Annotated in this window: 117 protein-coding genes, 1 tRNA gene and 3 pseudogenes (1 of these 121 only partly in view); 91 read left to right on the forward strand and 30 right to left on the reverse strand. The window is 61.8% G+C overall.

Features of this window, described 5'->3' with window-relative positions:
* From NKI38_RS12285 to NKI38_RS12465, 37 genes are all read left to right on the forward strand, one after another.
* Positions 1-102, forward strand: a 102-nt coding sequence (locus tag NKI38_RS12285) for an EF-Tu C-terminal domain-related protein (RefSeq protein ID WP_152536282.1), incomplete at its 5' end; no start/stop codon positions are given.
* Between the two features lie 63 nt (positions 103-165).
* Positions 166-474, forward strand: coding sequence for a 30S ribosomal protein S10 (rpsJ, locus tag NKI38_RS12290; protein ID WP_010909272.1), 309 nt, complete (start codon positions 166-168; stop codon positions 472-474).
* 61 nt (positions 475-535) lie between these two features.
* Positions 536-1,258, forward strand: a complete 723-nt coding sequence (gene rplC, locus NKI38_RS12295) for a 50S ribosomal protein L3 (protein ID WP_352657840.1) — start codon at positions 536-538, stop codon at positions 1,256-1,258.
* Complete coding sequence (rplD, locus tag NKI38_RS12300) at positions 1,258-1,878, forward strand: 50S ribosomal protein L4 (protein ID WP_352633693.1); 621 nt, start codon at positions 1,258-1,260, stop codon at positions 1,876-1,878. Before rplC ends, rplD begins: the two co-directional genes overlap by 1 nt.
* Positions 1,875-2,168, forward strand: a complete 294-nt coding sequence (locus NKI38_RS12305) for a 50S ribosomal protein L23 (RefSeq protein WP_027028839.1) — start codon at positions 1,875-1,877, stop codon at positions 2,166-2,168. The genes rplD and NKI38_RS12305 overlap by 4 nt, the downstream gene beginning before the upstream one ends.
* A gap of 22 nt (positions 2,169-2,190) precedes the next feature.
* Positions 2,191-3,024, forward strand: coding sequence for a 50S ribosomal protein L2 (gene rplB, locus NKI38_RS12310; protein WP_027026960.1), 834 nt, complete (start codon positions 2,191-2,193; stop codon positions 3,022-3,024).
* A gap of 16 nt (positions 3,025-3,040) precedes the next feature.
* Positions 3,041-3,319 (forward strand): 30S ribosomal protein S19, encoded by a 279-nt coding sequence (rpsS, locus tag NKI38_RS12315; protein ID WP_006205463.1) that lies wholly within the window; start codon positions 3,041-3,043, stop codon positions 3,317-3,319.
* A gap of 2 nt (positions 3,320-3,321) precedes the next feature.
* Positions 3,322-3,711: a 50S ribosomal protein L22 gene (gene rplV, locus NKI38_RS12320; protein WP_006205462.1), complete on the forward strand. Its 390-nt coding sequence runs from the start codon at positions 3,322-3,324 to the stop codon at positions 3,709-3,711.
* Positions 3,711-4,436, forward strand: coding sequence for a 30S ribosomal protein S3 (gene rpsC, locus NKI38_RS12325; RefSeq protein WP_013531426.1), 726 nt, complete (start codon positions 3,711-3,713; stop codon positions 4,434-4,436). Before rplV ends, rpsC begins: the two co-directional genes overlap by 1 nt.
* Before the next feature lie 27 nt (positions 4,437-4,463).
* Positions 4,464-4,877: a 50S ribosomal protein L16 gene (rplP, locus tag NKI38_RS12330; protein WP_013531427.1), complete on the forward strand. Its 414-nt coding sequence runs from the start codon at positions 4,464-4,466 to the stop codon at positions 4,875-4,877.
* Between the two features lie 13 nt (positions 4,878-4,890).
* Positions 4,891-5,091: a 50S ribosomal protein L29 gene (rpmC, locus tag NKI38_RS12335; protein ID WP_006205459.1), complete on the forward strand. Its 201-nt coding sequence runs from the start codon at positions 4,891-4,893 to the stop codon at positions 5,089-5,091.
* Between the two features lie 11 nt (positions 5,092-5,102).
* Positions 5,103-5,342 (forward strand): 30S ribosomal protein S17, encoded by a 240-nt coding sequence (gene rpsQ / locus NKI38_RS12340; protein WP_010909280.1) that lies wholly within the window; start codon positions 5,103-5,105, stop codon positions 5,340-5,342.
* Positions 5,343-5,425: 83 nt separating this feature from the next.
* Positions 5,426-5,794 carry a 50S ribosomal protein L14 gene (rplN, locus tag NKI38_RS12345; RefSeq protein WP_006205457.1) on the forward strand — a complete coding sequence of 123 codons (369 nt, stop codon included), beginning with the start codon at positions 5,426-5,428 and terminating at the stop codon, positions 5,792-5,794.
* Between the two features lie 12 nt (positions 5,795-5,806).
* Positions 5,807-6,121, forward strand: a complete 315-nt coding sequence (gene rplX / locus NKI38_RS12350) for a 50S ribosomal protein L24 (RefSeq protein ID WP_013531428.1) — start codon at positions 5,807-5,809, stop codon at positions 6,119-6,121.
* Positions 6,114-6,713: a 50S ribosomal protein L5 gene (gene rplE, locus NKI38_RS12355; RefSeq protein ID WP_013531429.1), complete on the forward strand. Its 600-nt coding sequence runs from the start codon at positions 6,114-6,116 to the stop codon at positions 6,711-6,713. Before rplX ends, rplE begins: the two co-directional genes overlap by 8 nt.
* Positions 6,714-6,740: 27 nt before the next feature.
* Positions 6,741-7,046, forward strand: a complete 306-nt coding sequence (rpsN, locus tag NKI38_RS12360) for a 30S ribosomal protein S14 (protein ID WP_010909282.1) — start codon at positions 6,741-6,743, stop codon at positions 7,044-7,046.
* Positions 7,047-7,058: 12 nt separating this feature from the next.
* Positions 7,059-7,457 (forward strand): 30S ribosomal protein S8, encoded by a 399-nt coding sequence (rpsH, locus tag NKI38_RS12365; protein ID WP_013531431.1) that lies wholly within the window; start codon positions 7,059-7,061, stop codon positions 7,455-7,457.
* Between the two features lie 89 nt (positions 7,458-7,546).
* A complete protein-coding gene (rplF, locus tag NKI38_RS12370) occupies positions 7,547-8,080 on the forward strand; it encodes a 50S ribosomal protein L6 (protein ID WP_352633698.1) in 534 nt (177 codons plus the stop codon).
* 193 nt (positions 8,081-8,273) lie between these two features.
* A complete protein-coding gene (rplR, locus tag NKI38_RS12375) occupies positions 8,274-8,633 on the forward strand; it encodes a 50S ribosomal protein L18 (protein ID WP_352633700.1) in 360 nt (119 codons plus the stop codon).
* A gap of 132 nt (positions 8,634-8,765) precedes the next feature.
* On the forward strand, positions 8,766-9,329 hold the full coding sequence (gene rpsE, locus NKI38_RS12380; protein ID WP_006333394.1) for a 30S ribosomal protein S5: 564 nt from the start codon (positions 8,766-8,768) through the stop codon (positions 9,327-9,329).
* Between the two features lie 24 nt (positions 9,330-9,353).
* Positions 9,354-9,551 carry a 50S ribosomal protein L30 gene (rpmD, locus tag NKI38_RS12385; RefSeq protein ID WP_006205449.1) on the forward strand — a complete coding sequence of 66 codons (198 nt, stop codon included), beginning with the start codon at positions 9,354-9,356 and terminating at the stop codon, positions 9,549-9,551.
* Between the two features lie 22 nt (positions 9,552-9,573).
* Positions 9,574-10,047: a 50S ribosomal protein L15 gene (gene rplO / locus NKI38_RS12390; protein WP_027028844.1), complete on the forward strand. Its 474-nt coding sequence runs from the start codon at positions 9,574-9,576 to the stop codon at positions 10,045-10,047.
* 194 nt (positions 10,048-10,241) lie between these two features.
* Positions 10,242-11,582: a preprotein translocase subunit SecY gene (gene secY, locus NKI38_RS12395; protein ID WP_056588610.1), complete on the forward strand. Its 1,341-nt coding sequence runs from the start codon at positions 10,242-10,244 to the stop codon at positions 11,580-11,582.
* Entirely contained in the window at positions 11,579-12,175 is a 597-nt protein-coding gene (locus NKI38_RS12400; protein ID WP_352657844.1) for an adenylate kinase, read from the forward strand. The genes secY and NKI38_RS12400 overlap by 4 nt, the downstream gene beginning before the upstream one ends.
* Before the next feature lie 204 nt (positions 12,176-12,379).
* Complete coding sequence (rpsM, locus tag NKI38_RS12405) at positions 12,380-12,748, forward strand: 30S ribosomal protein S13 (protein ID WP_023757968.1); 369 nt, start codon at positions 12,380-12,382, stop codon at positions 12,746-12,748.
* Between the two features lie 123 nt (positions 12,749-12,871).
* Positions 12,872-13,261 (forward strand): 30S ribosomal protein S11, encoded by a 390-nt coding sequence (rpsK, locus tag NKI38_RS12410; RefSeq protein ID WP_006205444.1) that lies wholly within the window; start codon positions 12,872-12,874, stop codon positions 13,259-13,261.
* 104 nt (positions 13,262-13,365) lie between these two features.
* Positions 13,366-14,376, forward strand: a complete 1,011-nt coding sequence (locus tag NKI38_RS12415; protein WP_352487615.1) for a DNA-directed RNA polymerase subunit alpha — start codon at positions 13,366-13,368, stop codon at positions 14,374-14,376.
* 104 nt (positions 14,377-14,480) lie between these two features.
* On the forward strand, positions 14,481-14,912 hold the full coding sequence (rplQ, locus tag NKI38_RS12420; protein ID WP_352633706.1) for a 50S ribosomal protein L17: 432 nt from the start codon (positions 14,481-14,483) through the stop codon (positions 14,910-14,912).
* A 202-nt stretch (positions 14,913-15,114) separates the two neighbouring features.
* On the forward strand, positions 15,115-16,602 hold the full coding sequence (locus tag NKI38_RS12425; protein WP_352657847.1) for a Do family serine endopeptidase: 1,488 nt from the start codon (positions 15,115-15,117) through the stop codon (positions 16,600-16,602).
* Between the two features lie 42 nt (positions 16,603-16,644).
* Complete coding sequence (locus NKI38_RS12430) at positions 16,645-17,952, forward strand: replication-associated recombination protein A (RefSeq protein WP_352657850.1); 1,308 nt, start codon at positions 16,645-16,647, stop codon at positions 17,950-17,952.
* 275 nt (positions 17,953-18,227) lie between these two features.
* Positions 18,228-19,058, forward strand: coding sequence for an aspartyl/asparaginyl beta-hydroxylase domain-containing protein (locus NKI38_RS12435; RefSeq protein WP_352657853.1), 831 nt, complete (start codon positions 18,228-18,230; stop codon positions 19,056-19,058).
* A gap of 173 nt (positions 19,059-19,231) precedes the next feature.
* Entirely contained in the window at positions 19,232-20,890 is a 1,659-nt protein-coding gene (locus tag NKI38_RS12440; protein WP_352657856.1) for a hypothetical protein, read from the forward strand.
* A 79-nt stretch (positions 20,891-20,969) separates the two neighbouring features.
* Positions 20,970-21,344, forward strand: a complete 375-nt coding sequence (gene crcB, locus NKI38_RS12445; protein ID WP_352657859.1) for a fluoride efflux transporter CrcB — start codon at positions 20,970-20,972, stop codon at positions 21,342-21,344.
* 60 nt (positions 21,345-21,404) lie between these two features.
* A complete protein-coding gene (locus tag NKI38_RS12450; protein WP_023757961.1) occupies positions 21,405-22,385 on the forward strand; it encodes an RluA family pseudouridine synthase in 981 nt (326 codons plus the stop codon).
* Between the two features lie 47 nt (positions 22,386-22,432).
* Positions 22,433-23,305, forward strand: coding sequence for a DMT family transporter (locus NKI38_RS12455; protein ID WP_352658075.1), 873 nt, complete (start codon positions 22,433-22,435; stop codon positions 23,303-23,305).
* Between the two features lie 11 nt (positions 23,306-23,316).
* Positions 23,317-24,108 (forward strand): ATP12 family chaperone protein, encoded by a 792-nt coding sequence (locus NKI38_RS12460; RefSeq protein WP_352657862.1) that lies wholly within the window; start codon positions 23,317-23,319, stop codon positions 24,106-24,108.
* Positions 24,109-24,299: 191 nt separating this feature from the next.
* The gene (locus NKI38_RS12465) at positions 24,300-26,189 is read left to right on the forward strand and encodes an MFS transporter (RefSeq protein ID WP_352658078.1); all 1,890 of its coding nucleotides are present in this window, start codon (positions 24,300-24,302) and stop codon (positions 26,187-26,189) included.
* Between the two features lie 76 nt (positions 26,190-26,265).
* Here the strand turns inward: NKI38_RS12465 and NKI38_RS12470 are convergent, their stop codons facing one another.
* On the reverse strand, positions 26,266-26,463 hold the full coding sequence (locus NKI38_RS12470) for a DUF2735 domain-containing protein (RefSeq protein WP_352657865.1): 198 nt from the start codon (positions 26,461-26,463) through the stop codon (positions 26,266-26,268).
* A 315-nt stretch (positions 26,464-26,778) separates the two neighbouring features.
* Between NKI38_RS12470 and NKI38_RS12475 the strand changes: the two genes are divergently transcribed.
* Positions 26,779-27,819, forward strand: a complete 1,041-nt coding sequence (locus NKI38_RS12475; protein WP_352657867.1) for a glutamine synthetase beta-grasp domain-containing protein — start codon at positions 26,779-26,781, stop codon at positions 27,817-27,819.
* A 159-nt stretch (positions 27,820-27,978) separates the two neighbouring features.
* Here the strand turns inward: NKI38_RS12475 and NKI38_RS12480 are convergent, their stop codons facing one another.
* From NKI38_RS12480 to NKI38_RS12490, 3 genes are all read right to left on the reverse strand, one after another.
* Positions 27,979-28,314, reverse strand: coding sequence for a TfoX/Sxy family protein (locus NKI38_RS12480; RefSeq protein ID WP_352657870.1), 336 nt, complete (start codon positions 28,312-28,314; stop codon positions 27,979-27,981).
* Between the two features lie 180 nt (positions 28,315-28,494).
* Entirely contained in the window at positions 28,495-29,463 is a 969-nt protein-coding gene (locus NKI38_RS12485; RefSeq protein ID WP_352657873.1) for an NADP-dependent oxidoreductase, read from the reverse strand.
* Between the two features lie 117 nt (positions 29,464-29,580).
* Positions 29,581-30,642 carry an alkene reductase gene (locus NKI38_RS12490; protein WP_352657876.1) on the reverse strand — a complete coding sequence of 354 codons (1,062 nt, stop codon included), beginning with the start codon at positions 30,640-30,642 and terminating at the stop codon, positions 29,581-29,583.
* Positions 30,643-30,739: 97 nt separating this feature from the next.
* Here NKI38_RS12490 and NKI38_RS12495 point away from each other — a divergent pair, with 97 nt between their 5' ends.
* From NKI38_RS12495 to NKI38_RS12505, 3 genes are all read left to right on the forward strand, one after another.
* The gene (locus NKI38_RS12495) at positions 30,740-31,609 is read left to right on the forward strand and encodes a LysR family transcriptional regulator (RefSeq protein ID WP_352657879.1); all 870 of its coding nucleotides are present in this window, start codon (positions 30,740-30,742) and stop codon (positions 31,607-31,609) included.
* Between the two features lie 773 nt (positions 31,610-32,382).
* Positions 32,383-33,204, forward strand: a complete 822-nt coding sequence (locus tag NKI38_RS12500; RefSeq protein ID WP_352657882.1) for an LON peptidase substrate-binding domain-containing protein — start codon at positions 32,383-32,385, stop codon at positions 33,202-33,204.
* 298 nt (positions 33,205-33,502) lie between these two features.
* Positions 33,503-34,492, forward strand: coding sequence for a carbon-nitrogen hydrolase family protein (locus NKI38_RS12505; protein ID WP_352658081.1), 990 nt, complete (start codon positions 33,503-33,505; stop codon positions 34,490-34,492).
* An 801-nt stretch (positions 34,493-35,293) separates the two neighbouring features.
* Here the strand turns inward: NKI38_RS12505 and glnA are convergent.
* Both glnA and NKI38_RS12515 read right to left on the reverse strand, forming a co-directional pair.
* Positions 35,294-36,703 carry a type I glutamate--ammonia ligase gene (glnA, locus tag NKI38_RS12510; protein ID WP_352657885.1) on the reverse strand — a complete coding sequence of 470 codons (1,410 nt, stop codon included), beginning with the start codon at positions 36,701-36,703 and terminating at the stop codon, positions 35,294-35,296.
* A 64-nt stretch (positions 36,704-36,767) separates the two neighbouring features.
* A complete protein-coding gene (locus NKI38_RS12515; protein ID WP_006205430.1) occupies positions 36,768-37,106 on the reverse strand; it encodes a P-II family nitrogen regulator in 339 nt (112 codons plus the stop codon).
* A 359-nt stretch (positions 37,107-37,465) separates the two neighbouring features.
* On the opposite strand from NKI38_RS12515, the gene NKI38_RS12520 reads away from it, so the two are divergent.
* On the forward strand, positions 37,466-39,010 hold the full coding sequence (locus NKI38_RS12520) for an NAD(P)H-hydrate dehydratase (RefSeq protein WP_352657888.1): 1,545 nt from the start codon (positions 37,466-37,468) through the stop codon (positions 39,008-39,010).
* The gene (locus NKI38_RS12525) at positions 39,007-40,902 is read left to right on the forward strand and encodes a hypothetical protein (protein ID WP_352657890.1); all 1,896 of its coding nucleotides are present in this window, start codon (positions 39,007-39,009) and stop codon (positions 40,900-40,902) included. The genes NKI38_RS12520 and NKI38_RS12525 overlap by 4 nt, the downstream gene beginning before the upstream one ends.
* Before the next feature lie 120 nt (positions 40,903-41,022).
* Here NKI38_RS12525 and NKI38_RS12530 read toward each other — a convergent pair whose 3' ends face one another.
* Entirely contained in the window at positions 41,023-42,555 is a 1,533-nt protein-coding gene (locus NKI38_RS12530) for an acyl-CoA carboxylase subunit beta (RefSeq protein ID WP_352657893.1), read from the reverse strand.
* Positions 42,556-42,963: 408 nt separating this feature from the next.
* Between NKI38_RS12530 and NKI38_RS12535 the strand changes: the two genes are divergently transcribed.
* Complete coding sequence (locus tag NKI38_RS12535; protein WP_352657896.1) at positions 42,964-44,388, forward strand: DEAD/DEAH box helicase; 1,425 nt, start codon at positions 42,964-42,966, stop codon at positions 44,386-44,388.
* A 103-nt stretch (positions 44,389-44,491) separates the two neighbouring features.
* On the opposite strand, the gene NKI38_RS12540 is transcribed toward NKI38_RS12535, so the two are convergent.
* Positions 44,492-45,466, reverse strand: a complete 975-nt coding sequence (locus NKI38_RS12540; protein ID WP_352657899.1) for an alpha/beta hydrolase — start codon at positions 45,464-45,466, stop codon at positions 44,492-44,494.
* A gap of 432 nt (positions 45,467-45,898) precedes the next feature.
* Positions 45,899-46,735 carry an SDR family oxidoreductase gene (locus NKI38_RS12545; protein WP_352657901.1) on the reverse strand — a complete coding sequence of 279 codons (837 nt, stop codon included), beginning with the start codon at positions 46,733-46,735 and terminating at the stop codon, positions 45,899-45,901.
* A gap of 227 nt (positions 46,736-46,962) precedes the next feature.
* Between NKI38_RS12545 and NKI38_RS12550 the strand changes: the two genes are divergently transcribed.
* The 6 genes from NKI38_RS12550 (at position 46,963) to NKI38_RS12575 (ending at position 51,302) form a co-directional block, all read left to right on the forward strand.
* Positions 46,963-47,997 carry a cysteine synthase A gene (locus NKI38_RS12550; protein WP_352657904.1) on the forward strand — a complete coding sequence of 345 codons (1,035 nt, stop codon included), beginning with the start codon at positions 46,963-46,965 and terminating at the stop codon, positions 47,995-47,997.
* Positions 47,997-48,740 carry an alanyl-tRNA editing protein gene (locus NKI38_RS12555; protein ID WP_352657907.1) on the forward strand — a complete coding sequence of 248 codons (744 nt, stop codon included), beginning with the start codon at positions 47,997-47,999 and terminating at the stop codon, positions 48,738-48,740. Before NKI38_RS12550 ends, NKI38_RS12555 begins: the two co-directional genes overlap by 1 nt.
* A gap of 38 nt (positions 48,741-48,778) precedes the next feature.
* Positions 48,779-49,630 (forward strand): 3-mercaptopyruvate sulfurtransferase, encoded by an 852-nt coding sequence (sseA, locus tag NKI38_RS12560; RefSeq protein WP_352657910.1) that lies wholly within the window; start codon positions 48,779-48,781, stop codon positions 49,628-49,630.
* A gap of 5 nt (positions 49,631-49,635) precedes the next feature.
* Positions 49,636-50,199, forward strand: a complete 564-nt coding sequence (locus tag NKI38_RS12565) for a GNAT family N-acetyltransferase (protein ID WP_352657912.1) — start codon at positions 49,636-49,638, stop codon at positions 50,197-50,199.
* A 418-nt stretch (positions 50,200-50,617) separates the two neighbouring features.
* Complete coding sequence (locus tag NKI38_RS12570) at positions 50,618-51,085, forward strand: DUF1203 domain-containing protein (protein ID WP_352657915.1); 468 nt, start codon at positions 50,618-50,620, stop codon at positions 51,083-51,085.
* A 61-nt stretch (positions 51,086-51,146) separates the two neighbouring features.
* Positions 51,147-51,302, forward strand: a complete 156-nt coding sequence (locus NKI38_RS12575; protein ID WP_352657918.1) for a hypothetical protein — start codon at positions 51,147-51,149, stop codon at positions 51,300-51,302.
* 2 nt (positions 51,303-51,304) lie between these two features.
* Here NKI38_RS12575 and ald read toward each other — a convergent pair whose 3' ends face one another.
* Entirely contained in the window at positions 51,305-52,420 is a 1,116-nt protein-coding gene (ald, locus tag NKI38_RS12580; protein ID WP_352657920.1) for an alanine dehydrogenase, read from the reverse strand.
* A gap of 157 nt (positions 52,421-52,577) precedes the next feature.
* On the opposite strand from ald, the gene NKI38_RS12585 reads away from it, so the two are divergent.
* Entirely contained in the window at positions 52,578-53,051 is a 474-nt protein-coding gene (locus NKI38_RS12585; protein ID WP_010909317.1) for an Lrp/AsnC family transcriptional regulator, read from the forward strand.
* A 140-nt stretch (positions 53,052-53,191) separates the two neighbouring features.
* Here NKI38_RS12585 and NKI38_RS12590 read toward each other — a convergent pair whose 3' ends face one another.
* The gene (locus NKI38_RS12590; protein WP_352633749.1) at positions 53,192-53,854 is read right to left on the reverse strand and encodes a 5-formyltetrahydrofolate cyclo-ligase; all 663 of its coding nucleotides are present in this window, start codon (positions 53,852-53,854) and stop codon (positions 53,192-53,194) included.
* A 165-nt stretch (positions 53,855-54,019) separates the two neighbouring features.
* On the opposite strand from NKI38_RS12590, the gene NKI38_RS12595 reads away from it, so the two are divergent.
* Both NKI38_RS12595 and NKI38_RS12600 read left to right on the forward strand, forming a co-directional pair.
* Entirely contained in the window at positions 54,020-55,285 is a 1,266-nt protein-coding gene (locus tag NKI38_RS12595; RefSeq protein ID WP_352657923.1) for an NAD(P)/FAD-dependent oxidoreductase, read from the forward strand.
* A 210-nt stretch (positions 55,286-55,495) separates the two neighbouring features.
* The gene (locus NKI38_RS12600; RefSeq protein WP_352657926.1) at positions 55,496-57,475 is read left to right on the forward strand and encodes a bifunctional 2',3'-cyclic-nucleotide 2'-phosphodiesterase/3'-nucleotidase; all 1,980 of its coding nucleotides are present in this window, start codon (positions 55,496-55,498) and stop codon (positions 57,473-57,475) included.
* 47 nt (positions 57,476-57,522) lie between these two features.
* On the opposite strand, the gene NKI38_RS12605 is transcribed toward NKI38_RS12600, so the two are convergent.
* Both NKI38_RS12605 and NKI38_RS12610 read right to left on the reverse strand, forming a co-directional pair.
* Positions 57,523-58,779 carry a class I SAM-dependent methyltransferase gene (locus NKI38_RS12605; protein WP_352657929.1) on the reverse strand — a complete coding sequence of 419 codons (1,257 nt, stop codon included), beginning with the start codon at positions 58,777-58,779 and terminating at the stop codon, positions 57,523-57,525.
* A gap of 59 nt (positions 58,780-58,838) precedes the next feature.
* Positions 58,839-59,030, reverse strand: a pseudogene (locus tag NKI38_RS12610) (DUF1365 family protein); the annotation flags it as partial.
* A 98-nt stretch (positions 59,031-59,128) separates the two neighbouring features.
* Between NKI38_RS12610 and NKI38_RS12615 the strand changes: the two are divergent.
* The 16 genes from NKI38_RS12615 (at position 59,129) to NKI38_RS12690 (ending at position 72,671) form a co-directional block, all read left to right on the forward strand.
* Entirely contained in the window at positions 59,129-59,263 is a 135-nt protein-coding gene (locus tag NKI38_RS12615; RefSeq protein ID WP_352633756.1) for a hypothetical protein, read from the forward strand.
* A gap of 99 nt (positions 59,264-59,362) precedes the next feature.
* Entirely contained in the window at positions 59,363-59,653 is a 291-nt protein-coding gene (locus NKI38_RS12620; RefSeq protein ID WP_352657932.1) for a Dabb family protein, read from the forward strand.
* 110 nt (positions 59,654-59,763) lie between these two features.
* Positions 59,764-60,654, forward strand: coding sequence for a VOC family protein (locus tag NKI38_RS12625; protein WP_352657934.1), 891 nt, complete (start codon positions 59,764-59,766; stop codon positions 60,652-60,654).
* Positions 60,651-61,496 (forward strand): 3-deoxy-8-phosphooctulonate synthase, encoded by an 846-nt coding sequence (kdsA, locus tag NKI38_RS12630; RefSeq protein ID WP_352657937.1) that lies wholly within the window; start codon positions 60,651-60,653, stop codon positions 61,494-61,496. The genes NKI38_RS12625 and kdsA overlap by 4 nt, the downstream gene beginning before the upstream one ends.
* Positions 61,497-61,591: 95 nt before the next feature.
* Positions 61,592-61,795 carry a dodecin family protein gene (locus NKI38_RS12635; RefSeq protein ID WP_352633763.1) on the forward strand — a complete coding sequence of 68 codons (204 nt, stop codon included), beginning with the start codon at positions 61,592-61,594 and terminating at the stop codon, positions 61,793-61,795.
* Between the two features lie 85 nt (positions 61,796-61,880).
* Entirely contained in the window at positions 61,881-62,246 is a 366-nt protein-coding gene (locus NKI38_RS12640) for a PRC-barrel domain-containing protein (RefSeq protein WP_352633764.1), read from the forward strand.
* Positions 62,247-62,622: 376 nt separating this feature from the next.
* On the forward strand, positions 62,623-63,897 hold the full coding sequence (eno, locus tag NKI38_RS12645) for a phosphopyruvate hydratase (RefSeq protein WP_352657940.1): 1,275 nt from the start codon (positions 62,623-62,625) through the stop codon (positions 63,895-63,897).
* Between the two features lie 278 nt (positions 63,898-64,175).
* Entirely contained in the window at positions 64,176-64,499 is a 324-nt protein-coding gene (locus NKI38_RS12650) for an FtsB family cell division protein (RefSeq protein ID WP_352657943.1), read from the forward strand.
* A gap of 193 nt (positions 64,500-64,692) precedes the next feature.
* Positions 64,693-65,730, forward strand: coding sequence for a pyruvate dehydrogenase (acetyl-transferring) E1 component subunit alpha (gene pdhA / locus NKI38_RS12655; RefSeq protein ID WP_352633769.1), 1,038 nt, complete (start codon positions 64,693-64,695; stop codon positions 65,728-65,730).
* 14 nt (positions 65,731-65,744) lie between these two features.
* The gene (locus NKI38_RS12660; RefSeq protein WP_352657946.1) at positions 65,745-67,145 is read left to right on the forward strand and encodes a pyruvate dehydrogenase complex E1 component subunit beta; all 1,401 of its coding nucleotides are present in this window, start codon (positions 65,745-65,747) and stop codon (positions 67,143-67,145) included.
* A gap of 18 nt (positions 67,146-67,163) precedes the next feature.
* A complete protein-coding gene (locus NKI38_RS12665; protein ID WP_352657948.1) occupies positions 67,164-68,573 on the forward strand; it encodes a pyruvate dehydrogenase complex dihydrolipoamide acetyltransferase in 1,410 nt (469 codons plus the stop codon).
* Between the two features lie 78 nt (positions 68,574-68,651).
* Positions 68,652-69,287, forward strand: coding sequence for an SGNH/GDSL hydrolase family protein (locus NKI38_RS12670; protein WP_352657951.1), 636 nt, complete (start codon positions 68,652-68,654; stop codon positions 69,285-69,287).
* 16 nt (positions 69,288-69,303) lie between these two features.
* Positions 69,304-70,749 (forward strand): dihydrolipoyl dehydrogenase, encoded by a 1,446-nt coding sequence (gene lpdA / locus NKI38_RS12675; RefSeq protein ID WP_352657954.1) that lies wholly within the window; start codon positions 69,304-69,306, stop codon positions 70,747-70,749.
* Between the two features lie 89 nt (positions 70,750-70,838).
* A complete protein-coding gene (locus tag NKI38_RS12680) occupies positions 70,839-71,096 on the forward strand; it encodes a GlsB/YeaQ/YmgE family stress response membrane protein (protein WP_183452659.1) in 258 nt (85 codons plus the stop codon).
* A 138-nt stretch (positions 71,097-71,234) separates the two neighbouring features.
* Positions 71,235-72,200 (forward strand): lipoyl synthase, encoded by a 966-nt coding sequence (gene lipA / locus NKI38_RS12685; protein WP_352657957.1) that lies wholly within the window; start codon positions 71,235-71,237, stop codon positions 72,198-72,200.
* Positions 72,201-72,212: 12 nt separating this feature from the next.
* Positions 72,213-72,671: a type II toxin-antitoxin system RatA family toxin gene (locus NKI38_RS12690; RefSeq protein ID WP_352634489.1), complete on the forward strand. Its 459-nt coding sequence runs from the start codon at positions 72,213-72,215 to the stop codon at positions 72,669-72,671.
* On the opposite strand, the gene NKI38_RS12695 is transcribed toward NKI38_RS12690, so the two are convergent.
* Both NKI38_RS12695 and NKI38_RS12700 read right to left on the reverse strand, forming a co-directional pair.
* On the reverse strand, positions 72,647-73,156 hold the full coding sequence (locus NKI38_RS12695; RefSeq protein ID WP_352657959.1) for a CinA family protein: 510 nt from the start codon (positions 73,154-73,156) through the stop codon (positions 72,647-72,649). The two genes, NKI38_RS12690 and NKI38_RS12695, sit on opposite strands and share 25 nt — an antisense overlap.
* A complete protein-coding gene (locus tag NKI38_RS12700) occupies positions 73,153-74,382 on the reverse strand; it encodes a bifunctional 2-C-methyl-D-erythritol 4-phosphate cytidylyltransferase/2-C-methyl-D-erythritol 2,4-cyclodiphosphate synthase (protein ID WP_352657962.1) in 1,230 nt (409 codons plus the stop codon). Before NKI38_RS12700 ends, NKI38_RS12695 begins: the two co-directional genes overlap by 4 nt.
* A 262-nt stretch (positions 74,383-74,644) precedes the next feature.
* On the opposite strand from NKI38_RS12700, the gene dusB reads away from it, so the two are divergent.
* The 8 genes from dusB to hflX all read left to right on the forward strand — a co-directional run bounded on the left by dusB (position 74,645) and on the right by hflX (position 84,780).
* Entirely contained in the window at positions 74,645-75,676 is a 1,032-nt protein-coding gene (dusB, locus tag NKI38_RS12705; RefSeq protein WP_352658083.1) for a tRNA dihydrouridine synthase DusB, read from the forward strand.
* On the forward strand, positions 75,673-76,815 hold the full coding sequence (locus NKI38_RS12710; RefSeq protein WP_352657964.1) for a two-component system sensor histidine kinase NtrB: 1,143 nt from the start codon (positions 75,673-75,675) through the stop codon (positions 76,813-76,815). The genes dusB and NKI38_RS12710 overlap by 4 nt, the downstream gene beginning before the upstream one ends.
* Positions 76,812-78,272, forward strand: a complete 1,461-nt coding sequence (gene ntrC / locus NKI38_RS12715) for a nitrogen regulation protein NR(I) (RefSeq protein WP_023757916.1) — start codon at positions 76,812-76,814, stop codon at positions 78,270-78,272. The genes NKI38_RS12710 and ntrC overlap by 4 nt, the downstream gene beginning before the upstream one ends.
* A 126-nt stretch (positions 78,273-78,398) precedes the next feature.
* Positions 78,399-80,684, forward strand: a complete 2,286-nt coding sequence (locus NKI38_RS12720) for a sensor histidine kinase NtrY-like (protein WP_352657967.1) — start codon at positions 78,399-78,401, stop codon at positions 80,682-80,684.
* Positions 80,674-82,035, forward strand: a complete 1,362-nt coding sequence (ntrX, locus tag NKI38_RS12725; RefSeq protein WP_352634502.1) for a nitrogen assimilation response regulator NtrX — start codon at positions 80,674-80,676, stop codon at positions 82,033-82,035. Before NKI38_RS12720 ends, ntrX begins: the two co-directional genes overlap by 11 nt.
* A 98-nt stretch (positions 82,036-82,133) precedes the next feature.
* Complete coding sequence (locus tag NKI38_RS12730; RefSeq protein ID WP_352657970.1) at positions 82,134-82,997, forward strand: D-amino-acid transaminase; 864 nt, start codon at positions 82,134-82,136, stop codon at positions 82,995-82,997.
* A 145-nt stretch (positions 82,998-83,142) separates the two neighbouring features.
* Positions 83,143-83,388, forward strand: coding sequence for an RNA chaperone Hfq (hfq, locus tag NKI38_RS12735; RefSeq protein WP_006202172.1), 246 nt, complete (start codon positions 83,143-83,145; stop codon positions 83,386-83,388).
* Positions 83,389-84,780 carry a GTPase HflX gene (gene hflX, locus NKI38_RS12740; protein ID WP_352657973.1) on the forward strand — a complete coding sequence of 464 codons (1,392 nt, stop codon included), beginning with the start codon at positions 83,389-83,391 and terminating at the stop codon, positions 84,778-84,780. It abuts the gene before it with no gap.
* A gap of 6 nt (positions 84,781-84,786) precedes the next feature.
* Here the strand turns inward: hflX and mazG are convergent, their stop codons facing one another.
* On the reverse strand, positions 84,787-85,611 hold the full coding sequence (mazG, locus tag NKI38_RS12745) for a nucleoside triphosphate pyrophosphohydrolase (RefSeq protein WP_352657977.1): 825 nt from the start codon (positions 85,609-85,611) through the stop codon (positions 84,787-84,789).
* A 140-nt stretch (positions 85,612-85,751) separates the two neighbouring features.
* A complete protein-coding gene (locus tag NKI38_RS12750; RefSeq protein ID WP_352657980.1) occupies positions 85,752-86,936 on the reverse strand; it encodes an amino acid aminotransferase in 1,185 nt (394 codons plus the stop codon).
* A 193-nt stretch (positions 86,937-87,129) separates the two neighbouring features.
* Here NKI38_RS12750 and NKI38_RS12755 point away from each other — a divergent pair, with 193 nt between their 5' ends.
* From NKI38_RS12755 to NKI38_RS12795, 9 genes are all read left to right on the forward strand, one after another.
* Positions 87,130-87,645, forward strand: coding sequence for a sigma-70 family RNA polymerase sigma factor (locus NKI38_RS12755; protein WP_352657983.1), 516 nt, complete (start codon positions 87,130-87,132; stop codon positions 87,643-87,645).
* Positions 87,642-88,415 carry an anti-sigma factor family protein gene (locus NKI38_RS12760; protein ID WP_352657986.1) on the forward strand — a complete coding sequence of 258 codons (774 nt, stop codon included), beginning with the start codon at positions 87,642-87,644 and terminating at the stop codon, positions 88,413-88,415. Before NKI38_RS12755 ends, NKI38_RS12760 begins: the two co-directional genes overlap by 4 nt.
* A 23-nt stretch (positions 88,416-88,438) precedes the next feature.
* Positions 88,439-89,155, forward strand: a complete 717-nt coding sequence (locus tag NKI38_RS12765; protein WP_352657988.1) for a Bax inhibitor-1/YccA family protein — start codon at positions 88,439-88,441, stop codon at positions 89,153-89,155.
* 138 nt (positions 89,156-89,293) lie between these two features.
* Positions 89,294-90,172: a helix-turn-helix domain-containing protein gene (locus tag NKI38_RS12770; RefSeq protein WP_352657990.1), complete on the forward strand. Its 879-nt coding sequence runs from the start codon at positions 89,294-89,296 to the stop codon at positions 90,170-90,172.
* 136 nt (positions 90,173-90,308) lie between these two features.
* On the forward strand, positions 90,309-90,968 hold the full coding sequence (locus tag NKI38_RS12775; protein ID WP_352657992.1) for a 2Fe-2S iron-sulfur cluster-binding protein: 660 nt from the start codon (positions 90,309-90,311) through the stop codon (positions 90,966-90,968).
* A 3-nt stretch (positions 90,969-90,971) separates the two neighbouring features.
* Entirely contained in the window at positions 90,972-91,952 is a 981-nt protein-coding gene (locus NKI38_RS12780; RefSeq protein ID WP_352657995.1) for an FAD binding domain-containing protein, read from the forward strand.
* An 83-nt stretch (positions 91,953-92,035) separates the two neighbouring features.
* Positions 92,036-94,297 carry a xanthine dehydrogenase family protein molybdopterin-binding subunit gene (locus NKI38_RS12785; RefSeq protein WP_352658086.1) on the forward strand — a complete coding sequence of 754 codons (2,262 nt, stop codon included), beginning with the start codon at positions 92,036-92,038 and terminating at the stop codon, positions 94,295-94,297.
* Positions 94,298-94,389: 92 nt separating this feature from the next.
* On the forward strand, positions 94,390-95,274 hold the full coding sequence (locus tag NKI38_RS12790) for an aldose 1-epimerase family protein (protein ID WP_352657998.1): 885 nt from the start codon (positions 94,390-94,392) through the stop codon (positions 95,272-95,274).
* 40 nt (positions 95,275-95,314) lie between these two features.
* Positions 95,315-96,094: a pyrroline-5-carboxylate reductase gene (locus NKI38_RS12795; RefSeq protein ID WP_352658001.1), complete on the forward strand. Its 780-nt coding sequence runs from the start codon at positions 95,315-95,317 to the stop codon at positions 96,092-96,094.
* A 74-nt stretch (positions 96,095-96,168) separates the two neighbouring features.
* On the opposite strand, the gene NKI38_RS12800 is transcribed toward NKI38_RS12795, so the two are convergent.
* The 6 genes and pseudogenes from NKI38_RS12800 to NKI38_RS12825 form a co-directional block, all read right to left on the reverse strand.
* On the reverse strand, positions 96,169-97,080 hold the full coding sequence (locus tag NKI38_RS12800; RefSeq protein ID WP_352658004.1) for an agmatinase: 912 nt from the start codon (positions 97,078-97,080) through the stop codon (positions 96,169-96,171).
* A gap of 135 nt (positions 97,081-97,215) precedes the next feature.
* Complete coding sequence (locus NKI38_RS12805; RefSeq protein WP_352658007.1) at positions 97,216-98,118, reverse strand: carbohydrate ABC transporter permease; 903 nt, start codon at positions 98,116-98,118, stop codon at positions 97,216-97,218.
* A gap of 1 nt (position 98,119) precedes the next feature.
* Positions 98,120-98,971, reverse strand: a complete 852-nt coding sequence (locus NKI38_RS12810) for a carbohydrate ABC transporter permease (protein ID WP_502899301.1) — start codon at positions 98,969-98,971, stop codon at positions 98,120-98,122.
* 191 nt (positions 98,972-99,162) lie between these two features.
* A complete protein-coding gene (locus tag NKI38_RS12815) occupies positions 99,163-100,488 on the reverse strand; it encodes an ABC transporter substrate-binding protein (protein ID WP_352658013.1) in 1,326 nt (441 codons plus the stop codon).
* A gap of 39 nt (positions 100,489-100,527) precedes the next feature.
* Positions 100,528-101,613 (reverse strand): ABC transporter ATP-binding protein, encoded by a 1,086-nt coding sequence (locus NKI38_RS12820; protein ID WP_352634538.1) that lies wholly within the window; start codon positions 101,611-101,613, stop codon positions 100,528-100,530.
* Positions 101,614-101,834: 221 nt separating this feature from the next.
* A pseudogene (locus tag NKI38_RS12825) lies at positions 101,835-101,929 on the reverse strand (TetR family transcriptional regulator); the annotation flags it as partial.
* Positions 101,930-101,932: 3 nt separating this feature from the next.
* Here NKI38_RS12825 and NKI38_RS12830 point away from each other — a divergent pair.
* Together NKI38_RS12830 and NKI38_RS12835 are read left to right on the forward strand one after the other, a co-directional pair.
* Positions 101,933-102,095 (forward strand): annotated as a pseudogene (locus NKI38_RS12830) (RidA family protein); the annotation flags it as partial.
* A 194-nt stretch (positions 102,096-102,289) separates the two neighbouring features.
* Positions 102,290-103,051, forward strand: a complete 762-nt coding sequence (locus tag NKI38_RS12835) for a GNAT family N-acetyltransferase (protein ID WP_352658016.1) — start codon at positions 102,290-102,292, stop codon at positions 103,049-103,051.
* A 4-nt stretch (positions 103,052-103,055) separates the two neighbouring features.
* Here the strand turns inward: NKI38_RS12835 and NKI38_RS12840 are convergent, their stop codons facing one another.
* From NKI38_RS12840 to NKI38_RS12870, 7 genes are all read right to left on the reverse strand, one after another.
* The gene (locus NKI38_RS12840; protein ID WP_352658019.1) at positions 103,056-103,883 is read right to left on the reverse strand and encodes an MBL fold metallo-hydrolase; all 828 of its coding nucleotides are present in this window, start codon (positions 103,881-103,883) and stop codon (positions 103,056-103,058) included.
* A gap of 3 nt (positions 103,884-103,886) precedes the next feature.
* Positions 103,887-104,681, reverse strand: a complete 795-nt coding sequence (locus tag NKI38_RS12845) for a TatD family hydrolase (protein WP_352658022.1) — start codon at positions 104,679-104,681, stop codon at positions 103,887-103,889.
* Positions 104,681-106,231 (reverse strand): methionine--tRNA ligase, encoded by a 1,551-nt coding sequence (metG, locus tag NKI38_RS12850; RefSeq protein WP_352658025.1) that lies wholly within the window; start codon positions 106,229-106,231, stop codon positions 104,681-104,683. The genes NKI38_RS12845 and metG overlap by 1 nt, the downstream gene beginning before the upstream one ends.
* An 89-nt stretch (positions 106,232-106,320) precedes the next feature.
* Positions 106,321-107,376: a DNA polymerase III subunit delta' gene (locus NKI38_RS12855; protein WP_352658028.1), complete on the reverse strand. Its 1,056-nt coding sequence runs from the start codon at positions 107,374-107,376 to the stop codon at positions 106,321-106,323.
* Positions 107,373-108,047 carry a dTMP kinase gene (gene tmk / locus NKI38_RS12860; protein WP_352658031.1) on the reverse strand — a complete coding sequence of 225 codons (675 nt, stop codon included), beginning with the start codon at positions 108,045-108,047 and terminating at the stop codon, positions 107,373-107,375. The genes NKI38_RS12855 and tmk overlap by 4 nt, the downstream gene beginning before the upstream one ends.
* A gap of 141 nt (positions 108,048-108,188) precedes the next feature.
* Positions 108,189-109,355 carry a D-alanyl-D-alanine carboxypeptidase family protein gene (locus tag NKI38_RS12865; RefSeq protein WP_352658089.1) on the reverse strand — a complete coding sequence of 389 codons (1,167 nt, stop codon included), beginning with the start codon at positions 109,353-109,355 and terminating at the stop codon, positions 108,189-108,191.
* 103 nt (positions 109,356-109,458) lie between these two features.
* Complete coding sequence (locus tag NKI38_RS12870; protein WP_352658034.1) at positions 109,459-110,691, reverse strand: septal ring lytic transglycosylase RlpA family protein; 1,233 nt, start codon at positions 110,689-110,691, stop codon at positions 109,459-109,461.
* A 392-nt stretch (positions 110,692-111,083) separates the two neighbouring features.
* Between NKI38_RS12870 and NKI38_RS12875 the strand changes: the two genes are divergently transcribed.
* From NKI38_RS12875 to NKI38_RS12885, 3 genes are all read left to right on the forward strand, one after another.
* Positions 111,084-111,290 carry a hypothetical protein gene (locus tag NKI38_RS12875; protein ID WP_352658037.1) on the forward strand — a complete coding sequence of 69 codons (207 nt, stop codon included), beginning with the start codon at positions 111,084-111,086 and terminating at the stop codon, positions 111,288-111,290.
* Positions 111,291-111,711: 421 nt separating this feature from the next.
* Positions 111,712-111,801: transfer RNA gene (locus tag NKI38_RS12880), tRNA-Ser, on the forward strand.
* Positions 111,802-111,978: 177 nt separating this feature from the next.
* Positions 111,979-112,209 carry the beginning of a sterol desaturase family protein gene (locus NKI38_RS12885; protein ID WP_352658039.1) on the forward strand. The gene runs 567 nt beyond the window's last position, so the window shows 231 of its 798 coding nt (coding positions 1-231); the start codon lies at positions 111,979-111,981; the stop codon falls past the right edge of the window.

Here is a 112,209-nt window from a genome sequence, read left to right on the forward strand (position 1 = left end):
GAGCTGATCGTGCCGATCGCCATGGAAGAGAAGCTGCGCTTCGCTATCCGTGAAGGCGGCCGCACCGTCGGTGCCGGCATCGTCGTCACCATCAAAGAGTAATTTGGACTTAAACCGATCTGTCGCGGGCGCTGCCCGCGCCGCGCCAGAACAAGGAAGTGACGCATGAACGGACAGAATATCCGCATCCGCCTGAAGGCGTTTGACCACCGCGTGCTCGACGCCTCGACGAAGGAAATCGTATCGACGGCCAAGCGCACCGGTGCCAACGTCCGCGGCCCCATTCCGCTGCCGACGCGGATCGAAAAGTTCACGGTCAACCGGTCGCCTCACGTCGACAAGAAGAGCCGCGAGCAGTTCGAGATGCGCACGCATAAGCGTCTGCTCGACATCGTCGATCCGACCCCGCAGACGGTCGATGCTTTGATGAAGCTCGATCTGGCCGCCGGCGTCGACGTCGAGATCAAGCTCTAAGGGAATGAGAGCGCGGTAAGGGGCGGTGCCCCTGGCCCGGAACTCTAAAGGAATTGAACCGATGCGTTCAGGTGTGATTGCAAAGAAGGTGGGAATGACCCGCATCTACAACGATGCCGGGGAACATGTTCCCGTCACCGTTCTCCTGATGGAGAACTGCCAGGTCGTGGCCCAACGTACGCAAGAGAAGAATGGCTACACCGCCGTTCAGCTCGGCGTTGGCCTGGCCAAGGTGAAGAACACGTCGAAGGCGTTGCGCGGTCATTTCGCGACCGCTTCCGTCGAGCCGAAGGCGAAGGTCGCCGAGTTTCGCGTCTCCGCCGACAACATGATCGATGTCGGCGCCGAGATCACCGTCGAGCATTTCGTCCCCGGCCAGAAGGTCGATGTGACGGGCACGACGATCGGCAAGGGTTTTCAGGGCGTCATCAAGCGCCACCACATGGGCGGTGGCCGCGCCACGCACGGTAACTCGGTTTCGCACCGTTCGCATGGTTCGACCGGCCAGCGCCAGGACCCGGGCAAGGTGTTCAAGGGCAAGCATATGGCTGGCCACATGGGCGACACCCGCGTCACCACGCAGAATGTCGAGATCGTCTCGACCGACGCCGACCGTGGCCTGATCCTGATCCGCGGTGCGGTTCCCGGATCGAAGGGCGCCTGGATCCTGGTCCGCGATGCGGCCAAGGTGGCACTGCCGGCCAATGCGCCGAAGCCCGCCGCGATCCGCGCCGTTGCGGCAGCTGCTAAGAACGAGGCTCCGGCCACAGAGGGAGCGGAATAATGGATCTCAAGATCACAACGCTTGGCGGCAAGGACGCCGGCAAGGTGAAACTCTCCGAGGAGATTTTCGGCCTTGATCCGCGCGAAGACATCCTGCAGCGCGTCGTGCGCTGGCAGCTGGCCAAGAAGCAGCAGGGCACGCACAAGACCAAGGGCCGCGCCGAGATCGCACGCACCGGCGCCAAGATGTACAAGCAGAAGGGTACGGGCCGCGCCCGTCACCATTCGGCACGCGCTCCGCAGTTCCGCGGCGGCGGCAAGGCTCACGGCCCGGTCGTTCGCAGCCACGAGCACGAATTGCCGAAGAAGGTTCGTGCGCTTGGCCTCAAGCATGCTCTCTCGGCCAAGGCCAAGAGCGCGTCGATCATCATCATCGACGAGTTGAAGCTGACCGAGGCCAAGACGAAGGCGCTGATCGCGAATTTCGCGACGCTGGGCCTGACCAACGCCCTGCTGATCGGCGGTGCCGAGCTTGACAAGAATTTCAAGCTCGCGGCGACGAACATCCCGAACATCGACGTGCTGCCCATCCAGGGCATCAACGTCTACGACATTCTGCGCCGCGGCACGCTGGTCCTTTCGAAGGCCGCCGTCGAGGCTCTCGAGGAGCGCTTTAAATGACCGACCTTCGTCATTACGACGTGATCGTCTCGCCGGCGATCACCGAAAAGTCGACCATGGCCTCCGAGAACAACCAGGTCGTCTTCAACGTCGCCAAGAAGGCGTCGAAGCCGGAAATCAAGGCCGCCGTCGAAGCGCTGTTCGGCGTCAAGGTGATGGCCGTGAACACGCTTGTCCGTAAGGGCAAGATCAAGCGCTTCCGTGGCACGGTTGGCCGCCAGAGCGACGTCAAGAAGGCGATTGTGACGCTGGCCGATGGCCAGTCGATCGACGTCGCGACGGGTCTCTGAGCAAGGCCGCGAGGACAGAAACATGGCACTGAAAAAATTCAACCCGGTAACGCCCAGCACCCGTCAGCTGGTCATCGTCGACCGCTCGGGCCTTTACAAGGGCAAGCCCGTCAAGGGTCTGACCGAAGGCCTGACCAAGTCGGGCGGCCGCAACAACCACGGCCGCATCACCGCCCGCTTCATCGGCGGTGGTCACAAGCGTTCGTACCGCATCATCGACTTCAAGCGCCGCAAGTTCGACGTCGTCGGCACGGTCGAGCGCATTGAATACGATCCGAACCGCACCGCCTTCATCGCGCTGATCAAGTATGACGATGGCGAGCTGTCCTACATCATCGCTCCGCAGCGTCTGGCTCCCGGCGACAAGATCGTGTCCGGCGAAGCGGTCGACGTGAAGCCGGGCAATGCGATGCCGCTGGCTTCGATGCCGGTCGGCACCATCGTCCACAACATTGAGCTGAAGCCGGGCAAGGGCGCTCAGGTCGCCCGTTCGGCAGGTGGTTATGGCCAGCTTGTCGGTCGTGACCAGGGCATGGCGATCCTGCGCCTCAACTCGGGCGAGCAGCGTGTCGTTCACGGCTCCTGCATGGCCACTGTCGGCGCCGTGTCCAATCCGGACCACGGCAACATCAATGACGGCAAGGCCGGTCGCACGGTCTGGCGTGGCAAGCGTCCGCACAATCGCGGCGTGACCATGAACCCAGTCGACCATCCGCACGGCGGCGGCGAAGGCCGCACCTCGGGTGGCCGCCATCCGGTTTCGCCTTGGGGCAAGCCGACCAAGGGCAAGAAGACGCGGTCCAACAAGGCGACCGACAAGTTCATCCTGCGCTCGCGCCATCAGCGCAAGAGCTAAGAAGAGGTAACGCCAAGTGACTCGTTCGATTTGGAAAGGCCCCTTCATTGACGGCTACCTTCTCAAGAAGGTGGACAAGGTTCGTGAAGGTGGTCGCAATGAGGTGATCAAGATGTGGAGCCGTCGCTCCACCATCCTGCCGCAGTTCGTCGGCTTCACCTTCGGTGTCTACAACGGCCAGAAGCATGTTCCCGTCTCGGTGAACGAGGACATGGTCGGTCACAAGTTCGGTGAATTCGCTCCGACCCGGACCTATTACGGTCACGGCGCGGATAAGAAGGCGAAGAGGAAATAATCATGGGCAAGGCCAAAGCTCCGCGCAGGCTTGCTGATAACGAAGCGCGCGCCGTGTTGCGCACGATCCGTATCAGCCCGCAGAAGCTGAACCTGGTTGCCGCGCTGATCCGCGGCAAGAAGGTCGCGACAGCGCTTTCCGATCTCGAATTCTCGGCCAAGCGGATTTCCGGCACGGTCAAGAAGACGCTGGAATCGGCAATCGCCAACGCGGAAAACAACCACGACTTGGACGTCGATGCACTGATCGTGGCGGAAGCCTATGTCGGCAAGTCGATCGTCATGAAGCGGTTCCATGCCCGTGGCCGTGGTCGCGCCAGCCGTATCGAGAAGCCGTTCTCGCACCTCACGATCGTCGTTCGTGAAGTCGAAGAAAAAGGGGAGGCCGCATAATGGGCCAGAAAGTCAATCCGATCGGTCTTCGCCTCGGCATCAACCGCACCTGGGATTCGCGCTGGTTCGCGAACACCGGCGAGTACGGCAAGCTGCTGCATGAGGACATCAAGATCCGCAAGTATCTTGAGAAGGAGCTCAAGCAGGCTGCCATCTCGAAGGTCGTCATCGAGCGTCCGCACAAGAAGTGCCGCGTCACCATCCATGCCGCGCGCCCGGGTCTGATCATCGGCAAGAAGGGCGCCGACATCGAGAAGCTTCGCAAGAAGCTGATGGAGATGACGAAGTCCGAGACGCACCTCAACATCGTTGAAGTGCGCAAGCCGGAGATCGACGCGACCCTGGTCGCCCAGTCGATCGCCCAGCAGCTCGAGCGTCGTATCGCGTTCCGCCGCGCCATGAAGCGTGCCGTTCAGTCGGCGATGCGCCTCGGTGCCGAAGGCATCCGCATCAACTGCGCCGGCCGTCTCGGCGGCGCCGAGATCGCGCGTATGGAATGGTATCGCGAAGGTCGCGTGCCGCTGCATACGCTGCGTGCGGACGTCGACTACGGTACGGCCGAAGCGCACACCGCTTATGGCATCTGCGGCGTCAAGGTCTGGGTGTTCAAGGGCGAGATCCTCGAGCATGACCCGATGGCTTCGGAGCGTCGGGCCAGCGAAAGCGATGCAGCGCATGGCGGTGGTGGTGATCGCGAACGCGGTCGTCGTCGCGAAAACGCCTGAGACATTTAGGAATTTGGAGTTAGAACGATGCTGCAGCCAAAGCGCACAAAGTTCCGCAAGCAGTTCAAGGGCCGTATCCATGGTACCGCAAAGGGCGGTACCAACCTGGATTTCGGTGGTTTCGGGCTGAAGGCGCTTGAGCCGAACCGCGTCACCGCACGTGAGATCGAGGCGGCCCGCCGCGCGATCACCCGTGAAATGAAGCGCGCCGGTCGCGTCTGGATCCGTATTTTCCCGGACGTGCCGGTCACTTCGAAGCCGACCGAAGTCCGCATGGGTAAGGGCAAGGGTGCGGTCGATTACTGGGCGGCGCGCGTCAAGCCGGGCCGCATCATGTTCGAGATCGACGGCGTCAACGAAGAAACCGCCCGTGAGGCACTGCGTCTCGGCGCGGCCAAGCTCTCGGTCAAGACGCGCTTCGTGCAGCGCATCGCAGAATAAGGACGGGCTGATCATGAAAGCCGAAGACATCCGGACCAAGACCCAGGACCAGCTGACCGACGACCTGGCCAGCCTGAAGAAGGAGCAGTTCAACCTGCGCTTCCAGAAGGCCACCGGCCAGCTCGAGAAGACCGCGCGCGTGAGACAGGTCCGTAAGGATATTGCGCGTATCAAGACCATCGCTGCGGAAAAGTCCGCGGCTAAGAAGGCTTAAGGACGAAAACCATGCCAAAGCGCATTCTGCAGGGCACCGTCGTCAGCGACAAGAACGAGAAGACGGTTGTCGTCAAGGTCGAACGGCGCTTCACGCATCCCGTGATGAAGAAGACCGTGCGCATGACCAAGAAGTACAAGGCGCACGACGAGAACAACGCCCACAAGGTTGGCGATCAGGTGTTCATCCAGGAATCGAAGCCGATTTCCAAGGATAAGCGCTGGATCGTCGTGTCTTCGGACCAAGCCTGACCTCGGGCGTAAACAACGAATTTTGGACAGACCGGGGAGGGGCTTTGAGCCTGTCCCGTTAGAAAAGAAGAAGGCGGCCAGTCATGATTCAGATGCAAACAAACCTCGACGTCGCGGATAATTCCGGCGCCCGTCGTGTCATGTGCATCAAGGTGCTGGGCGGCTCGAAGCGGAAATACGCTTCCGTGGGCGACATCATCGTGGTGTCGATCAAGGAAGCCATCCCGCGCGGCCGCGTGAAGAAGGGCGATGTGATGAAGGCGGTCGTGGTTCGCACGGCCAAGGACATCCGCCGCCCGGACGGCAGCGTGATCCGTTTCGACAAGAACGCGGCCGTTCTCGTCGACAACAAGAAAGAGCCGATCGGCACGCGTATCTTCGGACCGGTTCCGCGCGAACTTCGCGCCAAGAACCACATGAAGATCATCTCGCTCGCGCCTGAAGTGCTGTAAGGAGCCGGACCAATGCAAAAGATTAGAAAAGGCGACAAGGTCGTCGTGCTGGCCGGCAAGGACAAGGGCCGTTCGGGCGAAGTCCTCTCGGTACAGCCGAAGGAAGACACCGCGCTGGTGCGCGGCGTCAACATGATCCGTCGTCACCAGAAGCAGTCCCAGTCCCAAGAGGGCGGGATCATCACCAAGGAAGCGCCGATCCAGCTGTCGAACATCGCGCTGGCCGACCCCAAGGATGGCAAGCCGACCCGCGTCGGTTTCATCTTCCAGAAGGACGGCAAGAAGGTGCGCGTCGCCAAGCGCTCGGGAGAAGTCATCAATGGCTAAGGCTCAAACCACGAAGCCCAAGGCTGAAAGCAAACAGTCCAAGGCCCAGAACACGCCGCGCCTCAAGCAGGTCTACAACGAGACCATCCGCAAGGCGCTGCAGGAACAGTTCGGCTACGACAACGAGATGCAGGTTCCGCGCATCGACAAGATCGTGCTGAACATGGGCGTTGGCGAAGCGACCGCCGATTCGAAGAAGCCTTCGATCGCGGCCGAAGACCTGGCGATGATCGCCGGCCAGAAGGCCGTCGTCACCCGCGCCCGCAACTCGATCGCCGGCTTCAAGGTCCGCGAGAAGATGCCGATCGGCGCCAAGGTCACGTTGCGCAAGGAACGCATGTACGAGTTCCTCGACCGCCTCGTGAACATCGCATTGCCGCGCGTCCGCGACTTCCGCGGACTGAATCCGAAGAGCTTCGATGGCCGTGGCAACTACGCCATGGGCATCAAGGAACACATCGTGTTCCCGGAGATCAACTACGACAAGGTTGATCAGATCTGGGGCATGGACGTCATCGTTTGTACGACTGCGAAGACGGACGACGAAGCCAGGGCATTGCTCAAGGCCTTCAACTTCCCCTTCCGCCAGTAACGGCAGCGAGAAAAGGAAAAATCTGAAATGGCAAAGACCAGCTCAGTCGAGAAGAACAACAGGCGCCGCAAGCTTGCCGACCAGTACGGTCCCAAGCGGGCTGCCCTCAAGGCGATCATCATGGATCAGTCCAAGCCGATGGAAGAGCGCTTCCGCGCTCAGCTGAAGCTTGCTGCCTTGCCGCGCAACTCGGCCAAGATCCGCATCCGCAACCGCTGCGAAGTTACCGGCCGTCCGCGTGCCTACTATCGCAAGCTCAAAGTATCGCGCATCGCGCTTCGTGATCTCGGCAATAACGGCCAGATCCCGGGCCTGGTCAAGTCGAGCTGGTAAGGAGGACATAACATGTCATTGAGCGATCCTCTCGGCGATATGCTGACCCGCATCCGCAACGCGTATGGCCGCAAGAAGTCGAGCGTTTCGACGCCGGCTTCGCGTCTGCGCACCCGCGTCCTCGACGTGCTGAAGGCTGAAGGCTATATCCGCGATTACAGCCAGACCGACTTCGACAACGGCAAGTCCGAAATCGAGATCGAGCTGAAGTATTTCGACGGCGCGCCGGTCGTGCGCGAAATCGCCCGCGTCTCGAAGCCAGGCCGCCGCGTCTATGTTTCGGCCAAGTCGATTCCGCAGGTCGCCAACGGCCTCGGCATCGCCATCCTTTCGACACCGAAGGGCGTGATGGCCGACCACGAAGCACGTGAACAGAACGTCGGCGGTGAAATCCTCTGCCAGATCTTCTGATCTGGCAGCTGACCGCAAAGTGGAATCCGGTCTTCGGATCGTTCCCGAAGACAGAGACCTGAAACAAGAGAAGTGACGAGGACAACAAAATGTCTCGTATTGGTAAGAAACCCGTTTCGCTGCCGCAGGGCGTGACCGCGACCGTCAACGGCCAGACCGTGACGGCGAAGGGCCCCAAGGGTGAGCTGAAGTTCGTGGTGAACGACGAAGTGCTGGTCAAGATGGAAGGCAGCGAGATCGCTGTCCAGCCGCGCGACCAGACCAAGGCCGCCCGCTCCAAGTGGGGCATGTCGCGCACGCAGATCGTCAACATCCTGCAGGGCGTCAAGGACGGTTTCGAGAAGAAGCTCGAGATCACCGGCGTCGGCTATCGCGCGGCACTTCAGGGCAAGAACCTGCAGCTGGCACTTGGCTTCAGCCATGACGTCGTCTACGAGACGCCGCAGGGCATCACCATCACGGTGCCGAAGCCGACTGAAATCACCGTGGCCGGCATCGACAAGCAGCAGGTCGGCCAGGTTGCCGCCGAGATCCGCGAATACCGCGGCCCCGAGCCTTACAAGGGCAAGGGCGTCCGTTACGCTGGCGAGAAGATCGTCCGCAAGGAAGGCAAGAAGAAGTAGTCGTGAATGGTGAATGGTGAATGGTGAAATGGCAGTAGGATAGAGCAGGGGCCGGGTGGCACTCCGCTTCTACCGTTCTCCATTTTTCCATTCACCATTCACTGCAAATCAACGCCGCGGGGAGCGGTCGCGGGAGGCGCTTTTGCCTACCGCATATGGCGGCCCCCGTTTTTTGAAGGCAAGGAAGACCATCATGGGTACCAAGGAATCCACGCAGCGCCGCGCGCAGCGCGTCCGCCGTCAGATCAAGAAGGTCGCCGGCGAGCGTCCGCGTCTGTCGGTCCACCGCACGTCGAAGAACATCTACGTGCAGGTCATCGACGACGCCAAGGGCCACACCATCGCTGCCGCTTCGACACTTGAGAAGGACTTCAAGGGTTCGCTCAAGACCGGCGCCGATACCGCCGCTGCCGCCGCGATCGGCAAGCTGATCGCCGAGCGCGCCACCAAGGCCGGCGTCAAGGAAGTCGTCTTCGACCGCGGCGCCTACATCTATCACGGCCGCGTCAAGGCGCTCGCCGAGGCTGCCCGTGAAGGTGGCTTGAGCTTCTAAGCATGATCCCGAAAAGTTGCAGACTTTTCGGATAAAGATTATGCGAAGGGAATAACTTTCGCCCCCGGTGACCCACAGAGGCACCGGATCTTATCAGCAACCGTGCTTCCGGAAAAAAACAAGGAACAGGATATGGCACAGGAACGTAGGGATGGCGGCCGCGGCCGCGATCGTGAAGAACGCGATGACGGCATGGTGGACAAGCTCGTCCACATCAACCGCGTCGCCAAGGTCGTCAAGGGCGGCCGTCGCTTCGGTTTTGCAGCACTCGTCGTGGTCGGCGACCAGAAGGGCCGCGTCGGCTTTGGTCACGGCAAGGCGCGCGAAGTGCCGGAAGCTATCCGCAAGGCAACTGAATCGGCCAAGCGCGACATGATCTTCGTGCCGCTGCGCTCGGGCCGTACGCTGCATCACGACGTCGAAGGACGCTGGGGCGCCGGACGCGTGCTGCTGCGCGCTGCCAAGCAAGGTACCGGCATCATCGCCGGTGGCCCGATGCGCGCTGTCTTCGAGACGCTCGGCATGCATGACGTGGTCGCCAAGTCGATGGGTTCGTCGAACCCCTACAACATGGTTCGCGCCACCTTCGACGCGCTGAAGAGCCAGATGCATCCCAAGGATGTGGCTGCTGCTCGCGGCATCAAGTATTCGACCCTTCAGGCCCGCCGCGGCACCGCCGTTGCGGCTGAAGAATAGTCGATCTGACCAGGGATTTTGACCATGGCCAAGAAAGCAACCAAGACCATCACCGTTGAGCAGATCGGTTCGCCGATCCGCCGTCCGAAGGAACAGCGCGCGACGCTGGTCGGCCTCGGCCTCAACAAGATGCACAAGCAGCGCACGCTGGAAGATACGCCCTCCGTGCGCGGCATGATCGCTGCCGTCCAGCATCTCGTCCGCGTCGTGGACGAGGGCTGAGCCAGAGCGCAGGAGAACTCAGATGAAACTCAACGATCTGCGTGACAAGGACGGCGCGACGCACTCCAAGAAGCGTCTCGGCCGTGGTATCGGCTCCGGCTCCGGCAAGACCGGCGGTCGCGGCGTCAAGGGCCAGAAGGCGCGCTCCGGCGTTGCCATCAACGGCTTCGAGGGTGGCCAGATGCCGCTCTACCGGCGCCTGCCGAAGCGTGGCTTCAACAACATCTTCGCCAAGAGCTTCACCGTCGTGTCGCTGGCCCGCATCCAGGTGGCCATCGACGCCAAGAAGCTCGACGCCAAGGCAACCGTGACGGCTGAATCGCTGGTTGCCGCCGGCGTTATCCGCCGCGTCAAGGACGGCGTGCGCATCCTCTCGGACGGCGAGATCAAGGCGAAGCTCGCCTTTGACGTTGCCGGCGCCTCCAAGGCCGCGATCGAGAAGATCGAAAAGGCCGGCGGCTCGGTCAAACTGCCGGAAAAGGCAGCTGCCGAGTAACGGCGATTTGAAGCGCGATCGGCAAGAGTGGGATCCATTTTTTGCTCACGATTGCGCTTTGATCTGCGCAATTTAGGCGGCCGCGTCGACGCGGCCGCTTGCATGTTTAGAGCCCGGAGCTTATCTCGTGAGCTTCGGTGAAACGCACCGCCTGACCTCAGGGCCATCAAGCGTTACCAAGCGGAGAATCAGGCATGGCTTCGGCTGCTGAACAATTAGCCTCGAATCTGAATTTCTCGGCCTTCGCCAAAGCGGAGGATCTGAAGAAACGCATCTGGTTCACGATCGGCGCGCTGCTCGTCTATCGGCTCGGCACCTATATCCCGCTTCCCGGCATCAATCCCGACGCCTTCGCCCAGGCCTTCTCCTCGCAGAGCAAGGGCGTGCTGGGCATGTTCAACATGTTCGCCGGTGGCGCCGTACAGCGCATGGCGATCTTTGCGCTCGGCATCATGCCTTACATCTCCGCCTCCATCATCATGCAGCTGATGACCTCGGTCATCCCGTCGCTGGAAGCGCTGAAGAAGGAAGGCGAACAGGGCCGCAAGGTCATCAACCAATACACGCGCTACGGCACCGTGCTGCTCGCGCTGGTTCAGGCCTATGGCATTTCGGTCGGTCTGGAAGGCGGCAACGGCATCGTCAGCGATCCCGGCATGTTCTTCCGTATCTCGACCGTCGTGACGCTGGTCGGCGGCACCATGTTCCTGATGTGGCTCGGCGAGCAGATCACCGCCCGCGGCATCGGCAACGGCATTTCGCTGATCATCTTCTCCGGCATCGTCGCCGGCCTGCCGCACGCCATCTCCGGCACGCTGGAGCTTGGCCGTACCGGCGCGCTGTCGACCGGCCTGATCCTGGCGATCATCGTGCTCGCCATCGTCGTCATCGCCTTGATCGTGTTCTTCGAGCGCGCCCAGCGCCGCTTGCTGATCCAGTATCCGAAGCGCCAGGTCGGCAACCGCATGTTCCAGGGCGATACCTCGCATCTGCCGCTGAAGCTCAACACGTCGGGCGTCATTCCGCCGATCTTCGCCTCGTCGCTGCTGCTGCTGCCGGCCACCGTCGCCGGCTTCTCGCAGACGACCAACATGCCGGCCTGGGCTAGCACCGTGCTCGCCTCGCTCGGCCATGGCCAGCCGCTCTACATGCTGTTCTATGCGGCGATGATCGTGTTCTTCGCCTTCTTCTACACTGCGATTGTCTTCAACCCGAAGGACACAGCCGACCAGCTCAAGAAGCATTCGGGCTTCATCCCGGGCTATCGTCCGGGCGAGCGCACAGCCGATTATATCGATTACGTTCTCACCCGCATCACCGTCGTCGGCGCCATCTATCTGGTGCTGGTGTGCCTGCTGCCGGAGTTCCTGATCTCGGCGACTGGCGTACCATTCTACCTTGGTGGCACATCGCTTCTGATCGTGGTCAGTGTCACGCTCGATACGGTTGCGCAGATTCAGGGTCACCTGATTGCGCACCAGTATGAAGGCCTGATCAAGAAGTCGAAGCTGCGCGGGGGGAAGAAAGCCAGATGAGGTTGATATTGCTTGGGCCGCCAGGAGCGGGCAAGGGGACACAAGCACAAAGACTGGTAGAAAAACACGGCATACCCCAGCTTTCGACGGGCGACATGTTGCGTGCTGCCGTCCAGGCTGGCACCGAAGTCGGCAAGCGCGCCAAGGCGGTGATGGATGCCGGTGAGCTGGTGTCCGACGCCATCGTCAACGCGATCGTCGCCGAGCGTATCGATCAGGCCGACTGTGCCAACGGGTTCATCCTCGACGGATATCCGCGGACCCTGGTGCAGGCGGACGCGGTTGAGCAGATGCTTTCGGATCGCTCCCAGGGCCTCGACGCCGTCATCGAACTTGTCGTTGACGACAAGGCGCTGGTCGGCCGGATAGTCAAGCGCGCCGACGAGGCACAGGCCGCCGGTCTGCCCGTTCGCAAGGACGACAATCCGGCCGTGTTCGAGGAGCGTCTGCGAGAGTACTACAAGAAGACGTCGCCGCTGATTGGCTATTACTACGCCAAGGGCAAGCTCCGGAGTGTCGACGGCATGGCCGATATCGATGCCGTGACGGAGCAGATCGAAGCGGTGCTCAAGGACGCAGCGCGGGGAAATTAACGATTGCACTTGACGGAAGCGGTTCGCTGCGGTATGGCGGCCCGTCTTCCTATCAGGTATAGGCTTTGCTTGTCCGCAAGGGCAAGGCAGCCGCTTTGAACTGGAAACTCCCGCATGGACCGGCCTCCACCGGACGCGGGGCAACTTAGCGCCGGGCCTGCCTTGTTTAGAAGGTTGGCCGGCCCACATGGAGAAGAGAAGAATATGGCTCGTATAGCCGGCGTCAACATTCCGACCAACAAGCGCGTCGTCATTGCGCTTCAGTACATTCACGGCATTGGCAAGAAGTTCGCCCAGGAGATCGTCGACAAGGTCGGCATCCCGGCCGAGCGTCGCGTCAACCAGCTCACCGACGCGGAAGTGCTGCAGATCCGCGAGGCGATCGATCGCGATTATCAGGTCGAGGGTGACCTGCGCCGCGAAGTCTCGATGAACATCAAGCGGCTCATGGACCTCGGCTGCTACCGCGGCCTGCGTCACCGCCGCTCGCTGCCGGTCCGCGGCCAGCGCACGCATACCAATGCGCGCACCCGCAAGGGCCCGGCCAAGTCGATCGCCGGCAAAAAGAAGTAATTTGGTGAATGGTGAAATGGTGAATGGTGAATGGCCTGGTCTATTCACCATTCACTATTCACCGCTCACTCAGGTGGAGCCGCTGGCATTACGGCGGTGTAGAGATCAACTGAAAGGACTATCATGGCCAAGGAAGCCGCTCGTGTTCGCCGTCGCGAACGCAAGAACATCTCGTCGGGCGTTGCCCACGTCAATTCGACCTTCAACAACACGATGATCACCATCACCGACGCGCAGGGCAATTCGATTGCCTGGTCGTCGGCCGGTGCCCAGGGCTTCAAGGGTTCGCGCAAGTCGACCCCGTTCGCTGCCCAGATGGCTGCCGAGGATGTTGCCAAGAAGGCCCAGGAACACGGCATGCGCATGCTCGAAGTCGAGGTTTGCGGACCCGGTTCCGGTCGTGAATCGGCACTGCGTGCCCTGCAGGCGGCCGGCTTCACCATCACCTCGATCCGTGATGTGACGCCGATCCCGCACAATGGCTGCCGCCCGCGCAAGAAGCGTCGCGTCTAAGCAATTTACCGAACGTCGCGCGAGCGCCCTTGGGGCGCTCCTCCACGGCATTCCAGGTCGCCCGCCACGATTGGATGGTGGCGGGTCAACGGAAGGAAAGCATCATGATCCAGAAAAATTGGCAGGAACTGATCAAGCCGAACAAGATCGAGTTCTCGTCGAAGAAGAAGACGCTGACCACGCTGGTCGCCGAGCCGCTCGAGCGTGGCTTTGGCCTGACGCTGGGCAACGCGCTGCGTCGCGTGCTTTTGTCTTCGCTGCGCGGTGCGGCTGTTACCGCCGTGCAGATCGACGGTGTTCTGCATGAATTCTCGTCCATCGCCGGTGTGCGCGAGGACGTGACCGATATCGTCTTGAACATCAAGGAAATCGCCATCCGCATGGAAGGCGACGGCCCCAAGCGCATGGTCGTTCGCAAGCAGGGACCAGGTGCGGTTCTTGCCGGCGACATCCAGACGGTTGGCGACGTCGAGATCCTCAACCCCGACCACGTCATCTGCACGCTGGACGAGGGCGCTGAAATCCGCATGGAATTCACCGTCGACACCGGCAAAGGTTACGTGCCGGCCGACCGCAACCGCGCCGAAGACGCGCCGATCGGCCTCATCCCGGTCGACAGCCTCTATTCGCCGGTCAAGAAGGTTTCGTACAAGGTCGAGAACACCCGCGAGGGCCAGGTTCTCGACTATGACAAGCTGACCATGACCATCGAGACCGACGGTTCGATCACCGGCGAGGACGCGGTGGCTTTCGCCGCCCGCATCCTGCAGGACCAGCTCGGCCTGTTCGTCAACTTCGACGAGCCGCAGAAGGAAGTCGCCACCGAGGCCGTCACCGAGCTCGCCTTCAACCCGGCGCTGCTCAAGAAGGTCGACGAACTCGAGCTTTCAGTGCGTTCGGCCAACTGCCTGAAGAACGACAACATCGTCTATATCGGCGACCTGATCCAGAAGACCGAAGCCGAGATGCTGCGCACCCCGAACTTCGGCCGCAAGTCGCTGAACGAGATCAAGGAAGTCCTGGCGGCGATGGGCCTGCACCTCGGCATGGAAGTGCCGGACTGGCCGCCGGAAAACATCGAAGACCTCGCCAAGCGTTACGAAGATCAATATTGAGCATGAATTCCAAGGATCGGCGGCGTGGGCCGCTCGATCCGACGGTCATGCGGAAAACCATCAGGGGCCTCGGCCTCTTGAACAACTGAAGAAGGAAAAGAGCCATGCGCCACGGTTTCAAAGGCCGTCGCTTCGCCCGAAGCATTAGCCATCGCAAGTCGATGTTCGCCAACCTCGCCGTGTCGCTGCTCGAGCATGAGCAGATCGTCACCACCCTGCCGAAGGCGAAGGATTTGCGTCCGATCGTCGAGAAGCTGGTGACGCTCGGCAAGCGCGGCGACCTGCACGCCCGCCGCCAGGTGATCGCGCAGATCGGCAATGAAGGCGTCGTCAAGCGCCTGTTCGACACCATCGCCCCGCGCTACGCCACCCGCAATGGCGGCTATCTGCGCATCATGAAGGCGGGCTTCCGCCACGGTGACAATGCCGCCATGGCCGTCATCGAGTTCGTCGATCGCGACATTTCGGCCAAGGGCGCCGGCGACCGCGCCCGCATCGAAGCCGAAGGCACCGAAGCGGACGCCGCAGCCGCATAAGGCTCGGTTTTTTCCAAATGAGTTCAAAGGGGCCTTCGGGCCCCTTTTTTGGTTTTCTGGAAGCAATAGAAGGCGGTCAAAGTCGATCTCCTGGGCGAAACCGAGGGTCTCTGCCCAAAATAATCGGATTTCGGCGGCTTAGCCTTTCATTTTGCACAATCGTCGGGACAATGCCCCCGAACTCGCCTTGGAGGATTCGTGAATGCGCGCCAACCGACTGTCCCTTGTTCTGCTCTTCGCCATGATGGCGTTTGCGGCCGCACCGGTGGTCAGGCAGGCATTGGCCGAGGAGACCAAGACCGATCCCGGCCTGTCCGACGTGCTGACCGACCTGCTGCATGGTGTCGAAGGCGAGAACGCCACCTCCGGTCCCGACAAGCGCGTGCCGTTCGGCCGCGAGGAGGTACAGCTGTCGTTTGCGCCGCTGGTCAAGCAGACGGCGCCGGCCGTGGTCAATGTCTACGCCTCGCAGACCGCCAAGGTGACGTCGCCTTTCGACGGCGATCCCTTCTTCGAGGAATTCTTCGGCCGCTCGCAGCCGCGTGCGCAGTCGTCGCTCGGCTCCGGCGTGCTGGTCGATCCGACCGGCGTCGTGGTCACCAATTACCACGTCATCAAGGATGCCGATCAGGTCAAGGTGGCGACCGCGGACGGGCGTGAGTTCGACAGCAAGGTGCTGCTCAAGGACGAGACGCTCGACCTTGCCGTGCTCAAGATCACCTCGGACAAGCCGTTTCCGGTGATTGCCATTGGCGATTCCGACGCGCTCGAGGTCGGCGATCTGCTGCTGGCTATCGGCAATCCCTTCGGCGTCGGCCAGACCACCACCAGCGGCATCGTCTCGGCGCTTGCCCGCAGCCATATCGGCGTGTCGGATTCCAGTTTCTTCATCCAGACGGACGCTGCCATCAACCCCGGCAATTCCGGCGGCGCGCTGATCAACATGGGCGGCCAGCTGGTCGGCATCAACACGGCCATCTACAGTCGCGGTGGTGGTTCGATCGGCATTGGCTTCGCCATTCCCTCGAACATGGTTCGCGCCTTTGCCGATGCCGCCAAAGCTGGGCTCGATTTCTTCGAGCGGCCCTATGTCGGCGCCGAGTTCGAAGCGGTGACGCCGCAGATTGCCGAATCGCTCGGCATGGAGAAGCCGACCGGTGCACTGGTCTCGTCCGTCGAGGCGACCGGACCGGCCGCCAAGGCGGGGCTCAAGCCCGGCGACGTCGTGCTGCAGCTCAACGGCAAACCGGTCGAGAGCATCGAGGCGCTGGACTACCGGATGGCGACGCTGTCGATCGGCACCACCGCCAATTTCGCGGTTCTGACCAAGGGTCAGCAGGCGGCGATGGACATCGCGCTGGAGCGCGCTCCGGAAGGCATGAAGGCTGCCGAAGTGACCCTGCATGGCCGCAGTCCGTTCTCAGGCGCCAAGGTCGCGGAACTGTCGCCCCGGCTCGCCCAGCGGCTTGGCCTGCGCACAGATATGAAGGGCGTCACCGTGGTCGACATCAACCGCGATTCGCCGGCCGCCGATTTCGGCTTCCAGCCGGGCGACATCGTGCGCGAAGTGAACGGCACCACCATCGATACCGCGGCGACCTTGGAGCTGGCGGCCAAGACGGATACACGCTGGTGGCGCTTTACGGTCGAGCGCGGCGGGCAGATACTGCGTCAGGTGTTGCGTTATTAGAGCAGGTCCCTTCGGGCCCATGCTCCAACCAAAAAGAAGTGCATGGCCGATCTGTTCAGCGTCGATGAACCGGAAAAGGTGCCGCCCGGGCGGCCGCTGGCCGACAGGCTGCGGCCGAGAAACCTCGGCGAGGTCGTCGGCCAGGAACATCTGACCGGCCCCGACGGCGCACTGACCCGGCTGATCGGTTCCGGCTCGCTTGGCTCGATGATCTTCTGGGGCCCGCCCGGCACCGGCAAGACCACGGTGGCGCGGCTGCTCGCCGGCGAAACCAGCCTGGCCTTCGAACAGATATCGGCGGTGTTTTCCGGCGTCGCCGATTTGAAGAAGGTGTTCGAGGCGGCCAAGCTGCGCCGTACGAACGGCCGCCAGACCTTGCTGTTCGTCGACGAAATCCACCGCTTCAACCGCGCCCAGCAGGACAGTTTTCTCCCTGTCATGGAGGACGGGACTGTCGTGCTGGTTGGCGCCACAACCGAAAACCCGTCCTTCGAGCTGAATGCCGCTCTGCTGTCGCGCGCGCGCGTTCTGGTCTTCCATTCATTGGGTGAGGAGAGCATCGCCAAGCTCATGGCGCGGGCCGAGGAAACCGAGGGCAGGGCGCTGCCGCTCGACGACGAAGCACGAACGATGCTCATCCGCATGAGCGATGGCGACGGCCGCGCCTCGCTGACGCTCGCCGAAGAGGTCTGGCGGGCGGCAAAGCCCGGCGAGGTCTTCGATCCCGAGGGCTTGCAGCGCATCGTCCAGCGCCGTGCGCCGATCTACGACAAGGGCCAGGACGGCCATTACAATCTGATCTCGGCGCTGCACAAATCGGTGCGTGGCTCGGACCCCGATGCAGCTCTTTATTATCTTGCGCGCATGTTCGATGCCGGCGAGGATCCGCTCTATCTCGGCCGCCGTCTGGTGCGCATGGCCATGGAAGACATCGGCCTTGCCGATCCGCAGGCGCTTGTCGTCGCCAACGCCGCCAAGGATGCTTACGACTATCTCGGCTCGCCCGAGGGCGAACTCGCCTTTGCCGAGGCCACCGTCTATCTCGCCACCGCGCCCAAATCCAACGCCGTCTACACCGCGTTCAAGGCAGCCACGCGGGCCGCGAAGGAACACGGCTCGCTGCTGCCGCCCAAGCACATCCTCAATGCGCCGACCAAGCTGATGAAAGAGGAGGATTACGGCGCCGGCTATCGCTACGACCATGACGAGCCGGACGCCTTTTCGGGGCAGGATTACTTTCCTGAGAAGATGGGCCGCCAGACCTTCTATGATCCGCCCGAGCGCGGCTTCGAGCGCGATATCAGGAAGCGGCTCGATTATTGGGCGAAGCTGCGCAAAGAGCGGGAATAGCAGGTTTGCGTGACCCGGTCGTCGTCACGCTCCGAAACGAGGGTTTGCCCTGGGGCATTTCCGCCTGGTTCCCAGGGAAAAATGGGACGAGCTTGGCCTGCCGGCGGTGCATTGACCTGATACCGGCAGGCTTCATCAGGCAGCCAGCCGGCCGCGATACCACGGCCGTTGTGTGGTGACCTAAAAAACCTTATCAAGGCGCACGACCGGGCGGTGGTCGTTGCCGTGATTTGGGCACCTCATTCGCAACAGGATCGCGCTTTGCGCGTGGAAAAATGACAAAAACCCTTCGCAAATCCCTTCGCAAATTCGCCATTGCCATCCCGCTTCTCGCCCTTGGCTTTTATTTCATTCCCATCCTGACAACGATCTTCATCGTTTGCGGCCTCATCGACGTGCTGCGCAACGACCGCAAGGATTTATCGCTGTTCAGCGGTTACTTCCTCGGCAACGGCCTGTTCACCTGGCTGCTTTCGCCGTTCAACCTGCTGGTCGACCTGCTGTGCTACAGAAATCCGGGCGTCTGGAAGCTGGAGCAGTTTCCCGCCGACTATCAGCGCGAGGTCAATGAGGTCCTGGACATCTTCAAGGCGCGCAAGGACGAGATCATCGCCGACATCGACGCCAATTTCGGCGCCGGCCGGCGCGGCATGTATGTCTACCAGTGGTACGGCAAGCACAAGATCGACAACGTCGCCGAGTTCAACAAGGATTTCAAATACATCAAGACCATCGCCGTTTCCGTCTTCAGCAAGCGCGAATCGACCTCCTGGCACTTCGGCCCACTGCGGCTCAGCCTGCGCATCCTCTACAATCTGATCCCGGTGAAATCGGAGATTTTCGTCGAGTGCGGCAATGTCAAGAACTACTGGTACGACAATCCGCTGTTCATCTTCGACGACACGCTGCTGCATCGCTCGGTCAACGAGTATGACGGCCGCCGCTACTGCGTGTTCATGGACATCATCCGCCCGTCCCCGGTTCCCGGGCTGATCGCGGCCATGCTTTCCATCGTCTCGGTGAGCGTCGAGCGCATCAATTCCATGTTCTACAAGAACTGGAAGATGATCGGCTCGACCAAGCCGAAGAAGACCGAGACGACCTGAGTTTGAGATCATCGATGCTGCCGGCTCTGCCGCAGCATCGGGTCGCTCCGCATGTGTGAGACCTGGCCATCTTGCGGGTCACCGATGCGCCAGAACGGCTCTTGGCTGCGTAAACGATAGTCCCGGGCCTTTGGCTTCGACCGTTCTCCCTCTTCTCCTCCTGGCGGCCTCAAGTGACGAAGAACAGCTCTCTCGGATTTTGGGCAAGAACGTATCTATGCACCGTTCTGCTGGGAATTGCCCTTGCAGCCATTTATGTAAGGCTTGAAGAGCCAGTCTATTATTGGGACTTCGCTGCCTATTTCGTCACGTTTAATCGGCAGGGCGCGCTCTTGGCCGACAGCCCTCTCCAGTGGCTCAGCCAATTGCGGACCTCGATCGCAACGGATGACTACAGCGCGGCAATTTTGGTGCCGCTGATGCCGTTTCACATGGTTTTTGGCGGCTCGAGGCTTTCATATATCGCCGGAATAGTCGCGGTTTACCTGGTCCCAACCGCTCTTTTCATAGGCAGAATGAGCTATCTGGAGGTGGCCACCGAGACCTCTTCATCCCGAAACTGGCTCACCGTCTGGATTGCGGCCTTTCTCTACACGCCGTTCTGGGCAGCGACGCTTCGTGGATTGCCCGACATTGCCGGCTGCCTCGCCCTTGCTGCGGCGACCTACTTTCTCTGGAAATCGAGGCTCCTGACCCACGAGCCGGTGATCAGTGGAATACGCGTCGGCGTATGCCTGTGGTTGGCGTTCGTGCTCCGACGCTGGTACGCCTATCCTGTCATAGGCATTGGGATTTCCGCTGTATTCTTCTGTTTGTTGCAGGTTGCGAAAGATCGGGACTTTCCGGCTCTTCGGAATGCCGTCGTCGGGGGCTTGTGTGCGATCCTCGTTGTTGTCGGAGCCGCATTGACCTTCCAGCAACCCCTGATCCTCAAGATCCTGGGAACCAGCTATGGCGATCTCTATAACGGATATAAGACGAACTTCGTCTCGCAGATCGACCAGGTAGGATCCCGGCTCAGCTATGTGAGCTGGCTGTTGATCGTACTGGGCCTTTATATCTCTGTTGTACGCCGAAACGGATTTTCCCTGTTCTGCGCCGTCGCCTCGGCACTCACCTTTTTTCTCTTTACCCGGATGCAGGATCCGGATCGTCATCATTCAATGCCGATGTTTCTCTGGCTCTTTCCTGCATATGCCCAGGCAATCGTTGCGATCGTTTCGACGCCGGCGCTGAGAACGCGATGGTCAGCCATTGCGATAGCCGTTGCCGCCGGGTTGGCGTTTTCTGGTACTTTTTTTCCACTTGGCCGGCAGTTGCTGTCGCCGATCAGCTACGTTTTTGCCAGGGAAGCCACGCTCCCGCTTCACCTCGACAACCTTCCTGAATACAGACGCCTTGTTGATGACCTTCTTGAAAAGATGGAACCCGAGGACCGTTTTTCGGTATTTGCTTCCGGCTCGGTCATGAGTGACTCGCTATTGTATGAAATGGACAAAGACCTCTACCCCCGTATCGAGTGGGTTTGTCAGGTTGATAGTCGTGATCAATTCAGGCCGGGAGCGTTGAAATCCAGATATATTGTCGTAACCGATCCGCCCGTCACTCATTTGCAATCGGGTGCGCAGATTTGTGTCACGATACCGGACCAATATATTGTCGAGGGCAAAGGCATCGGCGCCGCATATAGGCGCATCGCGGCATATCAATTGTCCGGCGACGTCAAGGGCTATCTCTACGAACAGGTGCGCCCGGTCAGCAAAACGGAAATAGATGCCCTCTACGACGAGTTCAGGAAGAAATATCCAGGCTGGACAACACCTGAGTGGTGATCAGTTCGACTGGTCTGTGCGGTTCCGCCCACAACACAAGGGATTGACCGTGCCGCCCCTGTAGGGGCAGTAAACGGTCATGTTCAATCTGCTTCTCGTTATGGTCGGTGGCGGCATCGGCGCCGGTATTCGACACCTCGCCAACACAGGCGCGCTGCGCCTTGTCGGCCCCAACTATCCCTGGGGCACGATGGCCATCAACATCGTCGGCTCCTTCGCCATGGGGCTGTTCATCGCCGTCCTGGCGCGCCGCGGCGGATCGAACGAACTTAGGCTGTTCGTCGCCACCGGTATTCTGGGCGGCTTCACCACTTTCTCAGCCTTTTCGCTCGATTTCGCGACGCTGTGGGAGCGAGGAGCCATGCTGCCAGCGTTTGGTTACGCGCTTGCCAGCGTCATTGGCGCCATTATCGCCCTGTTTCTGGGACTTTGGCTCGCAAGAACCGTTTCATAATGCTATTGCCGCGCCGAGAGCAGGGCAGAGCCCTGCCGGGAAACGGATAAGCGAAAAGATATGGCAGGCGTTGAACAGATCACGGTGGAGGCCGGCGAGGCGGGCATGCGGCTCGATCGCTGGTTCAAGACCCATTTCCCGGGCCTTGGTTTCGGCCATCTGCAGAAGCTGCTGCGCTCCGGCCAGATCCGCGTCGATGGCGGCCGGGTCAAGGCCGATACGCGTGTCGAGCCCGGCCAGATGGTGCGCGTCCCGCCGCTCGAGGTGGACAAGAAGGGCGAGAGCGCGCTGACCGGTCACTCGATCCGCAACCAGGGCGATGCCGATGTCCTGGCGAAAATGCTGATCCATGAGGATCCCAAGGTCTTCGTCTTCAACAAGCCGGCAGGCCTTGCCGTGCAGGGTGGCTCCGGCGTCACCCGCAATGTCGACGACATGCTGGAAGCCTGGCGCAACCAGAAGGGCGAGAAGCCGCGCCTGGTGCACAGGCTGGACCGCGACACCTCGGGTGTCCTAGTGGTCGCCCGCACCCGGCTTGCTGCCATGAAACTCGCGGAAGCGTTTCGCGCCCGCGAAACCAAGAAGACCTACTGGGCGTTGGTCAAGGGTGTGCCGCCCAAGCGCGAGGACAAGATCTCGACCTGGCTGATCAAGGAGCCGACGCCTGACGGTGACCGCGTCCGCGTCGCCGCGCACGGCGAAAAGGGCGCCGACCACGCCGTGTCCTACTATCGCATCATCGAGCAGGCGGCGCAGACGATGACCTGGCTGGAGATGGAGCCCTATACCGGCCGCACCCACCAGCTTCGTGTCCATGCCGCTTACATCGGCTGCCCGATCCTGGGCGATCCGAAATATTTCGAGGCCGACACCAATTGGGATTTTCCGGGCGGCATTCAAAACCGCCTGCACCTGCATGCGCGGCGCATCATCATTCCGCATCCGGACAAGGGCGTCATCGATGTCACCGCGCCGATGCCGCCGCACATGCGCCAGAGCTGGAACCTGATCGGCTTCGACGACGCCAGCGCGGAGGATTGACTTTGAGCGGCGCAACCGACGCGCTCGATCGCCGCGACACGGTCGACATGGCCGCCGCCGCCATCATGGTGGGCCTGACCTTTTCCTGGGGGTTGAACTATGTCGCCGCCAAGATCTCCTACGCCGGCTACGACCCGGTCTTCCTGTCGATCGCGCGCTCGATCATCGGCGGTTTGTGTGTCTTCGCCTGGTGCCGGTGGCGCGGCATCGCGCTTTTCACGCGCGACGGGACATTGCGCGCCGGCATAGCCGTGGGGGCGCTTTTCGGCATCGAGTTCCTCTGCCTCTATGTCGGCCTGGAGCACACGACCGTCGCCCGCAACACGCTGCTGGTCAACACGATGCCGTTCTGGATGTTGCTCGGCGGCCATCTCCTGCTCGGCGAACGGATCACCTTGAGGAAATTCCTCGGCCTGCTAATGGCTTTTGCCGGCCTTGCCGCGGTGTTTTCCGACAAGCTTGGCGGTGGCGGGGATATGCTGTTCGGCGATCTCCTGAGCCTCGGCTCCGGATTTTTCTGGGCCTTGACCAACATCCTCATCAAGCGGTCGAAGCTGGTCGAGGCGAGCGCCGAAAAGCTCCTGCTCTATCAGCTCGCCGGTGCTGCAATCGTCGGCATGTTGGTGCTGCCTCTCGCGGGTCCGCCCGTTCGCGACCCGACCGTGCTGCCGACATTGGCACTGCTTTTCCAGGCGGTGTACATCGTCGCCTTCACCTATGTGCTGTGGTTCTGGCTGCTGCGGCGCTATCCGGCGTCAGGCCTGTCCAGTTTCACCTTCCTGTCGCCGGTTTTCGGCGTGTTATGCGGCGCGATCATCTTGAACGAGCCGCTGACCATGCGCATTTTCCTGGCACTTGGCCTGATCGCCGCCGGCCTGATCATCGTCAACCGGCCGGTACGCAAGCTGACGCCGGTGTGAGAGAGACTTTCATGCGAGATATCCTCAACGACCTCGAGGCGGGCAAGCATCTTTCCGACCCGGATCCGGTGCGCCGCGCCCAGATCCAGATGAAGACGCCTCTGCCGAAGCGCTTCTACAAGACCGTTTCGGTCGCGCCGGTGGAAGGCGGCTTTGCCGTGCATCTCGACGGCAAGCCGGTACGCACGCCGGGCAAAGCGCTGCTGGCGCTGCCGACCGAGGCTGCGGCTGCGCTCGTCGCTGACGAGTTCGCCGCCCAGGGCGAGACCATCGATCCGGTGACGATGCCGATGATGCGCCTCGTCAACACCGCCATCGACGGCGTCGCCAGCGATCCGCAGGCGGTGCTGGAAGACATCCTGCGCTTTGCCTCGTCCGATCTGCTCTGCTACCGCGCCGATGCACCGCAAGGGCTGGTGGAGCGGCAGAACGAACATTGGGACCCGGTGCTCGATTGGGCGCGCGGCAGCCTCGGCGCAAGGTTCAATCTCGCCGAAGGCATCATCCACGTCGAGCAGCCGCGCGAAGCCATCGCCGTGCTGGGCAGCCATCTCGCCCAGCGCGCCGAACCGCTGCGGCTCGCCGCCATCCATGTGATGACCTCGCTGACCGGCTCGGCGCTGCTGGCGCTGGCTGTCGATTTCGGCGAGCTCGACGCCGAGGCTGCCTGGGCTGCCGGCCATGTCGACGAGGACTGGCAGATCGAGCATTGGGGGCAGGATGCGGAGGCAGTCGCGCGCCGCGCGGCCCGCAAGCGCGACATGATGGCTGCCGTCGGCCTGCTCGAAGCGCTCAAGGGCTGACGGTTCCACCGCTCGCCCTGCTTCATCCCGCAGTGCACCTAATACCAAAGTCATAATCCCAAAGACGCGCTGCCTTTGGCGAGCGCTTTCTGTCATTTTTCCGAGATGGCTGCGCCTGAGTCCGTGTTCGGAGGAGAACACGGATGTTGATGCGCAGCATCGAGGACAAGGGTCTCACGGGAGGAAAGACAATGGCAATCGCATCGACCGCCGGCGGAACGAGCCGCGGCATGACGCGGGAAGAGAAGAAGGTCATCTTCGCTTCCTCGCTCGGCACCGTTTTCGAATGGTACGATTTCTATCTCTACGGCTCGCTCGCAGTGTTCATCGGCTCGACGTTTTTCAGTCCGACCATTCCGGAAGCGACGCGCAATATCTTCGCGCTGCTGGCTTTCGCCGCCGGCTTCCTGGTTCGCCCGTTCGGCGCACTGCTGTTCGGCCGCATCGGCGACCTTGTCGGCCGTAAATATACGTTCCTTGTCACCATGACGATCATGGGCCTGTCGACCTTCCTCGTCGGCTTGCTGCCTGGATATGCGACTTTGGGCATCGCGGCCCCCGTGATCCTGATCATCCTGCGCATGCTGCAGGGCCTGGCGCTGGGCGGCGAATATGGTGGCGCGGCCACTTATGTCGCCGAGCACGCGCCGGATAACCGGCGCGGTTATTATACGTCGTGGATCCAGACGACGGCGACGCTCGGCCTGTTCCTGTCGCTGATTGTGATCCTGATCGTACAGGCTTCACTGAGCAAGGAAACCTACGCTGCCTGGGGCTGGCGTATTCCGTTCATCGTCTCCTTCCTGCTGCTCGGCATCTCGATCTGGATCCGGCTCTCGCTCTCCGAATCGCCGACCTTCCAGCGCATGAAGGATGAGGGGAAGGGCTCCAAGGCGCCGCTCACGGAAGCCTTCGGCCAATGGAAGAATGCCAAGATTGCCCTGCTGGCGCTGCTCGGCCTCACCGCCGGCCAGGCCGTGGTCTGGTACAACGGCCAGTTCTACGCGCTGTTCTTCCTGACCAACGTGCTCAAGGTCGACGCGCAGTCGGTCAACATCATGATCGCCATCGCACTGGCGGTCGGTTCGATCTTCTTCGTCGTCTTCGGCTGGCTCTCCGACAAGATCGGCCGCAAGCCGATCATCATGGCTGGCCTGGCTCTGGCTATCGTCTGTACCTTCCCGCTGTTCAAGGCGCTGACCTGGGCTGCCAATCCGGCGCTTGCCACGGCGCAGCAGAACACCCGCGCCACGGTGACGGCTGCACCCGGCGACTGCAGGTTCCAGTTCAATCCGGTCGGCACGGCGAAGTTCACGACCTCGTGTGACATCGCGACGTCGTTCCTGACCAAGAACTCGGTTCCATTTGACGTGGTGTCGACGGCTGCCGCCGGAACAGCCGCATCGGTCAAGATCGGCAACGAGACGGTGGAATCCTATGACGCCGTCGCTGCTGGCGATCAAGCCAAGGCCAAGGACGCGGCCTTCGTGAAAGCAGTCAACATGTCTCTGAAAGACGGAGGCTATCCGCTGAAGCGTGCGGCGATCAAGGTTGCGGACCAGAAGCTCGACGCGTTTGTCGCCGCCAACCCGGAACTGAAGCTGGACGCTGCCGCAATCCGCGCCGGTGAAAAGGCTACTGTGCCGATCGACCAGGCCGTGAAGGACAAGTTGCTGACCACCGATGAAGCAGCGGGTGCGCCTGAAGTCACCGTCTACAATATTCCAGGTGGCGGCGCGTTCGCTATGTTCGCCGACCCGGCGGCCGTGAACTGGCCAATGACCATCGGTATCCTGTTCATCTTGGTCCTGTTCGTGACCATGGTCTACGGGCCGATCGCGGCGATCCTGGTCGAGATGTTCCCGACCCGCATTCGCTACACCGGCATGTCGCTGCCCTACCACATCGGCAATGGCTGGTTCGGAGGCCTGCTGCCGGCAACGGTGTTCGCGCTGAGTGCCTACAAGGGCGACATATATTATGGTCTCTGGTATCCGGTGGTAATCGCGGCGATGTCGCTGGTCATCGGCATGATCTTCGTGAAGGATACGCTCGGCACCGACCTGCACGCCAAGGAGTAGGCGAGCTCAACTGGTCAAAGAAAAACCCGGCGCGAGCAATCGCGCCGGGTTTTTCTGTTGTATGGCCTGGAGACGGCTAGCTCTTGCGAGGCAGTTCGGCTTCCGCGATGGCAGCCTCGTGGTACCAGGCCTCGCCATGGTCGAGCGGGTGATCGCGCAAAGAGGCAAGCTCTGCCGCGAACTTAGCCTTCACGCCTAAATTTGAGGCAGTCATGCGTGCTGCCACCGGGAACATCAAGATTTTTGCCGACGGACGGGCTGACGTGATTTCCATTGTCGGTCGCCTTTCTTCTGCGGACCTTGGTCGATTCATCTTTCCATCAAAGTAGGTCCTGCAAACCGCTTAGGCAAGATGCCTAAAGAAAGATCAGCATTTGCCTGTTATTAAGGCAGATTCTGCCTTTGGTCGATCCTGGCGCAATGCTTAGACGGCTCGGCTGCATCGCTGGGATGAACGGGCATTTTTGACGCACCCGGCGCAGCGGAAATGGCACACGAATTGCATTTTATCGACTTGGCAGCTGGGCTGCTGGATGGCTCGGCGCGCCGGCGTCATCCAGGTTCGGTGATCAAGCAACGAGAGGCTAGAATGACGAAATACAAGCTCGAGTACATTTGGCTCGATGGATACATCCCGGTCCCCAACCTTCGCGGCAAGACGCAGATCAAGGAATTCGCCGAATTCCCGACGCTCGAGCAGCTGCCGCTCTGGGGCTTCGACGGTTCCTCGACCCAGCAGGCCGAGGGGCACAGCTCCGACTGCGTGCTGAAGCCGGTCGCTGTCTATCCCGATCCCGCCCGCACCAACGGCGTGCTGGTGATGTGCGAAGTCATGATGCCTGATGGCGTCACGCCGCACGCCTCCAACAACCGCGCCACCATCCTTGATGACGAGGGTGCCTGGTTCGGCTTCGAGCAGGAATATTTCTTCTACAAGGACGGCCGCCCGCTCGGCTTCCCCGAGAGCGGCTATCCCGCACCGCAGGGCCCGTACTACACCGGCGTCGGCTATTCCAATGTCGGCTCCGTCGCGCGCCAGATCGTTGAGGAACATCTCGACCTCTGCCTCGCGGCCGGCATCAACCATGAAGGCATCAACGCCGAAGTGGCCAAGGGCCAGTGGGAATTCCAGATCTTCGGCAAGGGCTCCAAGAAGGCGGCCGACCAGATGTGGATGGCGCGATATTTGATGCAGCGCCTGACCGAGAAATACGGCATCGACATCGAATACCACTGCAAGCCGCTCGGCGACACCGACTGGAACGGCTCGGGCATGCACGCCAACTTCTCGACCGCCTATATGCGCGAAGTTGGCGGCAAGGCCTATTTCGAAGCGCTGATGGCGGCCTTCGACAAGAACCTGATGGACCACATCGCCGTCTACGGACCGGACAACGACAAGCGCTTGACCGGCAAGCATGAGACCGCGCCGTGGAACAGGTTCAGCTACGGCATCGCCGACCGCGGCGCCTCGATCCGCGTCCCGCATTCCTTCGTCAACAACGACTACAAGGGCTATCTGGAAGACCGCCGTCCGAACTCCCAGGGCGACCCCTACCAGATCGCCTCGCAGATCCTGAAGACGATCGCTTCGGTCTCGGAAAGCGCTGTGGTTTCGGCCGCCGCGTAAGCGTTTCGGCAAGAATGAAAAAGGCCCCGGCATTCGCGCCGGGGCCTTTTTGCTTATGAGTTGATGGAAATGGCCCGGTGTCCGCTTTAGGCCGTGAACTCATAAATGCGGAATGACCGAGATGGGGTGGAAAAGGGGTGCGAACGGTAGAGATCGCCGTCAGCGATGACTTTTTATCGCGGCGCGATACGCCTTTTCGGCCCATTGAACCAATGTCTCGTCATCTTCCAAAACATCGGCCGGCGCTTCCATATAGGACTTGAGAGCTTGGGGTTTGCCTTGGCTTTGATATTCCAAGGCGTGCGACCCTGCCGCGTCAAAGTCTTTTCGGGTGTTTTCGTCTACTTTGAAATAGACCGCTCCCTTCCACACCATCGCGAAGACATGGTCTCCACGATACAGAGCGATGGCACCGAACAGCGGTCTTGTCGTGACGTTTGCCCAAGTTGACAACCGTTCGGCGACTTCTTTGGCCTGTTCGATTTTATTCGTCATCTGTCCTCGCGTTCGCATATGAAGCCGCTAAACTTAATCTGCCGATCGTACACGCCTCGGCGTTTCGCGCATGGGGACGTTGTGGATGGCGACGGCGGCCTAAAAGTGGCTGCCGCATTCGAAAACGCGGCAGCCAGGGTGTTTGCCTCAGTGCAGAAAGTGCAGGCAGCAGGCCAAAAGTCAGCGGGTGAAGTCTGCAACCATCTTTCCGGGCGCGTGACCGGTACGGTTGCGCTCGATGGCCTCGGCCAGATCCTCGAAGGCAACGACGTCAGCGATCACCGATCGCAGGGAGCCATCGGCGATTTGTTGGGCGATGGTGGCTAGCCGAGCCGTGTCGGGCTTGACCGAGAACCAAACGCCCCGGCGGCCTTCCGGTGCCCGGGCAACCACGTCGGTTGCAGCGATGCTCACCAAGATACCATTTTGCGACAGGATGGCCCACGACTTGTCCACGACCGGACCGCCGACGAGATCGACAACGAGATCGATGTTGCTCGCAACAAGCTCGAACTCCTGCTTTTGGTAATCGATCACTTCGTCAGCACCGAGGGCTTGGACGTGGGCCACGCTCTTTGTCGAGGCCGTGGCATAAACGACCGCACCTGCCGCCTTGGCGAATTGAACAGCGAAGCTGCCTACCCCACCAGCCGCGCCGTGGATGAGCATCCGTTTCCCCCGAAGATCGAATTCGGCGACCTGGAGGACTTGCCAGGCCGTCATCGCCGCCACCGGCACCGCTGCCGCGTCGATGTCCGACAAGGTTGCCGGTGTCTTGACGAGCTTTTCGGCGTTTATCACCAAATGGTCGGCATAGGCGCCGAGGCCACCGAGTGCAGCCATGACCCTTTCTCCCACGCTCACGTCTTTGACGTTCGAGCCGACCTTGAGCACGACGCCCGACATTTCGATGCCAAGGGTGGCGGGCAATGCTAAATTGAACTTCTCGCGCAGATAGCCTTCACGGACTTTCCAATCCATTCCGTTGATGCCAGCGGCTTTGACCTGGACCAGGACCTGATCCGGACCCGGCTCGGGGGCATGAACCGTATCGACTTTCAAGCTGTCAGTGCCGCCATACGCTTGCAGACGCAGTGCCCGGCCGGAGCCAAGCGCTTGAGGTGAGGCGGCGTCGCGTTCGAGGTTCATGGAGTTTGTCCTTGCTATGGGGCGACAGGTCTTGAAAGTCCTCCACGGGAGGACTTTCAATTGGGCAATCCGTGTCAGGTCGGAGACATTGATCGGACCGCTGGCGTCGGATTTGGATTAGGCGCTCAGCCCGGGATAGTCGGTATAGCCAAGCGCGGTGCCGCCGTAGAACGTGGCTTGGACCGCCGAATTCATAGCGGCGTTGGACTTCAAACGTTCCACGAAATCTGGATTGGCGAGAACCATCTGACCGTAGGCCTCAAGATCGGCCAGTCCCGAGGCAACGTCAGCGCCAATCTGTTCCCGCGCCCGACCCGGGCGGTTGAGGATCAAGGCGCCCGACCAAAGTTTGCGGATGTCGGCCAGCAACGGCTGGTTGCCCTGATCCATGATGTGCAAATAGGCCAGCCCCAGCTTGTCCAGTTCTGCCACAAGGAAACGGTAGACATCGGGCCCTTCCACTCCTTCATCGATCCCCCACATGCTCGTGCCGGGAGACAGGCGGATTGAAGTGCGGTCCGCGCCGATTTCTTCGGCAATCGCGGTTGCGACCTCGATGGCAAAGCGGGCGCGATTGTTGATGGAACCGCCATATGCGTCCGTGCGTGTATTGGCGCTTGGCGCGAAAAACTGCTGGATGAGGTACGCGTTCGCACCGTGAATTTCGACGCCATCGGCTCCAGCCTCGATCGCCAGGCGCGCCGCGTTGCGGAAATCGGCTACGGTCTGCTGAATTTCTGCGATGGTTAGAGCCCGGGGCGTGGGAATGTCCTGCAGACCGGTCGGCGTGAACATGCCGGTTCCTGGTTTGATTGCGGAGGGCGCAACGCTCTGGCGATGATGCGGCGTATTGTCAGGATGCGACATACGACCGGTGTGCATGAGCTGGATGAAGATGCGACCGCCCTTGTTGTGCACGGCGGCGGTGATCTTCTGCCAGCCCGCGACATGGGCTGGCGTGTGAATGCCGGGGGTGCTGAGATAGCCCTGGCCATCATCCGAGGGCTGAGTGCCTTCGGTGACGATCAGGCCGACACCCGCGCGTTGAGCATAATATTCGGCTGCCAGTTCGCCGGGCGTGCCATCGAAAGCCGCGCGGCTGCGGGTCATGGGCGCCATGACCAGGCGGTTGGGGAGCGTGTAGCGTCCGACAGGTGCCGAAGTGAAAAGTTGGTTCATGAGAGGTCTCCATTCGTTGAAGACCCTTATCCACCATTCCAAATGCAGGATAAATCTGGCAAAATCGAAATCACATTTCCATAAATGGAGCAATCTTGTGAGCCATCTCAACGATATGGCGCTGTTCGTGGAGGTAGCCAGAGCCAAGAGCTTCCGAAAAGCGGCAACGGTTCTGGATATGCCGAACTCGACGCTTTCGCGGCGCATCAGCGAGTTGGAGAAGGCAATCGGTCTGAGATTGCTGCATCGCACGACGCGAAAGATCGAGCTCACCGAGGCTGGCCAACTCTACTATGAGCGCAGCAAGCGCATCGTTGACGAAGCTCGGCTCGCCCACGAGCAGCTCGGAGCAATGCTCAAGCAGCCGACGGGCGTGCTGCGGGTTTCACTTCCGGTCGATTTCGCTACGCTCTACCTCACGCCAATTATCGTTGATTTCGCCCAGCAGTATCCTGGCATCACATTCGAATTCGACCTGACGCCACGTCGTGTCGACCTGGTCGCCGAGCCATTCGATGTAGCGATCCGAATGGGCGAACTCGAAGATTCCAGTCTGATCGCTCGCCTGATCGGGCGGCATTCGCGCCACCTTTATGCGTCAGATTCCTATATCGAAGCTCAAGGTGAGCCGACGACGCCAGCGGAGCTAGCGGAGCATGAATGTATTTGCCTGCTGCGAATACCGACGTGGACATTGCACAAGGGGAAAATGACAGCGGACGTCAGCGCCCGAGGCCGCTTCACGCTCAACAGCATGGGTATGATCCGCGCCCTGGCGGTCAACCACGCCGGCATAGCCCTGCTTCCCGAAAAGATTGCCGCAGAGGACTTGGCATTTGGGCGCCTTCGTCACATTCTGCCCGAATGGCAAGGCACGCCAGTAAGCATCTACGCGGTGACGGAGACCCGCCTCATTCCAGCCAAAACCCAGCGCTTCATCGAATTTCTCTCCTCCAAACTCATGTGACCTCGATCGCTATCATGCAGAGCAGCCGCGGTAGGTGAGCCGCAACGCCATTAGCTCGATCGCCGCACATCGTCCGCCGCAGCGGCACCACTGATGGCGGGCACCATCGCATGCCGCTCTTCCCGGTCCCGGCCATCCTCGCTTTCCTGATGCTGGTCTACGTCGCTTACCAGAACATCTGGACGTTGCCTTCGGCCGTCCGAGCCTGATCGCAACGGGGCTGATCATGGTCGTGGCGGTTTACTACCTGCTGGTCCTGGCTAGGCGAACGGACGGAATCTGCACAGTCCCGACGAGCTTGCAGGGTAGATTCACGTCCTTCCGGCGGTCTGCTCTTTGCGAGAACCCCGGCCCAGGCCCCAGCCCTTAACCGAAATTTGGAAACCAAGCAGATAGGGGTGCCGAATCCGTTTGCAGCATTGGTGTGCTGGGCGATCTTCTTGCCGAAAATATCTTCGTGCGGCGTCTGCGCACTCGATTGAGCAAAATGCCCCATTTGCGGCGTCGCAAAATTCAATCGCAAAACTGTGGCTTTAATCGGGACTTTTGCGACAGGGGAGCGGCGGCTTCCTAACCCAAGATGAGTCTCGCCTTGAGATTGACAAGTAAAGGCTTCTGCGCACAATTGGTGCTCGGTAGATACAGCCTGCTGCTTGCGCCCCGTCGGGGTACGGTGAATGTATCGAGCCACTTATGGCTCCCTTTGCCCGAACGAACGGGTCAGCAACGCAAGCCCCTGACGCTCTCCGTTCGTTTATGCAAAGGATCATCTCATGCGCGATTTCCGCGATGCCAAAGCTATGGCGAAAACGCTACGTGAAGCGCTTCACGCTAAATCTGTCACCTTCACCAACAGTGAGAGCCAGGAGCTCGTTGCTCGAATTCTTGGCTATCGAGACTGGAACGTATTGGCCGCAAGGATCCAAGCGACCCAGTCGTCCGCGACCTCGGCCCAGGCTAGCACGCCTTTTCCAGCCGGGGCGGATATTCCCATCGTTCCTATGCGGGACATGGTCCTGTTTCCGCACATGATCTCGCGGATTTTCGTGGCGCGCGACAAAACTCGGCAAGCCGTGGAACACGCTCTTGTCGGTGATCGGCGCGTTGTCGTTGTCGCCCAGAAGCGTAGTGTCGACGATCGTCCCATCACTCTTGATGCCCTCCATCCGGTAGGCGTCGTAGCAAACGTGGTCGATCGCCAGACACAGGCGGACGGGGCTCTCAAGGTCACCGTCTGTGGGCTTCAGCGAACAGGCATCGTCCGCCTTACCGATGGTGAGTTCCTGGCGGCGGAGGTTACGCCGATTGAAGAGCAGGGCGGCCAGTCGAAGGAGGCAGCCGCTCTTTCGAATGCGGTTCTCGATGCCTATCAGACCTACGCCGATGTCGATTTTTCCGCGCTTCCGCCAGGATCCAAAGCCCGTTTCGGCCTGCCTTCGATCGGCGATCCGAGCCTATTGGCCGACACGGTCGTCCCGTTGCTATCGACCAGTATCGAGCAGAAGCAGCAACTCTTGGAAACCAGTGACGTGGTGACTCGACTCAAAAGACTAATCGAGTTGATGAGCGCTGGTCGCCCCAAAGCTGTCGCATAGCTACCTGACCGACAGGCACCTCATCCAACTGCCGGAATAGTTATGGAAATCCTGAATTTTGACCGTCGCGAAAGTCTGGGTAACATGCCGGACAAACCTCGAGATTTTGCGGCGGCTTGACGAATCGGCACTTGCCCACCAATCTTATCTTGGCGTGGCCTGCGCCCAACCTCCTAGACCTTCCCCAGCATGGTCTTGAACGGAGGCAAAGGGACTTCTGTCTCGGGTCGCTTGTCTTGGTCCGATCGTACCGGATGGGTTGCTGGGGAACTGCGTCCGGGACGTGAAAGGCCAGATCATGATCCAAAACGGAAATCTTAAACGCCGTGTGCGTGCCCGTTCTGCCAAAACCGGCGAATCTTACACCGCAGCTCTCCAAAATATCCGCCAACCTCCGGACGAGCCTGCGATCTGTTCAATTCGGATGGCCGTAGCCCAAACATCCCTCTTCAATGATCCGCGTGACGTTGCGGCGCTTCATGCCAGTGGAGCGGAGATGCGCCGCCTTATGCGTGATGCCCATAAGGCCGGGGCTCGCCTCTTACATTTCCCGGAAGGGACAACCTGCTGGCCACATAAACGGATCATGTCCGAAATCGGACCGAGAGAAATCGGGCCTTCCGATTGGACGCGCTTCGAATGGGGTGTTTTGCGCGAGGAACTGGAAGCGACCAGAGGACTTGCGAGCGAGCTTAAACTTTGGACGATATTCGGCTCTGTTCATGAGCTCTCCTCGCCGCATCGGCCGCACAACAGCCTGTATGTCGTTTCCGATAGTGGGGAGCTAGTGACGCGCTACGATGAGCGCCTGCTATCGAACACGAAAATCTCGTTCATGTACTCGCCTGGGAAGACCCCCGTGACTTTTGAGGTGGACGGTTTCCGTTTCGGCTGCGCGGTCGGCATGGAAGCGCACTATCCCGAAATATTTATCGAATACGAGAAGCTCAATGTCGATTGCGTCCTGTTCTCGACAGCAGGAGAAACCGCTTCTGGTGCTCCGGCATTTGCTGCTGAGGTATTGGGGCATGCTGCAAGCAATACCTTTTGGGTCAGCTTTTCCACTCTCGCACCCCAGAGCACGGCCGCTCCCTCGGGCATCGCTTCGGCGGATGGTCAGTGGGCAGTGCAGTGCCCTATGAACGGGTTACCCGCTATCGCTGTCGCGGATATCAAAACTAACCCGGAGGATCTTGCGCGGCCGTGGCGGAGAAAGGCTCGCAACGATCTCTACAATCCTCACCACATAGAAGGTGATCCGAGAAGTGATGACAGAAACCTATTTTAGCTGATCATCAATGATCGGGGCCGGCCTTCGGCTCCGACAACATGTTCATGTCGCGGAAATCCTAACATTCGCGACAAAATCGGCCGCGTTGAATTTTCAGGGAAGTTCCTGCCGCAAAAGTCAGTCGCAAAACTCGAAGTTATGCGACCGACTTTTGCAGCAGAAAGCATTCCACATTTAAGTTAAGGGCTGGGGGCCCAGGCCGGGGTTCTTTTTTGCCATTATCCCGCAGATCGCATCCCGGACAAAACATACCCAGAAAAAGTCAGGCAGTTCAGGCGGTCGCAAATCCCGCAAGAATTCCGGCCACCGCCGTGTGCGTTTCCAGCGGTCGCTTGTCGGAAAGCCCGGAAAACCGCCTTTTCCAGCACTTATTGGTGATGGCGCCCCTTCCATAAGCATCTGTTCATGCAGCGAAATCGGCCATCCACAGCCCGGTTGGCGGCGTTGACAGGTCGCGGTGCAGCATGCGTATTCGCAAGCCTTGGGGTTACGTCACGCAATGCTGTTCGGACGGGCGGGGTTTTCTTGAACGGCGGCATTGGCGGGGGCGCCGGACGAGCGGTCACTGTAGCCTGAGACAGTGCTCCGCTCGCTCCTGGCTTCATTTTTCGGGCCCGATCGGTCTTCCGCCCAATAGACAACCAATTTTTGTCAGCTTGAACCGACGTCACCGACCGGCGTTGCTTTCGCCTGCCTATGGGTGGCGGACGAGGGCCAGCAATGAGCCGTTGCATGACAGCAAAAAGCCCTTGAAGGAGAAATCCCTCAAGGGCTTTGAAAGACGATCCGAATGGGATCTTAGACTGAGTAGTACATGTCGTACTCGACAGGATGCGGGGTCATTTCGAAGCGCATCACTTCGGCCATCTTCAACTCGATGTAGCTGTCGATCTGGTCGTCGTCGAAGACGCCGCCGGCTTTCAGGAAGCCGCGGTCCTTGTCGAGGCTCTGCAGCGCTTCACGCAGCGAGCCGCAGACGGTCGGGATCTTCTTCAGCTCCTTCGGCGGCAGGTCGTAGAGGTCCTTGTCCATCGGCTGGCCGGGGTGGATCTTGTTCTTGATGCCATCGAGACCAGCCATCAGCAGCGCCGCGAAGCCGAGATAGGGGTTCGCGCCCGGATCGGGGAAGCGGATCTCGACGCGCTTGGCCTTCGGCGACGAGCCGAACGGGATGCGGCAGGACGCCGAGCGGTTGCGCGCCGAATAGGCGAGCAGCACCGGCGCTTCGTAGCCCGGAACCAGACGCTTGTAGGAGTTGGTCAGCGGATTGGTGAAGGCGTTGATCGCCTTGGCGTGCTTGATGATACCGCCGATGTAGAACAGGCAGTTTTCCGACAGGCCGGCATATTCATTTCCGGCGAAGGTCGGCTTGCCGTTCTTCCAGATCGACATGTGGACGTGCATGCCCGAGCCGTTGTCGCCGAAGATCGGCTTCGGCATGAAGGTTGCCGTCTTGCCGTAGGCGTTGGCGACCTGGTGCACGACGTATTTGTAGATCAGCATCTTGTCGGCGTTGCGCACCAGCGCGTCGAACTTGATGCCAAGTTCGTGCTGGGCAGCCGCCACTTCGTGGTGGTGCTTTTCGACGCGCACACCCATTTCGGCGAGCACGGTCAGCATTTCGGAGCGCATGTCCTGCGCGCTGTCGATCGGCGGTACCGGGAAGTAGCCGCCCTTGACGCGCGGACGGTGGCCGAGATTGCCGGTCTCATAGTCGGTGTCGTCGTTCGACGGCAGTTCGGTGGAGTCGAGCTTGAAGCCGGTGTTGTAGGGGTCGGCCTTGTACTTCACATCGTCGAAGACGAAGAACTCGGCTTCCGGGCCGACAAAGACGGTGTCGCCGATGCCTTCCGACTTCATGTAGGCCTCGGCCTTCTTGGCCGTACCGCGCGGATCGCGGTTGTAGGATTCACCTGAAACCGGGTCGAGGATATCGCACAGGATGACCATGGTCGACTGCGCGAAGAACGGGTCCATGTGGACAGTGTCCGGATCGGGCATCAGCACCATGTCGGACTCGTTGATGGCCTTCCAGCCGGCAATCGAAGAGCCGTCGAACATCACGCCATCGGCGAACATGTCTTCCTCGACCTCGATGACATCCATCGTCACGTGCTGCAGCTTGCCCTTCGGGTCTGTGAAGCGCAGGTCGACGAATTTCACGTCGTTGTCCTTGATCTGCTTCATGATGTCTTTGGCTGTCGTCATGTCATGTATCCCTATGTGATGACGTTTTCTTATGATGACGTTTTAGGAGAACGGCCGGGTCGGGTCAGACCGCGTCCATGCCGGTTTCGCCGGTGCGGATTCGCACAACTTCCTCGATATTGGAAACGAAGATTTTGCCGTCGCCGATACGGCCGGTCTGGGCAGCCTTGCGGATGGCCTCGATCGCACCTTCGACCGCATCGTCGCCAAGGACGACCTCGATCTTCACCTTCGGCAGGAAGTCGACGACATATTCGGCGCCGCGGTAGAGTTCGGTATGGCCTTTCTGACGACCGAAGCCCTTTGCCTCGGTGACAGTGATGCCTTGCAGTCCGGCCTCCTGAAGCGCTTCCTTCACTTCGTCCAGCTTGAATGGCTTGATGATCGCTTCGATCTTTTTCATGTAAAAAGTGGCCTCCACTGCCAAAAAAACGGGTTGTGAGCCCCCGCTTGCGCCTCCATCAAGCACGAACTGTGCCAATTGGACGGATTCGAAGCGGTCTCATACGATTTCAAAGTCGCGCCGCGCCGGGATGCAAATTCACGTCATTCGCTGTACCGGAAGCGGCATGGGCTGCTGGAGCCTACACAGCGCCAGCACCTGCGTCCGCACAAAAATTAGGCATATCGCCTACCCCTCAGGCAATTTTGTGCCTGCGATGCCCTCGTGCCAGCGATGTGGCTGTAGATCTCGGCAACTCCCCCTTGTTTGCTTCGGATCGAAAATTGGACAATGCTTGATCGAATGCGGATCGGCAATCCATGAGTAACGAACTTCTTGTCCCCGCCGAAATGAGCGAGGCGGATCGGCTGACGATTGCCGCCGGTCCAGTCGACGGTATCGGCCTGATGCGCCGCGCCGGTCAAGCGGTCGCGGCCGAGGTCCTCAAGCGCTATCCCTCGGCGAAGCACGTCCATGTGCTGTGCGGGCCCGGCAATAATGGCGGCGATGGCTACGTCGTCGCCCGTATCCTGGCCGACAGCGGCGTCGGCACCACAATCTGGGCATCCGGAGCACCAAGACCGGAAAGCGATGCGGCGCTCGCCGCCGCGGAGTGCTCGATCAAGCCGCGGCCGTTGTCTGGATTTGACGCCGAGGTCGGCTCGATAGTGGTCGACGCGCTCTATGGGGCAGGGCTGTCCAAGCCGCTGTCCGGCGATGTCGCCAAAGCCGTCGATAGCGTGAAGACCCTGCGCTTGCCTGTGGTCGCGGTCGACCTGCCGTCGGGCGTCTCGAGTGCCAGCGGCGAAATATTGGGCAGGGCGTTTCGAGCCGAGGTCACCGTCACCTTCGCACGGAAAAAGCCCGGCCACCTGTTGCTGCCGGGGCGCGGACAATGCGGTGAAATCGTGCTCGCCGATATCGGCATCGGCGACGGCATCATCGCGCAACTCGCTGTCTCGACTTTCGAGAATGTGCCGGACCTGTGGTTGCAGGAATTTCCCGTGCCGGCGGTCGACGCGCACAAATACAAGCGCGGCCATGTCGGCGTCTTTTCAGGCGGCCCCAGCGCCACGGGCGCGGCGCGGCTGTCGGCGCTCGCCGCCGCGAGAAGCGGGGCAGGGGCAGTCACCGTGCTGTCGCCTGGCAATGCCATGCAGGTCAACGCGACACACCTGACCTCTATCATGCTGCGAGAAGCGGGCTCGCTCGAAGAGGTGCAGGAATTCCTCGCCGCGCGCCATCCCGAAGCGTTGGTGTTCGGACCGGGGCTCGGCCCCAAACCCAAGGTTGGCGATTTCGCCCTGCAGCTGATCAAGGCTTTGCCGGATGGTGCGCGTGCATCGGCGACCGCAAGCCACGCAAATGCGATCGTCCTGGATGCCGACGCCATCACCTCTCTGGGCCATCAACCCCAGGCACTGTTCGAAGCCGCCCGTCAGCCGAACGCTCCGGCGTTGGTGATAACGCCGCATGAGGGTGAATTCGGCCGCTTGTTTCCTGATATCGCCGGGGACAAGAGCCTGTCGAAACTGGCCAAGGCGCGTGCGGCCGCAGCGCGGGCCAATGCCGTCATCGTCTACAAGGGCGCCGACACGGTGATCGCCGCTCCCGATGGCAAAGCGGCGATCAATTCCAACGGCGCACCGTGGCTGGCCACAGCCGGGTCAGGCGACGTGTTGTCGGGCATCATCGCCGCTCTGCTGGCACAAGGCATGCCGCCCTTTGAGGGGACCTGCGCTGCGGTGTGGTTGCATGCCGAAGCCGGCAGCCGGTTCGGACCCGGTCTGATCGCCGAGGATCTGCCGCTGGCGCTGGTGCCGGTGTTGCGCGAACTCTTTGACGCGCGCACGGCTGCTCAATGAGGCGCGCCCTGGCCCTGCTGCTCGCCACTCTCTGTGCTGTCTTCGTGGCGTCGACGGCGCACGCCGAAGGTCCGGTGACGATCGTCGACAATCCGGCGGTGCTCGCCGCGCTCGATGCCAAGGGTTTCGGATTCGCCGACGTTTTTGGCGTCGACGGCGAGGACGGTCTGAAGGCGCTCTACGACGAGGCGCCGGCCTATCACGCCATCGTCGAAACGGTTGCCTCCGATGTTGCGGCACTGCGTGCCGACATGAAGGCCGGTGGGCGGCCGCTCTACGAGGTCACCGACGGCAATGTCGGCCGCATCATGGACTTGCGCTGGCTGAAGACGGATGCCGCGCGCTTCCGGCTGGTCGGCGTCGTCAATCGGCTCGACCGTCGCGACTTCGCCGCGCTGCGGGGTAACAAGAGTTGCGGCGAGGTGCGCTTCATCTACCGCCTGGCCTACAGCTTCCGGAAGAACGGCAAGCTGCTGGCCTCGCGTCTGCCTTTCAACTTCAATGCCATCTACAGCGCCGCACCCGATGCCGATGGCGGCTGCGTCGGCGTTGCCGGGCGCTGGACGCCACAGCTTGACGAGACCGCCGATGCCGGCTGGCTGACCGGCGGACCGCTGGAGAAGGCCGGGCTGACGTTCAAGCAACTGGAGCTGAACGCACAGGTGGTGCGCTTTCCCTCCGGCCAGGAAACCGAGTTCGGCGGCCAGGCCGCCTATCTCATGCGGATATTCGGCATCGACGGCGAAACGATCAGCGAGAAGCCGCTGGAGAACACGCCCGATACCGTACGGCTCTCGCAAGATACGGCGCTGAAGGCACGGCTTGCCGCCTATGTCGGCGCCAATCTGCCGGCGGTCGACGAAGGCGTCTACGAAATCCCCGACGAGTTCCTGGTCAGGAAAATCATCTCGTGGTCGACCTTCGGCAGTGCGCGGCAGGCCAATCATCCGTTTACGCAATTATTCCAAACTGAGGAATTCGCATCGCTTGATTATTCCGCGCTGAAACTCGTGCGCACGCCGGAAGCGCTGGTTGAACGATTGGACAATGGCGCCTGCCAGGGTTGCCATCAGGCCGGTTCCACCGCCGGTTTCCATTTCATCGGCCTCGACGACAAGACGACATCGCCGTTGAACCGCATCGAGGTCGGCATTTCGCCGCATCTTCATGCCGAGATTCCGCGCCGCCAGGCCTGGCTGCGCGCAACTGCGGAGGGCAAGGAGCCGAACCGCTTCCGTCCGCTCTCCTTCGCGCCGCCGGCGGCCTGGACGGATGCCGGCGCGGTCGACTACGCGCCGGCCGAGATGGCCATGCCATGCCTGATGCCGGACGATGCCGCCCGCTTCGGCACCAATTGGCAGTGCGGTGGCGGCACCGTTTGCACGCCGCTGGCCACCGCGTCTGGCGTGCGCACGAAGTTGGCGCAGTGCCTGCTGCCCAAGGACAGCGAAAAGATGTTTTCAGGCCATCCCTGCCTGACCGGCTCGATCGCCAGCAACGCCGCGCAACCTTTCAACGACCGCTACAGCATATCGGGCCAGTTCGCGGCATTCGCGCCTGTGGTCTCGCGTACCGCCTACACCTGCCGGCCGCCGAAGATCGGCGTGCCTGGCGGGATCGCCTATCGCGGCTGCGACGACAAGGACCGTACATTTGCCGCCTTCAAAGCCGGCAAGCCGATGCCGAACGAGATTTGCGGGCTGGTCGGCGGCCAGAAATTCGACATCTGCGTGGCCACCAATAATTTCGACCAATGTCTCGGCGGTGCCGTCAATCGCGGCAATCGACCGGCCTGTTCGGCCGATCATTTCTGCCGCGAGGACTATATGTGCCAGTCGCTGCCGCCGGACACGCCGGGCATCGGCAAAGTCAGAGGCATCGGCTTCTGCTAGCCCACCTATTTCATCTTCCAGATGCGCATCGACAACCACGCGACGCCATGGGGCAGCCCTGTCCGTGCCACCATGGGAGCGGGGTTTGGTGCAGCGGCAGAGGAGTGAATTGCCGACTCCTCACAACGGTATGTTGTCGTGCTTCTTCCAGGGGTTCTGCATGTCCTTGTTGCGCAGCATGCGCAGCGCGCGAGCAATGCGGCGGCGGGTCGAATGCGGCATGATCACCTCGTCGACATAGCCGCGCTCGGCGGCGACGAAGGGCGACAGGAAGCGATCCTCGTAAGCCTTTGTATGCGCTGCTATCTTTTCCGCGTCACCAATGTCCTTGCGGTAGATGATCTCGACCGCGCCCCTGGCGCCCATCACCGCGATCTGCGCCGTCGGCCAGGCATAGTTCATGTCGCCGCGTAGATGTTTCGACGCCATCACGTCATAGGCGCCGCCATAGGCTTTGCGGGTGATGACGGTGATCTTCGGCACGGTGGCCTCGGCATAGGCAAACAGGAGTTTCGCGCCATGCTTGATCAGCCCGCCATATTCCTGCGCGGTACCGGGCAGGAAGCCTGGCACATCGACGAAGGTGACGATCGGGATCGAGAAACAATCGCAGAAGCGTACAAAGCGCGCCGCCTTGCGGCTGGCATCCGAATCGAGCACGCCGGCCAACACCATCGGCTGGTTGGCGACGAAGCCGACCGTGCGGCCCTCGACGCGTCCGAACCCGGTAACGATGTTTTTCGCAAAATTCTGCTGGATCTCGAAGAAGTCGCCTTCATCGGCGACCTTCACGATCAGCTCCTTGATGTCGTAGGGCTTGTTGGCGTTGTCGGGAATCAGCCGGTCGAGTGACAAATCATGGTCGGTGACCGACTGGTAGCATTCGATCTCGGGAAGCTCGGATGTGTTGGAGGCCGGCAGCAGATCGACCAGCCGGCGCATCTGCAACAGTGCCTCGACATCATTGTCATAGGCGCCGTCGGCGATCGAGGATTTCGTCGTGTGGACGGAGGCGCCGCCGAGACTCTCGGCCGTCACCGTCTCGTTGGTGACGGTCTTCACCACATCCGGCCCGGTGACGAACATGTAGGAGGTGTCGCGCACCATGAAGATGAAGTCGGTCATCGCAGGCGAATAGACGTCGCCACCGGCGCATGGGCCCATGATGACGGAGATCTGCGGAATGACGCCGGAAGCGAGCACATTGCGCTGAAAAATCTCGGCATAGCCGCCGAGTGCCGCCACGCCTTCCTGGATGCGCGCGCCGCCGGCATCATAGAGGCCGATGATCGGCGCACGATTACGCAGCGCCATCTCCTGCACCTTGATGACCTTCTCGGCATGCGCTTCCGACAGCGAGCCGCCGAACACGGTGAAATCCTTGGCGAAGAGGTAGACCGGGCGGCCGTTGACCGTGCCCCAGCCGGTGACGACGCCATCGCCGGCGATCTTGGTCTTCTCCATGCCGAAATCGGTCGAGCGGTGCTCGACATACATGTCGAATTCCTCGAACGAGCCCTCGTCGAGAAAAACCTCTATGCGTTCGCGCGCGGTGAGCTTGCCCTTCTTGTGCTGGGCATCGATGCGGGCCTGGCCGCCACCCATGCGGGCGATCTCGCGGCGGCGCTCGAGTTCCTTCAGCACGTCCTTCATCGATTACCTCCCAAGCCAGCGGCATTTCGTGGTAATCGTGCCGGCAAGCGAGCGCAAGCGCCGCTTGCGCCACAGGTTTTGCTGCGCTGCAGCATGACGCCCCTTGCATTTGGCGGCGAACTGGGCCATATGCGGCGACATAGGCGCTTGGGCCGGGATTATCCGGCCTTCTCGACGAATGAGACTGGTTGCGTCTGTTTTCCCTCTTTCCGGTATATCGGCCCCTCTTTCCGGTACATCACAAAGCGGCGAAAAAGCCCCGTGGCATGATGCCTGCGGGCACGACAGCGCAGCCGCGCGGACGGAAACGTCCGCCGCCTTGTCGTTCCATGACAATTTGTTCGACGGCAGGTTGCGCCCTGCCGCCATCGATGTTTGCGGTCAGAAGCCGCGTGAAAGAAGATTATTTTGACCAACGAAAACACTTTGCCCGGTAGCAACACTGCGGAACTTACCGGTTTCGCCGCACTGGGTATTACGGGCGCGCTGCTCAAGGCCACCCACAACGCCGGTTTCACCGAACCGAAGCCTATCCAGGCGCAGGCGATCCCGCCGCAGATGGAAGGCCGTGACATTTTCGGCATCGCCCAGACCGGCTCCGGCAAGACCGCGGCCTTCGCGCTGCCGATCCTGTCGAAGATCATCGCGCTCGGCACCAAGCGGCGCGCCAAGACGGCGCGTGCGCTGATTCTCGCGCCGACGCGCGAACTCGCCGTGCAGATCGAAGATACCATCAAGATCCTCGCCAAGGGCGCGCATGTCTCGACCGCGCTCGTGCTGGGCGGCGTCTCCCGCTTCAGCCAGGTGAAGAAGGTTGCGCCCGGCGTCGACATCCTGATCGCAACGCCCGGCAGGTTGACCGACCTGGTGCGTGAGGGCGACCTTATGCTTGCCGACACCAAATGGCTGGTGCTCGACGAAGGCGACCGCATGCTCGACATGGGCTTCATCAACGACGTCAAGCGCATCGCCAAGGCGACCGCGCCCGACCGTCAGACGGTGCTGTTCTCCGCGACCATGCCCAATGAGATCGCCGAACTGGCGAAAGGCCTGCTGAAGAACCCGATCCGCGTCGAAGTCGCGCCGCAGAGCACGGCAGCAGCCGAGATCGTGCAAGGCGTCGTCTTTGCCCGCACCAAGCAGAAGCGCCAGGTGCTGTCGACGATGCTCGCCGACGAGGCGATGAAATCCGTCATCATCTTTTCGCGCACCAAGCATGGTGCCGACAGGGTGACCAAGGACCTCGAACGCGACGGCTTCAAGGCCGCCGTCATCCACGGCAACAAGTCGCAGAACGCACGTCAGAAGGCGCTGAACGATTTCCGCGACGGATCGGTGCGCATTCTGGTGGCGACCGACATTGCTGCGCGCGGCATCGACGTGCCCGGCATCAGCCACGTCGTGAATTTCGACCTGCCGGACGAAGCGGAGAGCTATGTCCACCGCATCGGCCGCACTGGCCGCAACGGCATGGACGGCATCGCCATTACGCTTTGCGATCCTTCCGAGAACAGCAAGCTGCGCCAGGTCGAGCGCATCATCCGTACCAAGCTGCCGATCGTTGCCGACCATCTCGGCAGCCCCGATCCGCAGCGCAATCCGGCTGAAAAGAACGAGCGCTTCGAACCGGCCAATGACCGCAACGACCGCAATGGTCGTCGCGACGGCAGGCGTCCCGGTGGCGAGAACAAAGGCAATGGTTTTGGCAAGAAGCGCTTCGGCGACAAGCCGGCCTTCGCTGGTGAGCGCAAGCCGGAAGGCGCCAAGCCGGCCTTTAAAGGCAACAACAAGCGCCGCTTCGGCGGCAAGCGTCCGGCCGCGCGGGCTGCGTAAGCCAGACTGCGTTGTAATCAGGCAGGCTCAGGCCGGCTGATTGCCGAGACCGACCAGGAAAGGGCGGCTGAAGCGGTGCTTCGGTCGCCCTTTTTTCGTCTGCCTATTTGACCACGGCCTCGACCCAGACGGCGATCCTTTGCGCCAGGAAGGCCGTCGTCGATGGCGACAGCGCGTCGCCGGCGATGACGTGGTTGTCCGCGTCGCCGGTGTCGTCGACCGGAACCAGTTCATGCGGTGCGCCCCAGCGCCCGGCAATCTCGCGGGTGCGGTCGGGCCGCACCACTTTGTCCGAATCCGAGAAGATGAACAAAGCAGGGATGGTCGCCTTCTCAACCGGCGCGCCATAGGCAAGTTCGGTCAGCGCCTGCATCGGCAAGGTCGCTTCGATCGGGTAGCGGTTGGTCCAGAATTTTTCATGCAGCGCGTTGCGCGGCACGAAGCTGTGTTCCTTGCCGGCGACCAGCCTGGCGATCTGTTTGCCCCACGGCATGGTCAGGATTTCGGCGCCAGAAGCTTTGACGCCGAAATTCGGCGAGATGAACGCGATCGCGGCGACGCCGTCCGATGCGCCCGGCTGCGTTGCCGTCCATGTCGCCAGCGAGCCGCCGGTCGAGGTCGAGATGACGATCACCTTGTCGCCGATCGCCCGACCGATGGCGAGCGCCTCCTCATAGTCGTTGACCCAGGCGTTGATGCTGCCTTGTGTCATCGCCGCGCCGTCCTGCCCGTGACCGGTGAGGCGGGTGTAGAAGAGGTTGGCGTCGAGCTGGTCCGCCACTTCGTCGGGCAGCGGGCGGACCTCGCCCTTCGATGCGGAAAAGCCGTGGATGTATACGATCGACAGCGGCGTCCTGGCATGCACCATCGGATTGGCCCAGACGATCTCTTTCTCCAGCCCGTCGCGGATTCCCGGGACCGCGGCTTCCACCTTTGCCACATAGGCCTGCGGATCGTCGCCAATGAGCGAGGGATCGAAACGGATCGTGGTGTAGACGGGAACGCGCGGACCGAGCACGAAGGCCAGCGCTAGCAGAGCCACGAATCCCAGCAGAATCGACACGATACGCCGCCCCATTCCAAACTCCCGGACCAGAATGGTCGGCAAACTATGGTGACGGCAAGCGACACGCAATGTGCGTTTGCTGCGGCAGCAAACTGATTTTCAAATTGCGGATGTCGGCGCAATCAGACCTTGGCCAAGCGGCGCTTCTCAGTGCACGAAAAGAAGATAGCCCACGAACAGAATGATGACCGCATCCAGGGCCCAAATCACACGCTCGATGTGCCGGCAGCTTTTCATGATAGGAATTTTTTCTTGACTTCGTGCCCTCAGCTATGGCACATATTCGTCCATGGTGCTGATTTGCGCCAGTGACCCGCCGCGCAGGCGGGTTTTTCGTTTGATGCTCCGTCAGCCAACGCGCTGGCGAAGGCTGCGAAGGAACCCGTTAACCCGAGTTCGTTGCCCTGGGGGCAGGCCGAGCCGGTGCGGTCGTCGCAGGGTGTGCTAGGAGTCCAGGCCCTGATCCTTCGGCGGCTTGCGGTCGTAGTGCAGCGGCCGCGCCTTCCAACTGGTCATCAGGCTGATAAACCCTCTGCAAAGCGGCCTCGGCAACACGCTGAGCAGTTTCAGGGGCCAGCTTGTCCGGCGCGGGAAGGTGACTTCGAAACCGCCGGACTTGATGCCCCGCGCCATGCGTCGCGACGCGCGGCTGACCGGCATCAGTCCCGGCATCGGCAGCATGTTCTTCTCGGTCAGCGGGGTGTCGATGAAGCCGGGATTGAACACCTGAATGCGCACGTTCATCTTGTCGAAATCATACTTCAGCGACTCGGCCAGGATGTTGATTGCCGCCTTGGTGCCGCCATAGGCGGCCGTTGTCGGCCAGCCGAAATAGGACGTGACGGAGCCGACCAGCACGACATGGCCGCGCGCCCGCACGCGCATGCGTTCGACGACGGGCACCAGGCCATTGATGATGCCGAAATAGTTGACCTCGAAGGACCGGCGAAAGTCGTTGACGACAAGATTCTCGCCCGGTGTCGAAATGTAGTTTCCGGCATTGAAGATGGCGAGCACGATGGGACCGAGTTCCTTCTCAATCGCGGCGACGGTTCGCGCCATGCGCGGCTCGTCGGTGACGTCGCAGGGAAAGGCCGTGACACTGCCCGGCATCTGCGCGGTCTCGACGACAAGCGTGTCGATCGGATCGTCGTCGAGGGCTGTCACCGCCACGGCATAGCCCTGGGACGCAAGATCCCTGGCCAGCGAACGGCCGATACCGCTGCTTCCGCCCGTGATCCAGGCGACGCCGTGCTTCGGGTTGGCCCGATAGAGTGTCATGCTGCGCCCTGTCGACTTGTTGGTGCTTTGCTCTAGCGATGAAGAAATCGAATGAAAAGCTGCTTTTCAACGTCAGCCGGAAAATGAACAGTGGCGCAAGGGGTCGGTCCCGGGAAGCGTTGACGCAACAACAGTACCGCAAATGCGACTGGACCAGACAAATTCTTGCCTTGAAACCGAAGCTTCGGGTTTCTAGGGTTTCGGCGCACCTACACAAGGAATCCTGAATGCCCCGTTCTGTGATCGACGCGATCGGCAACACGCCTCTGATCCGCCTCAACAAAGCCTCTGAGCAAACCGGCTGCGAGATCCTGGGCAAGGCCGAATTCATGAATCCGGGCCAGTCGGTCAAGGATCGCGCGGGCCTGTTCATCATCCGCGACGCCGAGCAGCGCGGGCTGCTGAAGCCCGGCGGCGTCATCGTCGAGGGAACGGCCGGCAACACCGGCATCGGATTGACGCTGGTTGCAAAGGCGCTCGGCTACCGCACAGTCATCGTCATTCCCGACACGCAGAGCCAGGAAAAGAAGGACACCATCAAACTGCTCGGCGCCGAGCTGATCGAGGTGCCTGCGGTGCCTTACAAGAACCCCAACAATTACGTGAAACTTTCGGGGCGGCTGGCCGAGCAGATGGCGCGGACGGAACCGAATGGCGCTATCTGGGCCAACCAGTTCGACAATGTCGCCAACCGGGACGGCCATATCCGCACCACGGCCGAAGAAATCTGGAACCAGACCGGTGGCAAGGTCGACGGCTTTGTCTCGGCGGTCGGTTCGGGCGGAACGCTGGCCGGCGTCGCTTTCGGGCTAAGGGCGAAAAGCAAGGACGTGAAGATCGCGCTCGCCGATCCGCTGGGTGCCGCGCTCTACTCCTTCTACACCAGCGGCGAGCTGAAGTCCGAAGGCAGCTCGATTACCGAAGGCATCGGCCAGGGGCGTATCACCGCCAATCTCGAAGGGTTCACGCCGGATTTTTCATTCCAGATCCCCGACGAGGATGCGCTGCCGATCGTCTTCGACCTGATCCAGGAAGAAGGCCTCTGCGTCGGCGGCTCGACCGGCATCAACATTGCCGGCGCGATCCGTCTGGCTAGGGAATTAGGCCCCGGCCACACCATCGTGACCATTCTTTGCGACTATGGCACGCGCTATCAATCAAAACTGTTCAATCCGGAATTCCTGCGCGAGAAGCAGCTGCCGGTGCCAGGCTGGATGGAGCTGAAGAGCACGATTTCGGTACCGTTCGAAAAGGTCGTGTGATGGCCCACAAGACACAAGCGCTGTTTCGCGACGACGCCTATCTGCGCACGGCGGAGGCGGCGATCGTTGCCGTCAACGACCGCGGTGCCATCATTCTCGATCGGACGATTTTCTACGCCACGTCGGGCGGCCAACCGGGGGATACCGGTCATCTCGAACGCGGCGACGGCAGCCGTATCGCCATTGCCGCCACCATCACGGGCGAGACCAAGGACGAGATCATCCATGTGCCGGCGCCGGAGCAAGCGGCGCTACAAGTCGGCGAGACAGTGAGGCTGGCGATCAACTGGGAGCGGCGGCATCTTTTGATGCGCATGCATGCAGCCTGCCATCTGCTCACCGTCGTCTGTCCGTTTCCCATCACGGGTGCCGCGGTTTCCGAGGACGACAGCCGTGTCGATTTCGACGCTCCGGACGCCGGCTTCACCAAGGAAGAGGTGACGGCGAGCCTGATAGACCTGGTGCGGGCCGACCACCCGATCTTCACCAGGCTGATCAGCGATGAGGAACTGGCCGCCAACCCCGGCCTGGTCAAATCCAAGAACGTCCGGCCGCCGGTTGGCACCGGCAAGATCCGCCTGGTCTGTATCGGTGACAACGCTTCGGTGGACAGCCAGCCCTGCGGCGGCACCCATGTGAAGAGCACTGGTGAAGTCGGCGAAATCCACATCGGCAAGATCGAGAAGAAGGGCCGCGAAAACCGGCGCTTCCGCATTCGGTTCGGACCGATGCCGGCTAACTGAACAGACAGTGATCGCCCAAAGGCGAGCAGGAGAAAAAAATGGCCGAAGACAGCCCTTTCACCGTCGATGCAGACTGGCTCCAGCAGCGGCTTGGCGAGCCGGGCCTGACGATCATCGATGCGTCCTGGTATCTGCCTGCGCAAAAGCGCGATGCGCGCGGCGAGCATGAGGCGGCGCACATCCCGGGTGCGCGGTTCCTGGATCAGGATGCCGTTTCCGACCCGGATTCGCCACTGCCGCATACGTTGCCGTCGCCGCAGCATTTCGCCCAATATGTCGGCGCCATGGGCGTTTCGGCGGATGACACCATCGTCGTCTATGACGGTCCGGGTTTCTTCTCTGCGCCTCGGGCATGGTGGATGTTCCGGGTGATGGGCGTCTTCCAGACCTATATTCTGGATGGCGGCTTCGATGGCTGGAAAGCCGCCGGCCGGCCGGTAACGGCCGAACCTACCAAGATCGCGCCAAGCGTGTTCCATGCGGATTTCGACGCCGGTCGCGTCGCCAGCCTCGCCGACATGCGCCGGATCGTCGACACCGGGGAAAGCCAGATCGCCGACGCCCGTGGGCCGGGCCGCTTTACCGGCGCCGAGCCCGAACCGCGTGCGGGCATCCGTTCTGGCCATATGCCTGGCGCGCGCAATCTGCCCTATTCAGCGCTGTCGGAAAATGGCGAGCTGTTGTCGAAGGACCGCCTGCGCAAGGTTATCGAGGACGCAGGCATCGATCTGTCGAAACCCATCGTCACCTCATGTGGTTCCGGTGTCACCGCCGCGGTGGTGACGCTGGCGTTGGAAACACTTGGCCACACGAACAACAGGCTTTACGACGGCTCATGGACGGAGTGGGGTGGGCTTTCCGACACGCCTGTCGTGACTGGCAAGGAATGACGGCAATGGAAAACGGCGCGCTGGAAGACATCGAAGTCACGGTGACATTTCTCGAAATGCATGTGCCGCCGGCCTATTTGCCGCCTGTGCCCTACAACCGCCAGGTCGCGCTGCTGAAGACCAAGGACATTCCGCTGCATTTCTACCGCTATCTGATGGACCGGGTGGGGCGCAAATGGCACTGGGTCAATGTGCTGAGACTGGATGATGACGAGCTTTCCGCCGGCATCCACCGCGAGGATCGCGACATCAGGGTGCTTTATCTCGACGGCGCGCCTGCCGGCTTCTTCGATCTCAAGCCGCATCTGCCGGAAGAAGTCGAACTCGCCTATTTCGGCATGATGGAACATGCGACCGGGCAAGGCATTGGCCGCTGGTTCCTCGGCTCCGCGATCGCCGCCGCATGGTCGTACGGGCCGAAGCGGGTGACGGTGCAGACCTGCACGCTCGATCATCCTGCGGCCCTGCCGCTTTATCAGAAGCTCGGCTTTGCACCTGTGGCGCAGAAGAAAGAGACCGTGCATCCGCTGCCTTTCGCCGAACGCTCGGCCAGCGTCATGCGGCCGTGATGCCAGCAGCCGCTTCGACCAGGGCTATTGCATATGGAACTCCTGAGATGTCTGCGCGGCACGGACCCCCACCCCTAACCCCTCCCCACAAGGGGGAGGGAGACTTCCGTTGGTGCTGACCTAGGCGAATCGCCTGTCTTTTCGGCGCCAAAGAAGAATTAAAGGCACGCGGCAGCGTTCCCTCCCCCTTGTGGGGAGGGTTAGGGTGGGGGTCTTCTTCGCAAGAATCCATATGCGATAGCCCTGCCGCTTCGACGACTTTATCCGCTAAACGCGCGAACACCTAAGCCCGGTATTTCAGCTAACGGCCGTGTGGGACCGACAACTGACGGCCGGTCGCTGACACTTGGCAGGAATCGGGTGGGAAGCGATCGCGCGGGCGCATAATCTTCGGTCAACGCCACCGGAGATTTCACCAATGACCATCCAGTTCAAGGCCTTGCCGACCGAAGACGTCAAGGCGCTGCAGCGCGGCGGCCCCGATGCATACGGCCAAACGCCGGAGCGTAAGATTTCCGACGGCGACGGCATGCCTTGCCGGCACTGCCTGAAGAACATCGCCGCCGGCGACGCTTACCTCATTCTGGCCTACCGGCCATTCCCGGAGCTTCAGCCCTATGCCGAAACCGGGCCGATCTTCCTGCATGCCGAAGAATGCAAACGCGCCGCCGGGAGCGAGGCGCTGCCCGAGGTTCTCGAAAGTCCCGACTACATCGTGCGCGGCTATGGCAGGGATGATCGCATCGTCTATGGCAGCGGCGGTGTCATCCCGACTGCGGCGATTACAGCGCGGGCCGAAACCTTGTTCGAACGCAGCGATATCGCCTACGTCCATGTTCGTTCGGCGCGCAACAATTGCTACCAGTGCCGCATCGAACGCGCATGAGGCGCTGAGATTGCAGACAGGACGCTGTCGTACTCCCGTCGCACAGTCGCGATAAAAGCGATTGTCGATCGATTTGCCGACCGCGGATGAACCGGCGGCAGATCTCGATATCGAGGAAGCGGGGCTTTGGCTCCGCTTTTTTGTTTGCCTGCGTGTATCTCCAAAGAAAAAACCCGCCGGTGTGAACCGGCGGGCGAGACTGGAGGTCTTTTTGTGAAATCAGGCGGCCAGAACGGCTTTCGGCTCGACCAGTTCGTAGCCGAGTGCCTCGGCCACCGCCCGGTTGGTGATCTTGCCCTTGTGGACATTGAGGCCGTTGCGCAAATGGTGGTCGTCGACCAGCGCCTTCAGGCCCTTGTCGGCAAGCTGCAGGCCATAGTGAAGCGTCGCGTTGTTGAGCGCGTGGGCCGAGGTGACCGGCACGGCGCCCGGCATGTTGGCGACGCAATAGTGGATGACGCCGTCAACCTCGTAGGTCGGCTCGGCATGGGTGGTGGCGTGCGAGGTCTCGAAGCAGCCGCCCTGGTCGATGGCCACGTCGACCAGCACCGAGCCTTTCTTCATGCCTGAGAGCATTTCGCGCGAAACCAGCTTCGGCGCCGCAGCGCCCGGGATCAGCACGGCGCCGACGACGATATCGGCCGAAAAGCACTCTTCTTCGAGCGCTTCGACCGTCGAGTAGCGGGTGTGGACGCGGCCGGCGAAGAGGTCGTCGAGCTGACGCAGGCGCGGGATCGAGCGGTCGATGATGGTGACATCGGCGCCAAGCCCCGCCGCCATCCGGGCAGCGTGTAGCCCAACGACGCCGCCCCCAAGCACGGTGACCTTGCCGGGCAGCACGCCGGGCACGCCGCCGAGCAGCACGCCGCGGCCGCCATTGGCTTTCTGCAGCGCCGTGGCGCCGGCCTGGATCGACAGGCGTCCGGCAACTTCAGACATCGGCGCCAGCAGCGGCAGGCCGCCGCGATCGTCGGTCACGGTCTCGTAGGCGATCGCGGTCACGCCGGAAGCGAGCAGGCCTTTGGTCTGCTCCGGATCCGGAGCAAGATGAAGATAGGTGTACAGGATCTGGCCTTCGCGAAGCTGCGCCCATTCGCTGGGCTGCGGCTCCTTGACCTTGACGATCATGTCCGACTTGGCGAACACGTCGGCGGCGGTCTTAGCAATCGTGGCGCCGGCGGCGCGATAGGCGTTGTCGTCGGCGCCGATGCCGGCCCCGGCGCCGGTCTCGACCAGCACTTCATGGCCATGGGCGACATACTCGCGGACCGAGCCGGGTGTGAGGCCGACGCGATATTCGTGGTTCTTGATTTCCTTGGGGCAGCCGACGCGCATTTTTCTTCTCCTGATCCGGCCCTTTTGGGCTCGTTCCCTGTATTGCTGGAGTGAACCACGAATCGGTGCGCAGGTGTTTGCGAATGCGCTTGCGCCAGCGGGCGTGTTTCGATAATCGTTGCGCGAAATAGCAGGATATTCGCAGGATTCACGAAAAATGCCGCTCGACAGGATTGATATCGCCATTCTTGAGACCTTGCAGAAGGATGGCCGGATACCCAATGCAGCACTTGCCGAGAAGGTTGGCCTGTCGCAGTCGGCCTGTTCGCGCCGGCTCGACAATCTGGAGAAATCCGGCACCATCCGCGGCTACCATGCCCGGCTTTCCAATGCCGCACTTGGCCACCAGATGACGGCGATCGTGCACATATCCCTGTCGGGACAATTCGAGAAGACGCTGTCGGATTTCGAGGCGGCGATCAAGCGCTGTCCAAACGTGCTGTCCTGCCATCTGATGTCTGGCGAATACGATTATATTTTGAGGATCGCGGCAAAGGATCTCGTCGACTATGAGCGCATCCACAAGGAATGGCTGTCGGCGATGCCGCATGTGACCAAGATCAACTCGTCTTTTGCACTACGCGAAATCGTCGACCGCACGGCCATGGGCATGAAGCCGGAAATGGCCTGAGCTGTGTCGATATTCAGGTGATGCCGGCCTGCAAACAGCAGTTTCCTGTGCTTCCGGTACTCACGGACCCAAACGTCCGCTCCGTTCCGGTTCTCGGAACCCGCCATTCTCGACTCGGCCTGACCTGAACCTCAATACAGCTAACCGATCTTGAATGCCTCGATCACGATCCGATCCATCGGGATATCGTGCGGCTGCGGGTAGATGGTGGCGATGCGCTGCAGTTCGTAGCCGACGCCGATGACCAGGGGCTTGAACGGCATCGCGGCCAGCGTGCGGTCGAAGAAGCCCCCGCCATAGCCCAGGCGGTAGTTTTGGGGATCGATGCCGACGATCGGTGAGATGACGATATCCGGCAACACCGGATCGCCCTCGGCTGGGATCGGGATGTTCCAGACGCCTTTCTCCAGCCGATCGCCCGGCGCGTAGGCGCGAAAGATCAACGGATGCCCTTTCTCGACAACGACGGGCAGGGCGGTGCGGCCGCCGCGTGCATTGATGGACGCCATCCATGGCCGCAGATCCGGCTCGCCGCGAAACGGCCAGTAGAGACTGACCATACGGCCGGCGATCTTGCCAATGATCGCGTCGAGACCTTCGGCGATCCGCTGCGACATTGCCGTTCGCGCGTCGGCCGAGACGGCAAGGCGGGCCGCGATCAGGCGTTCGCGCTCGGCCTTGCGCCAGCGTCTCACATCGGTCCAGTCGCTCGACGGCGCACGAAACTCCGGATCGAGTTCATGCATGAAGCAGGGCGGCGAAGAATACTGCGCCGGAGCGTCGTCGTCTTGATCGTTGGCCATGCCTCACCTCATCGCGTATTCGATGACGCTATACCTCGCCATACGATACAACATGTGCATTCACGACATGGAACGACGAGTCTCGGGCACCGGCCTTCTGTTGCTGCATTGCACAAAAGTACCTACATCGAAGGCAGGCAATTTTGCTCGCCAGGGTGAATTGAGATGAACCAAGCCAGCCATCATGTCGTCGTCGTCGGCGCGGGTTTCGGCGGTCTCGAATTCACACGTGCGCTTGGCGGCGCGCCGGTGCGCATCACCATGATCGACAAGCGCAACCATCACCTCTTCCAGCCGCTGCTTTACCAGGTGGCAACCACGGCGCTGGCGACGTCCGAGATTGCCTGGCCGGTCCGCCATCTCCTGCGCAAGCGCGAGGATGTGACGACGTTGCTCGCCAATGTCGTCGGCATCGATCGAGACGGCAAAAATGTCCTGCTCGATGATGGCAGCACGGTCGGCTATGACACGCTGCTGCTCGCCACCGGTGCCCGCCATGCCTATTTCGGCCATGACGAATGGGAACCTTTCGCGCCGGGCCTGAAAACGCTGGAGGACGCCACCACGGTTCGACGGCGCATTCTTCTGGCCTTCGAGCAGGCCGAGCGGGAGACCGATCCCGCCAAGCGCCAGGCGCTGCTGACCATCGCGATCGTCGGTGGCGGGCCGACCGGCGTCGAGCTTGCCGGCACCATCGTCGAACTTGCGCATGACACGCTGCACGGCGAGTTCCGCAATATCGATACGCGCGACACGCGCGTGGTGCTGATCGAGGCCGGCGACCGTATTCTGGCCAATTTCGCACCGAAGCTTTCCGACTATGCCTCGAAGGCGCTCGAGCGGCTCGGCGTGACGGTCGAACTCGGCCGGGCTGTCACGCGTTGCGACGCCGAGGGCGTCGTCTTCGGCGACAAGCATCTGGCGGCGAAGACAATCCTGTGGGCGGCAGGCGTTGCCGCTTCACCGGCCGCCGAATGGCTCGGAGCGGCGGCCGACCGGGCGGGCAGGGTGCTGGTCGAGCCTGACTTGAGCGTGCCTGGCAGCCCGGAGATTTTCGTCATCGGCGATGCCGCTCATGTTCTGCAGCCGGACGGGCGGCCCGTTCCCGGAGTAGCACCAGCCGCCAAGCAGCAGGGCCGGCATGTTGCCGCCACGCTGAGGGCGCGGCTTGCCGGCGACACCAGTCCGCGGCCGTTCCGCTACCGGCATGACGGCGATCTCGCCACGATCGGCAAGCGCGCCGCGGTGATCGATTTCGGCTGGATCAAGCTGACCGGCTGGGCGGCCTGGTGGCTGTGGGGAGTAGCCCACATCTATTTCCTGATCGGCTTTCGCAACCGGCTTGCGGTTTCGTTGAGCTGGCTGTGGATCTACGCGACGGGCCAGCGCAGCGCGCGACTGATCACCCAGGGCGACGACGACAAGGGCTGATTTCTTCACCCGGAACCAGTCATCCGCACGTCATCTGTTACTGTTCGACTGATGTTCGATAGCGCAACTTCTTGAATGGACTCGGATGAGTTTCAGCGCGAAGTTCGCTTCGGGCAGGGCTGGGTATGATCCCGAAAAGTGGGAACCGGTTTTCGGAAAAAGATCATGCTCCAACAGACAGACTCTTGTCACGTCGTCGAAGGAGAAAACATGTCGCAACTGCTCCATTCCGTATCCCGCCGCGATCTCCTTGCGGGCGTCGCCGCCGCAGGGGCACTGATCATGCTGCATCCGTTCTCCGCCCGCGCTCAAGGTAACCAGGCCCATCTTCGGATCATGGAAACCACCGACATCCATGTGAACGTTCTGCCTTACGACTACTACGCCGACAAAACGAACGACACGCTGGGCCTGTCGCGCACGGCTTCTCTCATCGATGCGGTGCGCAAGGAGGCGGTCAATTCGATGCTGATCGACAATGGCGACCTGCTGCAGGGCAATCCGATGGGCGACTACATCGCCTATGAGAAGGGGCTGAAGGACGGCGACCTGCATCCGATCATGAAAGGCATGAACCTGCTCGGCTACGAGTGCTCGACGCTCGGCAATCACGAGTTCAACTACGGCCTGTCGTTCCTGGACAAAGTGCTGGCCGGCGCCAATTTTCCCTTCGTCTGCGCCAATTTGATCCGCGGCACCGAACTTGCCGCGAACCCGCGCGACGACAAGCTCTATCTGAAGCCCTACGTCATCCTCGACAAGAAGATCAAAGACGGCTCGGGCGCCGAGCAGCCGATCAGGATCGGCATCATCGGCTTCGTGCCGCCGCAGATCATGGTTTGGGATCTCAAGAACCTGGAAGGCAACGTCAAGACGCGCGACATCGTCGAGGCGGCCAAGGCCTGGGTGCCACAGATGAAGGAGGAGGGCGCCGACATCGTCATTGCGCTCTCGCATTCCGGCATCGACGTGAAGCAGGGCGACATGATGGAGAACGCCTCGTTCTTCGTCGCCGGTGTCGACGGCATCGATGCGGTGTTCACGGGTCACCAGCATCTGGTGTTCCCCGGCAAGAAGGATTTCCAGTCGCTTGAGGGCGTCGATACGCAAAAAGGCACGCTGCAGGGCAAGCCCGCCGTCATGGGCGGCTTCTGGGGCTCGCATATGGGGCTGGTCGACCTGATGCTGGAACGCGACGGTTCGAAATGGAAGGTCGTTTCAGCCACCTCCGAAGCGCGGCCGATCTTCGAACGCGTCGACAACAAGAACAAGCCGACCGTCCCGGACGACAAGCGCATCATCGCGGCACTCGAACAGGACCACCAGGCGACACTGGCCTATGTGCGTCGTCCGGTCGGCAAGACCTCCGCTCCGCTCTATTCCTATTTCGCGCTGGTCGCCGACGATCCGTCGGTGCAGGTCGTCAGCCAGGCGCAGACCTGGTACCTCAGGGATATTCTGAAGAACACGCAATGGAAGGATGTGCCGCTGCTGTCGGCGGCCGCTCCCTTCAAGGCCGGCGGACGCAACGGTGCCGACTACTATACCGACGTGCCGGCGGGCGACATCGCCATCAAGAACGTTGCCGACCTCTATCTCTACCCCAACACCGTGCGTGCGGTCGAAATCACCGGGGCTGAGGTCAAGGAATGGCTGGAAATGTCGGCCGGTATCTTCAACCGGATCGAGGCAGGGAAGGCCGACCAGGCCCTCATCAACACCGACTTCCCGTCCTACAATTTCGACGTCATCGACGGCGTCACCTACAAAATCGACCTGTCGCAGCCGCCAAAATACGATGCCAAGGGCGGGCTGGCGAATGCCGGTGCCAACCGGATCGTCGACTTGATGTTCGACGAAAAACCGATTGATCCCAAACAGAAATTCGTCGTCGCGACCAACAACTACCGTGCCGGCGGCGGTGGCAATTTCCCTGACATCAATGCTTCGAAGATCATCTACGAAGCGCCGGACACCAATCGCGATGTCATCGTTCGCTATATCGTCGGCGAGGGCACGATCAACCCGTCGGCGGACGACAACTGGTCGTTCGTGCCGCTGCCTGGAACCAGCGCCGTGTTCGAAACCGGCGCCAGGGCCAAGGATTTCATTGCGCAGGTGAAATCGCTGAAGGTCGAACCGGCGGGCGAGGGCGAGGCAGGCTTCGCGAAATACCGCATCCTTCTCTGATCACTACTATTCGAAGCTCGATTCCACGCCGTCACGACGGCGTGGATCTACGCCTTGTAGACGACCTGGCGAACATCGATGTAGCTGGCGCGGAATCCGGCCTCGCAATAGTGCAGGTAGAATTCCCAGAGCTTCTTGAAGCGGTCGTCGAAACCGAGCGGGACGATCTTCTCCCATGACGCCCAGAACCGGTGGCGCCATTCGGCGAGCGTGCGGGCATAGTCGTCGGGAAACACGCGTTCGCGCAGATGGGCGAGGCCATGATCCTTGCCCAGTGCCTTCAGGATCGACGGCGTCGGCAGCATGCCACCGGGGAACACGTAGCGCTGAATGAAATCCGGCCTTGCGCGATAGGTGTCGTAAGAAGCTTCGTTGATGGTGATGATCTGCAGGCCAGCGGTGCCGCCGGGTTTCAGGCAGGCCTTCATTTTGCTGAAGAACACTGGCCAGTATTTCTCGCCGACCGCCTCGAACATCTCGATCGAGGCGATGCGGTCATAGGTGCCGGTTTCGTCGCGATAATCCTGCAGCTTGATGTCGACCTTGTCGGCAAGCCCGGCCTTGGCGATGCGCGCCTTAGCGAAATCGTGCTGCTCGCGGCTGATCGTCAGCCCGGTCACCCGACAACCGATCTCGCGCGCCGCGAATTCGGCGAAGCCGCCCCAACCGCAGCCGATTTCCAGCACATGATCCTTCGGGCCGATCCCGATATCCTTTGCCAGTGCGCGATATTTGGCGGCCTGACCGCTTTCCAGGTCGTTGGCACCGGTCGTGTAGAGCGCCGAGGAATAGGTCATGCTTGGATCGAGCCATTCCTTGTAGAAGGCGTTGCCGAGGTCGTAATGCGCCGAGATGTTGCGCTTCGAGCCGGTGCGTGTGTTCTGGTTGAACCAGTGGCGGATGCGCTGGACGGTGTTGATGAGCCAGCTGGTGCCACCCGCGATACGCTCGCCGATGGCCGAATTGATCACGAACAGCTCCAGGAAGCTGGTCACGTCAGGGCTATCCCAATCGCCGTCCATGTAGGATTCGGCAACGCCGATCGTGCCGCCGGAAAAGGCGCGGCCGGGCAGTCGCCAGTTCTTGAGCACCAGTTCGGCGTCCGGGCCGGGTCCCTTGCCGCCGACGAGGACGGCGCGGCCGTCCGGCATCCTGACCTTGAGCGAACCGCGCGGCAGGTTCATCGCCGCCGACAGCACCATGCGCGCCTTGGCCGGCAAACCCTTGACGATCTCGGCGAAATTGAATTCGTCGAGCCTGATCGCGTCGCTCAACGCCAAACCATGATGTTCCTTGTGTGCCATCTCACGCCCCTGGACTTCCGCAGTGCCGGCGCAAATTGCCGAGCCCCGGTTCTCGCGGTTCATTCGCCAGGTTCGAACGCCGTTGCCTGATCCCAGGTGCTGACCGGTTCTGCGATCGGCGGTCTCGAACGAAAGCGCGCGCCCCTGTTTCGCCTGAGCTTCAGCGCTTCCCGGTGAATCCCTGCGACAATGTTCCACGTCATGAGGGGGAAGTTCAAGAGGCAGGCCACAAGCTGGGCTGTGCCAACTGGGTTGCTCTCGCCGACCTAGGTCTGCCTTTTGCACAGCAAAGGCCGAAGGCGCCCAAAACGCCTATGGCTGCGGCATTACTTGTGCGATAGATTTAGCCATGCGTTATGTAGTCGTCATTGCCGCCATCGCGTTTTTCCTGATCTGGGATGGCATGTACAATCAGGGCCGGTATCTGGACTCCACGGTGAGGGGTGCCACGCACGTCGTGCGGTCCGTCACCAGCTATATCTAGTGTCCATTCGAACGACCGGCAGCCGCGACATCCTTGTCGATTGACGCCACGGTCCTGCCGTCACAAAAGACCTCCGGCATTTAGATCGAGGAGGCGGCGTTGATCCGGCATATCGTTTTCTTCAGCGCGCGGCGCAAGGAGGATGTGGAGGCGGTGCGCACGGGCCTGCTGGCGCTCGGCAACATTCCTCATTCCAGCCTTTTCGAGGTCACGCTCAACACCAAGGTCGACCCGCTGTCGGACGAGATCGACGTGGTTGTCTATGCGGAATTCGCCGATGACGCAGCGCTGGCCGCCTACAAGGCGCACCCGCTCTATGCGCAGACCACCAGCAAGGTCAAACCAATGCGCGAACTGCGCTACTCCGCCGATGTCGTCGCGGGGAGCTGATCGAGACCACGTTCCGGCCTTTTTCGACCCACCATGAAATAGCCGGCGGACCGGCGGGGATTGCGATCAAGTCTTGAACCGATTTGCGGAATGATGCACATCGCGCCTGCATGACCCGAACCGTAGCTGCTCGCACTCATCCGCTCGATCATCTGGTGCTGCCCGCGCAGAACCTAGACGTGGCGCGAGCCCGGCTCACCACGCTCGGCTTTGTCGTTGCGCCGACCGGGATCCATCCCTTCGGAACGGAAAACTGCTGTGTGTTCCTCGCCGACGGCACCTATCTCGAACCGCTCGCAATCGGTGATGAACAGGCCGCGACGACGGCCATTGCCGATGGCAATGTGTTCGTCGCGCGCGATCGGCTCTATCGCGACAACCGTGGCGACGAGGGGTTTTCGGCCATTGTTCTTGCCACCGACAATGCCGACGCAGACCATGCGCGCTATCTCGAAGCCGGCATCTCGGCGGGAGACATGCTGAGCTTCTCGCGCGCCTTCACGGACACGGCGGGCAAAAGCGACATCGCATCCTTCAAGCTCGTCTTCGCGGCGGGAGCCGGGGCCACGGACGCATTCCTGTTTGCCTGCGAGCGGGTCAACGCGCCTGATGTGGACCGCACGGCTTTGCAGGCGCATGCCAATGGCGCCGCCGGAATTGTCGAGATCGTGGCGGTCAGCGACCAACTTGCCGAACAGCATGGATTGATTTCGGTGGCGGTGGAGGATCCGACTGCCGATGGCCAGGGCGGCACGTTTCACTTGCCGAACGCAAGTTTGATCGTGCTCGACCCCGCGTCTTTCACCGCGCGTTTTGGCCTGCATGCCGGCGCGCCGACAGACCTTCGCTTCGCCGCGGTCGTCTTTTCGGTCCGGAGCGCCGATGTCACATCGCGGCTGCTTGCAGCCAATTCCATCAAACACGATATAGCGGGCAATGATATTGTCGTGCAGCCTGCACCCGGACAGGGCGCGGCTTTCATCTTCCGGGAGATCCCATGAGCAAAGCCCTGGCGCCCAATTCGTCGGTAACCGTCGGCAATGTCGTCTTCGACAACAATGCAGCCTTGGCGCTGATCGCTGGCCCTTGCCAGTTTGAATCGCGCCAGCATGCCTTCGACATGGCTGGCGCGCTGAAGGAACTGACCGGCAAGCTCGGCATAGGCCTCGTCTACAAGACCAGCTACGACAAGGCCAACCGCACCTCGCTGTCGGCGACACGCGGCGCCGGCATGGATGCGGCACTTCCCGTCTTCGACGAACTGCGGAAGGCATTTTCGCTCCCCGTGCTGACCGATGTCCACACCGAGGAACAGTGCGCGATCATCGCGCCGCATGTCGACGTCCTGCAGATCCCGGCTTTCCTGTCGCGTCAGACCGACATGCTGGTCGCCGCGGCGAAAACCGGCAAGGTGATCAACGTAAAGAAGGGGCAGTTCCTTGCCCCCTGGGACATGAAGAACGTCGTCGCCAAGATCACCGGCTCCGGCAACGCCAATGTGCTGACCACCGAGCGCGGCGCCTCCTTCGGCTACAACACGCTGGTGTCAGATATGCGCGCCCTGCCTGTCATGGCCGAGATCGGCGCGCCGGTGATCTTCGACGCCACGCATTCGGTGCAGCAGCCGGGCGGGCAAGGCGGTTCCTCGGGCGGCGAGCGCCGCTTTGTCGAAACTCTGGCCCGCGCCGCCGTCGCTGTCGGTGTTGCCGGCGTGTTCATCGAGACCCATCAGGATCCGGATAATTCGACCTCTTCCGACGGCCCGAACATGCTGCCGCTGAAGGACATGCCAGCCCTGCTCGAGCGGCTGATGGCATTCGATCGCATCGCCAAGGGTCACTAAGCCAGGCCCATCCTCTGCCGACTGTCGGCGCTTGTGATCGGCATAAGCCGGCTGTACGCTTGCCCGGCAAATGAGCGTTTTGGCAGGAGGAAGCCATGTCCGTCGCCCGCGTCACCGAAATCACCTCGTCGTCGAACAAGAGCTTTCAGGACGCCATCGAACAGGGGATTGCACGCGCATCGAAAACCCTGAAGAACGTCGAAGGCGCCTGGATCCAGGACCAGAAGATCGTCGTCGAGAACGGCAAGATTACCGCCTATCGCGTCAACATGAAGGTCACTTTCATCCTCGCGGAGTGACCGGCCCGCCGGCGAAAAAAGTCGGGAACCTTCGCCCGCGCCCCTCATTGTCCAAGCAGAGTTCAACGACAATGAGGAGGATATCATGACCACCCAGACAGGCCACACCGAAGCCATCGCGGCCTCGCGAGTCATCGGCACGTCGGTCTACAACACCGAAGGCAGGAGCATCGGCAGCATCCAGGACGTCATGCTCGACAAGATGTCGAACGGCATCATGTTCGCAGTGATCGGTTTTGGCGGCTTCCTCGGCATCGGCGAGAAGTATCACGCGATACCATGGGCAAGCCTCGACTATGACGAAGACAGGGGCGGCTATGTCGTACCGTTCTCCAAGGAGCAGCTGAAGGCAGCCCCCGCCTATTCGATCAACGAACTGGCCGGGGCGGATGGTGAGACCGCTCGCGACGCATCCTACGACTACTACAAGGTCACGCCTTACTGGCACTGACGATCCAAACAAAATGGCCCCGTCGAGACGGGGCCATTTTGTTTGATGCGGCAGCTATTTGCTGATGTGCAAGGGGGCCATCGCCTTGGGCGGCGACTGCTGGTTGTCGCACGACGTCAGGAACGCAGCCGCGATCAGGAACAGACTCACGATACCACTCAACTGGGACATGGCGAAACTCCTCCTGTTTCGCCCCGCGCACCCGCACCTTAGCCGGAAGCCGCTCTGCCGTACATGACTTATGGTGACAGCGATTTGCGCTTCGTGAATCGTTGGGGGTTGACGCCCGGCAATAATTGCGAGCCGGCCGATTGCCTTTTACGGCACTTTGGCTAAGACGTGCGCGACATCAATCAGATCAATCGAGGACATCGCAATGACCGCCATCATCGACATTGTCGGGCGTGAAATCCTGGACAGCCGTGGAAATCCGACCGTCGAGGTCGATGTCATTCTCGAAGACGGCTCGATGGGCCGCGCGGCGGTGCCGTCAGGTGCTTCGACCGGAGCCCACGAGGCCGTCGAACTGCGCGACGGTGGTGCCCGCTATCTCGGCAAGGGCGTGCTCAAGGCGGTTGAGGCGGTCAACGGCGAGCTGTTCGAGGCCATCGGCGGCATGGAAGCCGAAAACCAGATCCATATCGACCAGACCATGATCGAGCTTGACGGCACGCCCAACAAGAGCCGCCTCGGCGCCAACGCCATTCTCGGCGTGTCGCTGGCGGTGGCGAAGGCCGCGGCCGAAGCCGCCGGCCTGCCGCTCTACCGCTACGTCGGCGGCACCAAAGCGCATCTCCTGCCGGTGCCGATGATGAACATCATCAATGGCGGCGCGCATGCCGACAACCCGATCGACTTCCAGGAATTCATGATCCTGCCGATCGGCGCGCCGACGCTGCGCGAAGGCGTTCGCTGGGGTTCGGAAATCTTCCACACGCTGCGCAAGAAGCTGAAGGACGCCGGCCACAACACCAATGTCGGTGACGAGGGCGGCTTTGCCCCGAATTTGAAAAGCGCGCCGGTGGCGCTCGATTTCATCATGGAATCGATCGAGCAGGCCGGCTTCAAGCCGGGCGAGGAGATCGCGCTCGGCCTCGATTGCGCCGCGACCGAGTTCTTCAAGGACGGCAATTACGTCTATGAAGGCGAGAAGAAGACGCGCGACCCCAAGGCCCAGGCCAAGTACCTGGCCAAGCTTGCCGCCGACTATCCGATCATCTCGATCGAGGACGGCCTTGCCGAGGACGATTGGGAAGGCTGGAAGTACCTGACCGATCTGATCGGCAAGAAGACCCAGCTGGTCGGCGACGATTTGTTCGTCACCAACACCGCACGGCTGCGCGACGGCATCCGCATGGGTGTTGCCAATTCGATCCTGGTCAAGGTCAACCAGATCGGTTCGCTGACGGAAACGCTCGACGCCGTCGAGACCGCGCACAAGGCCGGCTACACCGCCGTCATGTCGCACCGTTCGGGCGAAACCGAGGATTCGACCATTGCCGATCTCGCCGTTGCCACCAATTGCGGACAGATCAAGACCGGCTCGCTGTCGCGCTCGGACCGCATGGCCAAGTACAACCAGCTGATCCGCATCGAGGAAGAGCTCGGCAAGCAGGCAAGCTATGCCGGCAAGTCGGTGGTCAAGGGCTGATCCGGAAACACTCTAACGTCGGATATCGGGTGAAAGGGCGGGAGCATTCCCGCCCTTTTTCATTTCGACGGGCGCCAAGCCGGTCATCCGTAACCGTCCGTTAAGCACAATCGGGCGAAAAAGATCGTGAGCCGCCTGAGTTCGCGGGCTAGAGCCGGATGATTCCAGGTCTGTTCGACCCGAAATCTGAATCCGACTCTAAATCAAAGAGATAGAGCATGATGTCGTCCGAAAACCGCTTCACACTTTTCGGCATCATGCTCTAGAGGAATCGGACGATGTGGACGCGTCAGCACAAGCAGAGAAACACCGGCCGGCTGATCATCCCATCGCTCTGCGCGGCGTTTTTGGCCTATTTCGGCTTTCATGCCTATCACGGCGAATTCGGCATCTACTCGAAATACCAGCTGGAAGCCCAGACGGTTGCGCTGCAACGCCAGCTCGATGCGATCAAGGCGCGCCGCATGGAACTCGAACGGCGTGTTCGGCTCATGCATGAAGGCACGCTGGAGAAGGACATGCTCGACGAGCAGGCGCGCAAGGCGCTCAATCTGTCCCAGGCTGATGAAATCACCATCATGTTGCCCGCTTCGACGAAATAACTGATATCAAGTTAATCACCAATATTTTCAATGATTTTAATCGCTTAGGTGCATGCCAGCTATGCAAATTCGGCATGGCGCAACGCTCTTACGCGTGTTAGCTTCCCATAAATCGGTGGGGAGGAGCTGATCTCCCCAGAGCAGATTTCATCTGCTCTAATGTCCACAAAGAGACGCCAACAGGGAGTGATGCATGGCCACCGCCGCCAGAAAAGCGCCTGCCAAATCCAAATCCGACGGCAAATCGGGGCTTTCGGCCCCCAAACCTGCCGAATTCACCAAGGACGAAGAGCTTGCCGCCTACCGGCACATGCTGCTCATCCGCCGTTTCGAGGAAAAGGCCGGCCAGCTTTACGGCATGGGCTTCATCGGTGGCTTCTGTCACCTCTATATCGGCCAGGAAGCTGTCGTCACCGGCATGAAGATGGCGCTGATCGACGGCGACCAGATGATCACCGCCTATCGCGACCACGGCCACATGCTGGCGATGGAACTGTCGCCGCGCGGCGTCATGGCCGAGTTGACCGGGCGTCGTGGCGGCCTGTCACGGGGCAAGGGCGGCTCCATGCACATGTTCTCCAAGGAAAAGCACTTTTACGGCGGCCACGGCATCGTCGGCGCGCAGGTGTCGCTCGGCACCGGGCTGGCCTTCGCCAACCGCTACCGCGACAACAACAATGTCTCGCTGACCTATTTCGGCGACGGTGCGGCCAACCAGGGCCAGGTCTATGAAAGCTTCAACATGGCCTCGCTGTGGAAGCTGCCGGTGATCTACATCATCGAGAACAACCGCTATGCCATGGGCACCTCGGTTTCGCGCTCCTCGGCGGAAACCAATTTTTCGCATCGCGGCGCCTCGTTCAAGATCCCCGGCATCCAGGTCGACGGCATGGATGTCCGCGCCGTGAAGGCTGCGGGCGACCAGGCGACGGAGTGGTGTCGCGCCGGCAACGGGCCGATCATTCTCGAAATGCAGACCTATCGTTATCGCGGTCACTCGATGTCCGACCCGGCGAAATACCGCTCCAAGGAAGAAGTGCAGAAGATGCGCTCGGACCATGACCCGATCGAGCAGGTCAAGGCGCGGCTGACCGGGAAGAAGTGGGCGACCGAAGACGAGCTCAAGGCCATCGACAAGGAAGTCCGCGACGTCGTCGCGGACGCCGCAGAATTTGCCCAGCACGACGCGGAGCCGGATCCGTCCGAGCTCTGGACCGATATCGTACTGTAAGGGAGGGCAAGGACATGCCGATCGAAATTCTCATGCCCGCTCTCTCGCCGACCATGGAAGAGGGCAATCTTTCCAAGTGGTTGAAGAACGAGGGCGACAAGGTCGTCGCTGGCGACGTCATCGCCGAGATCGAAACCGACAAGGCGACGATGGAAGTCGAAGCCGTTGACGAAGGCACGCTGGGCAAGATCCTGATTGCCGCCGGCACCGAAGGCGTCAAGGTCAACACGCCGATCGCAGTGCTGCTGCAGGACGGCGAAAGTGCCGGTGATATCGGCAAGTCCGCGGCTCCCGCCAAGGCGGAAGCACCTGCAAAGGCGGAGGCTCCGGCCGCCGAGGACAAGGCAGAGGCCGCAAAGCCCGCCGCCGCACCGGTGGCTGCCGCCCCCAAGACGGAAATCGCCGCCGATCCGGACATTCCGGCGGGCACGGAAATGGTCTCGACCACGGTGCGCGAGGCACTGCGCGACGCGATGGCCGAGGAAATGCGCCGCGACGGCGATGTCTTCGTCATGGGCGAGGAAGTCGCCGAGTACCAGGGCGCCTACAAGATCACGCAAGGGCTGCTGCAGGAGTTCGGGCCGCGGCGCGTCGTCGATACGCCGATCACCGAGCATGGCTTTGCCGGTGTCGGCGTGGGTGCGGCGATGGCCGGCCTGAAGCCGATCGTCGAGTTCATGACCTTCAACTTCGCCATGCAGGCGATCGATCAGATCATCAACTCGGCCGCCAAGACGCTCTATATGTCGGGCGGCCAGATGGGCGCGCCGATCGTGTTCCGTGGACCGAACGGTGCCGCTGCCCGCGTCGCCGCCCAGCATTCGCAGTGCTACGCGGCGTGGTACAGCCACATTCCGGGCCTGAAAGTGGTGATGCCCTACACCGCCGCCGACGCCAAGGGCTTGCTCAAGGCGGCTATCCGCGACCCCAATCCGATTATCTTCCTCGAGAACGAGATCCTCTACGGGCAGTCCTTCGACGTCCCTAAGCTGGACGATTTCGTGTTGCCGATCGGCAAGGCGCGCATCCACAAATCAGGCAAGGATGTTACCCTCGTCTCCTTCGGCATCGGTATGACCTATGCGGTCAAGGCTGAGGCCGAGTTGCGCGGCATGGGTATCGACGTCGAGATCATCGATCTCAGAACCGTCCGCCCGCTGGACCTCGACACCATCATCGCCTCGGTGAAGAAGACCAACCGGCTGATCGTTGTGGAAGAGGGATATCCGCAGAACTCGGTCGGCGACCATATCGCCAACCAGGTGTCGCAGCGCGCCTTCGATTTCCTCGACGCACCGGTGATCACCATTGCCGGCAAGGATGTGCCGATGCCCTATGCGGCCAACCTCGAGAAACTGGCTCTGCCAAACGTCGGCGAGGTCATCGAGGCGGTCAAAGCCGTCACGTATCGCTGAACCGGGCGGGAGGACAAAATGCCAATCAACATCACCATGCCGGCCCTGTCGCCCACGATGGAAGAGGGCAATCTGTCCAAGTGGCTCGTGAAGGAAGGCGACAAGGTTTCGCCGGGCGACGTCATCGCCGAGATCGAGACCGACAAGGCGACGATGGAGGTCGAGGCCGTCGATGAGGGCACGGTTGCCAAGCTCGTCGTTCCCGCCGGCACCGAGGGTGTCAAGGTCAACGCGCTGATCGCCGTGCTCGCGGCCGAAGGTGAGGACGCTGGCGCCGTCGCGAAAAGCGATGGTGCTGCTGCACCAGCGAAAGCCGAGGCCAAGCAGGATAAAGCGCCAATCTCCCCACCTGTGGGGGAGATGTCAGCCAAGTCGACAGAGGGGGGCGCTGTCCCGCCCGCGTCTCAGCCTGTCACGCCCCCCTCTGGCCTGCCGGCCATCCCACCCACAAGGGGGGAGATCAGCCAATCGTCGGGCGAACGCACTTTTGCCTCGCCGCTTGCCCGCCGTATTGCCAAGGAGGCCGGCGTCGATGTGTCCGCCGTGACCGGCACCGGCCCGCATGGCCGTGTGGTGAAGGCCGATGTCGATGCCGCGATTGCCGGTGGTGGCGCCAAGGCGCCGGCCGCAAAGGCCGCACCTGTCGGCGCTCCGGCTGCTGCCCCTGCGGTAAAGGCGATGTCGGACGATCAGGTGCTGAAACTGTTCGAGGCTGGCTCGTACGATCTGGTCCCGCATGACAACATGCGCAAGACCATCGCGCGGCGTCTGGTCGAGGCCAAGACCACCATCCCGCATTTCTACCTGACGCTCGACTGCGAACTTGATGCACTCTTGGCACTGCGCACGCAGATCAACGCGGCAGCCCCGGTGAAGAAAACCGACAAGGGTGATGCACCGGCCTACAAGCTGTCGGTCAACGACATGGTGATCAAGGCGATGGCGATGGCCTTGAAGGCGGTGCCGGATGCCAATGCGTCGTGGACGGAAAGCGCCATGGTCAAGCACAAGCATGCCGATGTCGGCGTTGCCGTGTCTATCCCGGGTGGCTTGATCACCCCGATCATTCGGCATGCGGACGAAAAGACACTCTCCACCATCTCCAACGAGATGAAGGATCTGGCCAGCCGCGCACGCAGCCGCAAGCTGAAGCCGGAAGAGTATCAGGGTGGCACCACGGCGGTGTCCAACCTCGGCATGTTCGGCATCAAGGACTTTGCCGCCGTCATCAACCCGCCGCATGCCACCATCCTGGCCGTTGGCGCCGGCGAGGAGCGGGCGGTGGTCAAGAACGGCGAGATCAAAATCGCCACCGTGATGTCGGTGACATTGTCGACCGACCATCGCGCCGTCGACGGCGCGCTTGGTGCCGAACTGCTGGTCGCCTTCAAGCGGCTGGTCGAGAATCCGATGGGCATGCTGGTCTAACCTGGCCACCGTGCTGGTTCACTGGCTGTTCGTGCGCTTGCGGTTGAGGCGCGGTTTGATCAAGGCACAGGTGGGCGCATGAAGACGGTTCTTTGCTACGGCGACTCGCTGACCTGGGGCTACAATGCCGAAGGCGGCCGCCATGCGCTGGAAGACCGCTGGCCGAGCGTGCTGCAGGCCATACTCGGTGGTGGTGTCGAAGTCATCGCCGAAGGCCTCAATGGCCGCACCACGGCGTTCGACGACCATCTGGCTGGTGCCGATCGAAATGGTGCACGGGTGCTGCCGACGGTCCTGACGACGCATGCGCCGATCGACCTGATTGTCATCATGCTCGGCGCCAATGACATGAAGCCCTGGATCCACGGCAATCCGGTCGCGGCCAAGCAAGGCATAGAGCGGTTGATCGACATCGTGCGCGGTCACGACTACCCGTTCGACTGGCCGGCGCCGCAGATCCTGATCGTTTCGCCGCCCGCGGTCAGCCGCACCGACAATGCCGAATTCAAGGAAATGTTTGCCGGCGGCGACGACGCTTCGGCCCGGCTGGCGCCGCTCTACGCTGCCCTTGCCGATGAGGCTGGTTGCGGCTTTTTTGACGCCGGCACGGTGGCGCAAACCACCCCACTCGACGGTGTTCACCTCGACGCCGAAAACACGCGAAACATTGGCAAGGCGCTGACGCCGCTCGTGCGCGTCATGCTGGAACTGTGATTCAAGGAGAAAAACCGTGGCTGAGAACTACGACGTCATCATCATCGGCTCCGGCCCCGGCGGCTATGTCACGGCGGTGCGTTCCGCCCAGCTTGGCTTCAAGACGGCGATTGTCGAGCGCGAGCATCTCGGTGGCATCTGCCTCAACTGGGGTTGCATCCCGACCAAGGCGCTGCTGCGCTCGGCCGAGATCATGCATTATTCGGATCATCTGAAGGATTACGGGCTGAAGCTCGACGGCAAGGTCAGCGTCGACACGTCGGCCGTGGTCGACCGCTCGCGGAAAGTCTCGCTGCGGCTCAATGGCGGCGTCGCCTTCCTGATGAAGAAGAACAAAGTCGATGTCATCTGGGGCGAGGCCAAGCTCTCCAAGCCTGGTGAGATCGTCGTGTCCAAGACGGCCAAGAAGCCGATGGAGCCACAGCCGCCGGTACCGAAAGGCGTCAAGGGCGAGGGCACCTACACCGCCAAGCACATCATCCTGGCGACCGGAGCCCGGCCGCGCGCGCTGCCCGGCATCGAGCCGGACGGCAAGCTGATCTGGACCTATTTCGAGGCCATGGTGCCGAAGGAGATGCCAAAGTCGCTGCTGGTCATGGGCTCTGGCGCCATCGGCATCGAGTTCGCCTCCTTCTACCGCACCATGGGTGCCGATGTGACCGTTGTCGAACTGCTGCCGGCGGTGATGCCGGTCGAGGACGCCGAGGTCTCGAAATTCGCGCAAAAGCAGTTCGAGAAGCAAGGCATGAAGATCATCCTTGAAGCCAAGGTGACCAAGGTCGAGAAGGGTGCCAACTCGGTCACCGCGCATGTCGAGATGAAGGACGGCAAGGTCGAGAAGATCACCGCCGACCGCATGATCTCGGCCGTCGGCGTGCAGGGCAACATCGAGAATCTCGGACTTGAAACGCTCGGCGTGAAGACTGAGCGCGGCTGCGTCGTCGTCGACGGTTACGGCAAGACCAATGTGCCCGGCATCTACGCCATCGGCGATGTCGCCGGCCCGCCAATGCTCGCCCACAAGGCCGAGCATGAGGGCGTGGTGTGCGTCGAAAAGATCGCCGATTTCCCCGGCGTGCATGCCACCGACAAGCTCAAGATTCCAGGCTGCACCTACTGCAATCCGCAGGTCGCCTCCGTCGGGCTGACGGAAGCGAAGGCCAAGGCAGAAGGCAAGGATATCCGGGTCGGGCGCTTCCAGTTCGCCGCCAATGGCAAGGCCATCGCGCTCGGTGAGGACCAGGGCTTCATCAAGACCATCTTCGACAAGAAAAACGGCCAACTGCTCGGCGCGCACATGGTCGGCGCCGAAGTGACCGAACTGATCCAGGGCTTTGTCGTGGCGATGAACTTGGAGACGACCGAGGAAGAATTGATGCACACCATCTTCCCGCATCCGACGCTGTCGGAGATGATGAAGGAAAGCGTGCTCGACGCCTATGGCCGCGCGCTGAACGCGTGATAAATTAAACGTGCTGGAACCAATGGAATCCGGCGGCAAGGTACTTCGTTTGCGAATGCATTTTCACCCATCACACAAGGAGAAGGCATATGCACTTGAATGGCGTCGGCTGGATTGCAGCAATCATCATCGGCGGTCTTGCGGGCTGGTTCGCCGAAATGGTCATGAAGAGCAACACCGGCATCCTTATGAACATTGTTATGGGCATCGTCGGCGCGGTCGTGCTGAACGCCATTCTTCAGGCACTCAATTTCGGCCCGTTCGGCGTCGGCTGGACTGCCTATCTGATAACCGGCTTCATCGGCGCCTGCCTGCTGATCTGGGCAGGGCGTCTGGTGCGCCGTTAACATCGCTGAAGAGCGGCTATGCGAAAAAGGCTGCCGCGCCATGCACTGCGGCGGCCTTTTTCTTTGCGTTGAAAAGTCTTAGATGACGTCATGACAGCGAACGCCTGACTGGCGGTCGCGAACGAACCAGGTTTCCCGATGGTCACTGTCCTCGATACGATTGCCAACGCACCGCGCTTGCGGCATCCGGAAAAGGCGCACAAGCCGGATCAGGATGTACTGCGCAAGCCCGACTGGATCCGCGTCAAGGCGCCGATGTCGAAGGGCTATGCCGAAACGCGCGAGATCGTGAAGTCGCACAAGCTGGTGACGGTCTGCGAAGAGGCCGGCTGCCCCAATATCGGCGAGTGCTGGGAAAAGAAGCACGCCACCTTCATGATCATGGGCGAGATCTGCACACGCGCCTGCGCGTTCTGCAACGTCGCCACCGGAATTCCGACAGCACTTGATCCCGATGAGCCGGCCCGCGTCGCCCACGCCGTCAAGCAGATGGGCCTGACCCATGTCGTCATCACCTCGGTCGACCGCGACGATCTCGCCGATGGCGGCGCACAGCATTTCGCCGAGGTTATCCGCGCCATCAGGGCGGCAACGCCGTTGACGACGATCGAAATCCTGACGCCCGACTTCCTGCGCAAGGAAGGCGCGCTGGAGATCGTCGTGGCGGCCAAGCCCGACGTCTTCAACCACAATCTCGAAACCGTGCCGTCGAACTATCTGACAGTTCGTCCGGGCGCCCGCTATTTCCATTCGATCCGGCTGTTGCAGCGGGTCAAGGAACTCGACCCGTCGATCTTCACCAAGTCCGGCATCATGGTGGGTCTCGGCGAGGAGCGGAACGAAATCCTGCAGCTGATGGACGATCTGCGTTCGGCCAATGTCGACTTCATGACCATCGGCCAGTATCTGCAGCCGTCGAAGAAGCACCATCCGGTGATCCGCTTCGTCACGCCGGAGGAGTTCAAGTCCTTCGAGACGATCGGCCGGACCAAGGGTTTCCTGCTGGTGGCGTCGAGCCCGCTGACGCGCTCGTCGCATCACGCCGGCGACGATTTCGCCCGGCTGCGCGCGGCGCGGGAAGCGCTTCTCAAGAAATCAGCTTAACCAGCTGATTTCATGCCAAAATTCGAAGCCACGCGTCGCGTATCCCACACTCCGCAACAGATGTTTGCACTTGTTGCCGACATCGAGGCCTATCCGCAATTCCTGCCGCTTTGCGAAGCGCTGACAGTTCGCTCGCGCAAGGAGCGGGACGGACGCACCGTTCTCCTCGCCGACATGAGCATCGGCTACAAGGCGATCCGCGAAACCTTCACCACGCAGGTGCTGTTGAAACCCGACGAGAACGCCATCGACGTGAAGTACATCGATGGCCCGTTCAAATATCTGAGCAATGTCTGGCGTTTCGAACCCGACGGCACTGGCTGCGCCGTCCGCTTTTTCATCGACTACGAGTTCAAGAGCAGGATTCTCGGCGCGGTGATGGGAACCATGTTCGATCGCGCCTTCCGCATGTTCGCCGAGGCTTTCGAGAAACGCGCCGACGTTATCTATGGTGCAGCACCCTCGGCCTGACTCTGGCCAAGCGCGCGCAGACCCAGCTCCAACGCGTGCCGGACCGTTTCACGGCGGATGAAATCGCGACCCTTGTCGGCAAACAGCCTGTGTTCGGCGGTCACGGTGTGGCCGCCCAGCCCGACGCCGAACCAAACCAGGCCGACAGGCTTTTCCGCCGAACCGCCGCCGGGGCCGGCAATGCCGGTGACCGCCAGGGTCAACCCGGCGCGCGAACGGGTAAGCGCGCCTTTCGCCATCTCGATCGCCGTCTCGCGGGAAACCGCGCCATGCGCCTCGAGCGTGACGGTTAAAACACCGAGCATGTCCATCTTGGCTTCGTTGGAATAGGTGATGAAGCCGCGATCGACCACAGTGGAAGAACCGGCGATGTCGGTGAGCGCGGCGATGATCATGCCGCCGGTGCAGCTTTCCGCCGTTGCCAGCATGATGCCGCGCTTCTGGCAGGCTTGCAGCAGGGCATTTGCCAGATCGGTGTTGCTCATTCCGGCACCTCGCCGGGAAACACCACGCTGGCGGTGGCAATCGCGGCTATGCCTTCCTCGCGCCCGACAAAGCCGAGCTTTTCATTGGTTGTCGCCTTGATCGAGATGCGGTCCGGTGAAATTGCCAGCATTCGCGACAGGGCCGCGGTCATCGCCTCGCGATGCGGGCCGACGCGCGGTGCCTCGCAGATCAGCGTGATATCGGCATTGGCGATGCGGCCGCCGCGCTCGCGCACCAGTCTTGCCGCGTGCTCGACGAATATCCGGGATGCAGCGCCTTTCCACTGTGGGTCGGACGGCGGAAAATGGGTGCCGATGTCGCCGGCGCCGCAAGTCGCCAGCAGCGCGTCGGTCAAGGCGTGCAGGCCGACATCGGCGTCGGAATGGCCGGACAGTTTCTTGTCATGAGCAATGGCGACGCCGCACAGGGTGACATGGTCGCCGGGTTCGAAGGCGTGGACGTCGTAGCCATTGCCGGTACGGATGTCGGGAAAGCGCACGCGTTCGCCGGAAAGCCGCTGGTCCGCCATCGCAATGTCCCGTGCCCAGGTGAGTTTGACATTGTCGGGCGAGCCCGGAACGATCTTTACCGGAATATGCGCCCATTCGGCGATCGCGGCGTCGTCGGTGAAATCTGTTTTTCCCAGATGATGGGCTTTCTCGTGCGCGGCAAGGATGGGCCAGAACGGAAAGCCCTGTGGCGTTTGGGCCGCGTGAAGCCCGCTGCGGGAAACGGTTTCGCCAACCACGCCGGAGGCCGACTCACGCTTCAGCGTGTCGGCGACGGGCAAAGCGGGCAACGCTCCCTCGCGCTCGCCGATGGCGGCGATCGTGCGGTCGATTAGGTCCGCGTCGACGAACGGACGGACGGCGTCGTGGATCAGAACCTGCGCCGGCGCGTGGCCTCTCAATGCAAGCAGCCCGAGCCGGACGGACTCCTGCCTGGTTGCCCCACCAATAATGGCGGTGACACGCTCGGCGTCGGGGCCCGCCGCCTGCAGGAACAGCTCGTGGTCGTCGGCATGGATAGCGACAACGACCTCGCTGGTTCGCGGGTGAGCCAGAAAAATTTCCAGCGTGTGTGCGATGACGGCATAGCCGCCAATGTGCTGATATTGCTTCGGTCCATTGGCCTGCCCGGCGCGCGCGCCGCGGCCGGCCGCAACGATCACCACAGCGACCTTGCCATCCGCACTCGAAACGTGATTTTCACTTGCGTCAGTCATGCCTGGTTGGTCCTAGCGCACGATCCCGAAAAGTGTAATCGGTTTTCGGAAAGATCGTGCGCTAAGTATGAAATTCCAAAGCGTCCTTTGCGCGTCCCAAGGGACGCGCGGCGCTTTGGTCGCGGCCAAAGCCGAAGGCCAGCATTTTCCCAATTGCGCCTTAATGTGGCGTCATTCCGCGTTGCACATTGCCGCAGTTCTGGCTAGAGAATGTGCAACGAATGAACATGCTTGGTTTTTGTGCATGGTTAACTTGACCAAATTGCCTGACTTGACCAAATTGGCAGGGCCGCTTGATGTCGGCGGTGTGAGAATCCGCAATCGCGTGTTCCTCGCGCCGATGTCGGGGATTACAGATGAGCCGTTCCGGCAGCGCGCCCACGCGCATGGCGCGGGCCTGGTCGTGTCCGAAATGGTGGCCAGCGGCGAGCTTGCCAAGGGCAGGGCCGGTTTCAACCTGCGCATACGCCACTCCGGCCTGCCGGTCCATATGGTCCAGCTTGCCGGCCGCGAGGCGGTGCACATGGCCGAAGGCGCCAGGTTAGCCGCCGGCGAGGGCGCCGACATCATCGATATCAATATGGGCTGCCCGGCCAAGAAGGTCACTGGCGGTTATGCCGGCTCGGCATTGATGCTGGATCTCGACCATGCGCTGTCGCTGATCGACGCCGTTGTGGGCGCGGTCGATGTGCCGGTGACGGTCAAGATGCGGCTCGGCTGGGACGAAGGCGCGCTCAACGCGCCGATGCTAGCGCGCCGCGCCGAGCAGGCCGGCGTCAAGATGGTGACCGTGCACGGCCGCACGCGTTGCCAGTTCTATCAGGGCAAGGCCGACTGGCGCGCCATTGCCCGCGTCAAGGAAGCCGTGTCCATCCCGGTCGTTGCCAATGGCGATGTTTCTTCGCCAGAGGAAGCCGCTGCTATTCTCGACCAATCCGGCGCCGACGCCGTGATGGTTGGCCGTGCGCACTACGGCGCGCCTTGGGTCGCCGGCAGCATCGCGGCGGCCGCGTTGGGCGAGGCTGTGCCAGGCATGCCCGACAGTCGGCAAGCGTTGGCCGCTTACATCGTCTCCCACTATGAGGACATGCTGGCGCTCTATGGCGTCGAGAGCGGCCTGCGCCAGGCGCGCAAGCATCTTGGATGGTATCTTGATCGTCATGCCAACGGCATCGCTGACGACGACAGCCGAAAGGCTATTCTGACCGCATTGGAGCCCGCGCGCGTCATTGCCTTGCTGCGCGACGTGTTTTCGCGCGATCCGCAACCCCTGAACCTGCGGAGCGCCGCATGAATGCCGCCGCTGCCCAAGGCGCTGAAATGGCGGATGCCGCCCAGATCGTGCTCAACACCATCCGTCGCCCGGTGATCATGATCAGCGAGGAAGGGTTCATCACCTTTGCCAACGCCGACGCGGAAGACTTTTTTCGCTCGAGCGCGACGATGCTGGCGCGCAACATGCTGTCCAAGCTCATTCCCTTCGGCAGCCCGCTGCTGACGCTGGTGGACCAGGTGCGCGAGCGTCGGGCTCCCGTCAACGAATACCGGGTCGATGTATCGTCGCCGCGCCTCGGCATCGAGAAGGTCGTCGATCTCTATGTCGCGCCGGTGCCGGAATTTCCGGGCTCCGTGGTGGTGATGTTCCAGGAGCGGTCGATGGCCGACAAGATCGACCGGCAGATGACACATCGGGGTGCGGCACGCTCGGTCACCGGCCTGGCAGCGATGCTCGCCCATGAGATCAAGAACCCGCTCTCCGGCATCCGGGGGGCCGCCCAGCTGCTCGAACTGTCGGCTTCCGACGAGGACCGCGCGCTGACGCGGCTGATCACCGACGAGACCGACCGCATCGTGTCGCTGGTCGACCGCATGGAGGTGTTTTCCGACGAGCGGCCGATCGATCGCTATCCCGTCAACATCCATGTCGTACTCGACCATGTGAAGGCAATCGCCAAGAACGGTTTTGCCAAGAGAATCAAGATAATGGAGGATTATGATCCTTCATTGCCTCCGGTATTCGCCAACCGCGATCAACTCATCCAAGTGTTCCTGAACCTGGTCAAGAATGCCGCCGAGGCGATCGGCAGCGACCCGCACGGCGAGATCGTGCTGTCGACAGCCTTCCGGCCGGGCATCCGTGTTTCCGTTCCGGGCACGCAGGACCGCGTCTCGCTGCCGCTGGAATTCTGCGTGCGCGACAATGGCTCCGGCGTGTCGGAAGATATTTTGCCGATCCTGTTCGACCCGTTCATCACCACCAAGCCGAACGGCTCGGGGTTGGGGCTGGCACTGGTCGCCAAGATCGTTGGCGAGCATGGCGGCATCATCGAATGCGAATCGACACCGCGCGGGACCACATTCCGCATCCTGATGCCGGCCTGGAAAGAGGCGCCATACGGCGCTGATGACGAAGGCGAAGGAGATCGCAAATGACCGTTCGCGGCAATATTCTCGTCGCCGACGACGATGCGGCGATCCGCACCGTCCTCAACCAGGCGCTGTCGCGTGTCGGCCATGAAGTGCGCGTCACCTCCAACGCCTCGACTTTGTGGCGCTGGGTGGCGGCGGGCGAGGGCGATCTGGTCATCACCGATGTGGTCATGCCCGATGAAAACGCCTTCGACATGCTGCCGCGCATCAAGAAGGCGCGGCCGGAACTGCCGGTTATCGTCATGAGCGCCCAAAACACCTTCATGACGGCGATCCGCGCCTCCGAAACCGGCGCCTACGAATACCTGCCGAAGCCGTTCGACCTGACCGAACTTCTCAACATCGTCAATCGCGCGCTTTCCGAGCCGCGGCGGCCGAAGATCGATGCGCGGCCGGAAGAACAGCCAGACGCCATGCCGCTGGTCGGCCGCTCCGCCGCCATGCAGGACATCTACCGCATGCTGGCGCGCATGATGCAGACCGACCTGACGGTGATGATCTCGGGCGAATCCGGCACCGGCAAGGAACTGGTGGCGCGCGCGCTGCATGAATATGGCCGCCGTCGCGGCGGGCCGTTCGTTGCCATCAACATGGCGGCGATCCCGCGCGATCTGATCGAATCGGAACTGTTCGGCCACGAGAAGGGCGCCTTCACCGGCGCGCAGAACCGCTCCACCGGCCGCTTCGAGCAGGCCGAGGGCGGCACGCTATTCCTTGACGAGATCGGCGACATGCCGATGGAGGCGCAGACGCGCCTGCTGCGCGTCCTGCAGCAGGGCGAGTACACGACGGTCGGCGGGCGCACGCCGATCAAGACCGACGTGCGCATCGTCGCCGCCACCAACAAGGATCTGCGCACGCTGATCAACCAGGGGCTTTTCCGCGAGGATCTTTTCTATCGCCTCAACGTCGTGCCGCTCCGGCTGCCGGCGCTGCGCGAGCGCTCCGAAGACGTGCCGGACCTCGTCCGCCACTTCTTCAAGCTCGGCGAGATGGAAGGCCTGCAGACCAAGCGCATCTCGTCGGGCGGCATCGAACTGATGAAGCGCTATCCATGGCCAGGCAATGTGCGTGAACTGGAAAACCTCGTTCGCAGGCTCGCCGCGCTCTATTCGCAAGACGAGATTTCCGCCGAGATCATCGAAGCCGAACTCAAGACCGGCGAACGGCCGGTGGTGCCGGGCGGCGGCAATCTCATTCCCGACGACCTGTCGATCGGCCAGGCGGCCGAGCATTTCCTGCAGCGCTATTTCGCCTCCTTTGCCGGCGATTTGCCACCCGCAGGCCTCTACCAGCGCATTCTGGCCGAGGTCGAGTACCCGCTGGTCCTGGCCTCTATGACGGCTACCCGCGGCAATCAGATCAAGGCCGCGGAATTGCTGGGCTTGAACCGCAACACACTGCGCAAGAAGATCCGCGAACTCGGCGTCAACGTCTACAAATCGTCGCGGCAGGGCTGAGCCTGATCTGAGCGCGGTTTTTTCAGGGGACCGGCTCGCGAAAGATTTCCGTCTCGGTCACACTTGTTGCATAATCGCCACAATGCGTTGCATACATCCGACGCAATCATGGCTCTAGACGGCGACATGGCTCCGCAGGCACCGACAACAAATCAACCGCTTTTCAGCGAACCCGGCGCGCGTGACGGGCGCCGGCTGCTGGCGCTGCCCGGCGTGGTCGCGGTCGTCGGCGCGCTGATGACGGCGGCGATCTCGTTCACCATCCTGGTCGGCGCCACGCCGATCACCCCGAACGAGTCGACCACGCTGGCGCTGATTGCCCTCAACGCGGCTTTCGTGCTGTTCCTCATCGCGCTGGTCGGGCGTGAAGTGCACCGCATCCTGATGGCGCGCCGGCATGGCAAGGCCGCCTCGCGGCTGCATGTGCGCATCGTCGCCATGTTCGCTCTTGTTGCCGCCATTCCCGCGATCATGGTGGCCATCATCGCGTCGATCACGCTCGACATCGGCCTTGACCGCTGGTTCGAGATCCGCACCAAGACGATCGTCAATTCGTCGCTGTCGATCGCAGATGCCTATGTCCAGGAAAACGCCCGCAACCTCCAGGGCACGACCCTGTCGATGGCCTATGATCTCGACGCGTCGCGAACGCTCTACGGGCTTGATCGCACTGGCTTTCTCGACCTGATGAACAAGGAAGCCGTAGGCCGGTCGTTGGCCCATGCGGCGCTAATCAAGCCCGACGGCTCTTTCGTCATGAGTGCCAAGACCAATACGGATTTCGCCATGCCCGAGCCGCCGGAAGGCGCCGTGGCCAGCGCCGCCGACTTCAAGCCGGTGCTGATCGAGCCGAAAACGCGCAACATCATGGGCGCCATCGTCAAGCTGCGTGAGATCGAAGGGCTCTATCTCTACACCATTCGCCTGGTCGATCCCGAAGTGATCAAGGCGCGGCAGATCGTCAGGTCCAACACCGACGAATATCGCGGGCTGGAAGACAACCGCCGCACCTCGCAGGTGGCGTTCGCGCTGCCCTATCTGTCGCTGACGCTGATCATCATCCTGTCCGCGATCTGGACCGGCATCGCCGTCGCCGACCGTCTGGTGCGGCCCATTCGCCAGCTTATCGGTGCCGCTGACGAGGTCGCGACCGGCAATCTCGATGTCGCGGTTCCGGTCAGGCCATCGGATGGCGATGTCGCCTCGCTCGGCGATACATTCAACAAGATGCTTCTGGAGCTGAAATCACAACGTAACGAGATCCTGTCCGCGAAGGACCTGATCGATGAGAGGCGCCGCTTCTCGGAGGCCGTGCTTGCCGGCGTCACCGCCGGCGTCATCGGCGTCGATCCCTACGGCATCGTCACCATCGTCAACCGCTCGGCCGAGGCGATGCTGGCCATTTCAGCCAACGCCGCCCTTGGGCAGAACCTCTCAGCCGTGCTGCCGCATGTCGGCCGTGTCTTCGAAATCGGCCGCAAGTCCGGCAAACCCGTCTACCGCGAGCAGGTCACCTTCTACCGTGCGGGCGCCGAGCGGACCTTCAATGTGCAGATCACCATCGAGGCCGGCGATGACGGCTCGGAGGAAAAATCCTATGTCGTGACGGTCGACGACATCACCGATCTGGTGCAGGCGCAGCGCTCCTCCGCCTGGGCGGACGTGGCGCGGCGTATCGCCCACGAGATTAAGAACCCGCTGACGCCGATTCAGCTCTCGGCCGAACGCATCAAGCGCCGCTACGGCAAGGTGATTACCGAGGACCGCGAGGTTTTCGATCAATGCACCGACACCATCATCCGTCAGGTTGAGGATATCGGCCGTATGGTCGACGAGTTCTCGGCTTTCGCGCGCATGCCCAAGCCCGAGATGAAGGCTATCGACCTGCGCGAATCGCTGCGCGAGGCTTCGTTCCTGGTCGAAGTCAGCCGCGCCGACATCACTTTCGAGCGGATATTCGGCACCGAACCGCTCAAGGGTACCTTCGACAGCCGGCTGATGGCGCAGGCTTTCGGCAATGTGATCAAAAACGCCGCTGAGGCAATCGACGGATTGGAACAGAAGGATGGTTCGCACGGCATAATCCGGATTCAAGCGGGGCGTCAGAATGGTGCGATTCGAATCGACGTCATCGATAATGGCAAAGGTCTGCCGCGCGAGAATCGCCAACGGCTGCTCGAGCCCTACATGACAACGCGCGAGAAGGGCACCGGACTTGGCCTCGCTATCGTCAAGAAGATCGTGGAGGACCATGGCGGCAGGCTGGAACTACACGATGCTCCTGCGAACTTCCACGATGGGCGCGGCGCGATGATCAGCATCATCCTGCCGCCTGCGGCCGCCGCGGCTCCACGCGGCGAAAGCAGGACGGAAAACGAACGAGAAACTGAAAAGGTCGGTAATGGCGTCTGATATTCTCATCGTCGATGACGAGGAAGACATCCGTGAACTCGTTGCGGGCATACTGAGCGACGAAGGTCACGAAACCCGCACGGCATTCGATGCCGACAGCGCGCTCGCTGCTATAGCTGATCGCGCGCCGCGGCTGATTTTCCTCGACATCTGGCTGCAGGGCTCGCGCCTGGACGGGCTGGCGCTGCTCGACGAGATCAAGACGATGCACCCGACCTTGCCGGTGGTGATGATCTCCGGCCACGGCAACATCGAAACGGCGGTCTCCGCCATCCGTCGCGGCGCCTATGACTTCATCGAAAAGCCGTTCAAGGCCGACAGGCTGATCCTCATTGCCGAGCGTGCGCTTGAGACCTCGAAACTGCGGCGCGAGGTTTCCGACCTCAAGTTGCGCAGCGGCGAAACCTTCGATCTGATCGGCATGTCGTCGGCGATGAGCCAGTTGCGCCAGACCATCGAACGCGTGGCACCGACCAACAGCCGCGTGATGATCATCGGCCCGTCAGGCTCGGGCAAGGAACTGGCCGCGCGCGCCATCCACACGCTGTCGGCGCGTAAGGGCGCACCTTTCGTGACGCTGAGCGCCGCCAACATCACGCCCGAGCGCATGGAGATCGAGCTGTTCGGCACCGAATCGAACGGCGTCGAGCGCAAGGTCGGCGCGCTCGAGGAGGCCCATCGCGGCATTCTCTACATCGACGAAGTGGCCGACATGCCGCGCGAGACGCAGAACAAGATCCTGCGCGTGCTGGTCGAGCAGCAGTTCGAGCGGGTAGGGGGCACCAAGCGGGTCAAGGTCGATGTCCGCATCATCTCCTCGACCTCGCAGAACCTCGAAGCGATGATCGCCGACGGCCGTTTCCGCGAGGATCTCTATCATCGCCTGGCGGTGGTTCCGGTCATGGTGCCGGGACTGGCCGAGCGGCGCGAGGACATTCCCTATCTCGTCGACAATTTCATGAAGCAGATCGCCCGTCAGGCCGGCATCAAGCCGCGCCGCATCGGCGACGACGCGTTGGCCGTGCTGCAGGCGCACAACTGGCCGGGCAACGTCCGCCAGCTGCGCAACAATGTCGAGCGCCTGATGATCCTGGCGCGCGGCGACAACGTCGATGCGCCAATCACCGCGGATCTGTTGCCGGCCGAGATCGGCGATGTCATGCCGCGCACGCCGAATCAATCCGACCAGCACATCATGGCGCTGCCGTTACGCGAGGCGCGCGAACAATTCGAGAAGGACTACCTGATCGCCCAGATCAATCGGTTCGGCGGCAACATCTCGAAAACCGCCGAGTTCATCGGCATGGAGCGCTCCGCTTTGCACCGCAAGCTGAAGTCGCTGGGCGTCTGAGCACGGCATCCAGCCATCCGCACTTGGGCCAAGCATTTGCCGGTTACGGCGGCGGCGGAATCGCATAAGAAAGCCCGAGAATTTCTGAGGGGTCGCCAATGCCGCGCATTGCCTATGTCAACGGGCGCTATGTCACGCACGCGGACGCTGCCGTGCATATCGAGGATCGCGGCTATCAGTTCGCCGACGGTGTCTATGAGGTCTGCGAGGTGGCACGTAGCTTCATCGTCGACATGCCGCGCCATCTGGCGCGGTTGAACCGCTCACTGACCGAATTGTCGATCGCATGGCCAGTCACCTCCCACGTGCTGCCGCTGATCCTGCGCGAGGTGGTCAACCGCAATCATGTCGCCAATGGCCTGGTCTATGTCCAGGTGACGCGCGGCGTTGCCAGCCGCGACTTTGTCTTCCCCTCCGCCGACACCAAGCCATCCCTGGTGGTCACCGCCAGGAAGGCCGATCCGGCCGCCGGAACAAAGCGCGCCGAGACCGGCATCGCCGTCATCACCGTGCCCGAGAACCGCTGGGACAGGGTCGACATCAAGACAGTCGGGCTGCTGCCCAATGTATTGGCCAAGCAGAAGGCCAAGGAAGCCGGCGCGCAGGAAGCATGGTTCGTCGACACCGACGGTAACGTCAAGGAAGGCGGGTCGTCCAACGCCTGGATCGTCACCAGGGACGGCGTCCTGGTCACCAGGCCGGCCGAACATGGCATCCTGCGCGGCATTACCCGTACGACCATGTTCGAAGTGGCCGCGAAGCTTGGCCTGAAGATCGAGGAGCGCGGCTTTTCCGTCGCCGAGGCCAAGGCGGCACGCGAGGCGTTCATCAGTTCCGCAACGACAATCGCCATGCCGGTTGTGGCCATCGATGGCGATCCCGTCGCCAATGGGCACCCCGGCTCAATAACACTTTCGTTGCGGCAAGCCTTTTTTGACATTGCGGAAAAAAGTCCAGCCTGATAACCGCACAGGTGGAATGAACATCAATATATCTCGTTCTGCTTGTCGTTACTGACGACAAGACGGTGTTTGCGAGCTTGACATGTGCCCGTTAATTTGGCGCATTGGCTTGCAAACCGAAGGGGATCGGCGAAAGACAAGAACAATGGCGGAACGATCGCAAAACCTTCAGGACCTGTTCCTGAATTCAGTTCGCAAGAGCAAGAACCCGCTCACCATCTTCCTCATCAACGGCGTCAAGCTGACCGGCGTGGTCACTTCGTTCGACAATTTCTGTGTCCTGCTGCGCCGTGACGGTCACTCCCAGCTCGTCTACAAGCACGCCATTTCCACGATCATGCCGAGCCAGCCGGTTCAAATGTTCGATGGCGAGGAAAGCCAGGGCGCCTGATTGGCACGTGAGAAAGACGCGGACGCTACCGTTCGCGGAAAACCAGCGCATCATCCCGGGACGGAAGCCAAGGGCCCGACCCGGGCCGTTGTCATTGTGCCCGTCCTTACCCGCCACCAGCGCAACGACGACGAGACGAACCGTCCACGGCTGATGCGTTCTGCTGATGCGCGTCACGACGAGGCGGTCGGTCTTGCCCGGGCCATCAATCTTGATCTGATCAACACCGCGGTGGTGACCGTCAATGATCCGCGCCCGGCGACGTTGCTCGGCAGCGGCAAGGTCGCCGAATTCGCAGAAATCGTCAAAGAGGGACACGCGGAAGTGGTCGTCGTCGACCATCCGCTGACCCCGGTGCAGCAGCGCAATCTGGAGAAAGAGTTGAACGCCAAGGTGCTGGACCGCACCGGGCTGATCCTTGAGATCTTCGGCGAGCGCGCGCGAACCAAGGAAGGCACGCTGCAGGTCGAGCTCGCCCATCTCAACTACCAGAAGGGCCGCCTCGTGCGCAGCTGGACCCACCTCGAGCGCCAGCGCGGCGGCGCCGGCTTCCTCGGCGGTCCCGGCGAAACGCAGATCGAATCCGACCGGCGGCAGCTGCAGGAAAAAATCATCAAGCTGAAGCAAGAGCTGGAAACGGTGCGCCGCACCCGCGACCTGCACCGCGCCAAGCGCAAGAAGGTGCCGTTTCCGGTGGTGGCGATCGTCGGCTACACCAATGCCGGCAAGTCGACGCTGTTCAACCGGCTGACCGGAGCGGATGTACTGGCGCAGGATATGCTGTTCGCCACCCTTGATCCGACGCTGCGCCGTGTGCGCCTGCCGCATGGCACGCCGATCATCCTTTCGGACACGGTCGGCTTCATTTCGGACCTGCCGACGCATCTGATCGCGGCTTTCCGCGCCACCCTGGAAGAGGTGGTCGAGGCCGATCTCGTCATCCATCTGCGCGACATTTCCGATCCGGACACCGCGGCTCAGGCCGAGGATGTCGAGCGCATCCTCGCTGACCTCGGTGTCGACGCAGGTGACGCCAAGCGGGTCATCGAGGTCTGGAACAAGATCGACCGGCTCGACGAGGGCAACCGGAGCCGGCTGCTTGCCGACAGCGTCGATGCCAGCAAGGCGCCGCCGATTGCGGTATCGGCGGTGACCGGTGAGGGTATCGATGCCCTGAAGGCGATCATCGAAACGCGGATGGCGGGCGAACTCGAAGACCTGACGGTGACGATCGAGCCGGCGCAATTCGGCCTTGTCGACTGGCTCTATCGCAATGGCGATGTCGTTTCGCGAAGCGACAATGATGATGGCAGCGCCACCATCTCGCTCAAGGCCACGCAAAGCGCCCGCGAAGAGATCGAAAGCAGATTGCGTCGGAAAAACAACGGGTAATGTAACTTACTTCGCGGTTTTTGCTTCCTGCCAGAGCGCTTCCATCTCGGCTAGGCCAGCCTTGTCCAGCGTGTTGCCAGATTTTTCCAGGGCTTGCTCCACATAGTGGAAGCGCGACCGGAATTTTTCATTCGTGCCGCTCAGCGCCGCTTCGGAATCGACCTTCAAGTGCCGCCCGAGATTGACGACGGCAAACAGCATGTCGCCGAACTCGTCCTTGATCGAGGCCGTCTCGCCCTTGGCCAGGGCCTCGCGCAATTCGCCGATCTCTTCCTCGATCTTGTCGAGGATGGGTGCTGCCTCGCTCCAGTCGAAGCCGACGCGGGCGGCCTTCTCCTGAAGTTTCAGGGCTCGCGTCAGCGCGGGCAGGGCGACCGGTACGCTGTCCAGAAACCCCTTGCCATTGTCTTCCGGGTCGAGGCCGCGGGCGAGGCGGGCTTGTCGCTTCTCCGCTTTCTCCTCGGCCTTGATCTTTTCCCACATGCCCTTGGCCATGCCGGCGCTGCGGGCCTTTTCGTCGCCGAAGACATGCGGATGGCGGCGGATCATCTTGGTGGTGATCGCTTGGACCACATCGCCGAAGGCGAATTCACCCGCCTCTTCAGCCATTTGCGCGTGGTAGACGACCTGTAGCAGGAGATCGCCGAGCTCATCGCGCAGATCGTCGAGGTCGCCGCGCGCGATGGCGTCCGCCACCTCGTAGGCCTCTTCGATCGTGTAGGGTGCGATGGTCGAGAAATCCTGTTCGATGTCCCAGGGACAGCCGGTCTTCGGCGCCCGCAGCGCCGCCATGATCTCGATCAGGCGCGAAATGTCTTTCGATGGTGTCATCTAGAGCTATTCCAGGAAAAGTGTGAAACGGTTTTCTGTCCGGAATTGCGTCAAAACAGTCTAACGGACGCTATCCCGCCGCCTGTCGCGCGGCCAACACTGTCAGCCGGCGCGGGAGCCTTGTCCACAGATGAGCCGCCTCAGTCGAGTACCGAAACGATCGCCTTGGCGAGTTCTTCCATGCCGTCCTCGGGCAGGCCGGCCACATTGATGCGGCTGTCTCCGACCATGTAGATGCCGTGCTCGGAACGCAGCCGTTCGACCTGCGCTTCCGTGAGGCCAAGGCGGGAGAACATGCCGCGATGGTCGGCGACGAAATCGAAACGGTCGGAATTGGACTGACGCCGCAGCGCTTCGGCGAACTGGACCCGGAGTCTCAGCATGCGCAGGCGCATCTCTTCAAGCTCGGCCTCCCAGTCCGCACGCAAGGCGGCGTCTTCCAGCACGATGCGCACCGCGGCAGCACCGTGGTCCGGCGGCATCGAATACATGGCGCGCGCCGCTGAAAGCATCTGGCTCATCGCCACATCCGCCTGCGCGCCGTCCCTGGCCAGGATCATCGCCGCGCCGACGCGGTCGCGGTAGACGGCGAAATTCTTCGAGCAGCTCGAGGCGACGACCATTTCCGGAACTTTCGCGGCCAGCAGGCGCAAACCGAGGGCGTCGGCCTCAAGGCCATCGCCGAAGCCCTGATAGGCGATGTCGACAAACGGCAGCAGTTCGCGCTCGACGACCAGATCGGCAACGGCTGCCCACTGGGCAGCATCCAGGTTGGCGCCGGTGGGGTTGTGACAGCAGCCGTGCAGCAGCACGACGTCGCCGCTCTTTGCCGTCCGCAACGCCGCCAGCATGTCTTCGAAACGAACGGCGCCCGATGCGGCATCGAAATAGGGGTATTCGCGGATCTGCAGGCCGGCGGCACGCATCACCGGCATGTGGTTCGGCCATGTCGGGTCCGACAGCCAGATGGTCGCGTCCGAGCGTGTCCGCTTGAGCAGTTCCGCCACCAGCCGTAGCGCGCCGGAGCCGCCGGGCGCCTGTGCGGCGCGGATGCGCGTCATGTCGGCGTCCGGACCGAAGGCGAGCTTGGCCATCACCGTGTTGAAGCCGATATCGCCGGCGAGGCCGAGATAGGTCTTGGTGTCCTGGCCCTGCAGCAGGCGCTTTTCGGCCTCGCGCACGGCGCGCATGACCGGCGTCTTACCGTCGCGATCCTTGTAGACGCCGACGCCGAGATCGACTTTGTCGGGCCGCGGGTCGGCGCGATAGAGGCCGATCAGGGCAAGGATCTTGTCGGCGGGGGCGGGCTGCAGGGTTTCAAACATCGAAAGGCTCCAATTGCGGCGGAGTGATACGCAAATCGGTCACTTTTCGCCAGCGCTTTTCCTGTCGTCTCAGTCCGCGCAAAGCTTTCTGGGGCAGCAGCGAACGATATCCTCCAGCGAACCCGGCGAAGAAAATTGGCAAGGCAGGGATTAAAATCCCCACATGCTCCGTAAACAGGACATGAAACCGTCGATGCCTCGCTTTGACATCATAGGACAGCTCGGTTCGCTGCGCCGTTACGCGCGCTCGCTGACGCGCGACAGCACGGAGGCCGAGGATCTCGTGCACGATGCGCTGGTGCGTGCCTATGAGCGGCGCGGCACCTTCCGCTCCGGTGGAAATCTGCGCGCGTGGCTGCTGTCGATCGTCCACAACACCTTCATCGACAAGATGCGGTCCCGCAGGTCCGAAGCGGCACGCCTTGAACAGGCCGGATACCTGGCCGATGGCAGCACGCCGGCGCCGCAGGAACATTCGGTGCGCCTGGCGCAGGTCCGCGAAGCCTTTTTCAGCCTGCCGGAAGAACAGCGTTCAGCGCTGCATCTCGTCGCCATCGAAGGCCTGTCCTACCAGCAGGCCGCCGATGCCAGCGGTGTGCCCTTGGGAACGCTGATGTCGCGCATCGGCCGGGCGCGTGCCGCACTGCGCGAGATAGAGGAGCCCGCGAAGGCGAAAAACCACCTCAGGATCGTTGGAGGCCCATCATGACAGCAACTGTCGATCCCGTGACCGATATCGATCTCGACGCCTATGTCGACGACCAGATCGATGTCACTCGCCGCATCGAGGTCGAGGCGTTTCTGTCCGCGAGGCCGGAGGCCGCGGCGCGCGTGATGTCGGATCTTCGAACCCGCGATGAACTGCGCGTGGCGCTTGCAGGCTCCACCGGCATGGCGCGGCCGGCGACCTCCGATGCCGCGCGGCGGCTGGAGAGGGGGCTTGCCCGCGGCCGTATCTTCGGCGTGTTGCAGCGCGCAGCGGCGGTCGCCGCCTTCGTTGCCGCCGGCTGGCTGGCGAACGGCATCGTCGGACCGATGTCGGTGACCAAGGTCGTCGCCTCGCCGCAGCCGCCCGCCTATGTCGACGAGGCCGTGCGGGCCCACAGAACGACGCTGGTGCGCGAGAGCATGCCGTCGCAGCAGGAAGCGCCCAATTACAACGCCGGCGAGATCCGCGCCGCGACCGCCATCGTCATGCCGTCGCTACCTGAGGACTGGAAGGTCCGTGACGTACAGATCTATCCGTCGCGCTTTGGGCCGAGCGTCGAGATGGCGGTCGAGACCAAAGACATGGGGCTGGTATCGCTGTTTGCGATCCGACCGGGAACCTTCGACGTCGTCAAGCCGACCGTCGCACCCTCGGGCGACATCTCATCGGCCTATTTCCAGATCGGCGAGGTTGCCTATGCGGTGGTCGGACGAAGCGAAATCCACGACCTCGACCGCGCAGCCGAGACGCTCGCCAAGACGCTTTATTGATCGATCCACAAAGGAGAATGCAAATGAACACGCCCAATCTGGGATACCGCACCGGCGCCGCCGCCCAAACCGGCGCCATCTTCGACGAGGGCCTGCGCCAGCACATGCTGCGCGTCTACAATTACATGGGCGTTGGCCTGGTGGTCACCGGCCTGGTCGCCTTCATGATCTCGTCGACGCCGGCGCTCTACGTGCCGATCTTCTCCAGCCCGCTGAAATGGGTCGTGATGCTGGCGCCGCTCGCCTTCGTCCTGCTGTTCTCGTTCAAGATGCAGACCATGTCGGCGGCCAGCGCCCAGGCGATGTTCTGGGCGTTCTGCGCGGTCATGGGCCTGTCGCTCGCTTCCGTGTTCCTGGTCTTCACCGGAACCAGCATCGCGCGCACCTTTTTCATCGCCGCCACCATGTTCGGCGCCACCAGCCTCTACGGCTACACGACCAGGCGCGACCTGACCCAGTTCTCGTCGTTCCTGATCATGGGCCTGATCGGCGTGGTGATCGCCAGCATCGTCAACATCTTCCTCGGCTCGACCGCCCTGCAGTTCGCCATCTCGGTGATCGGCATCGCCGTGTTCATCGGCCTGACCGCCTGGGACACGCAGACCATCAAGGAACAGTATGCGGAGAACTTCGACGGCGAATCGCGCCAGAAGCTCGCCGTCTTCGGCGCCTTCTCGCTCTATCTGAACTTCATCAACATCTTCCAGCTGTTGCTGAATTTCACCGGCGAGCGCGAGTAGCGCCTTCCTGCCAGCCTGCCCAATCAACCAGATCGGGCAGGCCCCGGCTCCCGTGCTGATCATCTTGCCATCGGAGGCCGGCGAATAATTCCAACCCGAGCGTTCTGTTGCTCAAAAGTGGATCACTAAAATATCGCGATGTCATTCAGACCCTTGCTTGGTCACGGACGGATTCGGAGCCGGGAGGAGAAGTCGGAAACCCTGCAAACGGCAGCCTGGGTCGACTCTTCGGTCGTTTTCGACAATCGGCGCTGGGTGTGCCGGGACGCTGAACTCCGCTGGACGGCTCCCCACCATCTGGTCGTACTGACTGAAGAAGGCGGGACGTCGCATACATCGATCCGCTCCGGGGAAAAGTCCGTCTACGACGGGATGGATCGTCCGGGAGACCTCACCTTCGTACCCGCCGGTGCGGAGCGGCTCGGGACCTACCGGGACGTCAATCTTTCCTATTCGGCCCTGTGGATCGATCCCGAATTTCCAGGAAGCGAAAGCCTGGCGGATACGCCGATCCTGGTGAACAGGAGCGACAACGTCATCGCAACGCTTTTGAGTTCGCTCCGGGTCGAGATGGCGCTCGGCCACAAGCCGGACACTGGCTATGTCGAGCATCTGGCTGCGCTCGTCAGCTTGCGCGTGGCGATGCTGGCCGGCAAGCAACTCCCAGCCCCGCGTTACGGCCGTCTCAGCCGCCGCACGTTTGCCCGCATCCGGGAATACATCGAGGCACGCATCAACTCCGATATTTCGCTGCGCGAGCTGGCGGCCGTCGCAGAGATGGGAGTCGACACGTTTGCGCGCCGCTTCAAGGCGACGACCGGTCTCGCACCCTACGCTTATGTGATCGAGGAACGGGTCCGGCGGGCGGAACTCGTGCTGCGTGAAACCGGGGTGTCCATCGGCACCATTGCCTTTCGCTTCGGCTTCTCGAGCCAGAGCCACTTCACCGCGACGTTCCGGCGCCTCAGAGGCATGACTCCTCGGGCCTACCGGGTGCAGTTTTCTCCGGAATCCTGATAGTGCCGCCGATTTCCTGAAAGAAATGCCGAGCCTGCCGGACCACGTCCATAAGCGTCAATGAGCGCACCCGACGCGCCCGCTGTCGGGCCGGGGTCGCTGTCGAGCCCTTACCACTGCGCCCGGGAGATCACGCATGGCTGAGACGGACAACAGGAACGGACCGACGCGTCGAGCGGTGCTGGAGGGAGGGGCCGCGACCGGTCTGCTGCTGGCAACCGGGCTACCGGTTGAAGCCCAGCAAATGGAGCCCGCCGTCGCAGCCGCATCCACCACGCCGGGACCAACGATGCCGGTGTCGCTGCGCATCAATGCCAGGGACTTTGCCGTCGAGCTCGATCCGCGGACAACGCTGCTCGACACGTTCCGCAATCATCTCGGCCTTACCGGTTCGAAGAAAGGCTGTGATCACGGCCAGTGCGGCGCCTGCACCGTCCTCGTCAACGGGCGTCGGATCAATTCTTGCCTGACGCTCGCTGTCATGCATGAGGGCGACGAGATCACCACTGTCGAAGGGCTCGCCGACGGCGACCGGCTTCATCCCGTTCAGGCCGCTTTCATCGCACGCGACGGCTTTCAGTGCGGATATTGCACGCCCGGCCAGATCTGCTCCGCGGTTGGCATGCTGGGCGAGGCCAGGGAGGGTTGGCCGAGCCATGCCAGCGACGAAGTGGCGGCAGCCTCGGTCGCGCTCAACGATGCCGAGATCCGCGAACGAATGAGCGGCAATATCTGCCGTTGTGCTGCCTATCCGAACATCGTCGCCGCCATCCGCGACGCGGCAGGGGAGGCGTGAGCGATGCGGGCTTTCACTTATGAGCGCGCCGGGAGGGCGGAAGAGGCAGCCGCCGCGGTTGCCAATCGGCCAGACGCCAAATTCATCAGCGGCGGCACCAATCTCCTCGACCTGATGAAGCTCGATGTCGAGCGGCCGGCGCATCTCGTCGACATCAGCCGCCTGCCGCTCGGCCGGATCGAGGAGACGGAGGAGGGCGGCCTGCGCATCGGCGCGCAGGTCCGCAACAGTGATCTTGCCGCCGAGCCGCGGGTGAGGTCGCAATACCCGATGCTCTCGCAAGCGCTGCTGGCGGGAGCTTCCGGCCAGATCCGCAACAAGGCCTCGACCGCCGGTAATCTCCTGCAGCGCACGCGCTGCTTCTATTTCTACGATCGTAACATGCCGTGCAACAAACGCGAGCCGGGTTCCGGTTGTGCCGCACTGCAAGGTTTCAACCGGGTGCATGCGGTCCTCGGCGCAAGCGACGCCTGCATTGCTGTTCATCCCTCCGACATGGCGGTTGCCATGGTCGGGCTCGACGCCAGGATCGAGACCTTGTCGCCCGGCGGCGAAACCCGAACCATTCCGATCGGCGACCTCCATCGTCTGCCCGGGGCAACGCCCGACGTGGAGACCGCGCTCGGCCATGGTGAGATGATCACCGCGGTCACCTTGCCGGCTCCTCCGCCCGGTCGGCAGCTCTACCGCAAGGTGCGCGACCGCGCCTCCTATGCCTTCGCACTGGTGTCGGTGGCGGCGATCGTCGAGAAAAGCGGCGACCGCATACGCAGCGCCCGCATCGCCATGGGCGGCGTCGCGGCCAAGCCCTGGCGCGCGACCGCGGCTGAGCAAACGCTCGCCGGCTCGGTGGCGTCCGACGGCGCTTTTACCGAAGCCGCCGAAGCCGCGCTGGCCGAGGCGGTCGGGCATGGCGACAATGATTTCAAGATCCCGCTGGCGAAACGGACGGTGCGGCACACGCTTGCGGCAGCCGCGAACTGAACATTCCAGGTGAGCCCATGCACAAGAACACGACGCTTCGCGGACAGTCTGCCGATTCGACCGGCTTTGCCTCCCGTTCAGGGATGAAATCTTCCCCACATGTTGAATTCATCGGTCGTCCGGTTGACCGCATCGACGGGCCGCTCAAGGTGACGGGCCGCGCGACTTACGCCTATGAGCATGCAATCGACGACGTAGCGTATGGATATATTCTCGGCGCCGCCATCGCCAAGGGCCGCATCGCAGAGATCGATATCTCGGACGCTGAAAAGTCACCGGGCGTAGTCGGCGTCATGACGCACCGGAATGCTCCGCCACAGCCGGATTTTGGCCCAGCCGTGACACCGACCGTGCCGGAGGTTTTCACCCGCGCCCGACCGGCGCTCAACAGTGACCGCGTGCGTTACTATGACGAGCCGGTGGCGCTGGTCGTCGCGGAGACGTTCGAAGCGGCGCGTGCCGCTGCGGGGCTCATCAGGGTGCGCTACGAAGAGGAGACGGGTACCTACGATCTCCAAGCGCATCTCAGCGATGCCTATGCACCCAGGCGGACAAATGCCGGCCTGGCGACGGACAGCGTACTCGGCGACTTCGAGAGTGCCTTCGCGCAAGCTCCGGTCAAGATCGACGCCACTTATCGGACGCCCTTCGAGCACCACAACCCTATGGAACCGCATGCGACGATCGCCGTGTGGTCAGGCGACGATTTGACGATCCATACATCGGCGCAAACGCTTGCGAATTATCGGGCAGGCGTTGCCAGCACGCTCGGTATGCCGCCGGAGCGCGTGCGCATCGTCAGCCCCTTCGTCGGCGGAGGCTTCGGCTCCAAGTTGATTATCCATGCCGACACGGTGCTGGCAGCGCTTGCGGCGCGGGTCTTGCAGCGCCCGGTAAAGATCGCGCTTACGCGCCAGCAGATGTTCGCCAACACCGGTCATCGCGCCGAGATGATCCATCAGCTGCGTTTCGGAGCGGATAGCGACGGACGGCTCACCGGGATCTCGCATGACGTCTGGTCGGCGACGTCGAGCTTCGAGGAGTATTGCGAGCAGACGGCCGCCTTTGCCCGCTCGCTCTATGCGGCGCCGAACCGCGTCACCCGCCATCGCTTGGTTCGACTCGACATCAACCGCGGCGAATGGATGCGCTCGCCCGGAGAAGCGCCGGGCATGCTGGCCTTCGAATGCGCCATGGACGAACTTGCCGAGCGTCTTGGGCTGGATCCGATCGAACTCAGGATCCGCAACGAGCCGACACAGGATCCGGAGCGCGGTGTGCCGTTTTCGACCCGCAACCTCGTGGCCTGCATGGAGGAGGGTGCGCGTCGTTTCGGCTGGCAGGGTCGGAATCCGGTGCCCGGCCGTACCCGGGAGGGCCGCAAGCTCATTGGCTACGGCATGGCGGCGGCGATCCGTCCGAACTATATCGGCGCGACGACGGCGCGGGTCTCGATTGACCGGGACGGCCAGGTAACGGCACGGCTCGACATGACCGATATCGGCACCGGCACCTATACGATCTTGACCCAGATCGCCGCGCAAAGCCTTGGCCTGCCGCTCTCATCTGTCAAGGTGGAGCTCGGCGACAGCCTTTTCCCGCGCACTGCCGGCTCCGGCGGCTCCTGGGGCGCGACGAGTTCGGGTTCCGCGCTGCATCAGGCGTGCAGCATCCTCAAGCAGCGGATCCTGGAAGTGGCACGGTCGAGCGAAGCTTCGCCGTTCCGTGGCGTCAATGTCAGCGAGGCGAACTTCTCCCACGGCGAAGTCAGGGTTGGCGAGCGTTCGGCAAGGCTGAGCGATCTCATTCGCGATATTGCCCCGGACGGGTTCGAGGCCGAAGGCTCAGTTGCCGCCGCCAATGCCACCGAAACCTACAAGGCCTATTCCCAGCACTCACACGGCGCGCATTTCGCCGAGGTCGCGGTCGATTGCGATACCGGCGAGATCCGGATGCGTCGCTTTCTGTCAGTGATTGGTGCCGGCCGCATCCTCAATCCGAAGACCGCGCGCTCGCAAATCATCGGCGGCATGAGCTGGGGCATCGGCGCGGCGCTGATGGAGGAGACGGTGCTCGATCAGCGCTACGGCCACTTCGTCAACCACGACCTTGCCGAGTATCACGTCCCGGTCAATGCCGACATCGCCGGGATGGAGGTCGTCTTCCTCGAGGAACACGATGACAAGGCCAATCCACTCGGCGCCAAGGGGTTAGGCGAACTTGGCGTCTGCGGGGCGGGGGCTGCTGTCGCCAACGCCGTCTACAACGCCACTGGCGTGAGGGTGCGCGAATTTCCGATCACCCTTGACAAGGTCTTGCCTGGCTTGCCCTTGACCGCCATCTGATCCGGCAAGCACCAGGACGAAGGCGCGCTCACCCTTGAGTCCGCGAAGGCTTTTGCTAACCTGGCTGTCCCGCCAGCAAACCGCGAGGACATATGGAACAAGACAGCCAGACGCTTCACTGCGACGGCATCTCGGCGACCGTCGTCGGGCAGGGCGCCGAACTGGTCTCCCTGCGCGATGCCGACGGCACGGAGTTTCTATGGCAGGCCGGCCCGGAATGGCGGCGTCACTCGCCGGTGCTATTCCCGATCGTCGGGCGGCTCAAGGGCGACCAGTTGCGCCATCGCGGCCGAACCTATCCGATGACGCAGCATGGGTTCGCGCGCGACAAGCGGTTTGCCTGGGTGCAGAGAGGGCCAGGATCCTGCACGCTGGTTCTCACCGACGACGCGGATACCCGTGCGCACTACCCCTTCGCCTTTCGTCTCGCGGTGACCTACACGCTGGAGCGCCGGCAGCTCGGCGTGATCTTCGACATCACCAACACCGGCGAGGAGCTATTGCCGGCTTCGATCGGTGCACATCCGGCATTCAACTGGCCATTGCTGCCGGAATTGGCCAAGGAGGCCTACCGGCTGACCTTTGCCAGCGATGAGCCCGCACCGGTTCGCCGGCTCAGGGAGGGCCTTCTGCTCCAGGCGCCACAGCCGACGCCCATCGAAGGCAGAACGCTTGCGCTGTCTGAGCGGCTGTTCGATGACGACGCCGTGATCCTGGATCGGCTCGCCAGCACCAGCGTGCGTTATGCGGCCGAGCGCGGTCCGGCGATAGAAATGTCATGGCAGGGAGCGGAGGAGATCGGCATCTGGTCAAAGCCCGGCGGCGCGCCCTTCCTGTGCCTCGAACCTTGGCATGGTATGGCAAGCCCGGTCGATTTCGATGGCGAATTCTCTGACAAACCTGGGGTGATGCTGATCCCACAGGGGGAGAAGCGTTCGCTGAGCTACCAGATTGGCCTGGAGCAGGGGCGGCGATGATCGGCGGATGGTCAGCCGAAGAACCGACTTGGAGCATCAAATGAAACTCGGCTTCATCGGCTCCGGGGCGCTGACTTCAGCCATCGTCACTGGGCTCAATTCCCGCGAGGGCGATCCGGTACCGGTGCTCCTGTCGCCGCGCAACGAAGAGATCGCCGCCAACCTTGCCTCCCGCTTTCCGAATGTGGATGTCGCCGCCGACAATCAGGCGGTGCTCGATGCATGCGACACCGTTATGCTGGCGGTGCGGCCGCAAATTGCACACCAGGTACTGCCCGAATTGCGATTTCGGCGCGACCATCACCTCATCAGCCTGATCGCCACGCTGTCGCGCGAGGAAATAATCAGCCTGACCGCACCCGCGAGCCGCGTGACGAAAGCCCTGCCCATGCCGATGATCGCCCAACGGCTGGGGGCGACGATCATTTATCCGCCCGATCCGGACGTGACCGCGCTGTTCGGCGGATTGGCGAAGGTGATCGAGGTCGGGAGTTCGAGCGAGTTCGATGCATTGAGCGTCGTGACCGCGGCCTATGCCGCCTACTTCAAATATCTCGATACGATCCATCGCTGGCTGAAAGCCCATGATGTGCCGGACAGCAAGGGGCGCGACTATATCGCTGCGCTTTTCATGGCGCTCGGACACGCTCCGGAGACGGCGCCTGATGAGGACTTCACGCATCTGGCCCAGGATTATGCGACCCGCGGCGGCATCAACGAGCAGGTCCTGAGCGAACTCACGGCCCGCGGCGTCTTCGATGCACTGGCGGAAAGCCTGGACGGCGTGCATCGGCGCATTTCAGCTGCGGGCGCCACATAGCAGTCATGCCTTGCGCTGGCCGTGGGCTTGACGCCACTCGGAGAGCTGTCTGGTTGAAGAGAGAAGGCTGTTTTTCAAACCTGTCGGACGATGGTGCCGATCACATTGACCAGAAGGCGAGCGGCGGTCAGGGCCGAGAGGCCGTCGATGTCGGCGGGAGGATAGAACTCGACAAGGTCGAATCCTGCGATCCTGGCCCACTTGCCTAAGCCGGCGATCAGGTCGATCACCTGCGTGTAGGTGAGGCCGCCGGGCGTACGCGCCGCCACGCCCGGCATGATGCCGGGATCGATGCTGTCGCAATCCAGGGTGACGACGACACGCGCGCCTTCCGGAATATGTCGGAGTGCGGCTTCGACACCCTGGGCGTGGATCTCGCGGGCGGTCACAAAGCGGCTGCCATAGCGCCGTGCCGCTTCGATCTCGTTGATGCCTGCGCTGCCGACGCTACGCAGGCCGACCTGCACCATGCCGGCGACATGCGGCATCTCGCTCGCCCGGCGCATCGGGCTCGAATAGCCGTAGCGCTCGCCATGCACCTCGTCGCGCCAGTCGATATGGGCGTCGATCTGCAGGACCCAGACCGGCTCGTGATCCGCAAAGCCTGCCAGGAAGGGAATGGTCACGGAACAGTCGCCGCCGAGCAGGATCGGCACCGCCGGCAATGCCAGGATTTCGCGCGTTTTCGCCTCGATACGGGCTCGGTTGCCGGCATTGTCATGCATGGTGGTCAAGATATCGCCGGCGTCGATGCAGCACACTGGCTTGTCATCGAACAGCGGGCCGCCGAGATCGAAATCCCAATGCTCGACGAGCGCGGCATCGTCCTGGCTCGCAGCGCGAATAGCGTCGGCGGCCAAGGCATGGCCGCTGCTGTCCTTGCCGGGATAGGTGCTGCCGTGGCCGGCTGCGAACATCACCGCACGGGGCACCAGGCCATCGGCGAGGCGATCGGGAAAGCCTAGAAAGGGAGGGGAGGCGGTCATTCCTTGATGGTCCTGACGATGGATTAGCTGAATTTCGGTGTTACCGGCAACTATCGACCGGCCGCCTGGTGCCCTCCATCGGGGCATTCCAGGCCGCCGGGAAAATATCTCATGATTGCGCAGACGTAAGGGTGCTTATTCTTTCACCGCGCCGGTCATCGAGGAAACGTAGTGCTCGACAAAGAACGAATAGAGCACAACGACCGGCAAGGAGCCGATCAGCGCTCCCGCCATCAGCGCCCCCCATTCGTAGACGTCGGAGCGCACAAGCTCCGTCAGCACGCCCACCGGTACGGTCTTGTTTTCGGACGACTGGATGAACGTCAAGGCATAGATGAACTCATTCCATGACAGGGTGAATGCGAATATGCCGGCAGAAATCAGGCCGGGCACCGACAGCGGCAGCACGATCTTGGTGAGGATCTGCCACCGGCTCGCGCCGTCTATCAGTGCGCATTCTTCCAGTTCGAACGGAATGGAGCGGAAGTAGCCCATCAAAAGCCACGTGCAGAACGGGACCAGGAAGGTCGGGTAGGTAAGGATGAGCGCGAAGGGCGTGTCGTAGAGCCCAAGGTTGAACACCATCACCGACAGCGGGATGAACAGGATCGAGGGCGGCACAAGGTAGGCAAGGAAGACTGCGAGGCCGACTTGACGTGCGCCGGAAAACCGCAGCCGTTCGATCGCATAGGCCGCGAACACCGCAGCCAGCAGCGACAGGAATGTGGCAGCGGTCGAGATGATGATCGTGTTGAGCAGCCAGCCCGGATAAGACGTTTCGAAGAGGAGATAGCGGATGTGCTCCAGGGTCGGATGCACGACCCAGAACGGATTGAAATTTGCATAGTCGGTCATTTCGAGATTGGGCTTAACAGCCGTGATTGTCATCCAGTAAAACGGGAACAGCAGCACGATGACGAACACCAGCAGCGGCAGATAGACCGTCACCACGCGACGCGGCACGCTCTGCAGGTAGCCCATGCCACCTTCGTCGATGTCCGAGCGTTTCGCCTTCTTGATCGCCGCCGTCTTGACCATGTCAATCTCTTCCACCTTGTTGCCATTTGCGGCGTTGCAGGCCGAAATAGCTGAACAGGATCGCTGCAAGCAGAAATGGGATCATGGCGACCGCGATGGCCGCGCCCTCTCCAAGCTGGCCGCCGGAAATGCCGCGCTGAAACGACAATGTCGCCATCAGATGGGTAGCATTCACCGGTCCGCCACGGGTCAGCACATAGATCAGCTGGAAATCGGTGAAGGTGAACAGCACTGAGAATGTCATGGTGATGGCAATGATCGGCGTCAGCAGCGGCAGCGTCACGTAGCGAAACAATTGCCAGCGAGTGGCGCCGTCGAGGGTGGCGGCCTCGTAGAGTGACTGTGGAATCGTCTGTAGGCCGGCAAGCAGTGTGATGGCCACGAAAGGAATGCCGCGCCAGACATTGGCCGCGATAACCGAAGCGCGCGCATTCTCCGGATCGCCGAGGAAATTGATGCGGTGGTCGATCAGGCCCATTTGCTGAAGCGCCCAGGACAAGATCGAGAACTGCGAATCGTAGATCCACCAGAACGCGATGGCCGACAGCACGGTCGGCACCACCCAAGGCAACAGGACGATCGCCCGGAAGAACGATTTGAACGGAAGGTTCTGATTGAGGATGAGCGCCAGCCAGAGACCGAGGACGAACTTCAGGATCGAGGCGCTGACCGTGTAGAGCAAGGTGTTGAAGACGGAGAGCCAGAAGACGCCGTCACTCCACAGATATTGATAGTTCTCCGTGCCGATGAAGATACCGGGGCGGCCGATGCGGGCATCGGTGAAGCCGAGCCAGACGCCGAGCCCGAGCGGGTAGGTCAGAAAAACCAAGAGAAGCGCTGCCGCCGGTAGCATGAAGCCGAAGCCAAGGGCGTTGCGGCTTTCAAACAGGCGCGAAAGGATCGACGGACGCGGCTGGGCGGCAACGGACGGCACGGCCATGAACAGCTCCTCAGGAGGTCTCCTTGGTCGGCTCAGGCGGCCGCCAAGCGATTTCAGGAACGGACCGGGCAGCATGATGGCTGCTGCCCGGCTCAGCTGTGCTCTTAGACGCGATAGTACCGGTTTGCGCGCTTCTCCGCCTCTTCCATCGCCTCCTGCGGCGTGGCCTGGCCTGTCACGGCCTTGGCGAACATGTCGACCAGGACATAGTCGGCCATCGTCGCCGCCGAAGCGTAGCCGAGCGGCCCGGCATAGCCGTTGGGACGCAGCGTCGCCGAGGCTTTCGCGTAAGCGGCATTGTTCGGGTCGGCAGTCCACACGGGATTGTTGTCGAAGGCCTTGAGTGTCTGGCAGCAATAGCCCGCCGAGGAGGTGATCCAGTCCGACATTTGCGGATCCTCGAACATGAACTGTAGGTAGGCCTTGGCCGCGTTGGGGTAGGGCGTGTAGTCGAAAATGACGGCCGTGGTCACCTGGAACAGTTCGACGGATTTGCCGACAGGACCGATCGGCAGGTTGGTGGTGCGGATATCCTTGGCGATTTCAGTCAGCTTCGGATCTTTGTCCTTGTTGATCTTGGCCGTGTTGTAGGCGGAGATGCCGTTGGCGATGACACCCAGCTCGCCGGCCAGGAAAGCGCGGTTGTTGTTGACGTCGAGCCAGCTTTCGGTCCCGGGAATGAACGTCTTGTAGAGTTCCTGCGCGTAGGCGATCGCCTTGAGGGTCTCGGGGCTGTTGATCGCCACCTTGCCGCTCTCGTCGACCATCTTGCCGCCATGGCTCCAGAGGAGCCAGTGAGCGTAGTTGTTGCCGTCGCCGACGCCGTGGCCGTGCGTGAAGCCGGCCGGATGTCCTTTTGCCTGCAATGCCTTGCACAGTTCAAGGAAGCCTGCCGTGTCCTTCGGAAACTCCGAGAAGCCAGCCTCCTTCACCCAGCTTTCCCGATAGACGATGGCATTGCCGATCGTGGCCAGGGGCAGGCCGATGAATTTGCCGTCCCGTGTCGCATATTGCTTTGGTCCGTCGTGCCAGCCGCCGTATTTGGCGCCCAGATACTCGCCCAGTTCCGTCACGTCGTGCAGCTTGTCGGGATACTGATGCGGGTCGTCGAACCAGACGAACATGAGGTCCGGGCCGGAGCCGACATTGGCGGCAACCGCCGCCTTGGGGCGAATGTCCTCCCAGCTTTCCTTGTCGACGCGAACCCCCACTCCTGTCGCCTCGGTGAAGCGCTTGGTGTTGGCCAGCCATTGGTCCTCATCGCCTTGCACGAAGGGAGACCAACGCAGCAGCCGCAGCTTTGCACCGTCCTCGGGCTTGTATTTCAATCCCTCCTGGGCAAATGCCGGCGAGCCGACAAACCGGCTTCCCAAGGCTCCGGCCGCAACACCTGCGGTCGTGCGGATTACATCGCGTCTCGTGAATTTCATGGTCGTCTCCTCCGGTTTATCTTCCTTGCAGTGCGGTCCCTACCATCCAGTGCCTGTTTCAAAACGTGTTCCGGTCTTGCCGTCGAAGAGATGAATCAAACCCGGCGCGGCGGAGAGCCGTATGATCTCGCCCGGCGTGAAAACATGGCGCTCCCGGAAATTGGCGACGATCTCGTCACCGCCGGCGGTGCGGCCGATGAGCTGCACCTCCGACCCGGTCGGCTCGACCACCACGACGGTGACCGGAATGCCATCGTCGGACGACAAGCGCAGATGCTCGGGCCGTATTCCCAGTACCACCGGATCGCCACTGGCGACGGCCGGCGCGGCGGTCAACGGGAGGGAAATTCCTCCGGCGCCCCGAAAGGACGGGGATCCTTCCGTTGCGATTTCACCCCTGATCAGGTTCATAGCTGGCGAGCCGATGAAGCTGGCGACGAAGAGATTCCTGGGCCTGTCGTAGAGCTCCAGCGGTGGCCCGATCTGCTCGACGATGCCGTCATGCATGACCACGATCTTGTCGGCCATGGTCATGGCCTCGATCTGGTCGTGGGTGACATAGACCGTCGTGGTCTTGAGACGCTGGTGCAGCTCCTTGATCTCGGCGCGCATCTGCACCCGGAGCTTGGCGTCGAGATTGGACAGCGGTTCGTCGAACAGGAAAACCTGCGGATCGCGCACGATCGCGCGCCCCATGGCGACGCGCTGGCGCTGGCCGCCGGAAAGCTGCCGCGGATAGCGCGTCAGCAATGGCAGAAGCCCCAGAATTTCGGCCGCGCGCTGGACGCCGGCATCGCTTTCCGCTTTCGAAACACCCTTGAGCATCAGTGAGAACGCCATGTTCTCGGCGACGGTCATGTGCGGGTAGAGCGCGTAGTTCTGGAACACCATGGCGACGTCGCGCTCTTTTGGCGCAACGTTGTTGACCACACGCTCGCCGATCGCGATCTGGCCGCGCGAAATCTTTTCCAGGCCGGCGATCATCCTGAGAAGGGTCGATTTTCCGCAGCCCGACGGCCCGACCAGCGTGACGAACTCGCCGTCTTCTATATCCACGCTGACGCCGTGGAGAATCTCGACAGTTCCGAATGATTTGTAGACATCGCCAATCGCGACTGACGCCATCGATTTCCTCCCGACAGACTCCTGCGACGTCGTCGAAGGAAACCGCTTTCTATCTGGCCGCGACAGCTCCCAAGCTCCTCCCTGGTCACGCGCGATGATGAAACGGTAGCGCTACCAGACCTGCCTGTAAAGGCAAACGCCTGCCGAAAGTAGCATCAAGAATCCGGCAGATGAACCAGAGTGGCGATGCGCTGACGGCACCGATGGCAAGCAAGGATTCATTATCTGGGAGAGAGGCCATCGAGCAGGAAGTCGAGGCCTTTCGGAAGGCGCCATCCCAATCGTTGTCCAACAGCAGACGAGAGCGTTCGATACTGCGATGACGGCGAAGAAGAATGATCTCAAGCTGACCGTGGTCAATCCACAGACCCTCGACGCCGAATGGCTACAGCACGGCCGCGATCACACGCGCGGAGCTCGGATGGCCTACAATATCCGGGCAGGGCGGCCAAGACAGCATGGGAGGCCTGTCGCCAGCCTTCCTTTCCAGCTTCACGTTGGCCGGCCTTTCTAACTGGGAGCAACTGTCGCGCTAGCTGCTACATCAGAAAGTCGCATAAGATAGATTATGGAACTGGCGCTTCAGCCGAGAACCGAAAATTACCGCTGATTTTCATAAGCTTGAGCCAAGTGTGTCGTATTGCCTTGAGCGGATAGCCAACGCTAGGCTGTAGAAATGCAGAAGGCAAACAGTGAGATCGAAGCGGCCGTCGACGTGTTCGTGCATGGACACAGCGCCGACAGAAGCCGCACCTTTCCTTATGAGGCCAGCCGCGTCGGACCGTTGTGGCTGATGCGCGACGCCGAGCGTAAGAATCCTCGCGACTACCGCGGCGAGGAATGGGTCGTCCATGACGTCGCCGCTCAAGAGGCCGATGCCATCGTGCGGCAGCATGCACGGCCGGGGTTTGCCATTTCCGTCGTGATCGCGAACGAGTATCCGGACGGGCCGACACGAGCCGCCTACAAAGCTCTCGGCTACCGGCTGCTTCGGACCGAAGGCTTTTTCGTCCACCGATTGCGCCAGATTCCGAGCCCGCCAGCGGTTGCTTCGGTCGAACGCGTGCGGACAGCCGAACGGGCGGCGCAGTTGGGAAGGATCATCCGCAGGCAGCCGATCGCGGACGATTTACTCGGCGACAGCGCGCCGTTCCGCCAGTATGTAGCGGTCGATGGTGCCGATATCGTTGGTCGCGTGCGCAGCTTGGATGCCGTGGGAGCCACGTGGTGTTCGAGCATGTATGTCGAGCCTTCGCACCGGCGCCGCGGCATTGGCCAGGCTTTGATGTCGAAAATGTTGCACGACGATCGGGTGCGTGGGTCGAGGTACTCGGTGCTGGCTGCAACTCACGCCGGGGCGCTGCTTTATCCCCGGATGGGCTACGAGCGGATCGGAACGCTGCTGATATTTGCGCCGAGGAGCCGAAAGCCCTCATGAAGGCCTATTCGCATCGCACTGATTCGTAAGGGATTTCGATTATCATTCCATCATAGGCCGGCTCGACGTTGGCTGGGGTCTCAGCCATCACTGCGGCGTAGTCGAGCGGTACATGCATATGCGTCAGCACGGCGTGTCTTGGCGCCAATCGCCCGATCCATTCAAGCGCCTCGCCAAGTGACAGGTGACTTGGGTGCGTCCTGTATTGCAGCGCGTCGATGATCAGCACGTCGAGGTCGCGCAGCCGTTCGGCGGTGGCCACCGGAAAGCCGCTGATATCAGGGCAATAAGCGAGCGCGCCGATGCGGAAGCCGAGCGATATGATGTCGCCATGGATCTGCGGCAGCGGCTCGAGGGTGAGGGTACCCCCCTCTCCTTCGATGACCACCGGCCTGGCATGGTCGATGAGATGCGGCCTGACGATCGGCGGATAGGAACTGCCTTGCGGCGTCTCGAAACAGTATCCGAATGCTTCCCGCAGCCGAAGCATTGTTATGCTGTCGGCATGGATATCGATCAGCTGGCGCTGATCGAGGACGAAACCACGCAGATCGTCGATGCCGTGGATATGGTCGGCATGCGGGTGCGTATAGACGACCGCATCGATGCGTTTGACGCGGGCCAGCAGCATCTGCTCGCGGAAATCGGGCCCGGTGTCGATGACGACGGTCGTGCGGCTGCCGTTGGCCGCGATCCGCTCGACCAGTGCAGCAGTGCGCATGCGCCGGTTCTTCGGATTGTCCGGATCGCATTTGCCCCAGTCGCCGGTGATGCGCGGCGTGCCTGGCGACGAGCCGCAGCCGAGAATGGTAAGGCGCAGCCGGTCAGTCATCGTTCACGCACTTTGCTCCGGAGGTCGCGGCATCTTGCTGAACAGGCGGAAGAAATTGTTGGTTGTCAGATCAGCGATTTCAGCCTCGCTGACGCCGATTGTTTCGGCCAGTACCTTGGCTGTGTGCGCGACATAGGCCGGCTCGTTGCGCTTGCCGCGAAACGGGATGGGCGCCAGATAGGGTGCGTCGGTTTCGACCAGCAGGCGGTCATGCGGCACATCGGCGGCAATGGCGCGCAACTCAGCCGAATTCTTGAAAGTCAGGATGCCCGAAAAGGACACGTAGCCGCCGAGAGCGACGCCCACCTCGGCAAGTCGGCGTCCGGAGGAAAAGCAATGCAGGATGAAGGGGAAGGCGCCCTTCCCTGTTTCGTCTTCGAGGATGGCTGCCATGTCGTCGTCGGCATCGCGCGAATGGATGACCAGCGGCAGCCCCGTTTCGCGCGCCGCGGCGATGTGATTGCGAAAGCCTTGCGCCTGCGCATCGCGCGGCGCCTTGTCGTAGAAATAGTCGAGACCGGCCTCGCCGATCGCCACCACCTTCGGGTGGGCAGCCAAACGAACAAGCTCTTCGGTGGTGACGTCCAGCTCTTCCGCGGCATTGTGCGGATGGGTGCCGACCGAACAGTAGACTTCATCGAAAGTTTCGGCGATTTCAATGATTTGCTGAAACCGCTTCACGCGCGTTGAGATCGTCACCATGCGGCCGATTCCGGCCGCCTTGGCGCGGGCGACAATGGCCGCCCGCTCCTCGGCAAAATCTGGGAAATCCAGATGGCAATGACTGTCGACAAGCATCAGATTTTCGCGTCCGGCTGTTCGACATAACGCGGAAACACGCCTTCCGGCACGGGCAACGCAGTGCCAGGCACCAGCGCATGGTCCGCGTGGACATGCACGAAATCGCGGCTCTCCGCCGGCGCCGCCAGCAGGTCGAGCAGTTTCGTGGCCGATCCCGGAACAAAGGGTTGGCACAAGATCGCCACGCGCCGGACGACTTCCGCGGTGGTCCACAGTACGGTTTCCATGCGCGCCGGGTTGGTCTTCTTCAGCGCCCATGGTGCCTCGCCGGCAAAGTACCGGTCGGCTTCCGCCACCACGTCGAAGATCGCCGCCAGTGCCAGATGAATGCCTTGCCCAGCCATCGCCTTGCGCGCCGTGGCAAGAGCCGCCGCTGCCTGATCGAGGATCGCCTTGTCGGCTTCCGTCAGGTCGCCGCGCCCCGACACCACGCCGCCGCAGTTCTTGGCGATCATCGACAGCGAGCGCTGCGCCAGATTGCCGAGACCATTGGCAAGGTCGGCATTGGTGCGGTTGACGATCGCGTCATGGCTGTAGCTGCCGTCCTGGCCGAACGGCACCTCGCGCAGGAAGAAATAGCGCACCTGGTCGAGACCGTAGTGCTCGACCATCGCGAATGGATCGACGACGTTGCCAACCGATTTCGACATTTTCTCGCCGCGGTTGAACAGGAAGCCATGCGCGAAAACGCGCTTTGGCAACTCGATGCCGGCCGACATCAGAAAGGCCGGCCAGTAGACCGCATGGAAGCGGACAATGTCCTTGCCGATGATATGCGTGGCCGGCCAATACTGCCATTTCTCGGCCTTCGTGTCGGGATAGCCGGCGGCGGTGATGTAGTTGGTCAAGGCGTCGACCCAGACATACATCACATGCTTGTCGTCGCCCGGCACCGGCACGCCCCATTTGAAGGTGGTGCGCGAGACCGACAGATCCTTCAGCCCGGACTTGACGAAGCTCTGCACCTCGTTGCGGCGCTCAGTCGGGCCGACGAAGTCAGGCCGGCTGTCATAAAGGGCCAGCAATTTGTCCTGATAGGCAGAAAGCCGGAAGAAATAACTTTCCTCTTCGTTCCATTCGACGGGCGAGCCAAGCGGTTCGCGGCGCACGCCATCCTCGCCGAGCGTCGTCTCACCTTCATCGAAATAGGCTTCCTGGCGGACCGAGTACCAGCCGCTGTAGCGGTCGAGATAGATGTCGCCGTTGGCGGCCATCGCTTTCCAGATTGCCTGGCAGGATTCGTAGTGGCGCGGTTCCGTCGTGCGAATGTACTCGTCATTCGAGCCACCCATAGCCTCGGTCATCGCGCGGAAAATCGCCGAATTGCGGTCGGCCAGCGCCAGAGGCGCGATGCCTTCCTTCTCGGCCGTCTGCTGCATTTTGAGGCCGTGTTCGTCGGTACCGGTCAGGAAGAAGACGTCCTTGCCGTCCAGGCGCTGGAAGCGAGCCAGCGCGTCGGTTGCAATGACCGTATAGGCGTGGCCGATATGCGGCTTGCCGTTCGGATAAAAGATCGGGGTGGTGATGTAGAATTTGTCGCGTGACATGAATGAACCGTCATGAATGTCTGAATGAAAGGCGTGGCGGTGGATATCGTATCGGGGCAGCATTTGCCATCCCGATCCCGGAAACCCAGTCACATTCGCATTGCAGAATTCAGGCGGTCGATCATGGTCAAGGCGTGCTGCTTCTTGTCGAGATTGTAGGTGTCGGTCTCAGATATAGCGTCCAGCGCCTCGTGCCAAGTGTCCGACAGCGTTTTGGCCCGTGCGAGATCGCCCGCCAACGCCGCCTGGCTTGCCGCATCCGATAACAGATCCAGTGCCCGGCGGTTGAAGATATCGAACTGGATCGCCTGGTCGCGGCCGGCCACGGCCTCGGCAAGGCGGAACGCGCCGCCGACATCGCTCTTTCTTCCCGTGACCAGGGCGTCGAGCGTGGAGGCGATCTCCAACCCGCCATACTGCGTCAACAGGATGGCGTTGCGGGCGCTGCCCCCTGCCCGCTCGACCAGCGCCGCGCGTGCCACCGGATCGCCAGGCGGCGGCGGCTCCGCCGTTTCCAGCACTGCCATCAGTTCGTCGGCGTCGAGTGGCGTCAATCGCACCACCTGACAGCGCGACCGGATTGTCGGCAGCAGGCTGCCCGGCGCGTGGACGATCAGGATGAACAAGGTTCGTGCCGGCGGCTCTTCAAGATTCTTCAGCAAGGCGTTGGCGGCATTGGTGTTCATGTCATCGGCCGGGTCGACGATGACGACCCGGTAGCTGCCGTCATGCGAGGTCAGCGACAGGAAGCGGTTGACCTTGCGGATTTCATCGACGGTGACGACGGTCTTGAAGCTCTTGGTTTTGTCGTTCAGCGGCCGGGTCAGATGCAGCACGCCAGGATGCGCCCCGGTGGCGATCTGGCGAAACAGCGACGAGGCCGGATCGGGAGTGGCAAGGTTTTGCGGCGCCTGCGCGAAATCCGGGTGCTTCAGTAGATGATGCGCAAGATGGAAGGCAAGCGTCGCTTTGCCGATGCCGACCGGCCCGGAGAAGATCAGCGCATGCGGCAGCTTTCCCGCACGGTAGGCGGCGGTGAGCATGCCGGCGGCTTGGCTGTGTCCGACCAGAAATGGCGTTTCGGATGGCTCGGGCACGCCGTCCAGCGTGTCGTGCTGCTCCGGGGCGATGCGTTCGAAGATCATGCCGGCGTCGCCTGCCTGTTGCGCGACGGCGTTCTTGCCTCCAGCGCCACGAACACGGTGGCGGTGACGACATTCTCGACCGCATCCGGATCGGCGGCCGCGTCGATGACGATACAGCGTTCCGGCTCGGCCGCGGCGATCGCCAGGAACGCCTCGCGGCGCGCCTGATGGATCGCCAGCGTCTCTTTTTCGAAGCGGTCGGCGTCTGCGTCGGCACCGCGCCGCAGCGTTGCGCGCCTCAGGCCTTCGGCCGGATCGATGTCGAAGATCAGCGTCATGTCCGGCATCATGCCGTTGATGGCGACCTGCTCCAGCGCATCCATGAACGCCGGATCGATGCCACCGGTGACACCCTGGTAGACGCGTGAGGAATCCAGGAAGCGGTCGCAAAGCACTATGGAGCCACGTTCGACCGCTGGCCGGATGACCTGCTCGACATGGTCGGAACGCGCGGCGGCGAAAAGCAGCGCCTCCATCTTCGGCCCGAACGGTTCGGCGGCGCCCGAAAGCAGCACATGCCTGACCGCTTCGGCGCCCGGCGAGCCGCCCGGTTCACGGGTAAGGAGGACATCGTATTTCTTGGCGCGCATCTTCCTGGCCAGCCGCTCGATCTGCGTCGACTTGCCTGCTCCTTCGCCGCCTTCGAAGGTGATGAAAAATCCGCGTGCCAACCGAGAGGCCTTCTTGTCCATGTATGAATGGGATTGTAGCGCTCTAGATAGTCCGCGTTCGACGAAACGTCCATGCCGTCGATTTTTTGCTTTTATGCATGTCGTTTCCCCAAAACCGGGGCCACTTCTGAGCGACATACATTAGCGCAGCCAGCCGACCGCCAGTTCCTTGACGGCGTCGAGCGCGCGCTGCGGCAATGTGCCGACGCCGATCGATTCGGCGGCGAAAAGCGGCGTCTCCTGGCTCAGCGTATCGCCGATCCAGACGCGCAGCGCACCCACCGGCTGCCCCTCCTCCACCGGTGCCGCAACTGGGCCGTTGTAGACGATCCTGGCTGTCAGCTTGTCGCGGTTGGTGATCGGCAGGAAGATGTCGATCGGACCTTTGGCCTTTAGCGTCACTTCGGATTTGGCACCGCCGAAAACCTGAGCCTCGCCGACCACTTCGTCCTTGGCGAAGATTTCGGTCTTCTCGAAGGAGCGGACGCCCCAGTCGAGCAGCTTTCGCGCCTCCTCGGCGCGCTCCTTGTCGGAGGCCAGGCCGCTCATCGCCGCGATCACCCGCGTGCCGTTGTGGCTGACCGAACCGACGATGCCGAAACCCGACGTCTCGCTGGCACCGACCGCCAGGCCGTCGGCGCCGATGTCCATCGCCAGCAGCGGATTGCGGTTCCTCTGCGAGATCTTGTTCCAGGTAAAATCCTTCTGGCCATAGTAGCGATAGAAATCCGGATATTCGCGCCATAGGTGCACGGCCAGCTGCGCCAGCTCGCGTACGGTCGTCTGCTGGCCATCCGCCGGCAGGCCGGTCGAATTGACGAAGGTCGAGGTCTTGAGGCCGATCTGGCGGGCGCGTTCGGTCATCTGCGCGGCGAAATTGTCCTCGGACCCAGACATGCCTTCGGCGATGACGATGCAGCCGTCATTGGCCGCCTGTACGGTCACGCCCTGAATCAGATCCTCGAGCCGGATCGACGATTTGAGCTTGGCAAACATCGTCGATGTTCCCGAAGGCGCCCCACCCTTGCGCCAGGCGTTTTCGCTGACCACGAACGTATCGTCGAGCTTCAGGCGGCCGGACTTGATGGCGTTGAACACCACTTCCATGGTCATCAGCTTGGCCATCGAGGCCGGCGGTATCGGCTTGTCGGCGTTCTTCGAAAACAGCACCGTCCCGGTCTCGGCATCGATCATGAAGACCTGCGTGGCCTTGGTCTCGAATAGCTGCGCACGGGCTGGAGCCTGGGAAAACAGCAGCAGGGCAAAAATCAGAAGCCCGGCGAGAGGCTGGAGCAAGCGCAATTGCATGATGTTCGACCCATTGGCCGGCACGGCCGGCAAGCCCGCGAAAGGTATCAGGCTTTTTGCGCGGCGGATCAACCGTGCAACGGAAATCCGGCCTGGCTTGCGCTCAGTTGCGCACAGCCAGCGCATCCGGCGCGCCATGCGACCATGCTGCCTGCAGCAAATCATCCAGGTTGCGTTGGCCATCGGGATAGAGATTGACCGAATACCAGTCCTCGCCATCGAGTTCCGAACGCTGGATCTCGATCTTGCCGAATGCGGCAAGCTGAGCGGCAACGCGCTTGGCCTGCGCTGCATCCTCGAACGAACCCGCAGCGACGTAATCGGTGGACAGACCGGCCGGAGGCGGCTGCCGCTTCCACGATTGAAGGACGTCGGCCGGCGACATGCCGTCGCCGCCCAGTGCGGCGAAGGCATTGGAGGCGCGTTCGACCCGCTCGTCCGCATAGGACAGCGAGGCCACGGCAAACGGCGATTGCCGCGGCAGACTGATCTCCGGGCGTTCCGGCACGATCGGTCCGAAATCGGGCAGCGCCAGATCGCCGTAGGCCGGCGTCTGCGCCGACATGACCGGCTGGACGACCCCGGAATCGGTCAATTGACCTGGAAACGGTACGGCGGCAGTGCCGGCAGTCAGGCTTGGCGAAGGCCCGTTCATGGCGACCATGACACCGGTCGGCAGCCCATCCGACGGATCCGGCGCCCTGTTGCCGGGGTGGTAGGAGGCCATCAGATACTGGTCGTCATCGCCGTCGAGCGGTGCACGGCCGACATACTCGACCTTCACTTGAGCAGTGCCGATGTTGGCATAATCAAGCATCTGGGCTGCGCGCTCCGACACATCGATGATGCGGCCTTCATGATATGGGCCGCGATCGTTGACGCGAACGATGACCGAACTGCCGGTCTTGAGATTGGTAACACGGGCATAGCTTGGTAGCGGCATGGTCGGATGCGCCGCCGTCAGATGCGTCATGTCATAGACTTCGCCATTGGCGGTAAGCCGACCATGGAAGGCATCGCCGTACCAGGAGGCCAGACCGACCTTGGCGTAGCGCTTGTCTTCCCGGGGGTAATACCACTTGCCGCGGACTTGATAGGGCTTGCCGAGCTGATCCCTGCCGCCGCCGCGTTGCATGCGCCCGTTCTGGGAGAACACACGTGGGCTTGCCTTCACGCCATATTCGGATTCGGAGAAATATTCCTTGGAGCGGGTCTTCTTGTAGACCATCGCTTTCGGCTCAGGCTGCGACGCGCAAGCCGCCAGCAAGGCGGCCGACATGGCGAACAACGCGACTGTGGCAGCGCGACGAAGACGCGGGTGCGTCACAGCCTGCATTTTCCTGATGTCCCCTTCAGTCTCGACGCCGCGCTCAAGCATCAGAGGAGCCGAAACACTCACTCGACGAACATAACGACGCCTTGAACCCCGGTCCTTTGTGCGCAGGAATTGTTTATCACGGTATTAACCGATTGTGGCCGGAACCAGGCAAGATTGTGACGCAGTTACCGTGCCGACACTCCTGAACAGTCACGGCTTTGCGTCGCCCACAGTGACCGCTTCCCTGCCCGATGGCGAGGCCGGCATCATCGGCAACAACAAGATGCAGTCGGTGCGGAGTTATATCGTTTTACACAATCCCTAATTGCTGGACTCGCGCGACGCGCCGGCTGTTAACTTTGCCTCAGGGCGAGGAGGGAAAAGGTAGCGAACTGGGAGGATGTAGTCGCATGAATTACGATTTCGGCATCGGCCATATATCTGAAGATGATCAGCCTTACGAAGTTACCTCTTTCGCCAAAAAGCATGGCTTAACGATACGAGCTGCGGACGCCGTGCTTTTCGCCAAGGGCCCATCTCGGACGGCCTGCGATGCCGCCGCATTGGCCTTCCTCTGTGCAGTCGCCGCACACGCCAAGAAACAATCGGCGCGCTAGCCCTCCGCGATCACGACTCGGGTCCATTCGCTGGTGTCTGGCGCTTTGAGGCATGCGACATCGGCATGTCTGCGCCATATCGACGAGGCCGCTTAAGCGAGGGCCTGCCGCCTCATTTGCGAGGCGACAGGCCCTGCCCCAACCCACAATCGTCTCAATGCAATTGCAGTGCCAAATTGATTGACCCATTACGGGTCACTAACCACACCGGTGCCAAGGCTTTGGCCTTGGTGGCCAGTACGGTCCGCCAAATGCTGCCCGGACAGTAGGAAGATGCCGCAGCAGTGGTTGACGCAGCCCTTAATGCCGCACTACAGGAATGAAGCGCGAACCGTTCGGCAACGCCTTCGGTGCCAATCCGGTGCCAACAGGTCAAAACCGGCCGACAACGTAGCGCTTCAAGTGATTGAAAAGTCACGATGGAGGAATGGCCGAGCGGTTTAAGGCACCGGTCTTGAAAACCGGCGTGGGTGCAAGCTCACCGTGGGTTCGAATCCCACTTCCTCCGCCACAAATTGAAGAAATTACAACAAAATCAATGGCTTGATAATTTCCGTTTCAGCGCCCCGCGTTTCTGTCCCACGATTCGCGCTGACGGCGCCTCTGCGCGAACACAGAGCCTTCAGCCTTTGGAAAGGGAAGATGTGGTTCTTCTCGGAGGTGCAGGCGGCGCGCCGGGGGCGATTGAATGGATATCTTTGGCATCAAGGCATTGTTGATCTGCGGGCTGATCTTCATTCCGTTCGAACATCTGTTCGCCGAGCGGCCGCAGAAGATTTTCCGCAAGGGTCTGGCTGTCGATCTGATCTATCTGTTGTTCAACGGCTTCATCATAAAGGTGGCCATCGCCATCATGGCGGCAGGTGCCCTCGGCGCCGCTGCAATTCTGGTCCCGCAATCGATAACGCAAGCCGTCAGC

The organism is Mesorhizobium sp. M0621 (assembly GCF_040320745.1).
Lineage (GTDB): Bacteria > Pseudomonadota > Alphaproteobacteria > Rhizobiales > Rhizobiaceae > Mesorhizobium.

Bases quoted from the DNA above. Each gene is read 5' to 3' on its own strand.
- rpsJ (WP_010909272.1), top strand. From the start codon at position 166: ATGAACGGACAGAATATCCGCATCCGCCTGAAGGCGTTTGACCACCGC.
- rplC (WP_352657840.1), top strand. From the start codon at position 536: ATGCGTTCAGGTGTGATTGCAAAGAAGGTGGGAATGACCCGCATCTAC.
- rplD (WP_352633693.1), top strand. From the start codon at position 1,258: ATGGATCTCAAGATCACAACGCTTGGCGGCAAGGACGCCGGCAAGGTG.
- NKI38_RS12305 (WP_027028839.1), top strand. From the start codon at position 1,875: ATGACCGACCTTCGTCATTACGACGTGATCGTCTCGCCGGCGATCACC.
- rplB (WP_027026960.1), top strand. From the start codon at position 2,191: ATGGCACTGAAAAAATTCAACCCGGTAACGCCCAGCACCCGTCAGCTG.
- rplV (WP_006205462.1), top strand. From the start codon at position 3,322: ATGGGCAAGGCCAAAGCTCCGCGCAGGCTTGCTGATAACGAAGCGCGC.
- rpsC (WP_013531426.1), top strand. From the start codon at position 3,711: ATGGGCCAGAAAGTCAATCCGATCGGTCTTCGCCTCGGCATCAACCGC.
- rplP (WP_013531427.1), top strand. From the start codon at position 4,464: ATGCTGCAGCCAAAGCGCACAAAGTTCCGCAAGCAGTTCAAGGGCCGT.
- rpmC (WP_006205459.1), top strand. From the start codon at position 4,891: ATGAAAGCCGAAGACATCCGGACCAAGACCCAGGACCAGCTGACCGAC.
- rpsQ (WP_010909280.1), top strand. From the start codon at position 5,103: ATGCCAAAGCGCATTCTGCAGGGCACCGTCGTCAGCGACAAGAACGAG.
- rplN (WP_006205457.1), top strand. From the start codon at position 5,426: ATGATTCAGATGCAAACAAACCTCGACGTCGCGGATAATTCCGGCGCC.
- rplX (WP_013531428.1), top strand. From the start codon at position 5,807: ATGCAAAAGATTAGAAAAGGCGACAAGGTCGTCGTGCTGGCCGGCAAG.
- rplE (WP_013531429.1), top strand. From the start codon at position 6,114: ATGGCTAAGGCTCAAACCACGAAGCCCAAGGCTGAAAGCAAACAGTCC.
- rpsN (WP_010909282.1), top strand. From the start codon at position 6,741: ATGGCAAAGACCAGCTCAGTCGAGAAGAACAACAGGCGCCGCAAGCTT.
- rpsH (WP_013531431.1), top strand. From the start codon at position 7,059: ATGTCATTGAGCGATCCTCTCGGCGATATGCTGACCCGCATCCGCAAC.
- rplF (WP_352633698.1), top strand. From the start codon at position 7,547: ATGTCTCGTATTGGTAAGAAACCCGTTTCGCTGCCGCAGGGCGTGACC.
- rplR (WP_352633700.1), top strand. From the start codon at position 8,274: ATGGGTACCAAGGAATCCACGCAGCGCCGCGCGCAGCGCGTCCGCCGT.
- rpsE (WP_006333394.1), top strand. From the start codon at position 8,766: ATGGCACAGGAACGTAGGGATGGCGGCCGCGGCCGCGATCGTGAAGAA.
- rpmD (WP_006205449.1), top strand. From the start codon at position 9,354: ATGGCCAAGAAAGCAACCAAGACCATCACCGTTGAGCAGATCGGTTCG.
- rplO (WP_027028844.1), top strand. From the start codon at position 9,574: ATGAAACTCAACGATCTGCGTGACAAGGACGGCGCGACGCACTCCAAG.
- secY (WP_056588610.1), top strand. From the start codon at position 10,242: ATGGCTTCGGCTGCTGAACAATTAGCCTCGAATCTGAATTTCTCGGCC.
- NKI38_RS12400 (WP_352657844.1), top strand. From the start codon at position 11,579: ATGAGGTTGATATTGCTTGGGCCGCCAGGAGCGGGCAAGGGGACACAA.
- rpsM (WP_023757968.1), top strand. From the start codon at position 12,380: ATGGCTCGTATAGCCGGCGTCAACATTCCGACCAACAAGCGCGTCGTC.
- rpsK (WP_006205444.1), top strand. From the start codon at position 12,872: ATGGCCAAGGAAGCCGCTCGTGTTCGCCGTCGCGAACGCAAGAACATC.
- NKI38_RS12415 (WP_352487615.1), top strand. From the start codon at position 13,366: ATGATCCAGAAAAATTGGCAGGAACTGATCAAGCCGAACAAGATCGAG.
- rplQ (WP_352633706.1), top strand. From the start codon at position 14,481: ATGCGCCACGGTTTCAAAGGCCGTCGCTTCGCCCGAAGCATTAGCCAT.
- NKI38_RS12425 (WP_352657847.1), top strand. From the start codon at position 15,115: ATGCGCGCCAACCGACTGTCCCTTGTTCTGCTCTTCGCCATGATGGCG.
- NKI38_RS12430 (WP_352657850.1), top strand. From the start codon at position 16,645: ATGGCCGATCTGTTCAGCGTCGATGAACCGGAAAAGGTGCCGCCCGGG.
- NKI38_RS12435 (WP_352657853.1), top strand. From the start codon at position 18,228: ATGACAAAAACCCTTCGCAAATCCCTTCGCAAATTCGCCATTGCCATC.
- crcB (WP_352657859.1), top strand. From the start codon at position 20,970: ATGTTCAATCTGCTTCTCGTTATGGTCGGTGGCGGCATCGGCGCCGGT.
- NKI38_RS12450 (WP_023757961.1), top strand. From the start codon at position 21,405: ATGGCAGGCGTTGAACAGATCACGGTGGAGGCCGGCGAGGCGGGCATG.
- NKI38_RS12455 (WP_352658075.1), top strand. From the start codon at position 22,433: ATGGCCGCCGCCGCCATCATGGTGGGCCTGACCTTTTCCTGGGGGTTG.
- NKI38_RS12460 (WP_352657862.1), top strand. From the start codon at position 23,317: ATGCGAGATATCCTCAACGACCTCGAGGCGGGCAAGCATCTTTCCGAC.
- NKI38_RS12465 (WP_352658078.1), top strand. From the start codon at position 24,300: ATGGCAATCGCATCGACCGCCGGCGGAACGAGCCGCGGCATGACGCGG.
- NKI38_RS12470 (WP_352657865.1), bottom strand. From the start codon at position 26,463: ATGGAAATCACGTCAGCCCGTCCGTCGGCAAAAATCTTGATGTTCCCG.
- NKI38_RS12475 (WP_352657867.1), top strand. From the start codon at position 26,779: ATGACGAAATACAAGCTCGAGTACATTTGGCTCGATGGATACATCCCG.
- NKI38_RS12480 (WP_352657870.1), bottom strand. From the start codon at position 28,314: ATGACGAATAAAATCGAACAGGCCAAAGAAGTCGCCGAACGGTTGTCA.
- NKI38_RS12485 (WP_352657873.1), bottom strand. From the start codon at position 29,463: ATGAACCTCGAACGCGACGCCGCCTCACCTCAAGCGCTTGGCTCCGGC.
- NKI38_RS12490 (WP_352657876.1), bottom strand. From the start codon at position 30,642: ATGAACCAACTTTTCACTTCGGCACCTGTCGGACGCTACACGCTCCCC.
- NKI38_RS12500 (WP_352657882.1), top strand. From the start codon at position 32,383: ATGCGCGATTTCCGCGATGCCAAAGCTATGGCGAAAACGCTACGTGAA.
- NKI38_RS12505 (WP_352658081.1), top strand. From the start codon at position 33,503: ATGATCCAAAACGGAAATCTTAAACGCCGTGTGCGTGCCCGTTCTGCC.
- glnA (WP_352657885.1), bottom strand. From the start codon at position 36,703: ATGACGACAGCCAAAGACATCATGAAGCAGATCAAGGACAACGACGTG.
- NKI38_RS12515 (WP_006205430.1), bottom strand. From the start codon at position 37,106: ATGAAAAAGATCGAAGCGATCATCAAGCCATTCAAGCTGGACGAAGTG.
- NKI38_RS12520 (WP_352657888.1), top strand. From the start codon at position 37,466: ATGAGTAACGAACTTCTTGTCCCCGCCGAAATGAGCGAGGCGGATCGG.
- NKI38_RS12525 (WP_352657890.1), top strand. From the start codon at position 39,007: ATGAGGCGCGCCCTGGCCCTGCTGCTCGCCACTCTCTGTGCTGTCTTC.
- NKI38_RS12530 (WP_352657893.1), bottom strand. From the start codon at position 42,555: ATGAAGGACGTGCTGAAGGAACTCGAGCGCCGCCGCGAGATCGCCCGC.
- NKI38_RS12540 (WP_352657899.1), bottom strand. From the start codon at position 45,466: ATGGGGCGGCGTATCGTGTCGATTCTGCTGGGATTCGTGGCTCTGCTA.
- NKI38_RS12545 (WP_352657901.1), bottom strand. From the start codon at position 46,735: ATGACACTCTATCGGGCCAACCCGAAGCACGGCGTCGCCTGGATCACG.
- NKI38_RS12550 (WP_352657904.1), top strand. From the start codon at position 46,963: ATGCCCCGTTCTGTGATCGACGCGATCGGCAACACGCCTCTGATCCGC.
- NKI38_RS12555 (WP_352657907.1), top strand. From the start codon at position 47,997: ATGGCCCACAAGACACAAGCGCTGTTTCGCGACGACGCCTATCTGCGC.
- sseA (WP_352657910.1), top strand. From the start codon at position 48,779: ATGGCCGAAGACAGCCCTTTCACCGTCGATGCAGACTGGCTCCAGCAG.
- NKI38_RS12565 (WP_352657912.1), top strand. From the start codon at position 49,636: ATGGAAAACGGCGCGCTGGAAGACATCGAAGTCACGGTGACATTTCTC.
- NKI38_RS12570 (WP_352657915.1), top strand. From the start codon at position 50,618: ATGACCATCCAGTTCAAGGCCTTGCCGACCGAAGACGTCAAGGCGCTG.
- ald (WP_352657920.1), bottom strand. From the start codon at position 52,420: ATGCGCGTCGGCTGCCCCAAGGAAATCAAGAACCACGAATATCGCGTC.
- NKI38_RS12585 (WP_010909317.1), top strand. From the start codon at position 52,578: ATGCCGCTCGACAGGATTGATATCGCCATTCTTGAGACCTTGCAGAAG.
- NKI38_RS12590 (WP_352633749.1), bottom strand. From the start codon at position 53,854: ATGGCCAACGATCAAGACGACGACGCTCCGGCGCAGTATTCTTCGCCG.
- NKI38_RS12595 (WP_352657923.1), top strand. From the start codon at position 54,020: ATGAACCAAGCCAGCCATCATGTCGTCGTCGTCGGCGCGGGTTTCGGC.
- NKI38_RS12600 (WP_352657926.1), top strand. From the start codon at position 55,496: ATGTCGCAACTGCTCCATTCCGTATCCCGCCGCGATCTCCTTGCGGGC.
- NKI38_RS12605 (WP_352657929.1), bottom strand. From the start codon at position 58,779: ATGGCACACAAGGAACATCATGGTTTGGCGTTGAGCGACGCGATCAGG.
- NKI38_RS12615 (WP_352633756.1), top strand. From the start codon at position 59,129: ATGCGTTATGTAGTCGTCATTGCCGCCATCGCGTTTTTCCTGATCTGG.
- NKI38_RS12625 (WP_352657934.1), top strand. From the start codon at position 59,764: ATGACCCGAACCGTAGCTGCTCGCACTCATCCGCTCGATCATCTGGTG.
- kdsA (WP_352657937.1), top strand. From the start codon at position 60,651: ATGAGCAAAGCCCTGGCGCCCAATTCGTCGGTAACCGTCGGCAATGTC.
- NKI38_RS12635 (WP_352633763.1), top strand. From the start codon at position 61,592: ATGTCCGTCGCCCGCGTCACCGAAATCACCTCGTCGTCGAACAAGAGC.
- NKI38_RS12640 (WP_352633764.1), top strand. From the start codon at position 61,881: ATGACCACCCAGACAGGCCACACCGAAGCCATCGCGGCCTCGCGAGTC.
- eno (WP_352657940.1), top strand. From the start codon at position 62,623: ATGACCGCCATCATCGACATTGTCGGGCGTGAAATCCTGGACAGCCGT.
- NKI38_RS12650 (WP_352657943.1), top strand. From the start codon at position 64,176: ATGTGGACGCGTCAGCACAAGCAGAGAAACACCGGCCGGCTGATCATC.
- pdhA (WP_352633769.1), top strand. From the start codon at position 64,693: ATGGCCACCGCCGCCAGAAAAGCGCCTGCCAAATCCAAATCCGACGGC.
- NKI38_RS12660 (WP_352657946.1), top strand. From the start codon at position 65,745: ATGCCGATCGAAATTCTCATGCCCGCTCTCTCGCCGACCATGGAAGAG.
- NKI38_RS12665 (WP_352657948.1), top strand. From the start codon at position 67,164: ATGCCAATCAACATCACCATGCCGGCCCTGTCGCCCACGATGGAAGAG.
- NKI38_RS12670 (WP_352657951.1), top strand. From the start codon at position 68,652: ATGAAGACGGTTCTTTGCTACGGCGACTCGCTGACCTGGGGCTACAAT.
- NKI38_RS12680 (WP_183452659.1), top strand. From the start codon at position 70,839: ATGCACTTGAATGGCGTCGGCTGGATTGCAGCAATCATCATCGGCGGT.
- lipA (WP_352657957.1), top strand. From the start codon at position 71,235: ATGGTCACTGTCCTCGATACGATTGCCAACGCACCGCGCTTGCGGCAT.
- NKI38_RS12690 (WP_352634489.1), top strand. From the start codon at position 72,213: ATGCCAAAATTCGAAGCCACGCGTCGCGTATCCCACACTCCGCAACAG.
- NKI38_RS12695 (WP_352657959.1), bottom strand. From the start codon at position 73,156: ATGAGCAACACCGATCTGGCAAATGCCCTGCTGCAAGCCTGCCAGAAG.
- NKI38_RS12700 (WP_352657962.1), bottom strand. From the start codon at position 74,382: ATGACTGACGCAAGTGAAAATCACGTTTCGAGTGCGGATGGCAAGGTC.
- NKI38_RS12710 (WP_352657964.1), top strand. From the start codon at position 75,673: ATGAATGCCGCCGCTGCCCAAGGCGCTGAAATGGCGGATGCCGCCCAG.
- ntrC (WP_023757916.1), top strand. From the start codon at position 76,812: ATGACCGTTCGCGGCAATATTCTCGTCGCCGACGACGATGCGGCGATC.
- NKI38_RS12720 (WP_352657967.1), top strand. From the start codon at position 78,399: ATGGCTCCGCAGGCACCGACAACAAATCAACCGCTTTTCAGCGAACCC.
- ntrX (WP_352634502.1), top strand. From the start codon at position 80,674: ATGGCGTCTGATATTCTCATCGTCGATGACGAGGAAGACATCCGTGAA.
- NKI38_RS12730 (WP_352657970.1), top strand. From the start codon at position 82,134: ATGCCGCGCATTGCCTATGTCAACGGGCGCTATGTCACGCACGCGGAC.
- hfq (WP_006202172.1), top strand. From the start codon at position 83,143: ATGGCGGAACGATCGCAAAACCTTCAGGACCTGTTCCTGAATTCAGTT.
- mazG (WP_352657977.1), bottom strand. From the start codon at position 85,611: ATGACACCATCGAAAGACATTTCGCGCCTGATCGAGATCATGGCGGCG.
- NKI38_RS12750 (WP_352657980.1), bottom strand. From the start codon at position 86,936: ATGTTTGAAACCCTGCAGCCCGCCCCCGCCGACAAGATCCTTGCCCTG.
- NKI38_RS12755 (WP_352657983.1), top strand. From the start codon at position 87,130: ATGCCTCGCTTTGACATCATAGGACAGCTCGGTTCGCTGCGCCGTTAC.
- NKI38_RS12760 (WP_352657986.1), top strand. From the start codon at position 87,642: ATGACAGCAACTGTCGATCCCGTGACCGATATCGATCTCGACGCCTAT.
- NKI38_RS12765 (WP_352657988.1), top strand. From the start codon at position 88,439: ATGAACACGCCCAATCTGGGATACCGCACCGGCGCCGCCGCCCAAACC.
- NKI38_RS12770 (WP_352657990.1), top strand. From the start codon at position 89,294: ATGTCATTCAGACCCTTGCTTGGTCACGGACGGATTCGGAGCCGGGAG.
- NKI38_RS12775 (WP_352657992.1), top strand. From the start codon at position 90,309: ATGGCTGAGACGGACAACAGGAACGGACCGACGCGTCGAGCGGTGCTG.
- NKI38_RS12780 (WP_352657995.1), top strand. From the start codon at position 90,972: ATGCGGGCTTTCACTTATGAGCGCGCCGGGAGGGCGGAAGAGGCAGCC.
- NKI38_RS12785 (WP_352658086.1), top strand. From the start codon at position 92,036: ATGAAATCTTCCCCACATGTTGAATTCATCGGTCGTCCGGTTGACCGC.
- NKI38_RS12790 (WP_352657998.1), top strand. From the start codon at position 94,390: ATGGAACAAGACAGCCAGACGCTTCACTGCGACGGCATCTCGGCGACC.
- NKI38_RS12795 (WP_352658001.1), top strand. From the start codon at position 95,315: ATGAAACTCGGCTTCATCGGCTCCGGGGCGCTGACTTCAGCCATCGTC.
- NKI38_RS12800 (WP_352658004.1), bottom strand. From the start codon at position 97,080: ATGACCGCCTCCCCTCCCTTTCTAGGCTTTCCCGATCGCCTCGCCGAT.
- NKI38_RS12805 (WP_352658007.1), bottom strand. From the start codon at position 98,118: ATGGTCAAGACGGCGGCGATCAAGAAGGCGAAACGCTCGGACATCGAC.
- NKI38_RS12810 (WP_502899301.1), bottom strand. From the start codon at position 98,971: ATGCTACCGGCGGCAGCGCTTCTCTTGGTTTTTCTGACCTACCCGCTC.
- NKI38_RS12815 (WP_352658013.1), bottom strand. From the start codon at position 100,488: ATGAAATTCACGAGACGCGATGTAATCCGCACGACCGCAGGTGTTGCG.
- NKI38_RS12820 (WP_352634538.1), bottom strand. From the start codon at position 101,613: ATGGCGTCAGTCGCGATTGGCGATGTCTACAAATCATTCGGAACTGTC.
- NKI38_RS12835 (WP_352658016.1), top strand. From the start codon at position 102,290: ATGCAGAAGGCAAACAGTGAGATCGAAGCGGCCGTCGACGTGTTCGTG.
- NKI38_RS12840 (WP_352658019.1), bottom strand. From the start codon at position 103,883: ATGACTGACCGGCTGCGCCTTACCATTCTCGGCTGCGGCTCGTCGCCA.
- NKI38_RS12845 (WP_352658022.1), bottom strand. From the start codon at position 104,681: ATGCTTGTCGACAGTCATTGCCATCTGGATTTCCCAGATTTTGCCGAG.
- metG (WP_352658025.1), bottom strand. From the start codon at position 106,231: ATGTCACGCGACAAATTCTACATCACCACCCCGATCTTTTATCCGAAC.
- NKI38_RS12855 (WP_352658028.1), bottom strand. From the start codon at position 107,376: ATGATCTTCGAACGCATCGCCCCGGAGCAGCACGACACGCTGGACGGC.
- NKI38_RS12865 (WP_352658089.1), bottom strand. From the start codon at position 109,355: ATGCAATTGCGCTTGCTCCAGCCTCTCGCCGGGCTTCTGATTTTTGCC.
- NKI38_RS12870 (WP_352658034.1), bottom strand. From the start codon at position 110,691: ATGCAGGCTGTGACGCACCCGCGTCTTCGTCGCGCTGCCACAGTCGCG.
- NKI38_RS12875 (WP_352658037.1), top strand. From the start codon at position 111,084: ATGAATTACGATTTCGGCATCGGCCATATATCTGAAGATGATCAGCCT.